The sequence below is a fragment of the Pseudomonas sp. MWU349 genome, assembly GCF_017947325.1.
Taxonomy (GTDB): Bacteria; Pseudomonadota; Gammaproteobacteria; order Pseudomonadales; family Pseudomonadaceae; genus Aquipseudomonas; species Aquipseudomonas protegens.
In genome coordinates this window covers 452,121-564,551 of record NZ_JAFEVP010000004.1, presented here as the reverse complement: position 1 = coordinate 564,551, position 112,431 = coordinate 452,121, and the positions used below count along the sequence as shown (strand labels likewise).

The 112,431-nt window shown below is 64.3% G+C and carries 109 protein-coding genes (2 of these 109 running past the window's edge); 46 read left to right on the top strand and 63 right to left on the bottom strand.

Annotation, left to right across the window (positions count from 1 at the left end; all coding sequences use genetic code 11):
- The 4 genes in view from KCG88_RS18965 to mdcA are tightly spaced (each overlapping or abutting the next) and all read right to left on the bottom strand, a layout consistent with a single transcriptional unit that may run on beyond the window.
- Positions 1-303, bottom strand: partial view of a biotin-independent malonate decarboxylase subunit beta gene (locus KCG88_RS18965; RefSeq protein ID WP_047289703.1) — the beginning only. The gene continues 549 nt to the left of window position 1, outside the view; 303 of the gene's 852 nt are visible here — the first part of the coding sequence; the start codon lies at positions 301-303; the stop codon falls past the left edge of the window.
- On the bottom strand, positions 296-595 hold the full coding sequence (locus tag KCG88_RS18960; protein WP_015637356.1) for a malonate decarboxylase subunit delta: 300 nt from the start codon (positions 593-595) through the stop codon (positions 296-298). The genes KCG88_RS18965 and KCG88_RS18960 overlap by 8 nt, the downstream gene beginning before the upstream one ends.
- Positions 595-1,470 (bottom strand): triphosphoribosyl-dephospho-CoA synthase, encoded by an 876-nt coding sequence (locus tag KCG88_RS18955; protein ID WP_047289707.1) that lies wholly within the window; start codon positions 1,468-1,470, stop codon positions 595-597. The genes KCG88_RS18960 and KCG88_RS18955 overlap by 1 nt, the downstream gene beginning before the upstream one ends.
- Positions 1,470-3,146 (bottom strand): malonate decarboxylase subunit alpha, encoded by a 1,677-nt coding sequence (mdcA, locus tag KCG88_RS18950; protein WP_041120237.1) that lies wholly within the window; start codon positions 3,144-3,146, stop codon positions 1,470-1,472. The genes KCG88_RS18955 and mdcA overlap by 1 nt, the downstream gene beginning before the upstream one ends.
- Before the next feature lie 193 nt (positions 3,147-3,339).
- Here mdcA and KCG88_RS18945 point away from each other — a divergent pair, with 193 nt between their 5' ends.
- The gene (locus tag KCG88_RS18945) at positions 3,340-3,900 is read left to right on the top strand and encodes an NADAR family protein (protein WP_047289714.1); all 561 of its coding nucleotides are present in this window, start codon (positions 3,340-3,342) and stop codon (positions 3,898-3,900) included.
- Positions 3,901-3,955: 55 nt separating this feature from the next.
- Here KCG88_RS18945 and KCG88_RS18940 read toward each other — a convergent pair whose 3' ends face one another.
- The 6 genes from KCG88_RS18940 to pilG form a co-directional block, all read right to left on the bottom strand.
- Positions 3,956-4,405, bottom strand: coding sequence for a chemotaxis protein CheW (locus tag KCG88_RS18940; RefSeq protein ID WP_019095284.1), 450 nt, complete (start codon positions 4,403-4,405; stop codon positions 3,956-3,958).
- Positions 4,398-10,307 (bottom strand): Hpt domain-containing protein, encoded by a 5,910-nt coding sequence (locus KCG88_RS18935; protein ID WP_210712874.1) that lies wholly within the window; start codon positions 10,305-10,307, stop codon positions 4,398-4,400. Before KCG88_RS18935 ends, KCG88_RS18940 begins: the two co-directional genes overlap by 8 nt.
- Before the next feature lie 24 nt (positions 10,308-10,331).
- Positions 10,332-12,395 (bottom strand): methyl-accepting chemotaxis protein, encoded by a 2,064-nt coding sequence (locus KCG88_RS18930; protein WP_011063998.1) that lies wholly within the window; start codon positions 12,393-12,395, stop codon positions 10,332-10,334.
- A 140-nt stretch (positions 12,396-12,535) separates the two neighbouring features.
- Entirely contained in the window at positions 12,536-13,075 is a 540-nt protein-coding gene (locus tag KCG88_RS18925; protein WP_047289718.1) for a chemotaxis protein CheW, read from the bottom strand.
- A gap of 10 nt (positions 13,076-13,085) precedes the next feature.
- A complete protein-coding gene (gene pilH, locus KCG88_RS18920; protein WP_011064000.1) occupies positions 13,086-13,451 on the bottom strand; it encodes a twitching motility response regulator PilH in 366 nt (121 codons plus the stop codon).
- Positions 13,452-13,508: 57 nt separating this feature from the next.
- On the bottom strand, positions 13,509-13,913 hold the full coding sequence (gene pilG, locus KCG88_RS18915; RefSeq protein ID WP_011064001.1) for a twitching motility response regulator PilG: 405 nt from the start codon (positions 13,911-13,913) through the stop codon (positions 13,509-13,511).
- Between the two features lie 236 nt (positions 13,914-14,149).
- Between pilG and gshB the strand changes: the two genes are divergently transcribed.
- The 7 genes from gshB (at position 14,150) to KCG88_RS18880 (ending at position 20,114) form a co-directional block, all read left to right on the top strand.
- Positions 14,150-15,103, top strand: a complete 954-nt coding sequence (gshB, locus tag KCG88_RS18910; RefSeq protein WP_015637364.1) for a glutathione synthase — start codon at positions 14,150-14,152, stop codon at positions 15,101-15,103.
- A 99-nt stretch (positions 15,104-15,202) separates the two neighbouring features.
- Positions 15,203-16,102: an energy transducer TonB gene (locus KCG88_RS18905; protein WP_210712873.1), complete on the top strand. Its 900-nt coding sequence runs from the start codon at positions 15,203-15,205 to the stop codon at positions 16,100-16,102.
- An 85-nt stretch (positions 16,103-16,187) separates the two neighbouring features.
- The gene (locus KCG88_RS18900) at positions 16,188-16,757 is read left to right on the top strand and encodes a YqgE/AlgH family protein (RefSeq protein ID WP_041120245.1); all 570 of its coding nucleotides are present in this window, start codon (positions 16,188-16,190) and stop codon (positions 16,755-16,757) included.
- Entirely contained in the window at positions 16,757-17,194 is a 438-nt protein-coding gene (ruvX, locus tag KCG88_RS18895) for a Holliday junction resolvase RuvX (protein ID WP_047289722.1), read from the top strand. Before KCG88_RS18900 ends, ruvX begins: the two co-directional genes overlap by 1 nt.
- A 115-nt stretch (positions 17,195-17,309) precedes the next feature.
- Positions 17,310-17,816 carry a bifunctional pyr operon transcriptional regulator/uracil phosphoribosyltransferase PyrR gene (pyrR, locus tag KCG88_RS18890; protein ID WP_047289724.1) on the top strand — a complete coding sequence of 169 codons (507 nt, stop codon included), beginning with the start codon at positions 17,310-17,312 and terminating at the stop codon, positions 17,814-17,816.
- 25 nt (positions 17,817-17,841) lie between these two features.
- Positions 17,842-18,846 carry an aspartate carbamoyltransferase catalytic subunit gene (locus tag KCG88_RS18885; protein WP_011064007.1) on the top strand — a complete coding sequence of 335 codons (1,005 nt, stop codon included), beginning with the start codon at positions 17,842-17,844 and terminating at the stop codon, positions 18,844-18,846.
- Positions 18,843-20,114, top strand: a complete 1,272-nt coding sequence (locus tag KCG88_RS18880; protein WP_047289726.1) for a dihydroorotase — start codon at positions 18,843-18,845, stop codon at positions 20,112-20,114. Before KCG88_RS18885 ends, KCG88_RS18880 begins: the two co-directional genes overlap by 4 nt.
- Before the next feature lie 127 nt (positions 20,115-20,241).
- Here the strand turns inward: KCG88_RS18880 and KCG88_RS18875 are convergent, their stop codons facing one another.
- Positions 20,242-20,661 (bottom strand): TM2 domain-containing protein, encoded by a 420-nt coding sequence (locus KCG88_RS18875; protein WP_047289728.1) that lies wholly within the window; start codon positions 20,659-20,661, stop codon positions 20,242-20,244.
- Positions 20,662-20,912: 251 nt separating this feature from the next.
- On the opposite strand from KCG88_RS18875, the gene KCG88_RS18870 reads away from it, so the two are divergent.
- Complete coding sequence (locus KCG88_RS18870) at positions 20,913-21,536, top strand: C40 family peptidase (RefSeq protein ID WP_047289730.1); 624 nt, start codon at positions 20,913-20,915, stop codon at positions 21,534-21,536.
- A gap of 78 nt (positions 21,537-21,614) precedes the next feature.
- Here the strand turns inward: KCG88_RS18870 and KCG88_RS18865 are convergent, their stop codons facing one another.
- A complete protein-coding gene (locus KCG88_RS18865) occupies positions 21,615-22,649 on the bottom strand; it encodes a type IV pilus twitching motility protein PilT (protein ID WP_047338051.1) in 1,035 nt (344 codons plus the stop codon).
- Between the two features lie 190 nt (positions 22,650-22,839).
- On the opposite strand from KCG88_RS18865, the gene KCG88_RS18860 reads away from it, so the two are divergent.
- The 11 genes from KCG88_RS18860 to KCG88_RS18810 all read left to right on the top strand — a co-directional run bounded on the left by KCG88_RS18860 (position 22,840) and on the right by KCG88_RS18810 (position 30,471).
- Positions 22,840-23,538 (top strand): YggS family pyridoxal phosphate-dependent enzyme, encoded by a 699-nt coding sequence (locus tag KCG88_RS18860; protein WP_047289737.1) that lies wholly within the window; start codon positions 22,840-22,842, stop codon positions 23,536-23,538.
- A 34-nt stretch (positions 23,539-23,572) separates the two neighbouring features.
- Positions 23,573-24,391, top strand: a complete 819-nt coding sequence (proC, locus tag KCG88_RS18855; protein WP_047289739.1) for a pyrroline-5-carboxylate reductase — start codon at positions 23,573-23,575, stop codon at positions 24,389-24,391.
- Between the two features lie 10 nt (positions 24,392-24,401).
- Positions 24,402-24,992 carry a YggT family protein gene (locus tag KCG88_RS18850; RefSeq protein ID WP_011064014.1) on the top strand — a complete coding sequence of 197 codons (591 nt, stop codon included), beginning with the start codon at positions 24,402-24,404 and terminating at the stop codon, positions 24,990-24,992.
- Between the two features lie 14 nt (positions 24,993-25,006).
- Complete coding sequence (locus KCG88_RS18845) at positions 25,007-25,300, top strand: DUF167 domain-containing protein (RefSeq protein WP_047289741.1); 294 nt, start codon at positions 25,007-25,009, stop codon at positions 25,298-25,300.
- Positions 25,301-25,463: 163 nt separating this feature from the next.
- Positions 25,464-26,603 carry a homoserine O-acetyltransferase gene (locus KCG88_RS18840; protein ID WP_047338052.1) on the top strand — a complete coding sequence of 380 codons (1,140 nt, stop codon included), beginning with the start codon at positions 25,464-25,466 and terminating at the stop codon, positions 26,601-26,603.
- Between the two features lie 7 nt (positions 26,604-26,610).
- Positions 26,611-27,231 carry a methionine biosynthesis protein MetW gene (gene metW, locus KCG88_RS18835; protein ID WP_011064017.1) on the top strand — a complete coding sequence of 207 codons (621 nt, stop codon included), beginning with the start codon at positions 26,611-26,613 and terminating at the stop codon, positions 27,229-27,231.
- 26 nt (positions 27,232-27,257) lie between these two features.
- Entirely contained in the window at positions 27,258-27,692 is a 435-nt protein-coding gene (locus KCG88_RS18830; RefSeq protein WP_047289744.1) for a DUF4426 domain-containing protein, read from the top strand.
- On the top strand, positions 27,689-28,285 hold the full coding sequence (gene rdgB, locus KCG88_RS18825; protein WP_026020234.1) for an RdgB/HAM1 family non-canonical purine NTP pyrophosphatase: 597 nt from the start codon (positions 27,689-27,691) through the stop codon (positions 28,283-28,285). The genes KCG88_RS18830 and rdgB overlap by 4 nt, the downstream gene beginning before the upstream one ends.
- Entirely contained in the window at positions 28,282-29,484 is a 1,203-nt protein-coding gene (gene hemW, locus KCG88_RS18820; RefSeq protein ID WP_246882739.1) for a radical SAM family heme chaperone HemW, read from the top strand. Before rdgB ends, hemW begins: the two co-directional genes overlap by 4 nt.
- 9 nt (positions 29,485-29,493) lie before the next feature.
- Entirely contained in the window at positions 29,494-29,817 is a 324-nt protein-coding gene (locus KCG88_RS18815) for a DUF3392 domain-containing protein (protein ID WP_011064021.1), read from the top strand.
- Between the two features lie 105 nt (positions 29,818-29,922).
- Complete coding sequence (locus KCG88_RS18810; RefSeq protein WP_210712872.1) at positions 29,923-30,471, top strand: RNA 2'-phosphotransferase; 549 nt, start codon at positions 29,923-29,925, stop codon at positions 30,469-30,471.
- 79 nt (positions 30,472-30,550) lie between these two features.
- Here the strand turns inward: KCG88_RS18810 and trmB are convergent, their stop codons facing one another.
- The 4 genes from trmB to KCG88_RS18790 form a co-directional block, all read right to left on the bottom strand.
- Positions 30,551-31,276 carry a tRNA (guanosine(46)-N7)-methyltransferase TrmB gene (gene trmB, locus KCG88_RS18805; RefSeq protein ID WP_016967620.1) on the bottom strand — a complete coding sequence of 242 codons (726 nt, stop codon included), beginning with the start codon at positions 31,274-31,276 and terminating at the stop codon, positions 30,551-30,553.
- Positions 31,277-31,285: 9 nt separating this feature from the next.
- Entirely contained in the window at positions 31,286-32,080 is a 795-nt protein-coding gene (locus tag KCG88_RS18800; protein ID WP_011064024.1) for a thiazole synthase, read from the bottom strand.
- Positions 32,081-32,243: 163 nt separating this feature from the next.
- Positions 32,244-32,444, bottom strand: coding sequence for a sulfur carrier protein ThiS (gene thiS, locus KCG88_RS18795; protein ID WP_011064025.1), 201 nt, complete (start codon positions 32,442-32,444; stop codon positions 32,244-32,246).
- A 70-nt stretch (positions 32,445-32,514) separates the two neighbouring features.
- Positions 32,515-32,895 (bottom strand): DUF423 domain-containing protein, encoded by a 381-nt coding sequence (locus KCG88_RS18790; protein WP_011064026.1) that lies wholly within the window; start codon positions 32,893-32,895, stop codon positions 32,515-32,517.
- Positions 32,896-32,969: 74 nt separating this feature from the next.
- On the opposite strand from KCG88_RS18790, the gene mtgA reads away from it, so the two are divergent.
- Entirely contained in the window at positions 32,970-33,692 is a 723-nt protein-coding gene (mtgA, locus tag KCG88_RS18785) for a monofunctional biosynthetic peptidoglycan transglycosylase (protein WP_047338055.1), read from the top strand.
- A gap of 77 nt (positions 33,693-33,769) precedes the next feature.
- On the opposite strand, the gene rpoH is transcribed toward mtgA, so the two are convergent.
- The 4 genes from rpoH to ftsY form a co-directional block, all read right to left on the bottom strand.
- Positions 33,770-34,624, bottom strand: a complete 855-nt coding sequence (gene rpoH / locus KCG88_RS18780) for an RNA polymerase sigma factor RpoH (RefSeq protein WP_011064028.1) — start codon at positions 34,622-34,624, stop codon at positions 33,770-33,772.
- A 113-nt stretch (positions 34,625-34,737) separates the two neighbouring features.
- On the bottom strand, positions 34,738-35,760 hold the full coding sequence (ftsX, locus tag KCG88_RS18775; RefSeq protein ID WP_210712871.1) for a permease-like cell division protein FtsX: 1,023 nt from the start codon (positions 35,758-35,760) through the stop codon (positions 34,738-34,740).
- Positions 35,757-36,428, bottom strand: coding sequence for a cell division ATP-binding protein FtsE (gene ftsE / locus KCG88_RS18770; RefSeq protein WP_011064030.1), 672 nt, complete (start codon positions 36,426-36,428; stop codon positions 35,757-35,759). Before ftsE ends, ftsX begins: the two co-directional genes overlap by 4 nt.
- Positions 36,425-37,963: a signal recognition particle-docking protein FtsY gene (gene ftsY, locus KCG88_RS18765; protein WP_210712870.1), complete on the bottom strand. Its 1,539-nt coding sequence runs from the start codon at positions 37,961-37,963 to the stop codon at positions 36,425-36,427. Before ftsY ends, ftsE begins: the two co-directional genes overlap by 4 nt.
- 355 nt (positions 37,964-38,318) lie before the next feature.
- Here ftsY and KCG88_RS18760 point away from each other — a divergent pair, with 355 nt between their 5' ends.
- The 5 genes from KCG88_RS18760 to KCG88_RS18740 all read left to right on the top strand — a co-directional run bounded on the left by KCG88_RS18760 (position 38,319) and on the right by KCG88_RS18740 (position 43,733).
- Positions 38,319-39,674 carry a pitrilysin family protein gene (locus KCG88_RS18760; RefSeq protein ID WP_047289751.1) on the top strand — a complete coding sequence of 452 codons (1,356 nt, stop codon included), beginning with the start codon at positions 38,319-38,321 and terminating at the stop codon, positions 39,672-39,674.
- A complete protein-coding gene (locus KCG88_RS18755; protein WP_210712869.1) occupies positions 39,667-41,157 on the top strand; it encodes a pitrilysin family protein in 1,491 nt (496 codons plus the stop codon). Before KCG88_RS18760 ends, KCG88_RS18755 begins: the two co-directional genes overlap by 8 nt.
- Entirely contained in the window at positions 41,157-41,777 is a 621-nt protein-coding gene (gene rsmD / locus KCG88_RS18750; RefSeq protein WP_210712868.1) for a 16S rRNA (guanine(966)-N(2))-methyltransferase RsmD, read from the top strand. Before KCG88_RS18755 ends, rsmD begins: the two co-directional genes overlap by 1 nt.
- A 131-nt stretch (positions 41,778-41,908) precedes the next feature.
- On the top strand, positions 41,909-42,910 hold the full coding sequence (locus KCG88_RS18745) for a hydrolase (RefSeq protein ID WP_210712867.1): 1,002 nt from the start codon (positions 41,909-41,911) through the stop codon (positions 42,908-42,910).
- Positions 42,903-43,733, top strand: coding sequence for an AraC family transcriptional regulator (locus KCG88_RS18740; RefSeq protein ID WP_047289758.1), 831 nt, complete (start codon positions 42,903-42,905; stop codon positions 43,731-43,733). Before KCG88_RS18745 ends, KCG88_RS18740 begins: the two co-directional genes overlap by 8 nt.
- A 101-nt stretch (positions 43,734-43,834) precedes the next feature.
- Here KCG88_RS18740 and KCG88_RS18735 read toward each other — a convergent pair whose 3' ends face one another.
- Both KCG88_RS18735 and KCG88_RS18730 read right to left on the bottom strand, forming a co-directional pair.
- On the bottom strand, positions 43,835-44,689 hold the full coding sequence (locus KCG88_RS18735; protein WP_047289759.1) for a sulfurtransferase: 855 nt from the start codon (positions 44,687-44,689) through the stop codon (positions 43,835-43,837).
- 33 nt (positions 44,690-44,722) lie between these two features.
- Entirely contained in the window at positions 44,723-45,394 is a 672-nt protein-coding gene (locus KCG88_RS18730) for a TetR/AcrR family transcriptional regulator (protein ID WP_047338058.1), read from the bottom strand.
- Positions 45,395-45,493: 99 nt separating this feature from the next.
- On the opposite strand from KCG88_RS18730, the gene KCG88_RS18725 reads away from it, so the two are divergent.
- The 5 genes from KCG88_RS18725 to KCG88_RS18705 all read left to right on the top strand — a co-directional run bounded on the left by KCG88_RS18725 (position 45,494) and on the right by KCG88_RS18705 (position 50,293).
- Positions 45,494-46,969, top strand: a complete 1,476-nt coding sequence (locus KCG88_RS18725) for a coniferyl aldehyde dehydrogenase (protein ID WP_348984532.1) — start codon at positions 45,494-45,496, stop codon at positions 46,967-46,969.
- Positions 46,970-46,996: 27 nt separating this feature from the next.
- Positions 46,997-47,542, top strand: coding sequence for a hypothetical protein (locus KCG88_RS18720; RefSeq protein ID WP_047289762.1), 546 nt, complete (start codon positions 46,997-46,999; stop codon positions 47,540-47,542).
- Between the two features lie 174 nt (positions 47,543-47,716).
- Entirely contained in the window at positions 47,717-49,312 is a 1,596-nt protein-coding gene (locus KCG88_RS18715) for a GMC family oxidoreductase (RefSeq protein WP_210712866.1), read from the top strand.
- 115 nt (positions 49,313-49,427) lie between these two features.
- Positions 49,428-49,907: a pantetheine-phosphate adenylyltransferase gene (gene coaD, locus KCG88_RS18710; protein ID WP_003176711.1), complete on the top strand. Its 480-nt coding sequence runs from the start codon at positions 49,428-49,430 to the stop codon at positions 49,905-49,907.
- Positions 49,908-50,041: 134 nt separating this feature from the next.
- Positions 50,042-50,293 carry a YfhL family 4Fe-4S dicluster ferredoxin gene (locus KCG88_RS18705; protein WP_047289765.1) on the top strand — a complete coding sequence of 84 codons (252 nt, stop codon included), beginning with the start codon at positions 50,042-50,044 and terminating at the stop codon, positions 50,291-50,293.
- Positions 50,294-50,356: 63 nt separating this feature from the next.
- Here KCG88_RS18705 and mutM read toward each other — a convergent pair whose 3' ends face one another.
- Together mutM and KCG88_RS18695 are read right to left on the bottom strand one after the other, a co-directional pair.
- The gene (gene mutM / locus KCG88_RS18700) at positions 50,357-51,169 is read right to left on the bottom strand and encodes a bifunctional DNA-formamidopyrimidine glycosylase/DNA-(apurinic or apyrimidinic site) lyase (RefSeq protein ID WP_011064043.1); all 813 of its coding nucleotides are present in this window, start codon (positions 51,167-51,169) and stop codon (positions 50,357-50,359) included.
- A gap of 33 nt (positions 51,170-51,202) precedes the next feature.
- A complete protein-coding gene (locus KCG88_RS18695) occupies positions 51,203-52,015 on the bottom strand; it encodes an HDOD domain-containing protein (RefSeq protein WP_162865006.1) in 813 nt (270 codons plus the stop codon).
- A gap of 227 nt (positions 52,016-52,242) precedes the next feature.
- Between KCG88_RS18695 and KCG88_RS18690 the strand changes: the two genes are divergently transcribed.
- Both KCG88_RS18690 and KCG88_RS18685 read left to right on the top strand, forming a co-directional pair.
- Positions 52,243-53,439, top strand: a complete 1,197-nt coding sequence (locus KCG88_RS18690; protein WP_011064045.1) for a class I SAM-dependent rRNA methyltransferase — start codon at positions 52,243-52,245, stop codon at positions 53,437-53,439.
- 112 nt (positions 53,440-53,551) lie between these two features.
- Positions 53,552-54,745, top strand: coding sequence for an MFS transporter (locus KCG88_RS18685; RefSeq protein WP_210712865.1), 1,194 nt, complete (start codon positions 53,552-53,554; stop codon positions 54,743-54,745).
- Here the strand turns inward: KCG88_RS18685 and KCG88_RS18680 are convergent.
- The gene (locus tag KCG88_RS18680) at positions 54,727-55,293 is read right to left on the bottom strand and encodes a hypothetical protein (RefSeq protein WP_210712864.1); all 567 of its coding nucleotides are present in this window, start codon (positions 55,291-55,293) and stop codon (positions 54,727-54,729) included. The genes KCG88_RS18685 and KCG88_RS18680 overlap by 19 nt on opposite strands.
- 301 nt (positions 55,294-55,594) lie before the next feature.
- On the opposite strand from KCG88_RS18680, the gene ilvD reads away from it, so the two are divergent.
- Entirely contained in the window at positions 55,595-57,436 is a 1,842-nt protein-coding gene (gene ilvD, locus KCG88_RS18675; RefSeq protein ID WP_047289772.1) for a dihydroxy-acid dehydratase, read from the top strand.
- A gap of 128 nt (positions 57,437-57,564) precedes the next feature.
- Here ilvD and KCG88_RS18670 read toward each other — a convergent pair whose 3' ends face one another.
- The 4 genes from KCG88_RS18670 to KCG88_RS18655 form a co-directional block, all read right to left on the bottom strand.
- Positions 57,565-58,788: an SGNH/GDSL hydrolase family protein gene (locus tag KCG88_RS18670; RefSeq protein ID WP_210712863.1), complete on the bottom strand. Its 1,224-nt coding sequence runs from the start codon at positions 58,786-58,788 to the stop codon at positions 57,565-57,567.
- A 2-nt stretch (positions 58,789-58,790) separates the two neighbouring features.
- Positions 58,791-59,921: an SGNH family hydrolase gene (locus tag KCG88_RS18665; protein WP_047289776.1), complete on the bottom strand. Its 1,131-nt coding sequence runs from the start codon at positions 59,919-59,921 to the stop codon at positions 58,791-58,793.
- Positions 59,908-61,308: an MBOAT family O-acyltransferase gene (locus KCG88_RS18660; protein WP_026020235.1), complete on the bottom strand. Its 1,401-nt coding sequence runs from the start codon at positions 61,306-61,308 to the stop codon at positions 59,908-59,910. Before KCG88_RS18660 ends, KCG88_RS18665 begins: the two co-directional genes overlap by 14 nt.
- Positions 61,309-61,652: 344 nt before the next feature.
- Positions 61,653-62,708 (bottom strand): hypothetical protein, encoded by a 1,056-nt coding sequence (locus KCG88_RS18655; protein WP_047338063.1) that lies wholly within the window; start codon positions 62,706-62,708, stop codon positions 61,653-61,655.
- Positions 62,709-62,949: 241 nt separating this feature from the next.
- Between KCG88_RS18655 and KCG88_RS18650 the strand changes: the two genes are divergently transcribed.
- Complete coding sequence (locus KCG88_RS18650; protein WP_210712862.1) at positions 62,950-64,341, top strand: L-cystine transporter; 1,392 nt, start codon at positions 62,950-62,952, stop codon at positions 64,339-64,341.
- 57 nt (positions 64,342-64,398) lie between these two features.
- Here the strand turns inward: KCG88_RS18650 and KCG88_RS18645 are convergent, their stop codons facing one another.
- Positions 64,399-64,911, bottom strand: coding sequence for a dihydrofolate reductase (locus KCG88_RS18645; RefSeq protein ID WP_047338065.1), 513 nt, complete (start codon positions 64,909-64,911; stop codon positions 64,399-64,401).
- Positions 64,912-65,007: 96 nt separating this feature from the next.
- Here KCG88_RS18645 and KCG88_RS18640 point away from each other — a divergent pair, with 96 nt between their 5' ends.
- Together KCG88_RS18640 and KCG88_RS18635 are read left to right on the top strand one after the other, a co-directional pair.
- Complete coding sequence (locus KCG88_RS18640) at positions 65,008-66,387, top strand: DUF2868 domain-containing protein (protein WP_210712861.1); 1,380 nt, start codon at positions 65,008-65,010, stop codon at positions 66,385-66,387.
- A complete protein-coding gene (locus KCG88_RS18635) occupies positions 66,380-67,765 on the top strand; it encodes a GTPase/DUF3482 domain-containing protein (protein WP_210712860.1) in 1,386 nt (461 codons plus the stop codon). The genes KCG88_RS18640 and KCG88_RS18635 overlap by 8 nt, the downstream gene beginning before the upstream one ends.
- 67 nt (positions 67,766-67,832) lie before the next feature.
- Here KCG88_RS18635 and KCG88_RS18630 read toward each other — a convergent pair whose 3' ends face one another.
- The 7 genes from KCG88_RS18630 to KCG88_RS18600 all read right to left on the bottom strand — a co-directional run bounded on the left by KCG88_RS18630 (position 67,833) and on the right by KCG88_RS18600 (position 76,844).
- On the bottom strand, positions 67,833-68,387 hold the full coding sequence (locus KCG88_RS18630) for a phosphonate degradation HD-domain oxygenase (protein ID WP_210712859.1): 555 nt from the start codon (positions 68,385-68,387) through the stop codon (positions 67,833-67,835).
- Entirely contained in the window at positions 68,387-69,520 is a 1,134-nt protein-coding gene (locus KCG88_RS18625) for a TIGR03364 family FAD-dependent oxidoreductase (RefSeq protein WP_210712858.1), read from the bottom strand. Before KCG88_RS18625 ends, KCG88_RS18630 begins: the two co-directional genes overlap by 1 nt.
- Positions 69,521-69,612: 92 nt before the next feature.
- The gene (locus KCG88_RS18620; protein ID WP_011064061.1) at positions 69,613-70,638 is read right to left on the bottom strand and encodes a putative 2-aminoethylphosphonate ABC transporter substrate-binding protein; all 1,026 of its coding nucleotides are present in this window, start codon (positions 70,636-70,638) and stop codon (positions 69,613-69,615) included.
- Positions 70,639-70,688: 50 nt separating this feature from the next.
- Positions 70,689-72,413 carry a putative 2-aminoethylphosphonate ABC transporter permease subunit gene (locus tag KCG88_RS18615; RefSeq protein WP_047338069.1) on the bottom strand — a complete coding sequence of 575 codons (1,725 nt, stop codon included), beginning with the start codon at positions 72,411-72,413 and terminating at the stop codon, positions 70,689-70,691.
- Between the two features lies 1 nt (position 72,414).
- Positions 72,415-73,491 (bottom strand): putative 2-aminoethylphosphonate ABC transporter ATP-binding protein, encoded by a 1,077-nt coding sequence (locus tag KCG88_RS18610; RefSeq protein ID WP_047289791.1) that lies wholly within the window; start codon positions 73,489-73,491, stop codon positions 72,415-72,417.
- 157 nt (positions 73,492-73,648) lie between these two features.
- A complete protein-coding gene (locus KCG88_RS18605; protein ID WP_011064064.1) occupies positions 73,649-74,512 on the bottom strand; it encodes a LysR family transcriptional regulator in 864 nt (287 codons plus the stop codon).
- A gap of 16 nt (positions 74,513-74,528) precedes the next feature.
- The gene (locus KCG88_RS18600; RefSeq protein WP_210712857.1) at positions 74,529-76,844 is read right to left on the bottom strand and encodes a heavy metal translocating P-type ATPase; all 2,316 of its coding nucleotides are present in this window, start codon (positions 76,842-76,844) and stop codon (positions 74,529-74,531) included.
- 88 nt (positions 76,845-76,932) lie between these two features.
- Between KCG88_RS18600 and cadR the strand changes: the two genes are divergently transcribed.
- On the top strand, positions 76,933-77,382 hold the full coding sequence (gene cadR / locus KCG88_RS18595) for a Cd(II)/Pb(II)-responsive transcriptional regulator (protein WP_047289796.1): 450 nt from the start codon (positions 76,933-76,935) through the stop codon (positions 77,380-77,382).
- Positions 77,383-77,397: 15 nt separating this feature from the next.
- On the opposite strand, the gene KCG88_RS18590 is transcribed toward cadR, so the two are convergent.
- The 4 genes from KCG88_RS18590 to KCG88_RS18575 all read right to left on the bottom strand — a co-directional run bounded on the left by KCG88_RS18590 (position 77,398) and on the right by KCG88_RS18575 (position 80,853).
- Positions 77,398-77,985 carry an undecaprenyl-diphosphatase gene (locus KCG88_RS18590; RefSeq protein WP_047338072.1) on the bottom strand — a complete coding sequence of 196 codons (588 nt, stop codon included), beginning with the start codon at positions 77,983-77,985 and terminating at the stop codon, positions 77,398-77,400.
- Positions 77,986-78,161: 176 nt separating this feature from the next.
- Positions 78,162-79,133 (bottom strand): thymidylate synthase, encoded by a 972-nt coding sequence (locus tag KCG88_RS18585; RefSeq protein WP_015637397.1) that lies wholly within the window; start codon positions 79,131-79,133, stop codon positions 78,162-78,164.
- Positions 79,134-79,179: 46 nt separating this feature from the next.
- Positions 79,180-79,989: a prolipoprotein diacylglyceryl transferase gene (gene lgt, locus KCG88_RS18580; RefSeq protein ID WP_011064069.1), complete on the bottom strand. Its 810-nt coding sequence runs from the start codon at positions 79,987-79,989 to the stop codon at positions 79,180-79,182.
- 81 nt (positions 79,990-80,070) lie between these two features.
- Complete coding sequence (locus KCG88_RS18575; protein WP_047290244.1) at positions 80,071-80,853, bottom strand: sulfite exporter TauE/SafE family protein; 783 nt, start codon at positions 80,851-80,853, stop codon at positions 80,071-80,073.
- Positions 80,854-80,976: 123 nt separating this feature from the next.
- Here KCG88_RS18575 and KCG88_RS18570 point away from each other — a divergent pair, with 123 nt between their 5' ends.
- Complete coding sequence (locus KCG88_RS18570; protein ID WP_047289799.1) at positions 80,977-81,723, top strand: NRDE family protein; 747 nt, start codon at positions 80,977-80,979, stop codon at positions 81,721-81,723.
- A 73-nt stretch (positions 81,724-81,796) separates the two neighbouring features.
- Here the strand turns inward: KCG88_RS18570 and ptsP are convergent, their stop codons facing one another.
- A complete protein-coding gene (gene ptsP / locus KCG88_RS18565) occupies positions 81,797-84,076 on the bottom strand; it encodes a phosphoenolpyruvate--protein phosphotransferase (RefSeq protein ID WP_047289801.1) in 2,280 nt (759 codons plus the stop codon).
- A gap of 22 nt (positions 84,077-84,098) precedes the next feature.
- Positions 84,099-84,578: an RNA pyrophosphohydrolase gene (locus KCG88_RS18560; RefSeq protein ID WP_011064073.1), complete on the bottom strand. Its 480-nt coding sequence runs from the start codon at positions 84,576-84,578 to the stop codon at positions 84,099-84,101.
- Positions 84,579-84,722: 144 nt separating this feature from the next.
- Here KCG88_RS18560 and KCG88_RS18555 point away from each other — a divergent pair, with 144 nt between their 5' ends.
- Positions 84,723-85,379: an HAD family hydrolase gene (locus KCG88_RS18555; RefSeq protein WP_047289803.1), complete on the top strand. Its 657-nt coding sequence runs from the start codon at positions 84,723-84,725 to the stop codon at positions 85,377-85,379.
- Positions 85,380-85,430: 51 nt separating this feature from the next.
- On the opposite strand, the gene KCG88_RS18550 is transcribed toward KCG88_RS18555, so the two are convergent.
- The 4 genes from KCG88_RS18550 to ilvA are packed head-to-tail and all read right to left on the bottom strand — an operon-like array spanning position 85,431 to position 89,150.
- Positions 85,431-85,898 (bottom strand): DUF2269 domain-containing protein, encoded by a 468-nt coding sequence (locus tag KCG88_RS18550; RefSeq protein WP_047289805.1) that lies wholly within the window; start codon positions 85,896-85,898, stop codon positions 85,431-85,433.
- Positions 85,895-87,151 (bottom strand): SDR family oxidoreductase, encoded by a 1,257-nt coding sequence (locus tag KCG88_RS18545; RefSeq protein WP_210712856.1) that lies wholly within the window; start codon positions 87,149-87,151, stop codon positions 85,895-85,897. The genes KCG88_RS18550 and KCG88_RS18545 overlap by 4 nt, the downstream gene beginning before the upstream one ends.
- Before the next feature lie 15 nt (positions 87,152-87,166).
- Entirely contained in the window at positions 87,167-87,595 is a 429-nt protein-coding gene (locus tag KCG88_RS18540) for a DUF2269 family protein (RefSeq protein ID WP_047289809.1), read from the bottom strand.
- Positions 87,596-87,635: 40 nt separating this feature from the next.
- Positions 87,636-89,150, bottom strand: coding sequence for a threonine ammonia-lyase, biosynthetic (gene ilvA, locus KCG88_RS18535; protein ID WP_047289811.1), 1,515 nt, complete (start codon positions 89,148-89,150; stop codon positions 87,636-87,638).
- Positions 89,151-89,353: 203 nt separating this feature from the next.
- On the opposite strand from ilvA, the gene rpiA reads away from it, so the two are divergent.
- Entirely contained in the window at positions 89,354-90,025 is a 672-nt protein-coding gene (gene rpiA, locus KCG88_RS18530; protein ID WP_047289812.1) for a ribose-5-phosphate isomerase RpiA, read from the top strand.
- A 55-nt stretch (positions 90,026-90,080) separates the two neighbouring features.
- Here the strand turns inward: rpiA and KCG88_RS18525 are convergent, their stop codons facing one another.
- From KCG88_RS18525 to KCG88_RS18510, 4 genes are all read right to left on the bottom strand, one after another.
- On the bottom strand, positions 90,081-90,986 hold the full coding sequence (locus tag KCG88_RS18525) for an SdiA-regulated domain-containing protein (RefSeq protein ID WP_047338076.1): 906 nt from the start codon (positions 90,984-90,986) through the stop codon (positions 90,081-90,083).
- A 99-nt stretch (positions 90,987-91,085) separates the two neighbouring features.
- Positions 91,086-92,012, bottom strand: coding sequence for an SdiA-regulated domain-containing protein (locus tag KCG88_RS18520; RefSeq protein WP_047289816.1), 927 nt, complete (start codon positions 92,010-92,012; stop codon positions 91,086-91,088).
- Positions 92,013-92,176: 164 nt separating this feature from the next.
- On the bottom strand, positions 92,177-92,842 hold the full coding sequence (locus KCG88_RS18515; RefSeq protein WP_011064082.1) for a fumarylacetoacetate hydrolase family protein: 666 nt from the start codon (positions 92,840-92,842) through the stop codon (positions 92,177-92,179).
- A gap of 43 nt (positions 92,843-92,885) precedes the next feature.
- Positions 92,886-94,280, bottom strand: a complete 1,395-nt coding sequence (locus KCG88_RS18510) for an FAD-binding oxidoreductase (RefSeq protein ID WP_047289818.1) — start codon at positions 94,278-94,280, stop codon at positions 92,886-92,888.
- A gap of 204 nt (positions 94,281-94,484) precedes the next feature.
- Between KCG88_RS18510 and serA the strand changes: the two genes are divergently transcribed.
- Positions 94,485-95,714 carry a phosphoglycerate dehydrogenase gene (gene serA / locus KCG88_RS18505; protein ID WP_016963474.1) on the top strand — a complete coding sequence of 410 codons (1,230 nt, stop codon included), beginning with the start codon at positions 94,485-94,487 and terminating at the stop codon, positions 95,712-95,714.
- Between the two features lie 61 nt (positions 95,715-95,775).
- Here the strand turns inward: serA and KCG88_RS18500 are convergent, their stop codons facing one another.
- Positions 95,776-96,213, bottom strand: coding sequence for a DUF4399 domain-containing protein (locus tag KCG88_RS18500; protein ID WP_047289820.1), 438 nt, complete (start codon positions 96,211-96,213; stop codon positions 95,776-95,778).
- A gap of 132 nt (positions 96,214-96,345) precedes the next feature.
- Between KCG88_RS18500 and KCG88_RS18495 the strand changes: the two genes are divergently transcribed.
- On the top strand, positions 96,346-97,131 hold the full coding sequence (locus tag KCG88_RS18495; RefSeq protein ID WP_011064086.1) for a transporter substrate-binding domain-containing protein: 786 nt from the start codon (positions 96,346-96,348) through the stop codon (positions 97,129-97,131).
- A 139-nt stretch (positions 97,132-97,270) separates the two neighbouring features.
- On the opposite strand, the gene KCG88_RS18490 is transcribed toward KCG88_RS18495, so the two are convergent.
- Positions 97,271-97,759 (bottom strand): DUF523 domain-containing protein, encoded by a 489-nt coding sequence (locus tag KCG88_RS18490; RefSeq protein WP_210712855.1) that lies wholly within the window; start codon positions 97,757-97,759, stop codon positions 97,271-97,273.
- A 2-nt stretch (positions 97,760-97,761) separates the two neighbouring features.
- Positions 97,762-98,394 (bottom strand): 2OG-Fe(II) oxygenase, encoded by a 633-nt coding sequence (locus KCG88_RS18485; RefSeq protein WP_047289822.1) that lies wholly within the window; start codon positions 98,392-98,394, stop codon positions 97,762-97,764.
- A gap of 160 nt (positions 98,395-98,554) precedes the next feature.
- On the opposite strand from KCG88_RS18485, the gene KCG88_RS18480 reads away from it, so the two are divergent.
- The gene (locus KCG88_RS18480) at positions 98,555-99,307 is read left to right on the top strand and encodes a DUF2059 domain-containing protein (RefSeq protein WP_047289823.1); all 753 of its coding nucleotides are present in this window, start codon (positions 98,555-98,557) and stop codon (positions 99,305-99,307) included.
- A gap of 147 nt (positions 99,308-99,454) precedes the next feature.
- Here the strand turns inward: KCG88_RS18480 and KCG88_RS18475 are convergent, their stop codons facing one another.
- The gene (locus KCG88_RS18475; protein ID WP_210712854.1) at positions 99,455-100,393 is read right to left on the bottom strand and encodes an alpha/beta hydrolase; all 939 of its coding nucleotides are present in this window, start codon (positions 100,391-100,393) and stop codon (positions 99,455-99,457) included.
- A gap of 110 nt (positions 100,394-100,503) precedes the next feature.
- Between KCG88_RS18475 and KCG88_RS18470 the strand changes: the two genes are divergently transcribed.
- Both KCG88_RS18470 and KCG88_RS18465 read left to right on the top strand, forming a co-directional pair.
- The gene (locus tag KCG88_RS18470) at positions 100,504-101,091 is read left to right on the top strand and encodes a DUF6436 domain-containing protein (RefSeq protein ID WP_047289826.1); all 588 of its coding nucleotides are present in this window, start codon (positions 100,504-100,506) and stop codon (positions 101,089-101,091) included.
- Positions 101,092-101,186: 95 nt separating this feature from the next.
- Positions 101,187-103,607 (top strand): penicillin acylase family protein, encoded by a 2,421-nt coding sequence (locus tag KCG88_RS18465; RefSeq protein ID WP_047289827.1) that lies wholly within the window; start codon positions 101,187-101,189, stop codon positions 103,605-103,607.
- Positions 103,608-103,751: 144 nt separating this feature from the next.
- Here the strand turns inward: KCG88_RS18465 and KCG88_RS18460 are convergent, their stop codons facing one another.
- From KCG88_RS18460 to KCG88_RS18425, 8 genes are all read right to left on the bottom strand, one after another.
- Positions 103,752-104,642: an ABC transporter permease subunit gene (locus KCG88_RS18460; RefSeq protein WP_047289828.1), complete on the bottom strand. Its 891-nt coding sequence runs from the start codon at positions 104,640-104,642 to the stop codon at positions 103,752-103,754.
- Positions 104,639-105,520: an ABC transporter permease subunit gene (locus KCG88_RS18455; protein WP_199522029.1), complete on the bottom strand. Its 882-nt coding sequence runs from the start codon at positions 105,518-105,520 to the stop codon at positions 104,639-104,641. Before KCG88_RS18455 ends, KCG88_RS18460 begins: the two co-directional genes overlap by 4 nt.
- Positions 105,521-105,555: 35 nt before the next feature.
- Positions 105,556-106,698: a polyamine ABC transporter ATP-binding protein gene (gene potA / locus KCG88_RS18450; RefSeq protein ID WP_041120308.1), complete on the bottom strand. Its 1,143-nt coding sequence runs from the start codon at positions 106,696-106,698 to the stop codon at positions 105,556-105,558.
- Positions 106,699-106,769: 71 nt separating this feature from the next.
- The gene (locus tag KCG88_RS18445; RefSeq protein WP_047289831.1) at positions 106,770-107,864 is read right to left on the bottom strand and encodes a polyamine ABC transporter substrate-binding protein; all 1,095 of its coding nucleotides are present in this window, start codon (positions 107,862-107,864) and stop codon (positions 106,770-106,772) included.
- 189 nt (positions 107,865-108,053) lie between these two features.
- Positions 108,054-109,151 (bottom strand): polyamine ABC transporter substrate-binding protein, encoded by a 1,098-nt coding sequence (locus tag KCG88_RS18440; protein WP_026020018.1) that lies wholly within the window; start codon positions 109,149-109,151, stop codon positions 108,054-108,056.
- Positions 109,152-109,335: 184 nt separating this feature from the next.
- Entirely contained in the window at positions 109,336-110,700 is a 1,365-nt protein-coding gene (locus KCG88_RS18435) for an aspartate aminotransferase family protein (RefSeq protein WP_011064100.1), read from the bottom strand.
- 56 nt (positions 110,701-110,756) lie between these two features.
- A complete protein-coding gene (locus KCG88_RS18430; protein ID WP_011064101.1) occupies positions 110,757-112,115 on the bottom strand; it encodes a glutamine synthetase family protein in 1,359 nt (452 codons plus the stop codon).
- 38 nt (positions 112,116-112,153) lie between these two features.
- Positions 112,154-112,431, bottom strand: partial view of a gamma-glutamyl-gamma-aminobutyrate hydrolase family protein gene (locus KCG88_RS18425; protein WP_047289834.1) — the 3' portion only. 505 nt of this gene lie beyond the right edge of the window; 278 of the gene's 783 nt are visible here — the last part of the coding sequence; its start codon lies beyond the right edge, outside the window — the gene reads right to left on this strand; its stop codon occupies positions 112,154-112,156.

Genomic DNA, 112,431 nt, shown 5'->3' with positions numbered 1-112,431 from the left:
GGCGGCCAGCTCCAGGGCGCCGGCAATCTTCGCCCCGCCCACTTCACCGAGGCTGCCGCCCTGGAAAGCGCCTTCGATGGCAGCAATCACCACCGGCGAACCCGCGATGCTGCCCTTGGCGATCACCACCCCGTCATCGGCCTGGGGCACCACGCCCTGGCGCTCCAGCCAGGGCGACATGACCCGCTGGAACGGGTCCAGCAACTCACGAAAGCTGCCGGCATCCAGCAAGGCCCGGGCCCGCTGCCGAGCACCCAGCTCGACGAAGCTGTGCTTGTTCAACAAGCGTGCGCTGTCAGTCATGGCCGATCTCCTCGAAGCCCTGTTCCAGGCGCAGGCGCACCACCCCGGGGGTGGCGCCGAAATCATGGATGTCGATCAACAGCGCCGGCGGCGTCTGGCCGTCGAACATGCGCTCGAACAGGTGCTGCCAGCGCGATGCGCTGCCGTTTACCGAGGTCTGTACCTGGATGCTCAATTTGCCGGGTTGGCCCGGCTCCAGCAGCACTTCCAGGTCGCCGGAGCCGACACAGCCCACCAGGGCACGGCCACGGCCGGGCTGGCCGGCGGGGAATTCAAAGGACAAGGTCTCCATCAGTTCGCTCCTTGGTGAAAGGCGTCGGCGGATTCGATCCGGTCCAACAGCAGGCTGGCCGCCAGCAAGTCGGCGGCACCGCCGGGCGAGGCATTCAAGGTCAACAGTTGCAGATCCAGCTCATGCAGGCGGCGACGCCCGGCCAGGGTGGCGCTGCCACCGGCATCGAGCACCGCCTGGGCGCCCTGCTGCATGGCCTGCAAGCCTTGTTCACCGGCGCGGTAGAGCACGCAGGTGTCCGCCAGTTGGCTCATGATCGCCAGCAAGGCATCGAGCCGGGCGTTCTGTTCGCCATGGCCCTGGGCGCGGCTGCGCTTGAGCTGCGGCAGCCCCCGTTGCAGCACGGCGGGAAAGCCTTGTTGGGCTTCTTCGCGAGCGCCGCGCACGCCATAGCGGATCGCCACCTGGGCGCCATGGCTCAAGGGCCGTGGCGCGTAACGATCCTCCAGCAGGGCCAGGCGCGCGGCCCGCAGCGCGACACTGCCGGCCCGGGTGGATCGCGGTTCCAGCGCGGCGGCGGCCACCAGCAGGCCCAGGGCCCAGATCGCCCCGCGATGGGTGTTCACCCCCCCGGTGGTGGCGAGCATGGCCTGCTCGCCTTCTCGGCCAATGCGCCCCAAGGCTTCACGCAGGGGCAGGCCCACTTCCCCCAGCAACAGGGCAGCATCGGCCATTTCCTTGAAGGCCGGCCACAGCGACAGCGCCGAGGCATGCATCAGGCCCAGGTGCAGGTCGGTGTGGGCGCCATTGCCACGGCGGTCCACCAAGGCCGGCTTGGGCGACAGGTCGGCCTCGTCGATCAGCGCGTCCACCGCCAGGTCCGCCAGGCGCTCGGCCAGGCTCGGGGTGGGTGATTGCAGGTTGAATGCGTGCATTACCAGCTCCTGAACTTGGCAGGCGGGTTGTACAGGCCACCGGACCACTCCACCAGGTCGGCCACGCTTTTGGCCGCCAGCAGCTCGCGGCTGGCGTCGGTGCGGCGGATGCCCAGGTCTTCCGGCAGGGCAATCAGGCCTTCACGGCGCATGCGCGCAGTGTCCTTGGGGTTGTGGCGCAAGCCGATGGCGGTAACCCCGGCCACGGCGGCGATCATCGCCTGGCGCTCTTCCAGGGAACGGGCCTTGTACAGGTAGGCAATGCCTTCCTCGGTCAGCAGGTGGGTGACGTCGTCGCCGTAGATCATGATCGGCGCCAGGGGCATGCCGCTCTTGCGCGCCACGTCCACCGCGTCGAGGGTTTCGACAAAGGTCGGTTTACCGCCTTCCTGGAAGGTCTCCACCATCTGCACCACCAGCTTCTTGCCGCGTTCGAGCATGGCCTGGGGCGCATCGCTCTGATCCTGGCGCATATCCAGCCAGGCCGGAGTGCCGTGGCGCCGCCCGCGGGGGTCGTGACCCATGTTCGGCGCCCCACCGAAACCGGCCAGGCGGCCACGGGTCACGGTGGAGGAATGACCGTCGCCATCCACCTGCAAGGTGGCGCCGATAAACAGGTCCACCGCGTACTGCCCAGCCAGCTGGCAGAACATCCGGTTGGAACGCAGCGAGCCGTCGCGGCCGGTGAAGAACACGTCCGGGCGCGCGGCGATGTAGTTTTCCATGCCCAGTTCGGTGCCGAAGCAATGCACGCTGTCCACCCAGCCGCTTTCAATGGCCGGAATCAGGGTCGGGTGAGGATTGAGGGTCCAATTGCGGCAGATCTTGCCCTTGAGCCCCAGGGATTGGCCGTAGGTGGGCAGGATCAGCTCGATGGCCGCGGTGTTGAAACCGATGCCATGGTTGAGCGACTGCACGTTGTGTTTTTCGTAGATGCCGCGGATCGCCATCATCGCCATCAGCACGTGCACCGGCTTGATATGGCGCGGGTCGCGGGTGAACAGCGGCTCGATGTAGAAAGGCTTGTCGGCCACCACCACGAAATCCACCCAGGATGCGGGAATGTCGACCCGGGGCAGTTCGCTGACGTCGTCCACCAACTGGTTGACCTGGACGATGACAATGCCGTCGCTGAAGGCCGCCGGCTCGATCAGCGCGGGCGTGTCCTCGGTGCTGGGACCGGTGTAGATGTTACCGGCGCGGTCGGCCATGAACCCGGCAGAGAGCACCACATTGGGGATCAGGTCCACCACCAGCCGCGCATAGAGTTCGATGTAGGTATGGATGGCGCCGATTTCCAGCAGCCCGTCTTCCAGCAACTGGCTGATGCGCAGGCTCTGGGTGCCGGCGAAGGAAAAGTCCAGCTTGCGGGCGATGCCGCGTTCGAACAGGTCCAGGTGCTCGGAGCGGCCGACGCTGGGCATGATCATGTGCAGGTCATGCAGCCTGGCCGGGTCGGCCTTGGCCAGGGAGCGGGAGAGAAAGTCCGCCTGTTTCTGGTTGTTGCCTTCCAGCACCACCCGGTCGCCGGGCAGGATCAGCGCTTCCAGGGCCGCGACGATCTTGTCGGTCGGCAACACCACGCCATCGGCGATGGCCCGCACCTGTTCGAGGCGCCGCTGCTTTTCGCTGCGCCGCCGCGACCAGCGCGCGTCGGGGGAAATTATTGTTGTCATGCTCACTCCACGGGTTCGCTGTCGTGGCGGTCACCTTAGGAGTGAAAACGGGGGGCATCAATCAAGCACGGCGTCGGATCGTTACGCTCAGCGTAATGATTTGCGGAGCAATGGCACTCTCATGCTCTCTCAGTACACAATGCCCGCCGTACCGGCCCATGAGCGGCCTGGGCAGACCAAGATGAGAGTCAGCATGGACACACCGATTCGCTCGAACCAGGCGCTGCTGGAGCAGCTCAAGCATGGCCTGAAGCCCGACTACCTGATGTTCTGGGGACACCAGCCCACCCGGGACGGACGCATCTCTCAGAGCTGTTTCAGCCAGTGGTTCGACGCAGGTCTGGAACTCGATGGCATTCAATACCCCAGCGCCGAGCATTTCATGATGGCCGGCAAGGCCCTGCTGTTCGGCGACCAGGAAACCCACGAGCGGATCCTCAAGGCCGTGACGCCCGCCGACGTGAAGCAACTGGGCCGCGAGGTGCGCGGCTTCGATGACGCCCGCTGGACCGAAGCACGCCTGGATATCGTGGTGCAGGGCAACCTGGCCAAGTTCAGCCAACATCCGGCCCTGGGTGAATACCTGCTGTCCACAGGCGACCAGGTACTGGTGGAAGCCAGCCCCGTGGACCGGATCTGGGGCATCGGCCTGGCCGCCGACGACGCCAGGGCCAGCCGGCCGGAACAGTGGCGCGGCCTGAATCTGCTGGGCTATGCGCTGATGGAGGTGCGGGACAGGTTGCGCATTGGCTGAGGGGCTGCCTTCGCTGGCAAGCCAGCTCCTACCGGCGGTTTTAGGTAGCGAGGCCCTAAAGCCCCGCCACCAGCAATTCTTCCAGGGCCAGCAGGTCCGGCACCTTCGCCACTTGCTCGGCCACCTGCACCGCGGCCTTTTCCAACGCAGCCAGGGGCACGTCGACGTAGCTCAACTGGCTGTCGAGCTTGCAGGAGCGGGGAATGCCCTGCACCAGCAGGGCCATGAACTTCAGCTCCGGGCGCCCGCCCAGGGCATTGAGCACGACAATCCGCGCCCGCTCGCCAATCACGGTCCTGCCACCGCAGGCCGACTCGAAGCTGATCAGCGGAATCCGCCGCTCGCGCCACAGCACCCGGCCCAGGTACCAGGGCGGTGAATCCAGGTCGAAGGTGCCCTGCTGATAGTCGATCAGCTCGGCCACGGCCACGTTGGGCAGGATCAGGGTGCGGTCGGCCAGGGGCAGCAGCAGCCCGGTGAGGGTGCTGGCGCGGTGATCAAGCATGGGTCTTGCTCCACTGGGCGATGCTTTCCAGCAGCACCGACTCTTGATAGGGCTTGCCGAGGTAGTCGTTGACGCCGATGGCCATGGCCCGGTCGCGGTGTTTCTGCCCGGTGCGGGAGGTGATCATGATGATCGGCAGGTGTTGCAGGCGCGGGTCGTTGCGTACCTGGATCGCCACCTCGAAGCCGTCCATGCGCGGCATCTCGATGTCCAGCAGCATCAGGTCCGGGGTGTGCTCGGCCAGCAGCGCCATGGCGTCGACCCCGTCCTTGGCGGTGAGCACGTTCATGCCGTGGCGCTCCAGCAGGCGGCTGGTGACCTTGCGCACCGTGACCGAGTCGTCCACCACCAGCACCAGCATCGGCCGCGGCGGTTGCACCTCGCTGGCCGGCTCGTCGCCCGCCAGGCGCGGCAGCGGCGCCTGGGCCTGCAAGGCGCGGATATGAGCCAGCAAGTCGAGAATCAGCACCACCCGGCCATCGCCGAGAATCGTCGCCCCGGACAGCCCCTGGACCGCGGCGAACTGCGGCCCCAGGCTCTTGACCACGATTTCCCGGGTGCCGGCGGTGGCATCCACCTGCACCGCGATGCGCTGCTCGTTGCAGTGCACCAGCAGCACCGGCAGCGGCTGCACCTGGCCCAGCAACTTCGGCCGGGGCACGGTGTGCAGCAGCTCCCCCAGGTAGCACAGCTGATAAGACTGGCCGGCGTACTCATAGCGCGGCGGGTCGAGCTGGTAGTAGCCGTCCAGCTCTGCGGGCAGCACCCGGACAATGCCCTCCACGGTATTCAGCGGAATCGCGTACTGCTCGTCGGCGCACTGCACCATCAGCGCGCGGTTGACCGACACGGTGAACGGCAGGCGAATGCGAAAATGCACGCCCTGGCCGGCAACCGAGTCGATGCTCATGCTGCCGCCCAACTGGCGCACCTCTTCATGGACCACGTCCATGCCCACCCCGCGCCCGGAAATCTGGGTGATCTTCTCGGCGGTGGAAAACCCCGGCTGCATGATGAATTGCAGCACTTCGCGGTCGCTGATCTGCGCCTCGGGGTCCAGCAGGCCGCGCTTGATGGCTTTTTTGCGCACGGCTTCCAGGGGCACCCCGGCGCCGTCGTCGCGCATGTCGAAAATCATGTCGCCGCCCTCGCGGGACAGGTCCAGGCTGATCCGCCCCTGTGCCGGCTTGCCCGCCGCAAGGCGCGCCTCGGCCGATTCCAGGCCGTGGTCCACGGCGTTGCGCAGCATGTGTTCCAGGGGCGCGACCATGCGTTCGAGGACGTTGCGGTCCATTTCCCCTTCGGCGTTGCCGACCACGAACTCCACGTCCTTGCCCAGCTCTTCGGCCACCTGGCGGACGATGCGCTTGAGCCTGGGCACCATGCGCTCGAACGGCACCATGCGCGTGCGCATCAGGCCTTCCTGCAATTCGGTGTTGATCCGGCCCTGCTGCTGCAACAAGTTCTCGGCGTCGTGGTTGCGCCGGTCCAGGGTTTCCTTGAGATCCAGCAGGTCCGAAGCCGATTCGAACAGGGCCCGGGACAGCTGCTGCAACTGCGAGTGGCGGTCCATTTCCAGGGGGTCGAACTCTTCGTAGCCCAGGCGCTCGGCCTCCACCTGCTGGCGGCTGAGAATCCGCCCCTGGGTTTCGGTGTCCAGGCGGCGCAACTGGTCGCGCATGCGCTCGATGGTGGTTTCCATCTCGCCCAGTGCCGTGCGTGCATCGTTGACCTGTTGTTCGATACGGCCACGGAAGATCGAGGTTTCCCCGGCCAGGTTCACCAGGTCGTCCAGCAGCTCTGCCGAGACCTTGACCATGTCCCCCGCCACCGTTGCTTCCGTCGCGGGCGCGGCGGGCTCGGGCTTGGTGCTGGGCAGTGCAGCTTCTGCGGCAACGCCGGTCGCTACCCGCGGATGGCTCAGGTCGTGGATCGCATCGATGAGCTTCTGGGCCGGCTCGATGGGCTGGCCGGCACGGGCCGCATCGAGCATCTGGGCCAGGCGGTCGTGGCTCTTCTGCAACAGGGTGAACAGCACCGGGCTGGGTTGCAGCAGGCCGGCGGACAGGCCTTCGAAGAGAAACTCCAGTTCATGGGCCAGATCGCCGATGGGGGCGATTTCCACCATGCGCGCACCGCCCTTGAGGGTGTGCAGGTCGCGCAGCAGGGTTTCCACTTCCTGGCGGCCCTGGGGTTCGGCCTGCCAGCGGGCCAGGGCCGCGGCAGAGCTGTCGATGATGTCGAAACCTTCTTCGAGGAAGATTTCCAGCAGCTCCGGGTCCTGGGCCGCGCGGTCGTCCTCCACCGTGCCCTGGGCCACTTCGGCGGTGCTGGCGGCCTGCTGCCGGTACGAGCGCACGGCCTCGATCTGCGCCCGGGATTCGTCCAGGGGATGCTGCCCCTGCAACTGTTCCAGCAGCAGTGCCAGTTGCTCGTGGCTGCTGCGCAACAGCAGGCCCAGGTGCTGGCTGTGGCTGTAGCGCCGGTCCACCAGCCCCTCGTACAGGGACTCCAGCTCTTGGGCCAGTTCCGCCACCGGTGCCAATTCGGCCATCCGTGCGCCGCCCTTGAGGGTGTGCAGGTCTCGCTGCAGGGAAGACAGCGGCGCGCCATTGTCCGGGTCGGCCAGCCAGCGCTGCAGGGCCTGGTCGGCGCTTTCGAGGATATCCACCGCTTCTTCGAGGAAGATCTCGACAATTTCGTCGTCCGCCTGCATCGGGGCCTCGGCCTGCTCCAGCCGGGCCGTGGCCGCGCCCAGTTCGCTGATGCTCAGGGCGCGGCTGCCATCGCTCTTGATCAGGCCCGTGGCAGAAGGGTCCAGACCTTCATCCAGCAGCTCGCGCAAGGCCTGCACCCGTTCCGGGCGCGGGCTGACTTCCTGGCCTGCGGCCAGCTCGTCGAGCATGTTGATCAAGGCATCATGGGCGCTTTCGGCTTCGTGGAAGAAACGCTCGCTGACGGCCAGGCTGCTCTCTTCCACCGCGCCATAGAGATCGAGCAAGGCTTCGCACAGCTCGTCCACCGGGTGCAGGTCGGCCAGGTGCGCACCCTCGCCCAGGGTGGTCAACTCATCCAGCAGGGCGCTGAGTTCCTGACGCTCGCCCGGGTGCTGCTGCCAGCGGCGCAGCAGGCTTTCGGCATCCAGCAGGATGTCCATGCCCTGGGCCAGGAAATTGTTGATCAACTGCGGGTCGCGCTTGGCCCGGGGCGCGCTGTCCGGGGCGCTGAGCAGGGTTTCCAGGCGCTCCCCCAGCAGGGCCAGGGCGCGGCCCACCAGGGAGCGGGCGCCATCGATGGGCGCCAGCGGGTCGCTGTCCAGCTGCCGCAGGCCCCGGCGCAGCAGGCCTTCGGCCTCCAGCAGCAGCTCCACCTCGTCCAGGTCCAGGGGGATCAAGTGCGCCCGGTATTCCCGGGCCAATTGGTCCAGAGGGCCGGCCAGCTCGGCAATCGGCAGCACCCCGGCCATGGAGGCGCTGCCCTTGAGGGTGTGCAGGGCCCGTTGCAGTTCGTCGCTGGCCTGCAGCGGTACGTGTTCGGCCGCCTGCTCAAGAAAGCGGTTGATGCTGTCCAGGTGGGTCTGGGCCTCGGTGCGGAAGATCTCCAGCAACTGCGGGTCCAAGCCCTCGTCCGGCACTGGCGCCGAGCCTTGCGCGCCATTGGCCAGGGCATGGGCCCGGGCGGCCAGGCGGTCGACATCGTCGCGCTGGCGCTGGGCCTGCTGGGCGAATTCGGCGATCAGTTCCGGCAATAGTTGCAGGGTGTCGGCCACCAGTTGCCGGGCTTCGACTCCGGGCTCCACGCTGCGCTCCAGCACCCGGTTGAGGAGGTTTTCCACCGCCCAGGCCAGTTCCCCCAGCACCAGCGCGCGCACCATGCGCCCGCTGCCCTTGAGGGTGTGGAAGGCCCGGCGCAGTTCGCTCAGGGCAGAGGTGCCATGGGGGTCCGCGGCCCAGCGCGGCAGGTACTCGCGCAGCATCTCCAGCACTTCCTCGGTTTCTTCGAGGAAGACTTCCCGCAGTTCATCGTCCACCGGCTCCTCGTCCCCTGGCGGCGGCAACAGGCTGCCCGGGGTGATCAGGGCCGGCGGGTTGAGGGCCGAGACCGGCACCGCCAGGACATCCGCCAGGGACTGCGCCACCCGGGGATCGTCCAGCTCTTGCAGGTCCTGCATCACCAGGGCTTCGCTGGGGCTCAGGGGCTGATCGAGCAATGGCACCTGTTCCACCGGCACATAACCCAGGGCGAGCAGGCCCTGCTGGGCCACATCGAGGATCTTCTCCCCCGGCGCCTCATGGTCTTCGCCCAGGCGCTCCAGGTAGTACTCCAGGCTGGTGAGCACATCCGCCAGGTGGTCCAGTTGCTGCCAGTCGGGCCGGGAAGGGGCCGCCAGCAGGTGTTCGACGACAAACTGCTGGCAGGCCTGCATCAGCCCCGCCGCGCGGGGCAGCGGGATCATCGCCAGGGCGCCGCGCACCTGGGTCAGCAGCTCGGGCAGCGCCTGCAGGTGTTCGGCGTCCCAGTCGGCCTCGATGCACTCGGCGATCAGGTCCTTGGCCTGGTGCAGGCAGACCTGCGCCTCCTGGATCACCAACTGGTGGATCTGAGTCAGGTCGGTGGTGGGCAGGCGGCTTTCCTCGCGGCTTTCGGGCTCCACGGTGCCGGCCATGCCGGCCAGGGTCGCTTCCACGTACAACAGGGCCCCCGCCACATCCATCAGCACCGCGTCATCCGGCGCGCGCTGGCCCTGGGCCAGGCTCTGGACCACCGCCAGTTGGTCGATAATGACCTTGCGCGGCTGGCCGAAGCCCAGCACCGCCAGGGTGTCGGCGATCTGCCGCAGGGGCGACAGCAGCCCTTCGAGGTCGTCGGTGTGCTGGCGGTCGCTGCGCACGAACAGGTCCAGGCGCTCCTTGACCCGCACCAGGCCATCGCACACCGCGGTCAGCACCGAGCGCATGGCATCCCGGTCGGGGCCGGCCAGGCGGGCCCGCTCCTCGTCCACCACCGCGCTGTCGGGCAAGGCGTCATCCAGTCCGTAACGTTCTTTGAGGGTCAGCATCAATGGGGTGGGATGGCGCGCCTTGGCAATATAGAACAGCAGGCTCTTGAGCAATTCGTCGGGGGCCGGCTGGTTGATCCCGTGCATGCCCTGCTCCAGCAGGCGCTTGAGCTCCTTGTCGGCATCCTTGAGCAGGCTGCGCACCGCCGGGCTGTTGGCGATCTCGTCGTGGCGCATGCCTTCCACCAGGGCCGAGGCGATATGCCACAAGGGCGCCAGCGGGGCGTCCTGGCACAAGGCTTCCAGGCGTTCGAAGACCTTGGCCATATAGCCCAGGCTCTGCTCGTCATCCTGCTCGCGCAGCAGGTCCACCAGGGCGGTCTGCAACATGTGTCGCAGCTTGCGCAACTGGTTGGGCAATTCCAGGGGTTCCAAAGCCGCCAGGGCCTTGTCGCTCAGGGGCGGCAGGCTGGGCAGTTGCGGGCTGAACAGGCTGGTTTCCGAGAGCAGGCTCTCGCCCCGGGCACTGCGCAGGTCGTTGAGCAGCGGCAGCACCACCAGCGGCAGGTCGCGCCGCGCACTCTGCACCCGGTCCAGGTACTGGGGCAACTGGCCGATGGCCTGGCGCAGCAGGCGCAGAGCTTCGTCGCGCTGGGCCACGCGCCCCTGCTGCAGGGCCAGGGCGAGCTTTTCCATTTCTTCAGCCAGCAGCGCGGCGCCGTAGAACTCCACCATCTGCAGGCTGCCGTGGACCAGGTGGATGCCTTCCAGGCACTGGTCGATGGCCTCCAGGGCCTGGGGATCGTCCGCCAGATGCTCCAGCGCCTGATGCGCCTGCTTCAGGGTCTCGGCAATTTCGCCCTTGACCCACTCCAGGGCTACATAGTCGTGCCGATCAACCATAACCACTCCAGTCAAAGCCTTGTGTCAGCGGTTGTCATTCGGGGCCGGGCCCCGGGTGGCCGGCAAGGTGAAGCCGGACACCGAGCGGCGCAGCTGGCTGGCCATCTTCGCCAGGTTGCCGATGCTCTCGGCGGTGGCGGTGGAACCGGACGACGTCTGCGAGGTGATCTGCTGGATCACGTTCATGGTCAGGGAAATCTGCCCGGCCGAAGAGGTCTGCTGCTGGGCCGCGTTGGAGATGCTCTGAATCAGCGCCGCCAGGGTCTTGGACACGCCTTCGATCTCTTCCAGGGCCACCCCTGCATCCTGGGCCAGGCGCGCGCCGCGCACCACTTCGGTGGTGGTCTGCTCCATGGAGATCACCGCCTCGTTGGTGTCAGTCTGGATCGCCCGCACCAGGGTCTCGATCTGCCGCGTGGCCGCCGAGGAACGCTCCGCCAGCCGCTGCACCTCGTCGGCCACCACGGCAAAGCCGCGCCCGGCGTCACCGGCCATGGAGGCCTGGATCGCCGCGTTGAGGGCGAGGATGTTGGTCTGGTCGGCAATGTCGTCGATCAGGCTGACGATATCGCCGATCTCCTGGGAAGACTCGCCAAGACGCTTGATCCGCTTGGCGGTGTCCTGGATCTGCTCACGGATGTTGTCCATGCCGTGAATGGTGTTGTGCACCACCTCGTTGCCCTTGTTGGCGATTTCCACCGAGCGCTCGGCCACCGCCGAGGATTCCGCGGCGTTGGCCGATACCTGGTCGATGGATTGGGCCATTTCGTTGATCGCCGTGGAGGCTTCGGAAATCTGCTGGGCCTGATGCTCCGAGGCTTCGGCCAGCTGCATGGCGGTGGCCTGGGTTTCCTGCACTGCGCCGGCCACCTGGCCGGCGGTGAGGTTGATGGTGGCCACCAGGTCGCGCAACTGGTCGACGGAATAATTGATGGAGTCGGCAATGGTGCCGGTGAAGTCCTCGGTCACCGAGGCGGTGACCGTGAGGTCGCCGTCGGCCAGGTCCTCGATCTCGTCCAGCAAACGCATGATCGCGTTCTGGTTGCGCTCGTTCTTCTCTGCGGTCTCGCGCAACTGGCGGTTGGTCTCGCGCACCATCACCAGGCCGATGAGGATGATCGAGGCCAGGGCCAGCAGGCCCAGGACGTAGCCGCCGATGGTGTCCAGCTTGCGGCTGCCGGCCAGGTTCTCGAAGCCGCTGGCCAGTAGCGAGGCTTCGTCCAGCAAGGTCTGGGACAGGCTGAAGATGTTGCTCGCCGACTCGCGGACCTGGAACAGCTCGGGGGAGGTTTCGAGGATCTCGTCCACGGAGCCGGAGACGAACTCGAACAACTCGGAAATCTCCGCCAGCCGCCCCCGGGCATCCGGGTCTTCCACCTGGCTGATCTTCAGCCCCGGGTTGCCCTGCAGCATGCCGTTGAGCACCTGGCCGAAGCGTGCGGCATCGCGACCGAAAGCATCGGCGGCCTGGACCGCGTTTTCGTCGCCGGCCAGCACCGTGTTGACCGCGCCGAGAATCCGCTCGGCCAGCAGCGACTGGCGCTGGGCCATGGCCACCTGGGCCGCCGGGGCGCCACGCTGGAGCAGGATCTCGACGACCTTTTCATACTCCACCTGCAATTGCGGCACGGTTTCCGCCAGGGTTGCCGCCACCTGGTGCAGGGACAGCACGGTCTGCTCGCTGGCGAGGATCGCGTCGGTATTTTTCAGCAGTTTTTCCCAGTCCAGTTGCACCGCGCGCATTTCCTGGCGCAAGGCCACCGGGGCCCCGGGCAGCCCGGTGTCCGGGTCACCCTTTTTCAGGTAGCCCCAGCGCCGGGCGAAATCGTTGCGCGCATCCCCCAGCAGTTTGAACGCTGCAGCCTTGCCCGCCGCCGCTTCGGTGGCGTTCTTGGCAATGCGCTGGGACAGCACCCGCAGCTCGCCGGCATGGCCGATGTACTGTTTGTCGTAGGTGGCCTGGGTATTGAGGTAGGCGAAGTTGGCGAACAACAGCATGATGAACACGATCAGTGCGATGAACAGCACGATGATCTGCGAGCGACTGCGGGAGCCTTCCAGGGGCTTGCCGGTTTTGGCTTTGGTCATCGATCAGGCCTGTGGCGAGCGGGCGGTCCCGCATTCGGCTGCCCGGGGCGCGCGCAACGCCGGGGCAGCATGGGTTGATCCAGGGAAACACGCGCTCCCCGTGGCACGGCCAGCGGGTTGCCCAGGCGTCGGGGCGCCCTTCATGCCGCCACCTCCAGGAACCCCGGCGAACGGGCCAGGGCGAAGGGGCTGAAGACCTGCCAGACCTGTTCGCGGCGGAACTGGCCCTGCAGGTAGGGGTTGACCGCGGCGTCGGCAAAGTCGGTGATGCCGGGCTCCAGGCTGTCCTGGGCAAAGTGCTGCAGCCCGGCCACCTCGTCCACCAGCAGGCCGGCGAACAGCTCCTTGTACTCCACCACCAGCACCCGCCGCTGCTTGCGCAGGGGCGACAGCTCATGGCCGAAGAAACCGCACAGGTCCATGATCGGCAGCAGCCGCCCGCGCAGGTTGGCGACGCCCTTGACCCAGGGCTTGACCCCGGGCAGCAGGGTGTAGCGCGGCTCGTGCAGGACTTCGCTGATCTCGCCCATGGCGGCCACGTACCAATGCTCGCCCAGGCGAAAGCCAATGCCGCTCCAGCTGTGCTGGCGGGTTTCCTGGGACGGCAGGTCGGCGGCCAGCAAGCGGCAGCGCTGGTCGATCTCCAGCAGCAGCTCGAAGGCGGTCTGGGATTGGCTCATGGCGCGGCTGTCAGCCGGCCAGGACGTTGTTCAGGGTCTTGATCAGGGTCTCTTCGTCCACCGGTTTGGTCAGGTAATCCTTGGCGCCCTGGCGGGTGCCCCAGACCTTGTCGGTTTCCTGATCCTTGGTGGTGATGATGATCACCGGGATATGGCTGGTCTCGGCATCCTTGGTCAACTGCCGGGTCGCCTGGAAACCGTTGAGGCCGGGCATGACGATGTCCATCAGCACCGCGTCGGGCTTTTCTTCCCGGGCCAGGGCCACGCCGTCGGCACCGTTCTCGGCCTTGAGCACTTCATGGCCGTGCTTTTCCAGCATGCCGGTGAGTTTGTACATTTCAGTCGGCGAGTCATCGACGATCAGAATACGAGCCATGGTCTTCCCCATACGGTATAGGCGCGCGGCCTGCTGGCCGGGCGTCGCTGTGCGTGTCTACTGTGGCGCAAGCGCGACAAAGTCCGGGACATGGGCCTTGATCGCGCTCAGCAGTTCTTCCTTGCTGAAGGGTTTGGTCAAAAACTGGTCGGAGCCGACGATGCGCCCCTTGGCCTTGTCGAACAGGCCATCCTTGGAAGACAGCATGATCACCGGGATGGACTTGAACGCGCTGTTGTTCTTCACCAGCGCACAGGTCTGATAGCCGTCGAGCCGCGGCATCATGATGTCGACGAAGATGATGCCGGGGTGATGGTCGACGATCTTGGACAGGGCTTCGAAGCCGTCCACTGCGGTGATGACCTCGCAACCGACGTTTTTCAGCAGCATTTCGGCCGTGCGGCGAATCGTCTTCGAATCGTCGATCACCATCACCTTCAAGGCGTTGGAATGCTGTTCCATATCTGCTCTGCCATCGCCCCAGCGAATGATTTGGTCCGGTACCGCCGGGCAATGGGTGAAACCCTTGAACTTCAAGGCTTGGGCCCGGCCTGCGAGCCTTTTTAGCACACTCTCCCCCCTGCAATCTATGGACCACGCCAGGCAGTGGTTTTTCCTTGACCCAGGCCCCTGTCAGCGCCACTCTGACGCCACTTTTTTTGCCTCGCTCCCACTCATTTTCTTAAAGGAATCCACCCATGAGCGTTCGCGTCGGGATTGTCATGGACCCTATCGCCAGCATCTCCTACAAGAAGGACAGCTCGCTGGCGATGCTGCTGGCCGCCCAGGAGCGCGGCTGGACCCTCTTCTATATGGAGCAGCGCGACCTGTACCAGGGCGACGGCGTGGCCCGGGCCCGCATGCGCCCGCTGCAGGTGTTCGCCAACCCGCAGAAGTGGTTCGAGCTGGACGCCGAGATCGACTGCCCGCTGAGCGATCTGGATGTGATCCTGATGCGCAAGGACCCGCCCTTCGACATGGAGTTCGTCTACTCCACCTACCTGCTGGAACAGGCCGAAAGCGCTGGCGTGCTGGTGGTCAACAAGCCCCAGAGCCTGCGCGACTGCAACGAAAAGCTGTTTGCCACGCTGTTCCCCCAGTGCACCCCGCCCACCGTGGTCAGCCGCCGCGCCGACGTGCTGCGCGAGTTCGCGGCCCAGCATGGCGATGTGATCCTCAAGCCCCTGGATGGCATGGGCGGCACCTCTATCTTCCGCCACCGCGCTGGCGATCCGAACCTGTCGGTGATCCTGGAAACCCTGACCGTGCTCGGCAGCCAGCAGATCATGGCCCAGGCCTACCTGCCGGCGATCAAGGACGGTGACAAGCGCATCCTGATGATCGACGGCGAACCGGTGGACTACTGCCTGGCGCGCATCCCCGCCGCCGGTGAAACCCGCGGCAACCTGGCGGCCGGCGGTCGTGGCGAAGCCCGCCCGCTGAGCGACAAGGACCGCTGGATCGCCGCCCAGGTCGGCCCGACCCTGCGGGCCAAGGGCTTGCTGTTCGTCGGCCTCGACGTGATCGGCGAACACCTGACGGAAATCAACGTCACCAGCCCGACCTGCATCCGTGAAATCGACAACGCCTTCGGCACCAACATCGGCGCGATGCTGATGGATGCCATCGATCAGAAGCTCAAGGCCAAGTGATGTAGAACAACCAAGCACAAACCAACATTGCGTTATCATGCGCCGCCTGTGAAACCGTGATGTTGGTTGTGTGATGCCTCCTGTGATGTCGAACCGCCGATGAGCCTCCCGTCCGATCTGCCCCCCGAGCTAGCCCATGGCGGCGTGCGCGCGGCCGATCGCCTGGGTTTTACCCTGTTCCTCGCGGCGCTCCTGCACCTGGCACTGATTCTCGGCCTGGGCTTTTCCTTCGCCGAGCCCAAGGCCATCAGCAAGACCCTGGAAATCACCCTGGCCACCTTCAAGAGCGAGACCAAGCCGAAGAAGGCCGACTTCCTCGCCCAGGACAACCAGCAAGGCAGCGGTACCCTGGACAAGAAGGCCATTCCGAAAACCACCGAAGTCGCACCGTTCCAGGACAACTCGGTGAAGAAGGTCACGCCGCCGCCCTCGGTCAAGCCCGAGGTCAAGGACACCGCCCCCAAGGCCGCCGTGGCCACCACCGCGCCCAAGCCGAAAAAGACCGTGACCCAGCGTGAAGAGGTCAAGAAAGACCCGACGCCCAAGGCCCCCACCCCGACGTTCGACAGCTCGCAGCTGTCCAGCGAGATTTCCAGCCTGGAAGCCGAACTGGCCAATGAACAGCAGTTGTATGCCAAACGCCCGCGCATCCACCGCCTCAGCGCCGCCTCCACCATGCGCGACAAGGGCGCCTGGTATAAGGACGAATGGCGCAAGAAGGTCGAGCGCATCGGCAACCTCAACTACCCCGAGGAAGCCCGGCGCAAACAGATCTACGGCAATTTGCGGTTGATGGTCTCGATCAACCGTGACGGCTCGCTATATGAAGTGCTGGTGCTGGAGTCCTCCGGGCAACCGCTGCTGGACCAGGCGGCCCAGCGCATCGTGCGCCTGGCGGCGCCGTTCGCCCCCTTTACCGGTGACCTGTCGGACATCGACCGCCTGGAAATCATCCGCACCTGGCGCTTCGCCCGGGGCGACAAGCTTTCCAGCAACTGATCGGCCGGCAACCGTCCGCGCGACAGCGCCATGGCCGTACATCGCCAGCTTGTCAGCCGGGCCCGCCACCGCCACACTAGCGCTCATGAAAAACGTCAGCCCAAGCTATCTCAAGCATCATTTCCTGATCGCCATGCCCCATATGGCCGACCCGAACTTTGCGCAGACCTTGACCTACATCGTCGAGCACAACGCCAGTGGCGCCATGGGCCTGGTGATCAACCGTCCCCAGGACCTGAACCTGGCCGATATCCTCGAACAATTGCGACCTGACCAAGAGCCGTCCCTGCTGTGCCAGCACGTGCCCATTTTCAGCGGCGGCCCGGTGCAGACCGATCGCGGCTTCGTCCTGCACCCCAACGGCCCGGTCTACCAGGCCACGGTGGAACTTGAGGGGTTGTCCCTGTCCACCTCCCAGGACGTGCTGTTCGCCATCGCCGACGGCGTGGGCCCGGCCAAGAGCCTGATCGCCCTGGGCTATGCCGGCTGGGAAGCCGGGCAGCTGGAAGCCGAACTGGCGGACAACGCCTGGCTGACCTGCCCCTTCGACGCCGACATCCTGTTCAACACCAGCAGCGAACTGCGCCTGGAAGCCGCGGCCCGGCACCTGGGGGTCAACCTCAGCCTGCTCACCAGCCAGGCGGGCCACGCCTGATGGCCCTGCGACTGATCCTCGGCTTCGACTATGGCACCAAGCAGATCGGCGTTGCCGTGGGCCAGGCCATCACCGGCCAGGCCCGGGAGCTGTGCACCCTCAAGGCGCAGAACGGGGTGCCGGACTGGAACCAGGTCGAAGCCCTGATCAAGGAATGGAAACCCGATGCCGTGGTGGTGGGCCTGCCGCTGAACATGGACGGCAGCCCCAGCGACATGTGCGTGCGCGCCGAAAAGTTCGCCAGGCGCCTGAACGGCCGCTTCAATGTGCCCTTCTATACCCACGACGAACGCCTGACCACCTTCGAGGCCAAGGGCGAACGCCTGGCCCGGGGCGGTCAGAAAGGCAGCTACCGCGACAACCCGGTGGACGCCATCGCCGCGGCCCTGCTGCTGCAGGGCTGGCTCGATGAAAACGCCAGCCTGTTGAACACCTGAGACCACATCCTGAAGATGCGCGGCCCCAGGGCTGCGCGCCTCCTGGCCCAACACCAGCCGTAAGTTCCCGCGCCCTGCTGCCCGGCAACAGGCGCGAGCCCACGAAGGAGCCACCATGAGCCTGCCCAATCCCGCCGCCCTGATCAGCCAGATGGCCACTGATCTCAACGCCCACCTGGCCCAGCGCGCCATCAGCGAGCCGCGCTTCATCGGTATCCGTACCGGTGGCGTCTGGGTGGCCCAGGCCCTGCTGGAAGCCCTGGGCAGCGATTCGCCCCTGGGTACCCTGGACGTGTCCTTCTACCGCGACGACTTCAGCCAGAACGGCCTGCACCCGCAGGTGCGCCCTTCGGAGCTGCCGTTCGAGATCGAAGGCCAGCACCTGGTGCTGATCGACGACGTGCTGATGAGCGGCCGGACCATTCGCGCCGCCCTCAACGAACTGTTCGACTACGGCCGGCCGGCCAGCGTGACCCTGGTCTGCCTGCTGGACCTGAACGCCGCCGAACTGCCGATCCGTCCGAATGTGGTGGGCGCAACCCTGTCGCTGGCCGCCCACGAGCGGGTAAAATTGTCCGGTCCTGCGCCGCTTCAACTCGAGCTCCAAGACCTCGCCCTCTAACTCGCCCTTTTAAGAGTCCATTGCGATGACGCCTCTAGACGCCAAGCGCCCGCTGCAGCTCAACGATCAGGGCCAGCTGCGCCATTTCCTGTCCCTCGACGGTCTGAACCGCGAGCTGCTGACAGAAATCCTCGACACCGCCGACTCGTTTCTCGAAGTCGGCGCCCGGGCGGTGAAAAAAGTCCCGCTGCTGCGCGGCAAGACCGTGTGCAACGTGTTCTTCGAAAACTCCACCCGTACCCGCACCACCTTCGAATTGGCGGCCCAGCGGCTGTCCGCGGACGTGATCACCCTGAATGTCTCGACCTCTTCGGCGAGCAAGGGTGAAACCCTGCTGGACACCCTGCGCAACCTGGAAGCCATGGCCGCCGACATGTTCGTGGTGCGCCACGGCGACTCCGGCGCCGCGCACTTCATCGCCGAACACGTGTGCCCGCAAGTGGCGATCATCAACGGCGGCGACGGCCGTCACGCCCACCCGACCCAGGGCATGCTCGACATGCTGACCATTCGCCGGCACAAGGGCGGCTTCGAGAACCTCTCGGTGGCCATCGTCGGCGACATCCTGCACTCGCGGGTGGCGCGTTCGAACATGCTGGCGCTCAAAACCCTCGGCTGCCCGGACATCCGCGTGATCGCGCCGAAAACCCTGCTGCCCATCGGCATCGAGCAGTACGGGGTCAAGGTCTACACCGACATGACCGAAGGCCTGAAGGACGTGGACGTGGTGATCATGCTGCGCCTGCAGCGTGAACGCATGCAGGGCGGCCTGCTGCCCAGCGAAGGCGAGTTCTACCGCCTGTTCGGCCTGACCACCGCGCGCCTGGCCGGGGCCAAGCCCGACGCCATCGTCATGCACCCGGGCCCGATCAACCGTGGCGTGGAGATCGAATCGGCGGTGGCCGACGGTCCGCACTCGGTGATCCTCAATCAGGTGACCTACGGCATTGCAGTGCGCATGGCGGTACTGTCCATGGCCATGAGCGGGCAGACCGCCCAGCGACAATTCGAGCAGGAGAACGCCCAGTGAAGCTCAGCATTCTCGGCGCCCGCGTCATCGATCCAAGCAGCGGCCTGGATCAAACCACCGATCTGCACCTGGAAGCCGGCAAGATCGTCGCCATCGGCGCCGCCCCCCATGGTTTCAATGCCGTCACCACCATCGACGCCAAGGGCCTGGTGGCCGCACCCGGCCTGGTGGACCTGAGCGTCGCCCTGCGCGAGCCGGGCTACAGCCGCAAGGGCAGCATTGCCAGCGAAACCCGTGCCGCCGCCGCCGGTGGCGTCACCAGCCTGTGCTGCCCGCCGCGCACCAAGCCGGTCCTGGATACCTCGGCGGTGGCCGAGCTGATCCTCGACCGCGCCCGCGAGGCCGGCAACAGCAAGGTGTTCCCCATTGGCGCCTTGAGCAAGGGCCTGGAAGGCGAGCAGCTTGCGGAGCTGATCGCGTTGCGTGACGCCGGTTGCGTGGCCTTCGGCAACGGCCTGGAAGGTTTCCGCAGCACCCGTACCCTGTGCCGCGCCCTGGAATATGCCGCGACCTTCGACCTGACGGTGATCTTCCATTCCCAGGACCGTGACCTGGCCGAAGGCGGCCTGGCCCACGAAGGCGCCACCGCCAGCTTCCTCGGCCTGCCGGGTATCCCGGAAAGCGCGGAGACCGTGGCCCTGGCCCGGGACCTGCTGCTGGTGGAACAGAGCGGCGTGCGCGCCCACTTCAGCCAACTGACCAGCGCCCGCGGCGTGGAACTGATCGCCCAGGCCCAGGCCCGTGGCCTGCCGGTCACCGCCGATGTGGCGCTGTACCAGCTGATCCTGACCGACGAGGCGCTGATCGACTTCTCCAGCCTGTACCACGTGCAGCCGCCGCTGCGCTCGCGGGCCGACCGCGATGCCCTGCGCGAAGCGGTGAAGTCCGGGGTGGTGCAAGCCATTTCCAGCCATCACCAGCCCCATGAGCGGGACGCCAAGCTGGCGCCGTTCGGCGCCACCGAGCCGGGCATCAGCAGCGTCGAGCTGTTGCTGCCCCTGGCCCTGACCCTGGTGCAGGACGGCCTGCTGGACCTGCCGACCCTGCTGGCACGCCTGAGTGCCGGCCCCGCCGCGGCCTTGCGCCTGCCGGCAGGCAAGCTGGCAGCCGGCGGCGCGGCGGATCTGGTGCTGTTCGACCCGGCCAGTTCCACCGTGGCCGGCGAGCGCTGGCTGTCCAAGGGCGAAAACTGCCCGTTCCTCGGCCATAGCCTGCCGGGCGCGGTGCGCTACACCCTGGTGGACGGGCATATCAGCTATCAGGGCTGACCGCCTGGCAAATACCCTCTAGCCGCTGCCGCAGGCTGCGAACGGCTCCGAAGGAGCCGCCGCTCCTGGCGGCGCCCTGCGGCAGTGGCTACAGGCTGCGCCATCACCGCCTGCGCCGATGACGGGATCAACGGCGCTTGGCGTTTTCCAGCGATACCTGATCGTTCAGGGTCCAGAAGTCGTACAGCACCCCGATAAAGAACAGGCCGCCGGTGAACAGGTAGATCACCCCGCTCAGCCATTTGCCCTGGTACATGCGGTGCACGCCGAAGACTCCGAGGAAAGTGAGCAGAATCCAGGCCACGCTGTATTCCACCGGACCTGCGGTAAAGCGAAGGTCCGCTTCCCGGTCCATGGACGGGATGAGGAACAAGTCGATCAGCCAACCGATACCCAGCAGACCGAAGGTGAAGAACCAGATAGTCCCGGTCACCGGCTTGCCGTAATAGAAGCGATGGGCCCCGGTAAAACCGAAAATCCACAACAGGTAACCGATCACCTTGCTGTGGGTGTCATGGGTGGATGCATCCTGACGATAGGTGTTCATTAAGTGCCTCTTTGCAGGTGATAGATAAATATTCTTAAAAACTTTGTGACTTTTTTACAGGCATTCGACGTGTAGGCAATGTTACCTTCTACTCCGTCAAAGCCTTGTACTGCCTGACTTCTGGCGGTTTTCTGCGTCAAGTTGCCACCTCTTTGCCGAAGTTGACCCCAAGGTTGAATCGACAAACGGACTCGGAAGTGACCTGAAAGCTGTTATAAAGTTGCGCGCTAACCAAATAAGAGCCTTGCCTAATGCGTCCATTTTTCAAGACATGGCTAACCATTTGCCTATTAATGCCACTGGCCGCCCACGCCACCAACCGTGAGCAACGACTTCCCAACGTTAATGGCTACACCCCGAAACCTCACGTTTCGACGGTCACCGCCAAGAACAAGACCTCGATCAAGCACCCCACTCGCCTGAGCAAGGCCGACAGCAAACTGGTGGCCAACAACGCCGGCCGGCCGAGCACCACGGTTCTGAGCCGTGCGGTCAATGTCCTCGGTACGCCCTATCGTTGGGGCGGCAGCAGCCCAAGCAAAGGCTTCGACTGCAGCGGCCTGGTGCGCTACGCCTTCAACGACGTCGCCGCCGTGGACCTGCCACGCACCTCCAACGCCATGGCCAGCGGCCACGGGCAGAAGGTCGAACGCAAGGACCTGAAGCCGGGCGACCTATTGTTCTTCAACATCAAGAGCCGCAAGGTCAACCACGTTGCCATCTACCTGGGCGAAGACCGCTTCATCCACGCCCCGCGGCGCGGCAAGGCAGTGACCATCGACACCCTGAAGAAGCCCTATTGGCAGAGCCATTACGTGGTTGCCAAGCGGGTCCTGCCCAAGGAGCACGCGCCCCTGCGGGTCGTGCAACGCTGATACCCCGCTTCGCCGGCAAGCCGGCTCCTACACCCACCTGTAGGAGCCGGCTTGCCGGCGAGTGCATTTCCAGCCCCGTCAAAAACTCTCCGGCATCCGCGCCTGCTCCCGGGCCTGATCGCGGCTGATCAGCCCCTGCCCGAGCAATGCCTTGAGGCTCATGTCCAGGGTGCGCATGCCCTGGGCCCCGCCCGTCTGGATTGCCGAATACATCTGCGCCACCTTGTCCTCGCGGATCAGGTTACGGATCGCCGGGCTGCCCAGCATGATCTCATGCGCCGCTACCCGGCCACCGCCCATCTTCTTCACCAGCACCTGCGCGATCACTGCTTGCAACGACTCGGCCAGCATCGAGCGCACCAGGGCCTTTTCCTCCCCCGGAAACACGTCCACCAGCCGGTCGATGGTCTTGGCAGCCGACGAGGTGTGCAGAGTGGCCAGTACCAGGTGCCCGGTTTCCGCGGCGGTCAGGGCCAGGCGGATGGTTTCCAGGTCCCGCAGTTCGCCCAGCAGGATCACGTCGGGATCTTCCCGCAGCGCGGCGCGCAAGGCCGTGGCGAAGCCCTGGGTATCGCGCTGCACTTCGCGCTGGTGCACCAGGCAGTTCTTCTGCGGATGCACGAATTCGATAGGGTCTTCGATGGTCAGGATGTGCTGCTGGCGGTGCTGGTTCAGGTGGTCGATCATCGCCGCCAGTGTGGTGGACTTGCCGCTGCCGGTGGGCCCGGTCACCAGCACCAGCCCCCGGGGCGTCTCGGTAATCTGCCGAAACACTTCCCCCAGCCCCAGCTCTTCCAGGCTCTGTACCCGCGCAGGAATCAGGCGCAGCACCGCACCGGCGCCCCGGGCGTGCCGGAAGGCATTGACCCGAAACCGCGCCACGCCCGGCAGTTCATGGGCGAAATCCAGGTCATTGCAGGCGGCGAACGCCTGGCGCTGCGCTTCGCTCATCAGTTCATGGATCAGCGCCAGCACCTGAGGCCCTTCCAGGGCCGGGCCCGGCAGCGGACGAATATCGCCATCGATGCGCAACATCGGCGCCAGCCCGGCGGACAGATGCAGGTCCGAAGCGCCCCGGGAAGCGCTCAAGCGCAAGAGTTCGGTGATGTCCATAGTGCCCCCCAATTCCAGTAGAATGCCGCGAGCTTCAGACCCGCCCGCGCCCGGCAGATTCAATGGCCAGGCCAAGGACGATGCCCGACGCGGCCCTTGAGCGTGGCTCGGGCCGGCGGAGAATCGAGGTCTGGTGGATTCACGCGGCAGCCGGTGGCCAGGGCCGCCGGTACTTTTGAGACGAAATCGAATGTCCACGATAGCAGACAACATTGCCCAGGTAGCCGAGCGCATCCGCAGCGCCTGCCAGGCCGTACAGCGCGACCCAGCCAGCGTCCAGCTGCTGGCCGTGAGCAAGACCAAACCCGCCGCCGCCCTGCGCGACGCCCATGCCGCCGGCCTGCGGGACTTCGGCGAGAACTACCTGCAAGAAGCCCTGGGCAAACAGCAGGAACTGGCCGACCTGCCCTTGAGTTGGCACTTCATCGGCCCCATTCAGTCGAACAAGACTCGTGCCATTGCCGAGCATTTTGACTGGGTGCACTCCGTGGATCGCTTGAAAATCGCCCAACGCCTGTCCGAACAACGCCCGGCCGAGTTGCCGCCACTGAACATCTGCATCCAGGTGAACGTCAGTGGCGAAGCCAGCAAGTCCGGCTGCGCCCCGGCCGACCTGCCGGCCCTGGCCAGCGCCATCGGCGCCTTGCCACGCCTGCAACTGCGGGGTTTGATGGCGATTCCCGAGCCCACCGAGGACCGCGCTGCCCAGAATGCCGCCTTCGCCGCGGTACAACGCCTGAACAACGACCTGCGGGCCAGCCTCAAGCTGCCCCTGGATACCCTTTCCATGGGCATGAGCCACGACCTCGAAGCGGCCATTGCCCAAGGCGCCACCTGGGTGCGGATCGGTACCGCGCTGTTTGGTGCCCGCGACTACAGTCAGTCCTGATGCGACTGACCCCGACCTCTTGTAAGGACCTGTCATGAACACGACTCGTATCGCTTTTATCGGTGCCGGCAACATGGCGGCCAGTCTCATCGGCGGCCTGCGGGCCAAGGGCCTGGAGGCCTCGCAGATCCGCGCCAGCGACCCGGGCGAGCAGACCCGCGCGAAAGTGGCGGCCGAACATGGCATTCAGGTGTTTGCCGATAACGCCGAGGCCATCGAAGGCGTCGACGTGATCGTCCTGGCGGTCAAGCCCCAGGCCATGAAAGCCGTGTGCCAAGCCCTGCGCCCGAGCCTTAAGCCGCAGCAGCTGGTGGTGTCCATCGCCGCTGGTATCACCTGTTCGAGCATGAATAACTGGCTCGGCGCCCAGCCCATCGTACGCTGCATGCCCAACACTCCGGCACTGCTGCGCCAAGGTGTCAGCGGCCTGTACGCCACCGCCGAAGTCAGTGCCCAGCAACGCCAGCAGGCCGAAGAACTGCTGTGCGCCGTGGGCATCGCCCTGTGGCTGGACCAGGAGCAGCAACTGGACGCAGTGACTGCCGTCTCCGGCAGTGGCCCGGCGTATTTCTTCCTGCTGATCGAAGCCATGACCGCCGCTGGCGAGAAGCTCGGCCTGCCCCGGGAAACCGCCGCCCAGCTGACTCTGCAGACCGCCCTGGGCGCTGCCCACATGGCGGTCTCCAGTGACGTTGACGCCGCCGAGCTGCGCCGCCGCGTGACTTCACCGGCAGGCACCACGGAAGCGGCCATCAAGTCGTTCCAGGCCGGTGGCTTTGAAGCCCTGGTGGAAAAAGCATTGGGTGCCGCTGCGCACCGCTCGGCCGAAATGGCCGAACAACTGGGCCAATAAGGAGCCAATGATGATTGGATTGAACACCGCTGCGGTGTATGTGCTGCAAACCCTGGGCAGCCTGTACCTGCTGATCGTGCTGATGCGTTTCGTCCTGCAACTGGTGCGCGCCAACTTCTACAACCCGCTGTGCCAGTTCATCGTGCGGGCCACCCAGCCGCTGCTCAAGCCGATGCGCCGGGTCATCCCGAGCATCGGCGGCCTGGACATGTCCTCGCTGCTGCTGGCGATCCTGGTGCAACTGGCACTGATGGCCCTGACCCTGCTGCTGACCTACGGCACCACCGGCAACCCGCTGCAACTGCTGATCTGGTCGATCATCGGCGTGACCGCGCTGTTCCTGAAGATCTTCTTCTTCGCCCTGATCATCAGCGTGATCCTGTCCTGGGTCGCCCCTGGCAGCCACAACCCCGGCGCCGAACTGGTGAACCAGATCTGCGAACCCGCCCTGGCTCCGTTCCGTCGCATCCTGCCGAGCATGGGTGGCCTGGATATCTCGCCGATCCTGGCATTCATGGTGCTCAAGCTGCTGGACATGCTGGTGATCAACAACCTGGCGGCCATGACCATGATGCCGGACATCCTGCGCCTGCTGATCTGACCCGGGCGGCCTGCATGAGTTATTTCCGCTGGGACGGTGACGATCTGATCCTCGATTGCCACCTGCAACCCAAGGCCAGCAGCGACGAGTTCGCTGGCCTGCACGGCGAGCGGTTGAAGATCCGCCTCACCGCGCCACCGGTGGAAGGCAAGGCCAATGCGCACCTGATGGCGTTCCTGGCCAAGGCCTTTGGCATTCCCAAGAGCAACGTCAGCCTGGTCAGCGGCGAGCTCAACCGGCAGAAACGGGTGCGCCTGCAAGCGCCGAAGAAGCTGCCGGACCTGCCGGGGCTGGCTCGCCCCGCCTGATTCGCCGGCAAGCCGGCTCCTGCGCCCCATGTTCACTTCAGGAGCTGGCTTGCCAGCGAACCTCCCACGTCATTTCCCGCAACGAAACACAGCCCCGGGCTTTGCTTGCCGCTGGGGGCAGCGGTCTTTAGACTTACGCCTCATTTAAATGAGAGCAGGGTCGATGCCAACTGCCTTTCCCCCCGATTCTGTTGGTCTGGTCACGCCACAAATAGCGCACTTCAGCGAACCCCTGGCCCTGGCCTGCGGGCGCGCGCTGCCGGCCTACGACCTGATCTACGAAACCTACGGTCAGCTCAACGCCAGCGCCAGCAACGCGGTGCTGATCTGCCACGCCCTGTCCGGCCATCACCACGCCGCCGGCTACCACAGCGTCGACGACCGCAAGCCCGGTTGGTGGGACAGCTGCATCGGCCCGGGCAAGCCGATCGACACCAACAAGTTCTTCGTGGTCAGCCTCAACAACCTCGGCGGCTGCAACGGCTCCACCGGCCCCAGCAGCCTCAACCCGGACACCGGCAAGCCGTTCGGCGCCGATTTCCCGGTGCTTACCGTGGAAGACTGGGTACACAGCCAGGCGCGCCTGGCAGACCGCCTGGGCATCGACCAGTGGGCAGCGGTGATCGGCGGCAGCCTCGGCGGCATGCAGGCCCTGCAATGGACCATCACCTACCCGGACCGTGTACGGCACTGCCTGGCCATCGCCTCGGCGCCCAAGCTCTCGGCGCAGAACATCGCCTTCAACGAAGTGGCGCGCCAGGCGATCCTCACCGACCCGGAATTCCACGGCGGCTCGTTCCAGGAACAGGGGGTGATCCCCAAGCGCGGGCTGATGCTGGCGCGCATGGTGGGGCACATCACCTACCTGTCCGACGACTCCATGGGCGAGAAATTCGGCCGCGGCCTCAAGAGCGAGAAGCTCAACTACGACTTCCACAGCGTCGAGTTCCAGGTGGAAAGCTACCTGCGCTACCAGGGCGAGGAGTTCTCCGGGCGGTTCGACGCCAACACCTACCTGCTGATGACCAAGGCCCTGGACTACTTCGACCCGGCGGCCAACTGCGACGACGACCTGGCCAAGACCTTCGCCCATGCCACCGCCAAGTTCTGCGTGATGTCCTTCACCACGGACTGGCGCTTCTCCCCGGCCCGCTCCCGGGAACTGGTGGATGCATTGATGGCCGCGCGCAAAGACGTCTGCTACCTGGAGATCGACGCACCGCAGGGGCATGACGCCTTCCTGATCCCGATCCCGCGCTACCTGCAGGCGTTCAGCCACTACATGAACCGCATTACCTTGTGAGGACACGATGAGAGCCGATCTGGAAATCATCCAGGAATGGATCCCCGCCGGCAGCCGCGTCCTCGACCTGGGCTGCGGTAACGGCGAGCTGCTGAGCTGGCTGCAGGAGCACAAGCAGGTCACCGGCTATGGCCTGGAAAACGACCCGGACAACATCGCCGAGTGCGTGGCCAAGGGCATCAACGTGATCGAGCAGGACCTGGACAAGGGCCTGGGCAACTTTGCCAGCAACAGCTTCGACATCGTGGTCATGACCCAGGCCCTGCAAGCCGTGCACTACCCGGACAAGATCCTCGACGAAATGCTTCGGGTCGGCCGCCAGTGCATCATCACCTTCCCCAACTTCGGTCACTGGCGCTGCCGCTGGTACCTGGCCAGCAAGGGGCGGATGCCGGTCTCGGAGTTCCTCCCGTACACCTGGTACAACACGCCGAACATCCACTTCTGCACCTTCGAGGACTTCGAAGAACTGTGCCGCGAACGACAAGCCCGGGTAATCAACCGCCTTGCCGTCGATCAACAACACCGCCACGGGTGGGCCAGTAAGCTATGGCCTAATCTCTTAGGAGAGATCGGCATCTACCGCGTCAGCAGTCCCGGCCTGCAAGATCACAAGGTCGCGGTATAAACCACGTTGCATCGAGGAGAACCATCATGGGACGTCTGGTGACATTTCTACTGGCTGCCTGCCTGAGCATCAGCGCCCTGGCGGCGGACCCGATCAAGGGCGAACGCCAGGAAGTGTTCGGTGACATCACCGTGCACTACAACACCTTCAACTCCACCTACCTGCAGCCTGATATCGCCAGGGCAGCGGAACTGGTCCGCAGCAAGAACCAGGGCGTGATCAACGTTTCCCTGATCAAGGACGGCAAGCCGCTGGTCGGCCAGGTCAGCGGCACGGTCAAGGACCTGACCAGCAAGAGCATCCCGCTGCAATTCCGCCAGATCAGCGAACAGGGCGCGATCTACTACATCGCCCAGTTCCCGGTGGAACAGCAGGAAACCCGCACCTTCAGCATCACCGTGCAAACGGGCGGTGACACCAACAGCTTCAGCTTCAACCAAGAGCTATTCCCGGGCGAATAATGAACCTTACGCAACTCGTACTGGCCAGCCATAACGCCGGCAAACTCAAAGAACTCCAGGCCATGCTCGGCGCTTCGGTGCAATTGCGCTCGATCGGCGAATTCAGCAGCGTCGAGCCAGAAGAAACCGGCCTGTCGTTCGTCGAAAACGCCATCCTCAAGGCGCGTAATGCCGCACGCATTTCCGGCTTGCCGGCACTGGCCGACGACTCCGGCCTGGCAGTGGACTTCCTCGGTGGCGCGCCGGGCATCTACTCGGCCCGCTACGCCGACGGCCAGGGCGACGCGGCGAACAACGCCAAGCTGCTCGAAGCCCTCAAGGATGTCCCGCAAGCCGAGCGTGGTGCGCAGTTCGTCTGCGTCCTGGCACTGGTACGGCACGCCGACGATCCGCTGCCGATCCTCTGCGAAGGCCTGTGGCACGGGCGCATCCTTACCGCCGCCAGCGGCGAGCACGGCTTCGGCTACGACCCACTGTTCTGGGTGCCGGAACGCAACTGCTCCAGCGCCGAACTGGGCCCCGAGGAGAAAAACCAGCTCAGCCACCGCGCCCGCGCCATGGCCATTCTGCGGCAACGCCTGGGCCTGAAATGAGCCACGAGCCCTCCGCGTCGCCGCTGATTCTCGGCGGCGCGCCAACGCCCCGGGCGGCGCTGCCCCAGTTGCCGCCCCTGGCGCTGTACATCCACATCCCGTGGTGTGTACGCAAATGCCCCTACTGCGACTTCAACTCCCACGCGGCCAGCCCGACGCTGCCGGAAGAGGAGTACGTCGACGCGCTGCTGGCCGACCTCGACCAGGACCTGCACGCCGTGCACGGTCGCGAGCTGAGCTCAATCTTCTTCGGCGGCGGCACCCCCAGCCTGTTCAGCGCCCAGGCCCTGGGCCGCCTGCTCAAGGGCGTGGAACAGCGCATTCCCTTCGCTGGCGACATCGAAATCACCCTGGAAGCCAATCCCGGCACCTTCGAGCAGGAAAAATTCACCGCCTACCGCGCCCTGGGGATCAACCGCCTGTCCATCGGCATCCAGAGCTTCCAGGAGCAGAAGCTCAAGGCCCTGGGCCGCATCCACAACGGTGATGAAGCGGTGCGTGCCGCAGGCATGGCGCGCCAGGCCGGGTTCGACAATTTCAACCTGGACCTGATGCACGGCCTGCCGGACCAGTCCCTGGAGGATGCCCTGGGCGACCTGCGCCAGGCCATTGCGATGAAGCCGACACACCTGTCCTGGTACCAGCTGACCCTGGAGCCCAACACGGTGTTCTGGAACCAGCCACCGGTACTGCCGGAAGACGACACCCTGTGGGACATCCAGGAAGCCGGACAGGCCCTGCTGGCCGAACACGGCTATGCCCAGTACGAAGTCTCGGCCTACGCCCAGCCCGGGCGCGCGGCGCGGCACAACCTGAACTACTGGAGCTTTGGCGACTTCATCGGGATCGGCGCCGGTGCCCACGGCAAACTCAGCCACCCCGACGGGCGCATCCTGCGCACCTGGAAGACCCGCCTGCCCAAGGACTACCTGAACCCGGCCAAGCAGTTCAAGGCGGGCGAGAAGGCCCTGGGCAACGAAGAGCTGCCGTTCGAGTTCCTGATGAACGCCCTGCGCCTCACCGATGGCGTGGACGCTGCGCTGTTCGCCGAGCGTACCGGCCTGGACCTGGGCAGCCTGGCCGAAGGTCGGCGCCAGGCCGAACAAAGCGGCTTGTTGCAGGTCGAACCGTCACGCCTGGCGGCCACGGCCCGCGGGCAACTCTTCCTCAATGACCTGCTGCAATACTTTCTGATCTAAGGAAATCACATGGATCTGGTACTCGACCTGCTCGCCACCGTATCCCGCTGGAGTCGCAGCAACCTCTCGGAGATCGCCCTGGCACTGGTGGGCTGCCTGCTGGTGCTGTTCGGCGCGGACATCAAGGGCTGGGTCGAACAGCGCCTGGGCGGCATCGCCGGCGCCCTGCGGGTGCCGCTGATGGCCCTGCTGTGCATGGTCGGCAGCGGCCTGGCGCTGATCTATGCCACGCCGTGGATCGTCCGCGGCCTGAGCCAATTCAACAACTACAGCCTGGCGCCAGTGCTGCTGGTGGTGCTGGTGCTGATTGGCGTGGTCGCTGATCGTCGCTAATTCGCAGGGCCCCGTCGCCGGCAAGCCGGCTCCTACACCAAGCCGTAGGCGCCGGCTTGCCAGCGAACACAATCCAACGGCCGCCCCCCGTGATCAAGGAAGAACATGAGCAAAAAAATCATCGAGGACACCAGCAAGTTCCTCAGCTACGTGCTGCGCCACGAGCCCCAGGCCATCGGCCTGGAACTGGACAGCGAAGGCTGGGGCGATATCGACGCACTGATCAGCGGCGCGGCCAAGGACGGCCGGCAACTGAGCCGGGAACTGATCGAGCAGGTGGTCGAAGGCAACGACAAGAAACGCTTCGCCCTCTCGGCTGACAGCCAGCGGATTCGTGCCGTTCAGGGGCATTCCAGCAAGGCCGTGCAATTGCAGCTTGAGGCAAAGCAACCGCCCGCCGTGCTCTTCCACGGCACCGCCATGCGCTTCATGGATTCGATCAACGAAAAGGGGCTGATCCCGGGTTCACGCCATCACGTGCACCTGTCCCAGGAGATCGACACCGCCCGGGCCGTGGGCCAGCGTTACGGCAAGGTGGTGATCCTGCAGATCGACGCCCAGGCCATGCAGGCCCAGGGCTTCAGGTTCTATCAGGCGGAGAATGGGGTGTGGCTGACCGAGCAGGTGCCGGTCGATTTCATCCAAGCCTTGTAGGAGCCAGCTTGCTGGCGAAGGCGTCCTTATAGGCACCTTCGCTAGCAAACCAGCGCCTACAACAGCGGCTGCGCGGGGCTCAGTCGATTTTTTCGAACTTCAAATCCCACACGCCGTGGCCCAGGCGCTCGCCGCGACGCTCGAACTTGGTGATCGGGCGCTCGGCCGGGCGCGGCACGCACTTACCGTCTTCGGCCAGGTTGCGATAACCCGGGGCAACGTTCATCACTTCCAGCATGTATTCGGCATAGGGCTCCCAGTCGGTGGCCATGTGCAGAATGCCGCCCACCTTGAGCTTGCTGCGCACCAGCTCGGCGAAGGAGGCCTGGACGATACGGCGCTTGTGGTGCCGGCTCTTGTGCCACGGATCGGGGAAGAACAGCATCAGCCGGTCCAGGCTGTTGTCGGCGATGCAGCGGTTGAGCACCTCGATGGCGTCGCAATCGTAGACCCGCAGGTTGGTCAGGCCCTGGGTCAGCACGCCATTGAGCAGCGCGCCCACACCCGGACGGTGAACTTCCACACCGATGAAGTCCTGCTCCGGGGCCGCTGCGGCCATTTCCAGCAGCGAGTGGCCCATGCCGAAGCCGATTTCCAGGGAGCGTGGCGCCGAACGGCCGAACACCTGGTCGTAATCCACCGGGGCGTCGGCCAGGGGCAGCACGTACAGCGGCGCGCCCTGGTCCAGGCCGCGCTGCTGGCCCTCGGTCATGCGCCCGGCGCGCATCACGAAACTCTTGATGCGGCGGTGTTGGCGCTCGTCGCCGGCTTCCGGCTGGATTGGCGTGTCGTTTGATTCAGTCATCAATGGCTCTTACTTGATCAGACCATCCAGCGGCGAAGAGGCGCTGGCATAGAGTTTCTTCGGCATGCGACCGGCGAGGTACGCCAGGCGGCCCGCGACAATTGCGTGTTTCATGGCTTCGGCCATCATCACCGGCTGCTGCGCGTGGGCGATGGCCGAGTTCATCAGCACCGCCTCACACCCCAGCTCCATGGCGATGGTGGCGTCGGAAGCGGTACCGACACCGGCATCCACCAGTACCGGGACCTTGGCTTCTTCAAGGATGATCTGCAGGTTGTAGGGGTTGCAGATGCCCAGGCCGGTGCCGATCAGGCCGGCCAGCGGCATGACCGCGATGCAGCCCATTTCCGCCAGCTGGCGGGCGATGATCGGGTCGTCGCTGGTGTAGACCATCACGTCGAAACCTTCCTTGACCAGCACTTCGGCGGCCTTGAGGGTTTCCAGCACGTTGGGGAACAGGGTCTTCTGGTCGGCCAGGACTTCCAGCTTCACCAGGTTGTGGCCATCGAGCAGCTCACGGGCCAGGCGGCAGGTGCGCACGGCCTCGACCGCGTCGTAACAGCCGGCGGTGTTGGGCAGGATGGTGTAGCGATCCGGCGGCAGGATATCCAGCAGGTTCGGTTCGCCCGGGTTCTGGCCGATATTGGTCCGGCGCACGGCAACGGTCACGATCTCGGCACCCGAGGCCTCGATGGCCAGGCGGGTTTCTTCCATGTCGCGGTACTTGCCGGTGCCTACCAGCAAACGCGACTGGTACGTCCGACCGGCCAGGACGAAAGGCTTGTCACTACGAACGTTGCTCATCGGAAATCCTCTGTTGGGGTGAGGTTCTTGCAGAATTCTTTATCAGGCCCGGGGCGCTGGTGACCCTCGATCCGGGGCCGGTGAAAGCATGTCGTCCATGAGAGGGCCCGGAGCCGGGCCAGGGCACTGCGCAGATGGACAGCAGCGCTGTTGAAGCCGGTGACTAGCCGCCGCCGATGGCGTGGACCACTTCCACCTGGTCGCCTTCATTGAGGGCAGTTTCGGCGTGCTGGCTGCGCGGAACGATATCCAGGTTGAGTTCCACCGCGATCCGCCGCCCGGTCAGTTCCAGATGGCTCAGCAGGGCCGCAACGGTCGAGCCGTCGGGCAGTTCAAAGGATTCACCGTTCAACTGAATGCGCATGCCAAGGCCGCCATCATTTTTAGGGGCCAGCATTCTAGCCCGATCATGACCTAAAGGTCAGCTACAAGCGTCAGCCGGCAACTTGCAGGCGCCAGGCGGCAAGCCCCAGCAGGAACCAGCCGACCAGGAAGGCCACGCCGCCGAAGGGGGTGATGATCCCCAGCTTGCTGGTGCCCGTCAGGGTCAGCAGGTACAGGCTACCGGAGAACAGCAGGATGCCCAGGGTGAAGGCCGCGCCGGCCCAGGTCACCAGCCGCCCGGGAATATGGGCCGCCAGCAAGGCGACGCCGAACAAAGCCAGGGCATGCACCAGTTGATAGGTCACACCTGTATGAAAAATAGCCAGGTAGTCCGTGCTCAGGCGGTTTTTAAGACCGTGGGCGGCAAAGGCGCCAAGGGCAACCCCGGTGAAACCGAAGAAGGCGGCCAGCATCAGGAAGCCACGCAACATGAGGAACTCCAGTCAGATTCAGCACAAAGGGTCTGTATAATGGCGCGCTCAACGGGTTCGGCCAAGCCATCTCTATGCTGCGTTATCTGTTTCGTCGTCTTGTAAAAGCCTTGATGTGGTTCGTGGTCGGCAGCGTCCTGCTGGTGCTGCTGTTGCGCTTCATACCGCCGCCGGGCACCGCCCTGATGGTAGAGCGCAAGATCGAATCCTGGGTCGACAACGACCCCATCGACCTGCAACGCACCTGGAAACCCTGGGATGAAATTTCCGACAACCTCAAGGTGGCGGTGATTGCCAGCGAAGACCAGAAATTCCCCGAGCACTGGGGGTTCGATATCGACGCGATCCAGGCGGCACTGGTCCACAACGAGCGCGGCGGCTCCATCCGCGGCGCCAGTACCCTAAGCCAGCAAGTATCGAAGAACCTGTTCCTGTGGTCCGGTCGAAGCTATCTGCGCAAGGGCCTGGAAGCCTGGTTCACCGCCTTGATCGAAGTGTTCTGGTCCAAGCAGCGGATTCTGGAGGTCTACCTCAACAGCGCCGAGTGGGATGAAGGCGTGTTCGGCGCCGAGGCAGCTGCCCGTCATCACTTCGGCGTCAGCGCGGCCAACCTGTCGCGCCAGCAGGCCAGCCTGCTGGCCGCCGTACTGCCCAACCCGCGGGTATGGAGCGCGGCGCGGCCCAGCACTTATGTGATGCAGCGGGCGGGCTGGGTACGGCGGCAGATGAGCCAGCTGGGTGGGGCCGACTACCTGAGGCGCTTGGACGAAACCCGGCCTGCGCCCTGGGCGCAATAAAAAGCCGGCTCCGGCAGCAGCTGCACAAACAAAAACGCCCCGATCAACTCGGGGCGTTTTGCATGAGGCTCTAGCGCTTAGGCGGCGATGGACAGTTTCAGCTTGTTCATCGCGCTTTTTTCCAGCTGGCGAATCCGCTCGGCCGAAACGTTGTACTTCTGCGCCAGGTCGTGCAGCGTGGCTTTCTCTTCGGCCAGCCAGCGCTGGTAGAGGATGTCACGGCTGCGTTCGTCCAGCACCTCCAGGGCTTCGTGCAGGTTGCTGGTGGAGTTGTCGCTCCAGTCGGCATCCTCAAGTTGCAGCGCCGGGTCGTAGCGGTGGTCTTCCAGGTAATTGGCTGGCGACTGGAAGGCGCTGTCGTCGTCCGCTTCCGCAGCCGGATCGAACGCCATGTCCTGGCCGGTCAGCCGGCTTTCCATTTCCCGCACTTCACGAGGCTCCACGCCCAGGCTTTCCGCCACGCGGTGAACTTCTTCGTTGTTCAGCCAGGCCAGACGCTTCTTCTGGCTGCGCAGGTTGAAGAACAGCTTGCGCTGCGCCTTGGTGGTAGCAACCTTCACAATCCGCCAGTTACGCAGGATGAACTCGTGAATTTCCGCCTTGATCCAGTGCACGGCAAAGGACACCAGGCGCACACCCATTTCAGGGTTGAAGCGCTTCACGGCTTTCATCAGGCCAACGTTGCCTTCCTGGATCAGGTCGGCCTGGGCCAGCCCGTAGCCGGAATAGCTGCGGGCGATATGTACGACAAAACGCAGGTGGGCGAGCACCATCTGCCGAGCCGCCTCAAGATCCTGCTCATAGTAGAGACTCTCGGCCAGTTCACGCTCCTGCTCGGGTGTCAGCAATGGAATGCTGTTCACCGTGTGCACATAAGCCTCCAGGTTTGCGCCTGGAACCAATGCGTAAGCAGGTTGCAAAGAAGTGGTCATACGAAAAAACCTCCGACTCACATAACTCGTGCCGTTCAGCACTGCGAAAATTGACCGGAAACCGCGAAACAAGTTCCCAAAAATGCTGAAAGGTCAATACAAGCAAAAAGATATTACTTCGGTGCCAGTTCCCTCAGGTGACGGGCCACTGCAATCCACGCACCGATATAACCCAACAGCACCGCCCCTAGCAAGAGCGACAGACCATCGGCAACCGGCACCCCCGCAAGGGCAAAATCGCTGCCGTACAAGCCGGCCAGACCGATTACCGCATCGTTCAGCCAGTTCAGGCCAAACGCCAATACACCCCAGGATAGGATCCCCGCGCCGAAACCATACAGCGCCCCCATATAGAGGAAGGGCCGACGAACATAACTGTCCGTGCCGCCAACGAGTTTAATCACTTCTATCTCGGTGCGGCGGTTTTCAATATGAAGACGAATGGTATTGCCTATCACCAAAAGTAATGCAGAAACCAGCAGCACCGTCAGGCCGAAGACAAAGCGGTCTCCCAGCTTGAGGATCGCCGCCAGCCGCTCGACCCAGACCAGGTCCAGTTGCGCCAGTTGCACCTTGGGCATTTCCGACAACCGCTGGCGCAGGGCTTCCAGGGTCGCCTTGTCCACTTCGTGGGGTGTCACCAGCACGACACCAGGCAGCGGGTTATGGGGCAGTTCGCGCAAGGCCTCGCCCAGCCCGGACTGCTGCTGGAACTCTTCCAGGGCCTTTTCCTTGCTGATGAACTCGGCATCCGCCACACCGGGCAGGCCCTTGATCTCTTCACTGAGCTTCTCGCCCTCGGTGGCAGAGGCCCCCAGCTCCAGGTACAGCGAGATCTGCGCCGCGCGCTGCCAGGATCCGCCCAGGCGCTCGACATTATTGAGCAACAGTGACAAGCCCATGGGCAGGCTCAAGGCCACGGCCATCACCAGGCAGGTAAAGAAGCTGCCGATAGGCTGTTTGCCCAGCCGCCGCAGGCTGTCCAGCAGGCTGGCGCGATGGCTCTCGATCCAGGCGTGCAGCAGGGTGCCGAAATCCGGGCCGTCGTCCTCGTCACGCTTTTTCTTCGGCGGTGGCGCTTCGGAAGCCTTGGGCGCTACGCGCTCCGCCACTTTAGGGGTACGTGTAGCACTCATACGCCGGCCTCCCCGTCGCCGATCAAACGTCCGCGTTGCAGGGTCAGCATGCGGTGGCGCATGCGGGCGATCAGTGCCAGGTCGTGGCTGGCGATCAGCACGCTGGTGCCCAGGCGGTTGATATCTTCGAACACGCCCATGATTTCCGCCGCAAGACGCGGGTCGAGGTTACCGGTGGGTTCGTCCGCCAGCAGCAGAGCCGGCCGATGGACGATGGCCCGGGCGATGCCCACACGCTGCTGCTGGCCAGTGGACAGGTCGCCGGGGTACAGATCGGTCTTGTCCGACAGCGCGACGCGCTCCAGGGCCGAATCCACCCGCTTGGCGATTTCCGCCTTGGACAGGCCGAGGATCTGCAGCGGCAGGGCGACGTTGTTGAATACGGTGCGGTCGAACAGCAACTGGTGGTTCTGGAACACCACCCCGATCTGCCGCCGCAGGAACGGGATCTGCGCGTTGCTGATCTGCCCCAGGTCCTGCCCGGCCAGCAGCAGCTTGCCGGTGGTGGGACGCTCCATGGCCAGCAGCAGGCGCAGCAAGGTGCTCTTACCGGCGCCGGAATGGCCGGTGACAAACAGGAATTCGCCGCGACGCACGCGAAAGCTCAGCTCATGCAGGCCAACGTGACCGTTGGGGTAGCGCTTACCGACCTGTTCGAAACGAATCATGAACGCTCCCGCTCGGCAAACAGTGCCTGGACAAAGGGTTCGGCTTCAAAGGTACGCAAGTCGTCGATGCCTTCACCGACGCCGATATAACGGATCGGCAGGCCGAACTGCTTGGCCAGGGCGAAGATCACGCCCCCCTTGGCGGTACCGTCGAGCTTGGTCAGGGCCAGGCCGGACAACTGCACGGTCTGGTTGAACTGCTTGGCCTGGTTGATGGCGTTCTGGCCGGTGCCGGCGTCCAGCACCAGCAGCACCTCGTGGGGCGCGTCGGCATCGAGCTTGCCGATGACCCGACGGACTTTCTTGAGCTCTTCCATCAGGTTGTCTTTGGTGTGCAGGCGCCCCGCCGTGTCGGCGATCAGCACGTCAATGCCACGGGCCTTGGCCGCTTGCACCGCATCGAAGATCACCGAGGCCGAATCGGCGCCGGTGTGCTGGGCGATGACCGGGATCTTGTTGCGCTCGCCCCAGACTTGCAGCTGCTCCACCGCCGCGGCGCGGAAGGTGTCGCCGGCGGCCAGCATGACTTTCTTGCCTTCCAGCTGCAGCTTTTTCGCCAGCTTGCCGATGGTGGTGGTCTTGCCGGCGCCGTTGACGCCCACTACCAGGATCACGAACGGCTTGTTCTGGGCGACGATCTGCAATGGTTGTTCCACCGGCTTGAGCATGGTGGTGAGCTCGGCCTGCAGCGAGGCATACAGTGCATCGGAGTCGGTGAGCTGCTTGCGCGCCACCTTCTGGGTCAGGTTCTGGATGATCACCGAAGTCGCCTCGACCCCGACGTCTGCGGTCAGCAGGCGGGTTTCCAGGTCTTCCAGCAATTCGTCATCGATGGCCTTCTTGCCCAGGAACAGGCTGGCCATGCCTTCGCCAATGCTGGCGCTGGTCTTGGACAGGCCCTGCTTGAGGCGGGCGAAGAAGCCGATCTTGCTCTCTTGCGCCGGGCGCGCCGCCTCGACCACTGGCTCGGGCTCGACAGCCAGAGCAACCGGCTCGGCTACAGGTGCAGGTGCAGGTGCAGGTGCAGGTGCAGGTGCAGGTGCAGGTGCAGGTGCAGGTGCAGGTGCAGGTGCAACAGGTTCAGGGGCGACGAATACCGGGGCAACCGGGGCTTGCGCCTCAACCACAGGGGCCGGGGCGACCACTGGCTCAGGGCGCACGGCAACCGCCGGAATCGGCGGAGCCACATGCTCGGCCTGGGCGTCTTCCACCAGGGCCACGGGTTCTTCCGCCACCGGCAGGGTCAACCAGGGCTTGTGCTCGGCGCTTGGCGCCAGCGGCAGGTCGGGCGCCGCGGGGGGCGCCGGTTCAGGCGCGATGTGCGGCTGCAGCACCGGCTCGGCCATTGGCAGCACCACCGGCTCGGCCGGGGCTACGCTGGCGGCAGGTTCGATGACCGGGGTCGGTGCCGGCTCGGCAGGCACTTGCGGCTGTTCGACGACGGGTTCCTGCGGCTTTTTGCGCAGCCATCCGAACAGGCCTTTCTTCTCGCCAGCCGCGGCTGGGGTCTTTTTGTCGTCGTTGGAACCAAACATGGAGACGGCTATCTCAAGGTAGCGATGCGCCACTGGGCGCCTCGGTAAATAAATATTCGATGCAGAACAGACTGTGTTTCATCCAGCTTGTTCACGCGCAACATGTTGTCGAAATGCCCAAAAGCACTTCAAGGAGCGATTTTACTAAAGGACTGGAACGGCAAAATCGGCGAAAAGTCGAAGTCTAGCTGGTAAATCAGGGCTTCTTGCCGGTAACTCATACAACCTGCTCAAGTACATGCTGATCCGCGAAGACCTGATAGGCGTGGCCGCCAGTAAAACGGATCAGTATCCTAGCACCTCCTCGCCCGCACAGGCTAAGACCAAGCGGGCAGCCCAACAGGTTTAAAAACGAATGAATGCTCTAGCCCGCCGCGCCGCAGGCCTGCTGCTCAGCACAGTTTGTCTGCCCCTTGCAGCCCTGGCTGCCGACCCTCAACCCACCCACGAATTCACCCTCGACAACGGCCTCAAGGTCGTGGTCCGCGAAGATCATCGCGCACCGGTGGTGGTGTCCCAGGTCTGGTACAAGGTTGGCTCCAGCTACGAAACCCCGGGCCAGACCGGTTTGTCCCACGCCCTGGAACACATGATGTTCAAGGGCAGCGAGAAAGTCGGCCCCGGCGAGGCCTCCCTGATCCTGCGGGACCTGGGCGCCGAAGAGAACGCCTTCACCAGCGACGACTTCACGGCCTATTACCAGGTCCTGGCTCGCGACCGCCTGGGCGTGGCCCTGGAGCTGGAAGCCGACCGCATGGCCAGCCTGCGCCTGCCGGCCGACGAGTTCAGCCGCGAAATCGAGGTCATCAAGGAAGAGCGCCGCCTGCGCACCGACGACAAGCCGATGTCCAAGGCCTACGAGCGCTTCAAGGCCATGGCCTACCCGGCCAGCGGCTACCACACGCCGACCATCGGCTGGATGGCCGACCTGAACCGGATGAAGGTCGAGGAACTGCGCCACTGGTACCAGGCCTGGTACGTGCCGAACAATGCCACCCTGGTGGTGGTCGGCGACGTCACCCCGGACGAAGTGAAAACCCTGGCCCAACGCTATTTCGGCGCGATCCCCAAGCGTGACGTGCCACCGGCGAAGATCCCCATGGAGCTGGCCGAGCCCGGCGAGCGCCTGATCACCTTGCACGTCAAGACCCAACTGCCGAGCCTGATGCTGGCCTTCAACGTGCCGAGCATCGCCACCGCCGAGGACAAACGCGCGGTGAACGCCCTGCGCCTGGCCGCGGCCCTGCTGGACGGCGGCTACAGCGCCCGCATCCCGACCCAACTGGAGCGCGGCGAAGAGCTGCTGTCCGGTGGCTCCACCAGCTACGACGCCTACACCCGGGGCGACAGCCTGTTCATGCTCTCGGCCACCCCCAACAGCCAGAAGAAGAAAACCATCGCCCAGGCCGAAGCCGGGCTATGGCGCCTGCTGGAGCAGTTGAAGACCACCCCGCCATCCGCCGAGGAACTGGAGCGAGTGCGGGCCCAGGTGATCGCCGGGCTGGTCTACGAGCGTGACTCCATCACCAGTCAGGCCACCGCCATCGGCCAGCTGGAAACCGTCGGCCTGTCCTGGAAGCTGATGGACACCGAGCTTGCGGAACTGCAAAGCGTAACCCCGGAAGACATCCAGAAGGCCGCCCGCACCTATTTCACCCGGGAACGTATGAGCGTGGCCCATGTACTGCCTGAGGAGTCCGCTCATGAGTAAGCGCAAGAATGCTTCACCGGTCCTGCTGGGGCTGGCCCTGGTCGCCCTGCTCACCGCCGGGGGCCTGTACCTGTCGAGCTCCGGCCAGAGCAATGCCAGCCAGGCCCTGGACAACGCCAAGAGCAGCCAGAAGCTGCAATCTTTGGCCGAGCTGGATGGCAAGGCGCCCAGCCATCGCAACCTCAATGTGCAGACCTGGAACACCGCCGAAGGCGCCAAGGTGCTGTTCGTCGAAGCCCGCGAGCTGCCGATGTTCGACATGCGCCTGATCTTCGCCGCCGGCAGCAGCCAGGACGGCAACGCGCCGGGCGTGGCCCTGCTGACCAACGCCATGCTCAACGAAGGCGTGGCCGGCAAGGATGTAGGCGCCATCGCCCAGGGCTTCGAAGGCCTGGGTGCGGATTTCGGCAACGGCGCCTACAAGGACATGGCCGTGGCCTCGCTGCGCAGCCTGAGCGCGGTGGATAAGCGCGAACCGGCGCTGAAGCTGTTCGCCGAAGTGGTGGGCAAGCCGACCTTCCCCGCCGACTCCCTGGCGCGGATCAAGAACCAGATGCTCGCCGGCTTCGAATACCAGAAGCAGAACCCCGGCAAGCTGGCCAGCCTGGAGCTGATGAAGCGCCTGTATGGCACCCACCCTTACGCCCATGCCAGCGACGGCGATGCCAAGAGCATCCCGTCGATCACCCTGGCCCAGCTCAAGGCTTTCCACGCCAAGGCCTATGCCGCAGGCAACGTGGTGATCGCTCTGGTCGGCGACCTGTCGCGCAGCGATGCCGAGGCGATTGCCGCACAGGTCTCCGCCGCCCTGCCAAAAGGCCCGGCGCTGGCGAAGATCGAGCAACCTGCCGAACCCAAGGCCAGCATCGGCCATATCGAGTTTCCGTCGAGCCAGACCACCCTGATGCTGGCGCAGCTGGGCATCGACCGTGACGACCCGGACTACGCCGCTGTCTCCCTGGGCAACCAGATTCTCGGCGGTGGCGGTTTCGGCACCCGGCTGATGAGCGAAGTGCGCGAGAAGCGCGGCCTGACCTACGGCGTCTACTCGGGCTTCACCCCGATGCAGGCCCGCGGCCCGTTCATGATCAACCTGCAGACCCGCGCGGAAATGAGCGAAGGCACCCTGAAACTGGTGCAGGACGTATTCGCCGACTACCTGAAGAACGGCCCGACCCAGAAGGAACTGGACGACGCCAAGCGTGAACTGGCCGGCAGCTTCCCGCTGTCCACCGCCAGCAACGCCGATATCGTCGGCCAACTGGGCGCCATGGGTTTCTACAACCTGCCGCTGAGCTACCTGGAAGACTTCATGCGGCAATCCCAGGAGCTGACGGTGGAGCAGGTCAAGGCCGCCATGAACAAGCACCTGAGTGTCGACAAGATGGTCATCGTCAGCGCCGGCCCCACCGTCGCGCAAAAGCCGTTGCCGCCCCCCACTGACAAACCCGCCGAGCAGCCGCTCGGGGTTCCGGAGCATTAATGGCCCGTCCAGCCCGTCCCAGCAAGAAACCCGTCCACAACCAGCACAATGGCGTGGGCCAGTTGCGCATCATTGGTGGCGAATGGCGCAGCCGCAAGCTGAGCTTCCCCGACCTGCCGGGGCTGCGGCCGACCCCGGACCGGGTGCGTGAAACCCTGTTCAACTGGCTGGCGCCCTATGTAGCCGGGGCCAAGGTCATCGACCTGTTCGCCGGCAGCGGCGCGGTGTTTCTCGAAGCCCTGTCCCGTGGCGCCGCCACGGGCCTGGCCCTGGACAGCAGCAGCGTGGCCATCTCCAGCCTGCGCGAGCACCTGGGCACTCTGCGCTGCACCGTCGGCCAGGCCCAGACCGCCGACGCCCTGCGCTACCTGGAAACCCAGCCGGCCACGCCGTTCGACCTGGCCTTCCTCGACCCGCCGTTCAACCAGAACCTGCTGCCCGCCGCCTGCGCCCTGCTGGAAGAGCGCGGCTGGCTGGCCGACGACGCCTGGATCTACACCGAAAGCGAAACCGCGCCATCGACCCTGGGGCTACCCGAAAGCTGGCGCCTGCACCGTGAACAAAAATCCGGGCAGGTGTATTACTCGTTGTGGCAACGTATGGCAGACAACGTCGTCTAGAACCTGATCACGACCTCGCAAGCAACGCTCAGGCCCGAGCCGCGCCGCAGATCGTAGACAGGCTCTCAAGCCGACCGGAACAAGGTACGCAGCCCGCCCGGGCTGCGCGCCGCTGCATCGAGACCCTCCCCGTGCCCGACTCGCCTGATCGTTTCACCCCCGCCTTCGGCCTTGGCAACCCGCACCTGCAGACCCTGTGGGGCCCACTGTGGCGACCGACCACTCATCTTGAGCGCCAGCGCGAACGCTTGTGGCTGGACGACGGCGACTTTCTCGACCTGGACTGGCACGGCCCCCATAGCGCCGACGCGCCCCTGGTGCTGGTGCTGCATGGTTTGACCGGCTCCTCCAACTCGCCTTACGTGGCCGGCCTGCAGCAAGCCCTGGCAACCCGGGGCTGGGCCAGCGCGGCGCTGAACTGGCGCGGCTGTTCCGGCGAGCCCAACCTGCTGCCCCGCAGCTACCACTCCGGGGCCAGCGAAGACCTGGCTGCAGCCATCGCTCACCTGCGGGCCAAGCGCCCCCAGGCGCCGCTCTATGCCGTGGGCTACTCCCTGGGGGGCAATGTGCTGCTCAAGTACCTAGGGGAAAGCGGCAGCGACAGCCCGTTGCAAGGCGCCACGGCGGTGTCGGTGCCGTTTCGCCTGGACCAGTGCGCCGATCGCATAGGCCAGGGCTTTTCCAAGGTCTACCAGGCGCACTTCATGCGCGAGATGCTGGCCTACATCAAGGACAAGCAGCGCCAGTTCCAGCACGACGGCCGCCACCAAGGCCTGGCCACCCTGGCGCAACTGGGGCCGCTGACCAAGATGCGCACCTTCTGGGACTTCGACGGCCGGGTCACCGCACCGCTGCACGGCTTTGCCGATGCCCAGGACTATTACCGCCGCGCCTCCAGCCGCTATTTCCTGGGGCAAATCCGTACCCCGACCCTGATCATCCAGGCCGCGGACGACCCCTTCGTATTCCGCCACAGCCTGCCCGAAGCCAGCGAGCTATCCGCCAGTACCCAGTTCGAGCTGCAGGCCAAGGGTGGCCATGTGGGTTTTGTCGACGGCAGCCTGAAACGCCCCGGCTATTACCTGGAGCGGCGGATCCCGCAGTGGTTGGCAGGCCTGGATCGCCATGGATAAGCCAGCCCGGGAATCGATCCGCTTCTGGCAGAGTGCCCCCCTGGCCGGGGTCGAGTTGCTGGCCGCGCGTTACATCGAACAGCGTTTCGTGCCCCATGTGCACGAGGGTTATGTGATCGGCATGATCATGGCCGGCGCCCAGCGCTACCGCTATCGCGGAGCCGAGCATTTGGCGGGCAGCGGCACCCTGGTGCTGATCAACCCGGACGAGCTGCACACTGGCGCCAAGGGCGTGGAAGACGGCTGGCTGTACCGGGCCTTCTACCCGGAGAACCAGCAGATATTCGGCCTGCTGGATGAACTGGAACTGCCCAGCGGCAGCCTGCCGGCCTTCGGCGCCACCTTGTACCGCGATCCGGACCTGGTACAGGGTTTTGCCCGCCTGCACCACCTGTTGGAAAGCCCGGCCACGGCCCTGCAGCAACAGACCCAATGGCGAGAAATGCTGCTGTTGCTGTTGCAACGGCACGCCGGGGTCCGGGCGCCAGGTGAACCCGGGCAGGAGCACCGAGCCATCGTCCAGGCCAAGGAATTGCTGCGCTCGCAACTGGCGGCGCCGCCCTCACTGGAGGAACTGGCAGCAGCGGTGAACCTGTCACCGTTCCATTTCGCCCGGGTGTTTCGCCGGGCTACCGGGATTCCGCCTCACACCTGGCTGATGCAACAGCGCATCGCCAAGGCCCGGGCCTTGCTGCGTAATGGCTGCCTGCCGCTGGAAGTGGCCACGCAATTGGGATTTGCCGACCAGAGTCACCTCAGCCGGCAATTCAAGCAGGTGTATGGGGTAGCGCCGGCGGCTTATCGCAGTGCCGTTCTGCAGTAGGGCGGTGCGGCTTTCGCGAGCAAGCTCGCTCCTACAGGTTCGCGGGGGCCTGCGGGCCGTAGGAGCTGGCTTGCCAGCGAAGGGGCGAGGGGTAAAGGCCGTCAATCACCGGTGGCGACAGGCCGCTGGGCGTCGGTGATCCACTCGCTCCACGAACCGGCATACAGCCGCCCCAGGGGGTAGCCGGCCAGGCTCAGGGCAAACAGGTTGTGGCAGGCGGTGACGCCAGAACCGCAATAGGCCACCAGTTGCTGCGGGTCACGCCCGGCCAGTTTCTGCGCGAAACGCTGCTTGAGCTGATCGGCCGGTAGAAAGCGCCCATCCTCCCCCAGGTTGTCGGTGAATGCCGCGCATTGCGCCCCGGGAATATGCCCGGCCACCGGGTCGATGGGTTCCACTTCGCCACGAAAACGCGGCAGGCCACGGGCATCCAGCAGGGTCAGGTCCGCCTGGCCCAGGCGCTTGCCCAGGTGCTCGGCATCCAGCAGCAGGCTGTGATCAGGGTGCCCGACGAACTGCCCCGGCGCGTTTTCCGGGGCATCCAGGCTCAACGGCAAGCCAGCGGCGTGCCAGGCTTTCAGGCCACCATCAAGAATGAACACCCCGTCACGCTTGCCCAGCCAGGCCAGCAGCCACCAGGCGCGGGCGGCGAAAGCCCCCGGGCCGTCGTCGTACAGCACGATGTCGCTGTCATTGTTGATGCCCCAGGCCTGCAGGCGCGCCAGCAGTTGCGCTGGCTCCGGCAAGGGGTGGCGACCGGTCACGCCCTTGATCACCGGCCCGCTCAGGTCCCGGTTCAGGTCCGCGAAGTGCGCCCCGGCGATATGCCCTTCGGCATAGCTGCGCTGCCCGTAGTCCGGGTCTTCCAGAGCAAAGCGACAATCCAGAATCACCAGGCCGGGCTGCTGTTTCTTCTGGTCCAGGGCTAGCGGGCTGATCAACTGCGCGAGGGGCATGGCGGGCTCCTGTGAATAAGTTGGAGGTTGATCCTACTGCACTTCTTCCAGGGCTTGGGCCAGGGGCACATAAAACTCTTCGAACAGGTCGTTGACCGCTTCCCGGGCCTGGTCGGTGACAAAGCCGGCTTCCAGTACCAGCACCTGGTACACCCCGCGCTTGATGGCTTCTTCGCTCAGGTGCGTGGAGTTTTCCCGGGTCGTGCACAGAAAGCGCACCCAGGAGGTGAGGATGATCCAGGCATTGAGGGTCAGGGATTCGATCTGCACCTTGTCCATGGCGACGATCCCGGCGTCGACGAAACGCCCGTAGATGGCCATGCCCTGGATCAGGCAGCGTTGGGAAAAACGCCGGTAGCGCGCGGCCAGCTCGGGGTCGCTGTCCAGCAGGTGTTCCAGGTCGCGGTGCAGGAAGCGATAGCGCCACATGGCCGCCAGCAGCGCCTGCAGGTAGTAGCGCTTGTCTTGCACGGTGACCGCGCGCCCGGGTGGCGGGCGCAGGAAACTGTCCACCAGGCTTTCGTACTCGGCAAACAGCACGGCGATGATCGCCTGCTTGTTGGGGAAGTGGTAGTACAGGTTGCCCGGGGAAATCTCCATGTGCGCCGCAATGTGGTTGGTGCTGACGTTGCGTTCGCCTTGCTGGTTGAAGAGTTCGAGGCTGAACTGGACGATGCGTTCGCGGGTTTTTATGCGTGGGGCCATGGGTGTGGGCTTTAATCAGAAGGCTGGGGTGCATCTTACGTTCTATCCCCCTGGGGATAAATCGCGACCGGCACCGGATGGTATTTGACAATTTAGAGCATAAGCTCTAAAAAACTAGCCACCCTACACAGACGGAGCCCGTCCATGTCTGCCGAAATCGCCTACCTGCAGGATTCCCTTCAGCAACAGGACGAGCTGCTTGAACTGTTCGAAGCCCAGCGCCGGGCCTTTGCCGCCAACCCGATGCCCCCCGCAGCGCAGCGCCAGCAATGGCTGAAGGCACTGCAGGAGCTGCTTAACAACGAGCGCCAGGCCCTGATCGATGCCATCAGCCAGGACTTCAGCAACCGCAGCGCCGACGAAACCCTGCTGGCCGAGCTGATGCCCAGCCTGCACGGCATCCACTACGCCAGCAAACACCTGAAGAAATGGATGAAGCCGTCCCGCCGCGCCGTGGGCCTGGCCTTCCAGCCGGCCTCGGCCAAGGTGGTCTACCAGCCCCTGGGGGTGGTCGGGATCATAGTGCCGTGGAACTACCCGCTGTACCTGTGCATGGGCCCGCTGGTGGGGGCGCTGGCCGCCGGCAACCGAGTGATGCTCAAGCTCAGTGAGTCCACCCCCGCCACCGGGCAACTGCTCAAGCAACTGCTGGCCCGGGTCTTCCCCGAGGACCTGGTGTGCGTGGTGCTGGGCGAAGCCGAGGTGGGCATGGCGTTTTCCAAGCTGCGCTTCGACCACCTGCTGTTCACCGGCGCCACCAGCATCGGCAAGCACGTGATGCGCGCCGCCGCGGAAAACCTGACCCCGGTGACCCTGGAACTGGGCGGCAAATCCCCGGCCATCGTTTCCAGCACCGTGCCCCTCAAGGACGCGGCCGAACGCATCGCCTTCGGCAAGACCCTCAACGCCGGGCAGACCTGCGTCGCCCCGGACTACGTACTGGTGCCGGAAGAGCGCGTCGGCGCCTTTGTCGAAGCCTATCGCCAGGTGGTGCGCGGTTTCTTCCCGACCCTGGCGGACAACCCCGACTACACCGCCATCATCAACCAGCGCCAACTGACACGGCTCAACGGTTACCTGAGCGACGCCACCAGCAAGGGCGCGCTGTTGGTGCCACTGTTCGAGCAGAGCCAGGAACGACGCCTGGGCCACAGCCTGCTGCTCAATGTCAGCGATGACATGACCGTGATGCAGGACGAGATCTTCGGCCCGATCCTGCCCATCGTGCCCTACCGGACCCTGGACCAGGCCTTCGCCTATATCACCCAGCGTCCGCGCCCGCTGGCGCTGTACTACTTCGGCTACGACAAGGCCGAGCAGCAACGGGTACTCAACGAAACCCACTCCGGCGGCGTGTGCCTCAACGACACCCTGCTGCATGTGGCCCAGGACGACCTGCCGTTCGGCGGCATCGGCCCTTCCGGCATGGGCCACTACCACGGGCATGAAGGCTTCCTGACATTCAGCAAGGCCAAGGGGGTGTTCATCAAGCAGCGCTTCAACGCCGCCCGCTTGATCTACCCGCCGTATGGCAAATCGATCCAGAAACTCATCCAGAAGCTGTTCATTCGTTAACCAGTACAACGCCGGGTAATAACAACAATGACCCCTAGCCTGTCTGAAACACCCGTGCTGTCACGGCGCGGCCTGCTGAAAATCGGCCTCTGCGCCAGCGCGTTCCTGGCCACTGCCGGGCTCGGCGCCAGCCTCAGCGGTTGCTCCGCCAGCACGCCCGCCAGCGGTTTCACCATGCTGCGCAGCAATGACCTGCCGTTTTTGCGGGCGCTGATCCCGGTGATGCTCGAAGGCGCCGTGCCGGCGGACAAGATGCCCGCCGCCATCGAGGGCACCCTGGCCAACCTGGACAACGCCCTCAATCACCTGTCGACCGAGATGTTCAAGCTCACCCAGCAGCTGTTCGATGTGCTGGGCATGGCAGTCACCCGAGGCCCGCTGACGGGGATCTGGGGCAGTTGGGAAAACGCCAGCGCGGATGACATCCGCAATTTCCTCAGCCGCTGGGAAAACAGCTTCCTGGCCCTGCTGCGCATGGGCCATGCCTCGTTGCTGCAACTGGTGATGATGGCCTGGTACACCCGGCCCGAGTCCTGGGCCCATTGCGGTTATCCCGGGCCACCGAAGGTCTGACCGACCTTTGTAACCGCTGCCACAGGCTGCGAACGAGCGGGAGGCTCGCGGGGCACTGGGGGAGCGGCTGGAGATCGTCAAGCAAGGCCCTGCGGGCCTTTTCGCAGCTTCGCAGGCTCGGCAGCGGCTACAGTGGATGCGCGCCGAGCCATCAATAATAAGAGAGCACCCGATATGCCTGTACCTGATCTGTTCCGCGAAGGCCTGAATCGTGGCTGGAAAACCTACAACGGCTCGCAGCTGGAGCAGGACCTGATCCTGGAAGCCGATGTTGCCATCATCGGCAGCGGCGCCGGGGGCGGCACCACTGCCGAGATCCTCAGCGCCGCCGGCTACAAGGTGCTGCTGATCGAAGAGGGCCCGCTCAAGACCAGCGACGACTTCAAGATGCTCGAAGACCAGGCCTACACCAGCCTCTATCAGGAGGGCATCGGGCGCATGAGCAAGGATGGCGCCATCACCATCCTCCAGGGCCGCGCCGTGGGCGGCACTACCTTGATCAACTGGACGTCGAGCTTCCGCACACCCGACCCGACCCTGGAGCACTGGGCCCGGGAACACGGGGTGGTGGGCCACAGCTCGGCCGAGATGGCGCCCTGGTTCGAGAAAATGGAACAGCGCCTGGGCGTCGCGCCCTGGGCCATGCCGCCCAACGCCAACAACGACGTGATCCGCAAGGGCTGCGAAGCCCTGGGCTACAGCTGGCACGTAATTCCGCGCAACGTGCGCGGCTGCTGGAACCTGGGCTACTGCGGCCTGGGCTGCCCGACCAACGCCAAGCAGTCGATGCTGGTGACCACCATTCCGGCGACCCTGGAGAAAGGTGGCGAGCTGCTGTACCTGGCCCGGGCGGAGCGCCTGCAGATCAAGGACGACAAGGTCACCGGCCTGCAATGCCAGGCCATGGACGCCCGTTGCGTGGCCCCCACCGGGCGCACCATCACGGTCAAGGCCAAACATTACGTGCTGGCCGGTGGCGGCATCAACAGCCCGGCCCTGCTGTTGCGTTCCGATGCGCCGGACCCGCATTCGCGGCTGGGCAAACGCACCTTCCTGCACCTGGTCAACTTCTCCGCCGGGCAGTTCGACGAGGTGATCAACCCGTTCTACGGCGCGCCGCAGTCGATCTATTCCGACCACTTCCAGTGGCAGGACGGCACCACCGGCAAGATGTCCTACAAACTTGAAGTGCCGCCCCTGCAGCCGGCCCTGGCCAGCACCCTGCTGGGCGGGTTCGGGCCGCAGAGCGGGCTGTCCATGGAGCAACTGCCCCACACCCACGCGATGCTTGCCCTGCTGCGGGACGGCTTTCACCCCGACAGCACCGGCGGCAACGTCGAACTGCGGGGGGACGGTACCCCGGTCCTCGACTATCAGGTTTCACCCTACGCCTGGGACGGCCTGCGCCGGGCCTTCCACAGCATGGCGGAGATTCAGTTCGCCGGCGGCGCCAAGGCGGTCAAGCCGCTGCACAGCGATGCCCGCTTCGCTAAGAGCCTCGACGAAGTGCGGGCGCAGATCGACGGCCTGGACCTGGCCCTGTACCGCACCCGCCTGGGCAGTGCCCACGTGATGGGCGGTTGCGCCATGGGCGAAGATCCGAAGACCGCGGTCACCGACAGCCTCGGGCGCCACCATCAACTGCACAACCTGTCGATCCATGACGGCTCGCTGTTTCCCACCAGCATCGGCGCCAACCCGCAGCTGTCGGTCTATGGGCTCACGGCGCAATTGGCCAGCGCCTTGGCGGAGCGCCTGAAATCTGTGTGAAAAAGCGGGATATTCTCGTCGTCTATAGTGCTTTCTTCCCTAAAAGGCGACTTGGCCGACCGGGAAGGCTGCGATACCATCCGACTCCCCAACGGATTCCCGCCAGGACGACGCGATGAACCGAGTGTTGTACCCAGGTACCTTCGACCCTATTACCAAGGGCCACGGCGATCTGGTCGAACGCGCCTCGCGCCTGTTCGACCATGTGATCATCGCCGTTGCCGCCAGCCCCAAGAAAAACCCGCTGTTCCCCCTGGAGCAGCGCGTGGAACTGGCGCGCGAGGTGACCAAGCATCTGCCCAACGTTGAAGTCGTCGGCTTCTCCACCCTGCTGGCGCATTTTGCCAAGGAGCAGAACGCCAATGTCTTCCTGCGCGGCCTGCGGGCGGTTTCGGACTTCGAATACGAATTCCAGCTGGCCAACATGAACCGCCAGTTGGCCCCGGACGTGGAGAGCCTGTTTCTCACCCCGTCGGAGCGCTACTCGTTCATTTCCTCGACCCTGGTCCGTGAAATCGCTGCCCTGGGCGGTGATATCACCAAGTTCGTGCACCCGGCGGTCGCCGATGCGCTGACCCTGCGCTTCAAGAAATAAGCCGCGCGGCCCCGCACCGGGGCCCTCGCGTGACGTCAGCCATCGCGCCCGCGTGCACTGTGGGCGTCAATACGGCACAATTGCGCGCATTCGTTTTTACATGCCCGGGCCTGCCGCCCAGGCCGGAGTACCCCATGTCCCTGATCATCACCGACGATTGCATCAACTGCGACGTCTGCGAACCCGAGTGCCCTAACGCGGCGATTTCCCAAGGCGAAGAGATCTACGTCATCGATCCGAACCTGTGCACCCAGTGCGTCGGCCACTACGACGAGCCGCAGTGCCAGCAGGTGTGCCCGGTGGATTGCATTCCGCTGGACGAAACCCGCCCGGAAACCGAAGAAGAGTTGATGGCCAAGTACCGGAAGATCACCGGCAAGGCTTGAGTGATATGGCGCCCTTTCGGCTCCCACAAACACCTGTAGGAGCCGGCTTGCCGGCGAAGCTTCTCAGCTCTGGCAACGCGGGCAATAGACACTGGCCCGCTGGCCCAGCTTGATTTCCCGCAGCCCCGTGCCGCAGACCTTGCAGTTCTCGCCGCCACGCCCGTAGACGAATAGTTCCTGCTGGAAGTAGCCCGGCTGGCCATCGCCGCCGATAAAGTCGCGCAAGGTGGTGCCGCCACGCTCGATGGCAGCCGCCAGGATGCGTTTGATCTCGATCGCCAGCTTCAGGTAGCGCGCCCGGGAAATCCCCTTGGCTTCGCGGCGCGGGTCGATGCCCGCGGCGAACAGCGCCTCGGTCGCATAGATGTTGCCCACCCCCACCACCACCGCGTTGTCCATGATGAACGGCTTGACCGCCATGGAACGTCCGCGGGACAGCTGATACAGGCGCTCGCCGTCGAACAGGTCGGTCAGCGGCTCGGGCCCCAGGCGCACCAGCAACTCGTGATTCAGCGGGTCGTGGCTCCAGAGCATCGCGCCAAAGCGCCGCGGATCGGTGTAGCGCAGGGCCAGGCCGGACTCCAGCTCGATGTCCACATGTTCGTGCTTGGCCGCCGGCAGCCCGACCTCCACCAGACGCAGGTTGCCGGACATTCCCAGGTGGCTGATCAGGGTGCCGACCTCGGCATTGATCAAAAGGTATTTGGCCCGCCGCTCCACCAGCACGATGCGCTGCCCGGACAGGCGCACGTCCAGATCTTCGGGGATCGGCCAGCGCAAGCGCCGGTCACGGACGATGACCCGGCTGACCTTCTGGCCTTCCAGATGCGGCGCGATTCCGCGCCGGGTGGTTTCGACTTCCGGTAATTCAGGCATATGCGCCCCTGGTACTCATCGCGAAATGAACGATCAGTGTGCGCCCAGCTCGCGCACGGTTTCCTTGAGGTTCTCGAAGTCGTAGTCCGACAGGCCGACGTAATCGAGAATCAGGTGGCCGATGCTGTTCCACTCGTGGTCTTCCACCTGATTGCCCAGCACCCGGTAGGACGCGCAGATGTGCTCGGCCATCTTGAGGATTGCCAGCAGGTTCTTCAGTTGGCTGTTGCGTGAAGATTCGTCGCTGAAGATCGCCAGGGCGTTGTGGTGGTTGGCGATGGCGTTGGTCACGTGCTCCGGCAGGCGCCAGGACTTGGCGGTGTAGTAGCCGACCACCGCGTGGTTGGTATTGAAGGCACGGTTTTCCGTGTCCACCACCCGCTGCTCCGGGCCGGCGCTGCCGTAGGCCTCTTCCAGCACAGTCATGTAGTCGGGGAAGCGCTTGAGCATCAGCGGCACGCCGCAGTCATGGAACAGGCCCAGGGCATAGGCCTCGTCCACGGCCTGGGAGCCGGTGCGCTTGGCCAGGGTCAGGCAGGTCATGGCCACGTCCTGGGCGGTGTCCCAGAAGCGGTTGAGGGTGACGATGGTTTCGTCGCTCATCTCGCCCTTGATCGACTGCGCATTGATCAGGTTGATGATCGAACGGCTGCCCAGGAGATTCACCGCCCGCTGGATCGAAGCAATCTTGTTGCTCAGCCCGTAATACGGCGAATTGACGATCTTCAGCAGCGCGCCGGACAGGCCCGGGTCCTGGGAGATCAGCTTGGCGATCACCTCCAGATCGGGATCGGGCATGTACTGCTCCATCTGCAAATCCACCATGATTTGCGGTTGGGGCGGCACGCTGATGCCTTGCAGGGCCTGTTGAATCTGTTCGGCTGATAGCTCTTGGGACATAAGTACACGCTCTGGGTGAGCCGGGGATTCTAACCTCTAACACGGGAATGTTGGGCGACCGGACAGGAACTTTACCCAATGGTTGCGGCAAAGGGCTCGCGCCGCAGGTCCATTGGCCATCGCTTGCGCCCCGCGACGGGGTATAATCGCGCCCTTTTTTCCGGAGCGACGTCATGTCCCTGCCAAGCCTGCGCCTCAAAGCCAACGCCGATCGCCGCCTGCGCGCCGGCCACCTGTGGGTCTACAGCAACGAAATCGATGTAGCCGCCACCCCTCTGCACGGCTTCAAGGCAGGCGACCAGGCAGTGCTGGAAGCCGCCGGCGGCAAGCCCCTGGGCGTGGTCGCCATGAGCCCGAACAACCTGATCTGCGCCCGCCTGCTGTCGCGCGATGCCAAGCTGGCCCTGGACAAGTCGCTCTTGGTGCACCGCCTGAATGTGGCCCTGTCCCTGCGCGAGCGCCTGTTCGACAAGCCGTTCTACCGCCTGGTGTACGGCGACTCCGACCTGCTGCCGGGCCTGGTGGTCGATCGTTTCGGCGACATCCTGGTGGTACAGATCGCCTCCGCGACCATGGAAACCCACAAGGACGACATCATTGCCGCCCTGACCCAGGTGCTCAAGCCCAGCGGCATCCTGTTCAAGAACGACTCCGCCGCCCGTGACGCCGAAGGCCTGGGCCGCTACGTCGAAACCGTGTTCGGCCTGGTGCCGGAGTGGGTCGCCCTGGAAGAGAACGGCGTGAAGTTCGAAGCCCCGGTGATCCAGGGCCAGAAAACCGGCTGGTTCTACGACCACCGCATGAACCGTGCCCGCCTGGCGCCTTATGCCAAGGGCAAGCGCGTGCTGGACCTGTACAGCTACATCGGCGGCTGGGGCGTGCAGGCCGCGGCTTTCGGCGCCAGCGAAGTGTTCTGCGTCGACGCCTCGGCCTTCGCCCTCGACGGCGTGGAGCGCAACGCCGCGCTGAACGGCTTTGCCGAGAAAATGACCTGCATCGAAGGCGACGTCTTCGAAGCCCTGAAGGAACTCAAGGCCAGCGAAGAGCGCTTCGACGTGATCGTTGCCGACCCGCCCGCCTTCATCAAGCGCAAGAAAGACCTGAAGAACGGCGAAGGCGCCTACCGCCGCCTGAACGAGCAAGCCATGCGCCTGCTCAACAAGGACGGCATCCTGGTCAGCGCTTCGTGCTCGATGCACCTGCCCGAGGACGACCTGCAAAACATCCTCCTGACCAGCGCCCGCCACCTGGACCGCAACATCCAGCTGCTGGAGCGCGGCGGCCAGGGCCCGGACCACCCGGTGCACCCGGCCATCCCGGAAACCCGCTACATCAAGAGCATCACCTGCCGCCTGCTGCCCAACAGCTGAGCCCGGGCCGCTGGCCATTCCCGCCCAGCGCGGGATGGCCAGCGCCTCCGATTGACTTTGCAAGGCCACGGCTGGATTCTCGTCCCCCTCTCAAGGATCGAGACTCCGCACCATGGGCCGCTCCCCCGCCGCCGCGAAAAAGACATCGGCAATCATCCTGCTGATGACCATGACCCTGCTCGGGGTCTTTCCGCTGGATGTCATCCTTCCCTCGTTTCAAGCCCTGGCAGAACGCTTTCAGACCTCCAGCGCTGATATCGCGCTGTCTATCAGCCTGTTCGCCATTGGCTTGTCGTTTTCCCTGATGGTGGTGGGACCGCTGTCAGACTCCCTGGGACGAAAGAAGCTGCTGCTGTCCGGCATGGCCGTGGCCATCGCCGGGGCGCTCGGCTGCATCGCTGCCACGCAATATGGCTGGTTCCTGCTGTTTCGTGTGCTGCAGGCCATCGGCTGCGGCTGCTTCGTGCTGTCCCAGGCACTGGTGCAGGACATGTTCACGGGCAAGGAGCAGGAGCGCCTGCGCATCGCCCTGGTCACCGCCAGCGGCCTCTTCATTTCCCTGTCACCACTGCTGGGCACCTGGCTGCAAGCCCGGCTGGGCTGGCAAGGCAGCTTCGAGGTGTTCGCCGGCCTCGGCCTGCTGGTCATCCTCAAGGCCTGTTTCCTGCTGGAAAACACACCGGGTACGGCCTCGGCACGTCAGCACAATATCCTCGCGGCCTACCGGCTGGTGTTTGCCGACCTTTCGTTCGTGGGCTACTGGCTGATCTCGGCGCTGGCCTTCGCCTGCCATTTTTCGTTCATTGTCACTTCACCGATCATTTTCATGGAGCAGTTGCAGCTCTCGCCGTACCACTACTCCCTGGCGCTGCTGCTGTACGGCGCCGCCTACATATTGGGCGGTGTGGGTGCCGGGGTGATGAACCGCTACCTGCAGGCCAGCACCCAGATCGTCACCGGGCTGGGGCTGATCGCCCTGTCCGGCCTGCTGATGCTGCTGTTGCAGCAGTTAGAGCCGTCCGTGGCCACGGTTCTGGTGCCGATGATCGTCTGCACCGCCGGCACCACCATCACCCGCCCGGTGGCGACCTCGCGGGCCATGGGGATTTTCCCGCACAACGCCGGAACCTCGGCCTCGGCGGGCAACATGCTGATCTTTATCAGCGGAGGCCTGATCAGCGGCTTCATCAACTTGAGCACCAACAACCTGGTGACGGCCCTGGGCCTGTGCTTCCTGGTGCTGAGTGCCATTGCCCTGGGCCTGAACAGCCTGGCCAACCGCCGTTATCAGGGCGCTTGCGTCTGAAGGTCGCGCAAACGGCACAAATCCCTGAGGTACAGGACGAAGGAGAATGCCAGGGGGGGGCCGGTGAAGTAGCGCAGGGACATGAACCCGCTCTTGAAGGGGTCCAGGTGCTGCTCGCGGGTCCAGAAATCGAACAACGCCTGCACCAGCCACGCCGCGCCAAGAGCCACCAGCATCCAGGCTCCGTCCCCCAACAGCCGTCGTTTAAAACCGTCACGTCCCGGCAGCCAGCTGGCGCTGAGCAGCGTCATCAGCAGCAGGAACGCCACCACGCTATAGATCACCCCGGGGGTGAAGGGCAACTCACTGCAGGCCTGCACCACCACCGCCGCCGCAAAGGCCAGCAACAGCGCGGCCTTCCAGGTGCGCCACTGGCGCCGCTGCCCGGCCAGCAGTTGCACGAAGCCGCCGCCCGTCAGCAGCGCAGCTCCCACCACGGCGATGGCAGTGCCGGGCCAGTCGCTATAGAGCACCAGCCACATCAGCAACAACCCTTGCAGCAGGCCAATGCCCAGGTAGAACCTCAGGGATCGCATGTTCGCGGACATTCCAGCTCCATTGGAAGGTAATCGAAGGGCGGCGAGTCTAAACCAGGATGGCAGCGTCCGGTGATATCCAGGCAATCAACGCCACAGAGCGGCACCGGCATTCCTTCCTGACGCCAGCGGTGTAGAATCGGCGAATTCATCGCCAGTCATCCCCCGGCGGGTTTATGAGCTCAGGCTGAGGCGCGCGGCGATCCCGCGGCGTCATCGGCAGCTTTCGGACACACGGCCATTTCTGAGTGTTCCCGAGGTCAATAGAAGCTCACTCCCCATTTGTTACCTGATTAGCCGCCCGGAGTGCTCCATGCCTGATTACCGCTCGAAAACATCCACCCACGGCCGCAACATGGCCGGCGCCCGCGCCCTGTGGCGCGCCACGGGGATGAAAGATGCCGACTTCAAGAAGCCGATCATCGCCATTGCCAACTCCTTCACCCAGTTCGTCCCGGGGCACGTGCACCTGAAGGACCTGGGCCAACTGGTGGCCCGCGAGATCGAACGCGCCGGTGGCGTGGCCAAGGAATTCAACACCATCGCCGTGGACGACGGCATCGCCATGGGCCATGACGGCATGCTGTATTCCCTGCCGAGCCGCGAGATCATCGCCGACTCCGTGGAGTACATGGTCAACGCCCACTGCGCCGACGCCATCGTCTGCATCTCCAACTGCGACAAGATCACCCCCGGCATGCTGATGGCCGCCCTGCGCCTGAACATTCCGGTGATCTTCGTCTCCGGCGGCCCGATGGAAGCCGGCAAGACCAAGCTCGCCTCCCACGGCCTGGACCTGGTAGACGCCATGGTCATCGCCGCCGACTCCAGCGCTTCTGACGAGAAGGTTGCCGAGTACGAGCGCAGCGCCTGCCCGACCTGCGGTTCGTGCTCCGGCATGTTCACCGCCAACTCCATGAACTGCCTGACCGAAGCCCTGGGGCTCGCCCTGCCGGGCAACGGCTCGACCCTGGCCACCCACAGCGACCGCGAAGAGCTGTTCCTGCGGGCCGGGCGCACCATCGTCGAACTGTGCCAGCGCTACTACGGCGACAACGACGAGTCGGTCCTGCCGCGCAACATCGCCAACTTCAAGGCGTTCGAGAACGCCATGACCCTGGACATCGCCATGGGCGGTTCCACCAACACCATCCTGCACCTGCTGGCCGCCGCCCAGGAAGCCGAGATCGACTTCGACCTGCGGGACATCGATCGCCTGTCGCGCCACGTGCCGCAGCTGTGCAAAGTGGCGCCGAACATCCAGAAGTACCACATGGAAGACGTGCACCGCGCCGGGGGCATCTTCAGCATCCTCGGCGAACTGGCCCGTGGCGGCCTGCTGCACACCGACCTGCCCACCGTGCACAGCAAGACCCTGGCCGAGGGCATCGCCCAGTGGGACATCACCCAGACCACGGATGAGGCCGTGCATCACTTCTTCAAGGCCGGCCCGGCGGGCATCCCGACCCAGACCGCGTTCAGCCAGTCGACCCGTTGGGACAGCCTGGACGACGACCGTGAAAACGGCTGCATCCGCAGCGTCGAACACGCCTATTCCAAGGAGGGCGGCCTGGCCGTGCTCTACGGCAACATCGCCCTGGACGGCTGCGTGGTGAAGACAGCCGGCGTCGACGAGTCGATCCACGTGTTCGAAGGCAACGCCAAGATCTTCGAAAGCCAGGACAGCGCCGTGCGCGGCATCCTCGCCGACGAGGTGAAGGAAGGCGACATCGTGATCATCCGTTACGAAGGTCCGAAAGGCGGCCCGGGCATGCAGGAAATGCTCTATCCGACCTCCTACCTGAAGTCCAAGGGCCTGGGCAAAGCCTGCGCCCTACTCACCGACGGGCGTTTCTCCGGCGGTACTTCGGGCCTGTCCATCGGCCACGCCTCGCCAGAAGCGGCAGCCGGCGGCGCCATCGGCCTGGTGCAGGACGGCGACAAGGTACTGATCGACATTCCCAACCGCTCGATCAACCTGTTGGTCAGCGATGAGGAACTGGCGGCCCGCCGTGTCGAGCAGGACAAGAAAGGCTGGAAACCAGTGGAAGCACGCCCACGCAAGGTGACCACCGCGCTGAAGGCCTACGCCCTGCTGGCCACCAGCGCCGACAAGGGTGCGGTGCGCAACAAGGCCATGCTCGACGGCCTGTGATCATCGCCTGCCAATGAAAATGCCCCGCCAAGTGCGGGGCATTTTTTTTGACCTTGCATCGCCCTGGCGGACGCCTTTGCTGGCAAGCCAGCTCCTACAGCAGCATTCGGGGAGCCGGCTCCGAGTTCTCAGGGCATGCGTTCGCCCAATTGCCCGCGCAGGAAGCGATACAAGCCATCGGCGCTCTTGCGGTAACCATCGGCGGTCAGGTGGATCAGGTCGTTGCGGGCCAGGTCACTGCTCTGCCATTTGCTGATGGAGCAATCCCCCCCCATAAACGCCTGCCAGTCCCAGAACAGGGTACGACTGTTCTTCGCCACGTCCTTCTGGATCTGGATGATCTGCCGCAACGGCTGGGGTTGGGAGGCTGCGCAGCTGCCAGCATTGCGGCGTTTGATGGAATCCGGCGGCCCCACCAGCAAAATCACGGTCTTGGGCAGGTTCTTGCGCAACAGCGCGACCTTCTCCTGCAACTGGCTGCGGTAGAGCTGCAGATCCAGGTCGTCGTCGAAGGCTTCGTTGGTGCCGTAGGCCAGCACCACCATGTCCGGGCGCAGGGCCTTGAGGGCTTCCAGCCAGCCGGGCTGCCACTTGTCCAGCACGTCCAGGCGCGCGCCGTTGATCCCCAAGGCGGAATAGATCACCCCGGCACTCTTCTGCCCGAGGATGTTCCAGCCGCCCAGGGCCAGGCCCTGGTTATTGGCCACGTTCAGGTCCAGGGGCAGGGTCAGGTTGTTGAACGGCGGGCTGAAGCGCCACTGCCCCCCCGTAGCGGCCAGCATGCGGCTGCTTTTGTTGAGGTTGTCCCGGGCAGTCAGGGTGCTGTTGCTGGACGCCTGGTACAGCGCGGAAATCCGGTACTGCTGGTTGCTCGGCTGGCGTTCGGCGATATGCACCCGCGCGCCTGGGGTCAGGGGCAGCGACAGGTAGCCGCCCAGGGGAAACTGGTTGCTCTGCTGGTTGCGTGCCGATACCAGGGACCACTGGCGCTTGGCGGCACCGAGAATCACCCGCTCATAGCGGGTGCCGGGCACCGGCGTGGCTGCCACGAAACCGATGCCGCCATCGCCGTATTGCGCCTGCAGCAGGCGCCGCACCTCACCGCTGAACAGGTCGGCGGCGGTGTGGGAGTCGCCCAGTTGCACAATGGTGATAGGGGTGCGGTTGGAGGTGCTGAATTTGCGTGCCAGCAGCGCCAGGTTCGGGTCGGTCCCGGTGGTCAGGACTTTGTTCGCCTTCATCCCGGACTTGGCCAGCGCCGAAGCGGGAGTGGCCTGGACCTCGGTGGTCGGGCTGCAACTGCTCAGCAAGGTGATGCCCAGCAACAGCGCAATGCCTTGCAGTCGCCCCATGGTCAGTGCTCCGTCAATTGTTGGCTGGGAAAGTTGATCAGCGAGATCACACGCTCAGCGATCAGCTTCTGCCCAGTGGTGGTGAAATGGATACCGTCGTCGACCCGGGTCTTGACCTTCTTGCCATCGCCGGTGATGCGGTAATAGGAAAATTCGTCGCTCTGGTAACCGAGAATCTCGTTGGCCGAGACGTAATGCTGGTGGTACTGCTCGATCTGGCCCTTGTACAGCTGGCTCAGGTAGGCCATGGCCGTAGACAGCTTGGGCTTCTCCATGTTCGGCGGCCCGACCCAGATCACCTGCACATTATGCGCCTGGGCGGTGTCGAGGATCGAATCGATGCGCTGGCGATAGGCTTCTTCCCAGTCCGGGGTCTTGAAGCGCAGGAACGGCTTGCCCTTGACCACCGGCATGTCCCAGGGGTCGTTGGGGCCGAGGAAAATCACCATCAAGCGAATGTTGGGGTTGCTGGCCAGGGTGCTTTCAACCGTCTTGGGCCAGTTGAAGAAGCTGGGGTAGGCAAGGCCGGTGCTCTGCTTGCTGAGGTTCAGGCTTTTGACGTTGTAGCGCTTGCGCAAGGTGTTGGCCATGTGTGGCGCCACGCCCTGCATCAGGGAATCACCGACGAAGAACACTTCATCCCCGGTGGCCAGGCTGGCCATCAGCGGCGTGGTTGCCCCCGGCTCGACCTTGGGCGGGTGGCTGACCACCGGGGCCACGGCCACCGGCTGCGGATGCACCGCAGCGGGCGCCTGCGGAGCGGGATGCACCGGCGCAGCATGGGCGCTCGCGATCGGCGCAGGTACGGGCGCAGGCTCCTCGGCCAGCGTCGGCAAAGCAGGCAGCTCTTGCTCCGCGGCGGCCTCGGCCACCATCACCTGGCCAGTGAAGCTGCCGACAAAGGCCACCCGGGCATTTTCCAGGGCCTGGTTGAGTTGCGCGCCAAAGCGCCACTGCGGGTTCTGCGACAACCCCGGGATCTCGCAGTCGTCGTGGTACTTCTGCTGGCAGTAGAGGCGGATCGACTGCTGGTTGAACCACACCAGCAGCAGGCTGGTCACCACCAGGGCGTAGAAGACCTTGGCCGCGCTACCGAGGCTGATCGACAAGGGCGAACGGTTAGAAACTGGCATAGATGAACCCCGGCACGCCCGACGGAGAGGCGAAGATGACCACGCAGATAAACAGCCCCAGCGGCACTGGATAGAACAGCCACGGCAAACCGGTGGCGGCATCGAACAGGCGGCGCAGCAGCGCCACGATCCGTGGGTAGAAGGCCACGAACAGCAGGCAGCCCAGCAGGCTGGCGCCGCCGCCAAGCAGGCCGCCCAAGGACAGCTCGCCCAGGCCCTTGAGCATGTCCATGGCATCGGACAGGGTCGCGCAGCGGAAGAAGATCCAGGCGAACGCCACATAGTGGAAGGTCAGCAGCCGCGCCATGAGGTCGGCGCCGATCCAGCTCGGCCCCCGAGCCAGCAGCGGGCTGCACAGCTTGTACAGGGCCAGGCCGATACCGTGCAGCGCGCCCCAGATGATGAAGTTGGCGCTGGCGCCGTGCCACAGGCCGGAAATCAGCATCGCCAGCAGCATGTTCAGGTTGCCGCGCCACACCGGCCCACGGTTGCCCCCCAGGGGGATGTACACATAGTCACGGATGAAGGTCGACAGGCTGATGTGCCAGCGGCCCCAGAATTCCTTGAGGTTGCGCGCCGCGTAGGGGTAGTTGAAGTTCTGCGGCAGGCGGAAGCCCAGCAGCAGGGCGATGCCCGTCACCAGGTCGGTGTAGCCGCTGAAGTTGAAGTAGATCAGGAACGAATAGCCGTAGACCGCACGCAGGATCTGCTCGGCAGAATAGGCCACCGGGCTGTCGAATACCGGGTCGACCCATTCGTTGGCCAGCCAGGAACTGAGGAAGAACAGCTTGACCACCGCCACTGCGATCAGGCCCAGGGCGCGCTGCGGCTCCAGTACCTGGCGCAACTGCGGCGGGTTGATCTGCGCCAGCATGGGAATCGCCCGGTTCACCGGACCGGCGATCAGGCTGGGGAAGAAGGCCAGGTACAGCGCCAGGTCGAAGGGCGAGCCCGGGGTCAGCTCGCGGCGGTTGATCGATACCAGGTAGCTGACCGAGTGGAAGGCATAGAACGACAGACCCACCGGCAGCAACACCTCCAGCAGCGGCAGCGACACCTCGACACCGAACTGGGCGAAGGCGTTCTGCACCGTACTGGTGAAGAAATCCTGGTACTTGAACAGGTAGAACGCCCCCAGCACCAGCAGCAGCATCAGTCCATTGACCCAGCCGCGCCCGGGGTAACGCTGGCTCAACAGGCCGAGCAGGTACACCAGGGCCGTGTAGCCCAGCAGGATGTAGAGGAAGTTCAGGCTGAAGCTGGCGAGGATCGCGTAGCTGGCCACCAGCAGCAGGACGTTCTGCAAGCGCAGGCTGAAGCCCAGGCCCCAGTACAGAACGAAGAACAGGATGAAACAGAGGCCGAATTCGATCGAGAGATAGCTCACAACGTAGTCCATTACGTGCAGTCGGGGACAAACCCGGCACAAGGGAGAGCAGGCGGGGGATGGGAAACGGACGCGATTATGGCAGAGGGGGTTTGGCAGTCACAAGTTGAAACATTCTCCGCCAGGTAGGAGCTGGCTTGCCAGCGAAGGCGTCCACAAGAGCGACGCCAGACCCAAAGGCCTCTTCGCCGGCAAGCCGGCTCCTACAGATGACAGCGGCTTGGCGGACCGGTTAACCGTAGGAGCTGGCTTGCCAGCGAAGGCGTCCGCGAGGGCGACGCCGGACCCAATGGCCTCTTCGCCGGCAAGCCGGCTCCTACAGAGGGGCGGTTTAGCAGGCAGGCTTACTGGATGTCTTCGGGCTTGACGATCACCCAGTTCTTGTCGGCGGTCACCGGCAACCCTTCCTTGGCCTGGGCCGCGGCGTGCTTGGCGATCATGCCGTTGAGCTGAGTCATGTATTTGTCCTTGCGGTTAACCCACAAGTGAATGCCGCCCTTGGCCACGTCAACATCGTGGAACAGCATGTAGCCGTCACTGGTGGGGGTGTCGCCGCCCACCAGCACCGGTTTCTTCCACTCGTCGATGTAGGTCAGGATCGCCGCATGCTTGCCCGCCATCCAGGTGGCCGGGGTCCACAGGTAGGGGGTCAGTTCAAGGCCGAGGTTGGCCTTCTCGTCATATTTGCCTTCGCTGATCTGCTTGCGCGCGGTGGTCAGGGCGCCAGTCTTGCGATCCTTGAGCAGGGTGGTCACGCCGATGACGTTCTGCGGCTTGACGTTGTAGCCGTACTTGGGATCGGCGGCGACCATGCGCACCAGCTCTTCGGAGGCGGCGGTCATCACATAGACCTCGATACCGTTCTCCATCAGCTTGTTGTACAGCTCGGCCTGGCCGGTGAAGACCTTGGGCGGGTTGACCTCGATGGTCTTGACCACATCACCATCGTAATAGGTGCTCGGCACCGGCTTGCCGGAAGCCATCAGCTCATCGACATAGCCCTTGAGCTCCTTGAGGGTGAAGCCGGAGAACACCTGCGCCACCCAGGGGTAGCAGACCATGTCGTCGATTTCACAGAGGCGGTAGTAGTAGCTGAACAGGCTTTCCTTGTGCTCGGCGGTGTCCTTGAACGGGATCAGCTTGAGCGACGGGTCAAGCGTGTCGCGGGTAATCAGGCCCTTGTTTTCCATGAAGGGCAGCAGGGATTCTTCCAGGTCGTAGCGGTAACTGGTGTTGTCCATGTCGAACACCGCGTAGTTACCCTTGTTGGCATTGGCCGCGATCATCGCGTCCAGCTGCTTGGCCTGTTCCGCGGGCCAGTGCTTCAACTCGGTGGCCAGGGCCTGGCCGGCGAGGCCCAGGCAGAGTGCGACTGCGAGCAATTTCGGAGCGAGTTTCATCGGCGGTTTTCTCCCTGAGTGAAAGCCTTCGACGCTAACAAATCCCTGTGACAGTTCTCGTCTCCACGCGACCGCTTGCATCCCGTAAGCGCCAGCCACATGCGCCTGAACGTCAATCGCTTATTCCAAAAACGACAGTAGCCATGCGATATCGTTATTATTCAATAGATTTCAAGCTGTTAGGCTTGCCGGTTCGCAATCGCCCTGAGCCGCGATTGGCACAAGCCTTATCGGAGCCCCAATGAATCTGCCGCTGTTCCTCAACCTGCTGGTGTTCCTGGCCTTGCTGCTGGGCCTGGCACAAACCCGCCATACCAGCTGGAGCCTGGCCAAGAAAGTCCTGCTGGCCCTGGTGCTGGGCGTGGTCTTCGGCATCGCCCTGCACAGCCTCTACGGCGCCGGCAACCCGGTCCTCAAGGCCTCCATCGCCTGGTTCGACCTGGTGGGCAACGGCTACGTGCAATTGCTGCAGATGATCGTCATCCCCCTGGTGTTCGCCTCGATCCTCAGCGCCGTGGCCCGCCTGCACAATGCGTCGTCCCTGGGCAAGATCAGCTTCCTGACCATCGGCACCCTGCTGTTCACCACTGCCATCGCCGCGCTGGTGGGCATCGGCCTGACCAACCTGTTTGGCCTGACCGCCGAAGGGCTGGTGGCCGGCACCCAGGAAATGGCCCGCCTGCAAGTGATCCAGAGCGATTACGCAGGCAAGGTGGCCGACCTCAACGTGCCGCAGCTGCTGCTGTCGTTCATCCCGCAGAACCCTTTCGCCGACCTGGCCCGGGCCAAGCCGACCTCGATCATCAGCGTGGTGATCTTCGCTGCCTTCCTGGGCGTGGCGGCGCTGCAACTGCTCAAGGACGATGCCGACAAGGGCCAGAAAGTGCTCAACGCCATCGACACCCTGCAAGCCTGGGTGATGCGCCTGGTGCGCCTGGTGATGAAGCTCACACCCTACGGTGTGCTGGCGCTGATGACCAAGGTGGTGGCTGGCTCCAACCTGCAGGACATCATCAAGCTGGGCAGTTTCGTGGTGGTGTCCTACCTCGGCCTGGGGCTGATGTTCGTGGTCCACGGCCTGCTGGTGGCTCTGGCCGGGATCAACCCGCTGCGCTTCTTCCGCAAGGTCTGGCCAGTGCTGACCTTCGCGTTCACCAGCCGCTCCAGCGCCGCCAGCATTCCCCTGAGCATCGAGGCCCAGACCCGGCGCCTGGGCATTCCCCAGTCCATCGCCAGCTTTGCCGCTTCGTTCGGCGCCACCATCGGCCAGAACGGCTGCGCCGGCCTGTACCCGGCCATGCTGGCGGTGATGGTTGCCCCGACCGTGGGCATCAACCCGCTGGACCCGCTGTGGATCGCCACCCTCGTGGCCATCGTCACCCTGAGTTCTGCCGGCGTTGCAGGCGTGGGCGGCGGCGCGACCTTCGCCGCGCTGATCGTGCTGCCGGCCATGGGCCTGCCGGTGTCGCTGGTGGCGCTGCTGATTTCCGTGGAGCCGCTGATCGACATGGGCCGCACCGCGCTCAACGTCAGCGGGTCGATGACCGCAGGCGCCATCACCAGCCAGGTGATGCAGCAGACCGACAAGGCGTTGCTGGACGCCGATGAGCACGAAGAACTGGCTCAGGCCTGATCGATCTCTTCACCGGCCCGCCGGTTCCTTCGGGAGCCCGGCGGGCTGGCGGAGCGCTCAGCGCTTCTCCCACACCTCGAAGCTGTACGCCGGCTTGTCCCCTTGCGCCGGGTTCGGCACCTCTGACACCCGCTTCCACTGTTGCTCATCGAACTCCGGAAACCAGGCATCGCCTTCCGGGCTCAAGGCTACCCGCGTCAGATACAGGCGATCCGCCTGCTCCAGGCCCTGGCTATAAAGCTGCGCGCCGCCAATCAGCATCAGCTCGCTGGCGCCCTGCTCCAGGGCCCATTCCTCGGCCCGTTCCACCGCGGCCTCCAAAGACGGGTAGACCTCGGCACCTTCGAGCACCAGGCCGGTCTGACGACTGACCACGATATTCAACCGCCCGGGCAACGGCCGGCCGAGAGAATCCCAGGTCTTGCGCCCCATGATGATGGGCTTGCCCAGGGTGGTGGCCTTGAAGAATTTGAAATCCCCCGGCAAATGCCAGGGCATGCTGTTGTCGACGCCGATCACGCGGTTTTGTGCGAGGGCCGCGATCAGGCTGAGAGGGAGAGATTTTTTCATGCCGGCGAGGATACCAGAGGACCAGGACCTGGCAACGTACCCCGATCCGCGCTGCAGCAGTTATGCTCAGCGCACTTTTGAGCGATGGAATGACGCGTGACTGCACTGACTCCCCTGCAACGCCTGTGGCTGACCGAGACCGTGCGCCTGCGCGAGGAACACGCCGGCCCGCTGGAAGATCAGGAAGCCAATCGCCTGGCCCGCAACCAGGGCGGCGACCTGGCGACCCGCATCCAGAACCGCGCCCTGTGGCTGGCCCAGCGTGACGGCCTGCACAGCGCCCTGCTGCACTGGCACCAGGGCGCAAGGCTGGCCCTGCTGGCGCTCTCGGTTCTGGCGGTGATCAGCGGCGCCGGCCTGGCCTTCAGCGCCCTGGGCAGCACCCAGCAACCGGTGAACGTGTTCTGGGCCCTGGGCAGCCTGCTGGGAATCAACCTGATCCTGCTGCTGAGCTGGCTGGCTGGCCTGCTGTTCGCCGGCGAGCACGGCGCCAGCCTGGGCCGCCTGTGGCTGTGGCTCAGCGAGAAATTCTCCCGCGATGCCAAGGCCGCGCAGTTGCCACCGGCCCTGGTGCTGTTGCTGCAACGGCGCAAGCTCAACCGCTGGGCCCTGGGCAGCCTGATCAACGGCCTGTGGTGCCTGGCCCTGTTCAGCGCCGTGGTCATGCTGCTGGTGCTGCTGACCACCCACCGCTACAGCTTTGTCTGGGAAAGCACCCTGCTGGGCAGCGATGCCTTCGTGGCCATTACCAACGCCCTCAGCGCCCTGCCCCGCAGCATGGGCTTCGGCGCGCCGAGCGTGGCGACCATCCAGGCCAGCACCCGGGATGTCTACAACACCGAACTGATCCGCCAGTCCTGGGCCATCTGGCTGGTGGTGCTGGTGACGATCTACGGCGTGCTGCCGCGCCTGCTGCTGATGCTGTTCTGCCGCTGGCGCTGGAAACACGGGCAGGCGCGCCTGCAACTGGACCTCAACCTGCCAGGCTACGCCCAATTGCGTGAGCGCCTGATGCCCAGCAGCGAGCGCCTGGGGGTCAACGATGCGGCCCCCGAGCAGTTGCACCGGGTCGAAGGCGGCGTCAATGCCCAGGACAGCAGCGGCGCGCTGCTGGTGGCCATCGAACTGGACAACCAGCGCCCCTGGCCGCCGCAACTGCCGGAGAGCGTCAAGGACGCCGGCATCCTCGACAGCCGCGAGTCGCGCAACCGTCTGCTAGAGCAGATGAGCCGCTTTCCCCCGGCGCGCCTGGTAATCGCCTGCGACCCGCGGCGCTCGCCGGACCGCGGCAGCCTGGGGCTGATCGCCGAACTGGCGCGCAACGCCAGCGCCACCCGGGTCTGGCTGCTGCAAGCCCCGCCCGGCCAGGCCCTGGACGCCGATCGCCTGGGGGACTGGCACAGCGCCCTGCAACAGCTGCAACTGCCCTTCGCCGATTGCGCCCCTCTCGACTGGCTGGAGAACGGTCATGACTGATACGCGCCACAAGCCGTTGAAACTCGCAGTGGTCGGCCACACCAACGTCGGCAAGACCTCGCTGCTGCGCACCCTGACCCGGGACGTAGGTTTTGGCGAAGTCTCCCACCGCCCCAGCACCACCCGGCACGTGGAAGGCGCCCGCCTCTCGGTGGATGGCCAGCCCCTGCTGGAGCTCTACGACACCCCCGGCCTGGAAGACGCCATCGCCCTGCTGGACTACCTGGAGCGCCTTGAGCGCCCGGGCGAACGCCTGGACGGACCGGCGCGGATGGCGCGGTTTCTCGACGGCAGCGAGGCCCGCCAGCGCTTCGAACAGGAAGCCAAGGTCCTGCGCCAACTGCTGGCCTCGGACGCCGGCCTGTATGTGATCGACGCCCGCGAGCCGGTGCTGGCCAAGTACCGCGATGAACTTGAAGTGCTCACCGGTTGCGGCAAGCCGCTGCTGCCTGTGCTGAATTTCGTCAGCAGCGCCGAACAGCGCGAAGGCGACTGGCGCGATGCTTTGGCCCGCCTGGGGCTGCACGCCCTGGTGCGCTTCGACAGCGTGGCGCCACCGGAGGACGGCGAACGGCGCCTGTATGAAAGCCTGGCGCTGCTGCTGGAGCACGCGCGCCCGGCCCTGCAACGCTTGATCGATGACCAGGAGGCCCAGCGCCTGGCCCGCCAGCACAGCGCAGCGCGGCTGATTGCCGAGCTGCTGGTGGACTGCGCCGCCTGCCGCCGCAGCGTGGCCAGCGACGCCCAGCAGGAACAACAGGCCATTGGCGAACTGCGCCAGGCCATCCGCCAGCGCGAGCAGCGCTGCGTCGAAGCCCTGCTCAAGTTCTACGCCTTCCGCCCCGAGGATGCGTCGGCCAGCGATCTGCCGCTACTGGACGGGCGCTGGGGCGACGACCTGTTCAACCCGGAAACCCTCAAGCAACTGGGGGTGCGGGTGGGCAGCGGCATCGCCGCCGGAGCCGCGGCCGGCGCAGGGGTGGATTTGCTGGTGGGTGGTTTGACCCTGGGGGCCGCGGCGCTGGCCGGGGCTATTGCCGGCGGCGCCCTGCAAACCGCCCGCAGCTACGGCAGCCGCCTGCTGGGCAAACTCAAGGGCCAACGCGAGCTGACCGTGGACGACAGCGTGCTGCGGCTGCTGGCATTGCGCCAACGGCAGCTGGTGCAAGCCTTGAACCGGCGCGGGCACGCGGCCATGGACAGCATTCGCCTGGCCACGCCGGAGGACAAGAGCTGGCGCGAAGGCAAGTTGCCAGAGGCCCTGAACAAGGCCCGGGCGCACCCGCAGTGGTCATCGCTCAATCCGCAAAAACGCCTGAGCCAGGCCGAGCGCCAGGAGCAGATCGAGGCGCTGGCTGAGACGTTGCTGGTGTCTTAGACCGCCTTCGCGGGCAAGCCGGCTCCTACCCTGCCCTGCAGGAGCGGGCTTGCCCGCGAAAGGGCCCTCAGGCCAACACCGCCAGCGCCTTGTCCTTGAGCACCTGCAAATCCATCACCGGCACCCACATTTCCTTGGCCTGCTCGTCCCAGTGGCGCATGCGCAAACTCACCGCCCACAAAGGGTCGAGTTCGAAGGCTGCCGCCTCTGCTGCGCTCATCACCCCACCCTGGTACTCCAGGGTGCGCCGGCTGGCTTCGCTCAGCCGCTGGTAATAACCGGGATCCTTGAAGGTCAGGTAGCGCTTGGCCTGGACGTGGTATTCCACCAGCCGCGCCAGGCGTTCGCTGAAACCCGCTCGGCGCAGGTAGTCCGCACCCAGGCGTTCATGGCTGACCACGCCGAAGCCGCCCATGTTCTCGGCATCCTGCTGGCAGATATGCCCGATATCGTGGAAGAACGCCGCCAGCACCACCTCGTCGTCATAACCTTCCGCCAGGGCCAACTGCGCGGCCTGGGACATGTGCTCGATCTGCGACACCGGCTCGCCGATGTAGTCGCAGTCGCCGAAATGCTCGTACAGGCCGAAGACCTCGTCGACCACCTGCTGTCGCCGCTCCATCACGCCTCCTCCAGCAGCCGGGCGATATTGCCCTCGGCCATGGCCGGGCCAACGCTCATGCCGACTCCGGTGTGCATCAGGGCCACATGGACCCCGGGGGCCGCCTCCAGGAAGGAGAACGGTGCCGGGCCGCGAGCGCCGTAGACACCCTGCCAGCGCTCCACCACCCGGACCTTGCAACCCAGGGTCTGCTCGGCCAGTTCGAGCAGCCAGTTGTCCACCTGTTCAGCATTGAACGGTGAAGGATCGCTACCGTAATCGTGGGAATCGCCGATGATCAGCTCGCCATAGGGAGTCGGGCTGATCAACAGGTGGATGCCATGCTCGTGCAGATGGGGCGCCTCGCGCAGAATCTGCGCTTGCACCGCGGCGGCTTCCGGCAGGTCGGCGAAGGCCCCGTAGTGCACGCAACTCAGACCGGTCAGCAAGGCATGTTGCAGATTGAGATTGGCCTCGGGCCGCGCCCGGAGCATCTGCAAGCGGCAGATCTGCGGTTGCAAGGCGGCGATCTGCTCCGCCAGCAGGGTCTGATAATCGTGCCCCGAACACAGCACGATCCGCGGCGCGTGGAAGTTGCCGGCGGTGCTGCGCAACTGGCCCGGCTGGATATCCCGCACCAGGGTCGAGAAGTGAAACTGCACCCCCAGGTCCCGGCGCAGGTAGTCGATCAGTTGCGGGATCGCTTCACGGGAATACAGCTGCTGGTCGTCCAGGCCGTGCAAGGCCGCCCGGTGATGGCGGAACTGGCCGCCGTACAGATCATTCAGCGCCGCGCCCTGGAGCAGCTCGACGCGGTAGCCGTGCTCCCGCGCACGCCCGGCGCAGAAGGCTTCGAGCAACTGCTCCTCGGCTTCGTTGCGGGCGAACAGGAAAGAGCCATTGCGTTTGAGTTGCAGGCCCGCCAGCTGCTGCCAGTCGGCCCAGATCTCGCGGCTGGCCCTGGCCAGCTCCAGCATGGTGCCCGGCGGCTGGCCGGTGACCAGAGCCTGGCCGAAGTTGCGCACCGAAGCGCCCAGGGGGGTGGCGCTGCGCTCGAAAACGTGCACCCGCAGACCGCGTTTGGCGGCGGCATAGGCATGGGACAGGCCGAGGATGCCGGCGCCGACGATCAGCAGATCGCTGTGATGGGTCATGAGTTGTGTCCTGGATGGGGAGCGCCTTCGCCGGCAAGCCAGCTCCTACCAACCCGGAAGGAGCCGGCTTGCCGGCGAAAGCGATTGATCGGTTACTGCTTGGCAACCTTTTCCGACTTGCCGTCATAGCGCTTGCGCCATTCGGCGAGGATCTCGTCGCGGTTCTTCGAGGCCCAGGCAAAGTCGTTCTTGATCAGGCGCTGCTCGTAGTCGGCCGGCAGTTCGGTCTGCGGCTTGGCGATGCCCGGCTGGGCCAGCACGGCGAAGTTTTCCTTGTACAGCTCCATGGCCTCGGGGCTGGCGGAGAAGTCGGCGAGTTTCTTCGCCGCTTCTTCATGCGGCGTGCCCTTGATCACCGCCGTGGCTTCGATTTCCCAGCCCAGGCCTTCCTTCGGCAGGACGATGTCCAGCGGCGCGCCCTGGCGCTTGAGCTGCACGGCCGGGTATTCGAAGGAGATACCAATCGGGAATTCACCGGCGGCGGCCAGCTTGCAGGGCTTGGAACCGGAGTGGACGTACTGGCCGATGTTCTGGTGCAGCTCATCCATGTACTGCCAGCCCTGCTTCTCGCCGAAGGTCTGCAGCCAGGCGCTGACGTCGAGGAAGCCGGTGCCCGAGGAGGCCGGGTTGGGCATGACGATCTTGCCCTTGTACTCGGGCTTGGTCAGGTCCTGCCAGCTCACCGGCTTGGTCAGGCCCTGTTTTTCGGCCTCCACGGTGTTGAAGCAGATGGTGGCGGCCCAGACGTCCATGCCGACCCAGGCCGGTGGGTTGGCGGCGTCGCGGTAGTTCGGGCCGATCTTGCCCAGATCCTTGGGCGCGTAGCTTTGCAGCATGCCCTGCTGGTCGAGGATCGCCAGGCTGGACGCGGCCAGGCCCCAGACCGCATCGGCCTGCGGGCGGGCTTTTTCCGCCAGCAGTTTGGCGGTGATGATCCCGGTGGAGTCACGCACCCACTTGATCTCCACGTCCGGGTTGGCCTTTTCGAAGGCTTGCTTGTAGGACTTCAGTTGCTCGGCTTCAAGGGCCGTGTAGACCGTCAGCTCGGTTTTCGCAGCAAAGGCGTTCAGGCTGACAGCAGAGAGGACGGCAGCGGCAAGAGCCAGGGGCTTGAACATGGTGCGGTTCCTTAGTGAGTGCAGATCAGAGTGGGGGTGGGTGAAGCGCATCAGTGGCCCGGCGTGCCCTGGCGCCAGGCCTGGGAGCGGCGTAGCAGGCCGCGCGAAGCCCAGGCCAGGAGCAGCGAGACGCCGGCCGAAGTGAACAGGATCAGGGTCGACATGGCCGCGGCACCGCCGACGTTGCCGGCGTCGTCCATGTTCAGCACGGCCACGGCGGCGAGGATGGTGTCCGGGCTGTAGAGGAAGATCGCCGCCGACACCGTGGTCATGGCCGAGACGAACAGGTAGCGCACGATGTCCAGCAACGCCGGCAGGCAGATCGGCACGGTAACCCGCAGGTAATGCCGGTACAGCGGCGCCTTGAGCGACAGCGCCGCCGCCTCGAACTCGGCATCCAGCTGGCGCAGGGCGGTGGTGGCGGTCATCTGCGCGGTGGTCAGGTAGTGGGCGATGGTGCACACCACCAGCAGGGTCATGGTGCCGTAGAACACATGCAGCGGGTTGCCATTGAGGTTGAAGAAGAAGACGTAGCCCAGGCCCAGCACCAGCCCGGGCACCGCCATGGGCACGAAACTGAGCATGCGCAGCGCCAGGTTCAAGCCGCGCTGGCCGCGGGTCTTCTCCATCAGGTAGGCGCCGGTGAAGATCACCACGCTACCGATCAGCGCCGTGCACAGGGCCATGGTCAGGCTGTTGCGGTAGGCCAGCCAGCCACCGCCGGCGGTGTCGTTGAACTGGTAGTGGTTCAGCGACAGCGACAGGTTGTAGGGCCAGAATTTCACCAGCGACGAAAACACCGCCATGCCGAACACCAGCAGCAGGGCCGCGCAGATCAGCAGCACAATGGCCAGGTAGCAGCCATCGCGCAGCCGCGACGGCGCTGGCTTGAATACCTGGGCACGGCCGCTCATGGAGTCGCCATGGCGCCGGCGCAGCCAGGCATCGACACCGAAGCTGAACAGGGCCGGCAGCAGCAGGACCATGCCGATCAACGCGCCGCGGCCGAACTGCTGCTGCCCCACCACCGCCTTGTAGGCTTCCAGGGCCAGCACCTGATAGTCGCCACCCACTACCACTGGCACGCCGAAGTCGGTGATGGTCAGGGTGAACACCAGGCAGAAGGCGGCGAACACCGCCTGCCGAGTGGCCGGCCAGGTGATGCTGCGAAAGGCCTTGGCGGGGCTGGCGCCCATGCTCGACGCGGCGTCGAACAGCCGCGCGTCCGCCAGGGACAGCGCCGAGAGCAGGATCATCAGGGCATGGGGAAAGGTGTAGATCACTTCACCCAGGACAATGCCCCAGAAGCCGTAGATGTTGTCGGCGAACAGGCCGCGAAGCATGCCCTGGTTGCCGAACAGATAGACCAGGGCAATGCCCGGGAGCATCGACGGCGCCATCAGCGGCAACAGCGACAGGCCGCGCCAGATGCCCTTGCCGGGAATCAGCGTGCGTTGCAGGGCGTAGGCGAACAGGTAGGCCAGGGGCACGACGATGGCGGCCACGCTGAGGGAGACCTTCAGGCTGTTACCCAGCAACCAGTGGAAGTTTTCGCTGGCCACCAGCTCGCGAGCCGCCAGCCAGCCTCCGCCCTGCCCGGCCTCGGCGCTGAAGCCGCGCCAGAAGATCGCCAACAGGGGTAACAGCACCGCTACACCCAGCAGGAGCAGAAGCAGGACCTTGCCGCCGACGACAAAAATACGGTCGCCGATCTCGGCACGGGAAGCCTGGCGCGCCCGCTTGGCGGGTAGCGGCAGGGACATGTGCGCGGTCATCTTAGGCAAACACCTGGAGGCTGCGCGGCGGCAAGGCGACCCAGATATCCTGGGCCCCCAGGCGCGGCATGGCTTCCGGTGCCAGTTCAGCCAGCAGCGCATGCCCCGGCAGTTGATTGAGCTCGAAGCTCATGCGGCAGCGATTGCCGAGGAAGGTGATCTCGCGGACCTTGGCCGGGAACAGGTTTTCCTCGTGCACCGGCGGATTCACGCTGATGGCTTCCGGGCGGCAGAACAGCCGGCCCGAGGCGGTCTTGGCCGAGCCGTCGGCCAGGCGCACATTCATGCCGCCAACCTGGGCATGGCTGTCGCTGTTGCGGCTGAAGGGTAGCCAGTTGCCCTGGCCGACGAATTCGGCGACGAACGGCGTGGCCGGACGGTCATAGATTTCCTGGGGTGTGGCGTACTGCTCGACCTTGCCGTTATTCATCACGGCAATGCGGTCGGCCATCAGCATGGCTTCGTCCTGGTTGTGGGTAACCATCAGGGTGGTGATCCCCAGGCGCCGCTGCAGCTGGCGCAGCTCGGTGCACAGGTGCTCGCGCACCCGTGCGTCCAGGGCCGACATCGGCTCGTCCAGCAGCAGCAACGACGGCGCCGGCGCCAAGGCACGGGCCAGGGCCACGCGCTGCTGCTGGCCGCCGGACAGCTGGCCGGGGTACTTCTTCTCGCTGCCGGTCAGCCCCACCAGCTCCAGCATCTGCGCCACGCGCTTGCGCGCTTCTTCGCGGCCACTGCCGGACAGGCCGTAGGCGATGTTGGCTTCTACCGTGAGGTTGGGGAACAGCGCGTAGGACTGGAACAGGATCCCGTAGTCCCGGGCCTGGGGCGCCAGCAGCGACACGTCCCGATCCCCGAGGTACAACTCGCCCTGGTCCTGGCGTTCCAGGCCGGCGATGCAGCGCAGCAAGGTGGTCTTGCCGCAGCCGGACGGCCCCAGCAGGCACACCAGCTCACCGGCGGCGACGTCCAGGGACACGTTATCCAGCGCGGTGAAGGCACCGAAGCGCTTGTGGATACCGCGCACCTTCATCGGCGCACCGGGGTTGCTCAGGGCAGTTGCAGCGGAGTTGTTCATGGACGCACCTCATCTAGCAGATGAGGCAAATCCTAGAGTTGCAATGCGTCGGTCATATGGCAGTAAGGCAAAAACGACCGATAGTGGTATTCAGGGATTTAGGTTCACTTGTCAGTCATGTGCTCGCGAAGGCATCGGCATGGCCGATGCAGATCTTTCAGGCGGGAGCCATTTCCTGGGCCAGGCCCAAAAAAGCGGCGGGAAGGCGGGCGTTCTTGCGCTCCTTGAGGCAATACAGGTACTCGGCGATCTGCGGCGCGTTTTCGATGGTCAGTACCCGCAGTTGCGGATCGTGGGGCACTTCCTGGCGGGCAATGATGCTGATGCCGATATTGCGCAGCACCGCCTCGCGGATCGATTCACGGCTGCCGATCTCCAACAGCGGACCAAAACTGACGTTGGCGTTCTTCAGCAGACCTTCGGTGAGGCTGCGGGTGGTGGAGCCGGGTTCGCGCATCAGCAGCGTATGCCCGGCCAGGGCGTTGAGGGGCACGTGATCCAGCGCCGCCAGGGGGTGGTTGCGATGCACCGCCAGCACCAGCGGGTCACTGCCCAGCACCCGACGGACCAACCGCGAATCCTCTAGCAGTTGGGAGGAAGCGGCCACATCCACCCGATAGTCTTCCAGTGCCTCCAGGACCTGCTGGGAGTTGCCGATTTCCACCGAGACCTCCACCTGGGGCAGGCGCTGGCGGAAAGTCTTCACCAGATCGAGGATGTAGTAAGGCGCGGTGGCGGCGATACGCAGCGTGCCCTGCACCTGCCCGCAGTTGCGCAGGAAGAATTCGATATCCGACTCTTTCTGCAGCAGCTCCTTGACCATCGGCAGCAAGCGCGCGCCCTCATCGCTCAGGCTCAGGCGGCGGCCGCCTCGGTAGAACAGCTCCACCGCGTACTGGCTCTCCAGGTTGCGGACCTGGGTAGTCACCGTGGGCTGGCTGAGGCCGAGCTTCTTCGCCGCCTGGGTAATGCTGCCCAGGCGGGCGACCATGTAAAAAGCCTTCAGCTCGGCACTCAGCACTGGGTTCTCTCGTTGCTTATTTGCGCAGCAGGCGCAGACCGTTGAACACCACCAACAGGCTCACGCCCATGTCGGCGAACACTGCCATCCACATGGTGGCCAGCCCGGCAAAGGTTACCCCAAGAAAGATCGCCTTGATGACCAGGGCCAGGACGATATTTTGCTTGAGCACCACTGAGGTCTGGCGCGACAGGCGGATAAACGCCGGGATCTTGCGTAGATCATCGTCCATCAGGGCCACATCCGCGGTCTCGATGGCGGTGTCGGTGCCCGCCGCAGCCATGGCGAAACCGATCTCGGCGCGGGCCAGGGCCGGTGCGTCGTTGATGCCGTCGCCCACCATGCCCACCCGGTGGCCCTGGGCGTACAGGTCTTCGATGGCCTGCAGCTTGTCGGTGGGCAGCAGGTCGCCCCGGGCCTGGTCGATACCCACCTGGGCCGCGATGGCCTGGGCGGTATGCGGGTTGTCGCCGGTGAGCATCAGGGTCTTGATCCCCAGCTCATGCAATTGCTGGATGGCTTCGCGGCTGGATTCCTTCACCGTATCGGCCACGGCGAACAGCGCCAGCGGGCCATTGCGGTCCAGCAGCAGGACCACCGTCTTGCCCTGCTTCTCCAGGGCGAAGAGTTTTTCTTCCAGGGCCGGGGAACACAGGCCCAGCTCTTCCACCAGACGATGGTTGCCCAGGTGGTACAGCTCGCCGTTGATCTCGCCGCGCACGCCTCGGCCGGTCAGGGCCTCGAAGTTATCCACAGGGTGCATGGCCAACTGCTTATCCACAGCCGCCTGGGCAATGGCCAGGGATACCGGGTGGTCGGAACGCCCTGCCAGGCTTGCGGCCAGGGCCGGGGCGGTGTCCTGGGCCAGCGGGTCCAGGGACAGGAAGTCGGTCTGCACCGGCTTGCCATGGGTGATGGTGCCGGTCTTGTCCAGGGCCAGGTAGTCGAGTTTGTAGCCGCCTTCCAGGTAGACCCCGCCCTTGACCAGGATGCCCTTGCGCGCGGCAGCCGCCAGGCCGCTGACAATGCTCACCGGGGTAGAGATCACCAGGGCGCAGGGGCAAGCCACTACCAGCAGCACCAGGGCGCGGTAGATCCAGTCGAACCAGACGCCGCCCATGAACAGCGGCGGAATCAGCGCCACCGCCAGGGCGAAGGCGAATACCGCCGGGGTATAGATTTTCGAGAAACTGTCAACGAAGCGCTGGGTCGGAGCCCGGGCCCCCTGGGCCTGCTCCACGGCGTGGATGATCCGCGCCAGGGTCGAATTGTTGGCGGCGGCAGTCACTCGGTATTCCAGGGAGCCGGCCTGGTTGATGGTGCCGGCGAAAACCTTGTCGCCCACAGTCTTTTCCACCGGCAGGCTTTCACCGGTGATCGGCGCCTGGTCGATGGTGGAGTTGCCGGACACGACCTCGCCATCCAGGCCGATGCGCTCGCCGGGACGCACCCGTACCAGTGCGCCCAGCTCGACGTTTTTCGCTTCCTGTTCGCTCCAGTTGCCGTCTGCCTGCTGCACCGTGACCCGTTCCGGGGTCATCTGCATCAGGCCGCTGATGGCGTTGCGCGCCCGATCCAGGGAACGGGCCTCGATCAATTCCGCCACGGTGAACAGGAACATCACCATCGCCGCTTCCGGCCACTGGCCGATCAGCACGGCGCCGGTCACGGCGATGCTCATCAGGGCATTGATGTTGAGGTTGCGGTTCTTCAGGGCGATCCAGCCCTTCTTGTAGGTGGTCAGGCCGCCACTGAGGATCGACACCAGGGCCACCAGGGCAATCACCCAATCGGGCGCGGCATTGGTGAAATGGATGACCTCGGCAGCCAGCGCGCCGATACCGGACAGGGCCAGCGGCCACCAGGGCTTCTTCACGGGCGCGGCGGCAGGCGCGGCTTGGTCGCCCTCCTGCTCCAGGGGTTCGGCGTGCATGCCCAGGGACTTGACTGCCTCGATGATAGGCGCGGTGCTCGGCAGGTCGTGAGTCACCCCCAGCACGCGGTTCATCAGGTTGAACTCCAGCGCCTGGACCCCGGCCAGCTTGCCCAGCTTGTTCTGGATCAGGGTCTGTTCGGTGGGGCAGTCCATGGCTTCGATGCGAAAGCTGCTCAAGCGCGCGCCGGCGGTCGGGGTCTCGCTCAGGGTGACCCTGGACGGCGCCAGGTCGGCGGAACCGCAGCAGGATGCGCCGTGGGCGGCATGATCGTGTGCCTTGACCGGCTGCAACTTGCCCGCGGGCGCATGGGAATGGCTGTGGCCATGGCTGTGGTCGTGATCAGCCTTGGGCTGCTGATCCGCGGCTTTGCGCGGGCGGTGGAGAGAATCGCTCATTAGGGTCCCTTCCGAATTAAGGTGCTTGTTGCAAAGTGAACACCCTGTAGCCACTATAGGGTCAAGCACCCATTCGGAGACGACGGCAATGAAGATTGGCGAACTGGCGAAACTCACCGACTGTCAGGTCGAGACCATCCGTTACTACGAGCGCGAAGGGCTGCTGCCGGAACCGGCCCGCAGTGAAGGCAACTATCGCCTCTACACCCAGGCCCACACCGAGCGCCTGACCTTTATCCGCAATTGCCGCAGCCTGGACATGACCCTGGAGGAGATCCGCAGCCTGCTCAACCTGCGCGACAGCCCCCAGGGCCAGTGCGCCAGCGTCAACGCCCTGATCGACGAGCATATCCATCACGTCAAGGCGCGCATCGACGGCTTGCTGGCCCTGCAGGAACAACTGCTGGACCTGCGCCAGCGCTGCAGCGAGGGCCCGGACCTTGAGCACTGCGGAATTCTCCAGCGCCTGGAAGTCAGCGGCTCGGTGGCCCCCAATGAGAGCGAGCCCTCCCATGTCGGGCGCAGCCACGGGCACTGAACCCCTGGCGCGGTTTCAGGCGCCGCGCCGAACGCTGGCCGTCAGCCGCAGATAAGCCCCTTCCAGGATTGCCAGCAGCCGCTGGTCCAGTTGCTGCCAGGCCAGCCCCTGGCGAACCAGCCAGGCGCTGAGCCCCCCCACCAGGCAGCCACCCAGAATGTCGAAAGGAAAATGCACCCCCAGGTAGACCCGTGCCCAACTCACCAGGATCGCCAGGCCCAGCATCACCAGCCCGGTCTTGCGCAGGCTGGCCAGGATCAGCGCGAAAGCCATGGCGAACATGCCACTGGCGTGATCGCTGGGGAAGGATGCCCCGGGCGCGTGGGCGAGGAAGTTCTGCCCCAGGCCGATCATGAACGGCCGCGGATGGAACCACAGCTCACGGATCAGCAGGTTGCAGACCAGGGCCAGGACAATGCTCAGGCCCGCGAGCAACACGATCATGCGCTGGCGGCGCTCGCCGAAAACCCAGAACACCACCAGCAGCAGCGGCACGCTGAGTACCACCCATTGCGCGAGGAAAATCGCCAGTGCACGCATCGGCATGGACGCCCCGGCACTGGCGTTGATGGCCAGGAACAGGCTGTGATTGAGTTCTTCCATTCGGGGCTCACGTTGAATGTCACAAGGACCACACCCCGCACCTGGCAGGGCCGCTACTCAGAGCGTAGCTGGTCGCCGGGCACAGCCATGCCCGGAACGGCTCCGGGCACAGGTTGATAAGGGCAACAGGATCAATCGACAAGGGCCATGCGGCCCTTGCTACAGCAGCTGGATGCTCAGACCGCCATCGGCGCCGTCATCGGCGCGTGGTGCTCATAGCCTTCCAGGGAGAAGTCGCTCGGTTCGATCAGCTCCAGCCACTCCGGCTGGTAGACGCCGGTCTTGGCGAACTCCGGCACACGCTCGGAAATCACCAGCTTGGGCATCGGGAACGGCTCGCGCTTGAGCTGTTCGTTGAGCATGTCCAGGTGGTTTTCATAGACGTGGGCATCACCGATGAAATAGGTGAACCAGCGCGGGGTGTAGCCGGTCAGGCGGCCGATCAGGCTCAGCAGCGCCGCGCCCTCGGTGAGGTTGAACGGCGTGCCCAGACCCAGGTCGTTGGAACGGATGTAGAGGGTCAGGGAGATTTCCCGAGTCTCGACATTGGGGTGGAACTGGTACAGCAAGTGGCACGGCGGCAAGGCCATTTCATCCAGCTGGGCGCAGTTCCAGCCGTGGAACAGGATCCGCCGGCTGCCCGGGTCGTTGATGATGGTGTCGACGCACTGGCGCACCTGGTCGATGGCCTTGTACAGCACCACGTAGCCCTGGCCGTCTTCCTCGCCCGCGGCGATCTGCCGGTAGCCCTGGCTCAGCGCCAGGTCGATGGCCGCCTGGTTGCTGGTCTTGATCTGTTTGTAGGCCGGCCACTTGCGCCACTGCACGCCGTAGATCTCACCCAGGTCGTCGTCGCCCTGGCGGAACGGGTTGGCCAGCCACTGGGCGTTTTCGTTGGCGTTCTGGTCCCAGACCTTACAGCCCAGCGCGCGAAACTCGGCGGCGTTGTTCACCCCGCGCAGGAAGCCGACCATCTCGCCGATGGCCGACTTGAAGGCCATCTTGCGGGTGGTGATGGCCGGGAAACCTTCCTTGAGGTCGTAGCGCAGCATGGCCCCGGGGAAGCTGATGGTGTTCACACCGGTGCGGTTGGCCTGCTTGGTGCCGTTGTTGATGACGTGGGCCACCAGATCAAGATATTGCTTCATGAATTACCTGCATCCTTGAACCCAGGGCACGCCCCGGGGTTCGAATTTATTGCGCCGCGCTCTTGGCCGGAGCGCGATGATAAGCCAGCCAGATCAACCCCAGGCCACCGAGAATCATCGGCACGCACAGAACCTGACCCATGGTCAGCCAGTTCCAGGCCAGGTAGCCCAGCTGGGCGTCCGGCACCCGGACGAACTCGACGATGAAACGGAAGATCCCGTAGAACAGGGCGAACATACCGGAAACCGCCATGGTCGGGCGGGGTTTGCGCGAGAACAGCCAGAGGATCAAAAACAGCGCCACGCCTTCCAGGGCGAACTGATACAGCTGCGAGGGATGGCGCGGCAATTGCGCCGGATCGCTGAACGGCGGGAACACCATGGCCCAGGGCAGATCGGTGGGCTTGCCCCACAATTCAGCGTTGATGAAGTTGCCGATGCGCCCGGCGCCCAGGCCGATCGGCACCATCGGCGCGACGAAATCCATCAGCTCGAAGAAGGTCTTGTTGTTGCGCTTGCCGAACCACCAGGCCGCCAGCATCACCCCGATGAAACCACCGTGGAACGACATGCCGCCCTTCCACACTTCGAAGATCAGGGTCGGGTTGGCCAGGTAGGCGCTCAGGTCGTAGAACAGCACATAACCCAGGCGGCCGCCGACTATCACCCCCATGGACATCCAGAACACCATGTCCGAGAGCTTCTCCTTGCTCCAGGTCGGATCGAAACGGTTCAGGCGGCGCGACGCCAGCAACCAGGCACCGCCAATGCCGATCAGGTACATCAGGCCGTACCAGTGGATTTTCAGCGGGCCGATGGCCAGGGCCACCGGATCAATCTGCGGGTAAGGCAGCATTGCGACTCCTCGTAAGGGTTAGAACTTCAGATTCCCGGGGCAAACTGCCAGCCCAGGATTAAGCCAGGATTGCGTCACCACTCAGAACAGGAAGCTGAGCCCCACGCAGAACAGTAGCGCGGCGAACAGGCGTTTCAACAGGCGTGGCGACAGTTTGTGGGCCAGGCGCGCGCCGATGCGGGCGAACACCATGCTGGTCAGGGCAATGCCCAACAGGGCCGGCAAATAAACGAAACCGAGACTATGGGCCGGGAGCAGCGGATCATGCCAGCCCAGAATCATGAAACTTAAGGCACTGGCCAGGGCAATGGGCAAACCGCAGGCCGATGAGGTGGCCACCGCCTGCTGCATGGGCACGCTGCGCCAGGTGAGAAAAGGCACGGTGAGGGAGCCCCCGCCGATGCCGAAGATCGCCGAGGCCCAGCCAATCACACCGCCGGCGGCCGTCAGACCCAGCTTGCCGGGCACCTGGCGGCTGGCCTTGGGCTTGAGCTCCAGGGTCATCTGCAGGGCCACCACGAGGGCAAACACACCAATGATTTTCTGCAGGTGCGGGCCGGAGATCGCTTCGGCGGTCAGTGCGCCGAAACCGGCCCCCAAGAGGATACCCACGGTCATCCAGGCGAAGATCGGCCAGCGCACAGCGCCACGCCGATGGTGCTCGCGCACCGCATTGACCGAGGTAAAGATGATGCTGGCCAGGGAGGTGCCGACCGCCAGATGGGTCAGCACCGAGACATCGAAGCCTTGCAGGGTGAAGCTGAACACCAGCACCGGGACTATGATGATCCCGCCGCCCACGCCGAACAGCCCGGCCAGCACGCCTGCACAGGCGCCCAGCAGCAGATAGAGCAGAAATTCCATGGGAGCATCCGAAAAAGAGATCGGCATGGTAACGGAAGCGCCGCCCCGGACTCCACTGGATGGCGATGGATACCCGCCGGATCTGTGCGTAAAGTGGGCAAAAACACACAGGGGGCCACCTTAATGTGCTTGATCGTTTTCGCCTGGCGGCCGGGTCATGCTCAGCCACTGATCGTCGCGGCCAACCGTGATGAATTCTACGCGCGGCCGAGCCTGCCCCTGGGGCAGTGGCCGGAATTGCCGCAGATCCACGCCGGTCGCGACCTGGAAGCCGGCGGCACCTGGCTCGGGGTCGGCGCCGAGGGCCGCTTTGCCGCCCTGACCAATATCCGCAACCCGCATCAGCCTCCGGCGCGGCGCTCCCGGGGTGAACTGGTGGCCCGCTTTCTCGCCGGCGACGTGCCACTGGATGATTATTTGCGCGATGTAGTCGGGCGCTCGGTGGAGTACGCCGGGTTCAACCTGCTGCTGGGCAATGCCGAGCAGCTGTGGCACTACAACGCCCGGGACCCGCAGCCGCAGCGCCTGGAACCTGGGGTCTACGGCCTCTCCAATGCCGGGCTCGACACGCCCTGGCCCAAGCTGCTCAAGGCCAAGGCGGCGTTGCAAGAGGTGTTGCATGATCCCCAGCCCCAGGCACTGCTGGCGCTCTTGAGCGACCCGCAGACAGCGCCCTTCGCCGACCTGCCGGACACCGGCGTGGGCTTGGCCACCGAAAGCCTGCTGTCCAGCGTGTTCATCGCCAGCCCCAGCTACGGCACACGAGCCAGCACGGCACTGATCGTCCACGCCGATGGCTCGCGGCATCTGCTGGAACGCAGCTTCGGCCCTTATGGCGGGCATCTGGGAGAGGTCGAACTGAAGGTCTGAAGCGGTCCCTGGCACGCCGACTCCCACGAACGTTTCTGTAGGAGCCGGCTTGCCGGCGAAGAAAACAACCCGGTTACAGGGTCTTGCTCGAAGCCGGATTGATCATCCGCGCCAGCCCGAGTTTCTTCAGCGCCAGTTGCAGCGAACTGTGGATAACTTGCGGGTTGTCGATGGTCATCATTTCCGCCAGCAGTTCCTTGGCCTTGGTCATGCTGACCTGACGCAGCATCCACTTCACTTTCGGCAGGTTGGTGGCGTTCATCGACAGGCTGTCAAAACCCATCGCCATCAACAGCACCGCCGCCGCCGGATCACCGGCCATCTCGCCGCAGATGCTCACTGGCTTGCCTTCGGCATGGGCATCACGCACCACGTTCTGCAGCGCTTGCAGCACCGCCGGGTGCAGGTAGTCGTAGAGATCGGCCACCCGTGGGTTGTTGCGGTCCACCGCCAGCAGGTACTGGGTCAGGTCGTTGGAGCCCACCGAGAGGAAGTCCACCTGGCGCGCCAGTTCCCTGGTCTGGTACACCGCGGCGGGGATTTCGATCATCACCCCCACTGGCGGCATGGGTACGTCAGTGCCTTCATCGCGCACTTCGCCCCAGGCCCGGTGGATCAGGTGCAAGGCTTCTTCCAGCTCGTGGATGCCGGAAATCATCGGCAGCAGGATGCGCAAATTGTTCAGGCCTTCGCTGGCCTTGAGCATCGCCCGGGCCTGCACCAGGAAGATCTCCGGGTGGTCGAGGGTCACGCGGATCCCGCGCCAGCCAAGGAAGGGGTTGTCTTCCTTGATCGGGAAGTACGACAGCGACTTGTCGCCGCCGATGTCCAGGCTGCGCATGGTCACCGGTTGCGGGTGGAAGGCCGCCAGCTGTTCGCGATAGATCGCCAGCTGTTCCTTCTCGCTGGGGAAGCGCTGGTTGATCATGAACGGCACTTCGGTGCGATACAGGCCCACGCCTTCTGCACCGCGCTTCTGCGCCCGGGCTACATCGGCCAGCAGGCCGGTGTTGACCCACAGCGGCATGCGGTGGCCATCGGGGGTGATGCAGGGAAGGTCGCGCAGCGCATCCAGGCCCTGGGCCAGTTGCCGTTCTTCTTCCACCACATCGGCGAACTGCTTGCGCAGCACGTCGCTGGGGTTGGTGTAGACCTCGCCGTGGTAGCCGTCGACGATCATCTGGATGCCGTCGACCTTGGAGTACGGCAGGTCCACCAGGCCCATCACCGTCGGGATGCCCATGGCCCGGGCCAGGATCGCCACGTGGGAGTTGCCCGAACCCAGCACCGAGACCAGGCCCACCAGCTTGCCTTCCGGCACTTCGCCGAGCATGGCCGGGGTCAGTTCTTCACTGACCAGGATGGTGTTGTCGGGATAGACCAGGGTCTGCTGGCGCTCTTCCTGCAGGTAGGCCAGGAGCCGGCGGCCCAGGTCCTTGACGTCCGAGGCCCGCTCGCGCAGGTAGGCATCGTCCATCAGTTCGAAACGGTTGACGTGATCGGTGACCACCTGGCGCAACGCGCCCTGGGCCCATTGCCCGGTCTTGATCACGGCCTTCACTTCACTGCCCAGGGAGGCGTCGTCGAGCATCATCAGGTAGACGTCGAACAACGCACGCTCTTCAGGGCGCAATTGGGTAGCGAGCTTTTCCGACAGCGCGCGCATATCGGCCCGCACCCCTTCCAGGGCGCTCTTGAACAGGGCCAGTTCGGCGTCGATGTCGGTGACGTGCTTGTCCGGTACCACATCCAGGTCGGCTGGCGGCAACATCACCACCGCGCTGCCCACCGCCGCCCCAGGGGAGCCGGGTACGCCGACGAACTTGGCTTCCTGGATGCCCTTGCCCTGGCGTCCCAGGCCACGGATCGACCCGGTGGCCTCGGCATGGGCGATCACCCCGGCCAGTTGGGCGCTCATGGTCACCAGGAAGGCTTCTTCGCCCTCATCGAACTGACGGCGCTCTTTCTGCTGGATGACCAGTACGCCCACCACCCGACGGTGGTGAATGATCGGGGCACCGAGGAACGAGGCATAACGCTCCTCACCGGTTTCGGCGAAGTAGCGATAACGCGGGTGATCGGCGGCATTTTCCAGGTTAAGGGGTTCTTCGCGAGTGCCCACCAGGCCGACCAGGCCTTCGTTGGGGGCCATGCTGACCTTGCCGATGGAGCGCTTGTTCAAGCCCTCGGTGGCCATCAGGACGAAACGGTTGGTTTCCGGGTCCAGCAGATAGACCGAGCAGACCTGGCTGCCCATGGCCTCTTTGACGCGCAATACAATAATCCCCAACGCCGCCTTGAGATCCTTGGCGGAGTTAACTTCCTGGACGATCTTGCGCAGCGTATTGAGCATGGCTCGGGGTCGAACTCCGTCGTCAGTCGCGCACTAAAAGGCGCGGGGCAAGCTCTTTGAGAGCGCGGCGATACACTTCGCGCTTGAATGTCACCACCTGGCCCAACGGATACCAATAACTGACCCAGCGCCAGCCATCGAATTCCGGTTTACCGGTCAAATCCATCCGCACCCGCTGCTCGTTGGAGATCAGGCGCAGGAGAAACCATTTCTGCTTCTGGCCGATGCACAGCGGTTGGCTGTGGGTCCGGACCAGACGCTGCGGCAAACGATAGCGCAACCAGCCCCGGGTGCAGGCGAGAATTTGCACATCTTCGCGCTCCAGCCCCACTTCTTCGTTCAACTCGCGATACAAGGCGTCTTCTGGCGTCTCATCGGGGTTGATTCCCCCTTGAGGAAACTGCCAGGCATCTTGATTGATACGGCGAGCCCATAGCACCTGTCCGGCATCATTGGTCAGAATGATCCCGACATTGGGGCGGAAACCATCGGGGTCGATCACGGCTACAACCTCGCAAACGCATGTCGCCGCATTGTTCCACAAAGCTTGGGAATGCAGCAACGAGGCTGCTTAGCTTATGTGCACTCTTGTGAAAAGACCGTATTCTGGGCACCTTTTTCCGCGACTTTTCAGCGAGTAACTGCAATGCGCCTGGCTTTATTCGACTTGGACAACACGCTTTTGGGCGGCGACAGCGACCACGCCTGGGGCGACTACCTGTGCGAGCGGGGCTTCCTCGACGCCGTCGCCTACAAGACCCGCAACGACGAGTTCTATCAGGATTACCTGGCCGGCAAGCTCGACAATGCCGCCTACCTGAACTTCTGCCTGGAAATCCTCGGCCGCACCGACATGGCCGTGCTCGAAGAGTGGCACCGCGACTTCATGCGCGACTGCATCGAGCCGATCCTCCTGCCCAAGGCCCAGGCCCTGCTGGACGAGCACCGCGCTGCCGGCGACAAGCTGGTGATCATCACCGCGACCAACCGCTTCGTGACCGCGCCGATTGCCGAACGCCTGGGCGTGGAAACCCTGATCGCCACCGAATGCGAAATGCAGGATGGCCGCTACACCGGGCGCAGTACCGATGTGCCGTGCTTCCGTGAAGGCAAGGTCACCCGCCTCAACCGCTGGCTGGAAGAGACCGGCCACAGCCTGGAAGACAGCTACTTCTACAGCGATTCGATGAACGACCTGCCCCTGCTGGAGCAAGTGACCACCGCCGTGGCCGTCGACCCGGACCCGAACCTGCGAGCCGAGGCCGAGAAACGTGGCTGGCCGGTCATCAGCCTGCGCGACTAGACAGCTCGCCGGCGAGCCGGCTGTAGGCGCTGGCTTGCCGGCGAAAAAAACCTACGCCGGCTTGGCCACCATCAGATAGAAAATCGCCATGAAGGCCAGGAACGCCGGCCAGCCCAGGGCAAACCACCAGCGCATATAAAGGGTTGCCCGCAGCGGCATCGGCGCCCCATCCTGCAGGGCCTGCTCGGCCATCTTGTGCACTCGGATCTGCAACCAGACCACCGGCAGCCAGCACAGCCCCGCCACCACATACAGCCCCAGGCTCCACATCAGCCACGCCTGCTGCAGCGACCAGCCTGCCAGGTGTACCAGCCCCAGCCCGCTCAACGGCTGGAACACCGCTGTGGTGGCGGTAAAGGCCCAGTCGGCGAACACCAGGTGCTTGAAGGTCACGGCGATCACTTCCACCCGGCCACTGCGCCAGGCCCGCAGGGCGTAATAGGCCGACCCCGCGCCGAGGCCGAACAGCACGGTGGAGGACAGGATATGCAGGGTTTTCAACAGCAGGTAAGCGCTCATTGGCGGGGTTCAGTCCACAGCAGCCATAGGGTCGCCACCATCAGCACCAGATTCTTGGCGACGGCGGCATAAGGGTCAAACCAGAAGTGCGGCAGGATCAGGCTGATGATCAGGGTGTAGCCGAACATCAGCCCCAACTGCGCCTGCAAGGCTCGCCGGCGCCAGCGCCGCAGCAGCAGGCCGACACCCAGTAGCGCATCGCAGAGTGAACCGCCGATCACCGCCAGGGCCGCCCATACACCCTGCACGCCAGCCTCGGCCATGATCCGCAGGCCCCAGTCGTAACCCGGGCCGATGCACACCAGCGCGGTACCCAGCCAGATCAGCACCATCACTGCCAGCAACAGCGGGCGCAGGGCCAGTTGGGTGCTTTGCGCCGCCTGCGGCCAATCTTGCAAGCGGGCCGCCAGCGGCGCCGCGTGATACCCGCAGACCGAGGCCAGCACCTCTGGATCCGCCAGGTTGTCGTGGCGGGCCATGGCCAGGCTCTGCCGGTTCAAGGCTCGCCAGCCCAGGCGATCGCCAGCCGCAGCCACCAGCCGCAGCAAGACTGATGGCAGCTTGAAGTAACGCGCCGGGGCCCAGCCCTGGGCCGACCGCAGGCGATCGAGCAGTTGCGCCATGGTCATGCGTTCCGGGCCGACCAGGGGCAGGACCATGGCTTCCTGCGGCCACTGCCTGAGCAACGCCAGCACCGCGGCACTCAAGTCCTCTATATGCAAGGGCTGCATCTGCGCCTTGGCGGACAGCAGGGGAATCAGCGGCCAGGGTGACAGCCTCGTCAGCCAGCCGCTGCTGGCACCGCCAGCGCCGAGCACCAGCGATGGCCGCAGCACCACCGCTGGCACCCCCAGCTGCAGCAGGTAATCATCCGCCGCCGCCTTGCTGGCAAGGAACGGCACCTGGGGCAGGATCCCGGCCCCCAATGCGGAAATCTGCAGTACCCGCACGCCCCGGGCCGCCGCCAGATCGAACAGCGCGCGGGTACCCCGGTCCTGGGTCAGGCTCAACGCCCGCGCATCAGTGCTCAACAGCCCTGCGGCGTTGATCAGCAGGTCGGTGTCGGCAGGCAGGACAAAGGGCTGGGGCTCGTGGCCCAGCCGATCGAGATCCAGCTGGCGCCACTCCACCCCGGGCAACCCCTGGGGCTGCGGGTGACGGCTGGTGGCAATCAACTGATGGCCGGCAGCGTGCAATGCCGCCAGCAGATGACGGCCGACAAACCCTGTGGCCCCCACCAGAACGACCTTCATGGCAATCCTTGAGAGTTAGACCGGCTTGGCGCCCATAAGACCGGCAACGGTCACGAAACAGGCGGCGCTGAACACCGCCAGCACCAGGGTGAACGCCAGGCCGCTGGCAACCTTGGCCACCCGCAGGCGGTTGAGGCGCACCATCAGCCACAGCCAGGCCAGAGCCCCCAGGGTGTAGAGCACACTGGAACCCAGGACCCAGGTCTGCCCCAGCGGCCAGCCCACCAGATGCACCAGCCACCAGCCGCTGAACGGCAAGGTCAGCATGCCCAGCGCCAGCAACAGCCAGCCGAACAGGCCCGGACGGTGCAACACCCGGCTATAAACCGTGGCATCTCCTTGACGGCGCAGGCGCCAGACCCAAATCGCCAGCCCCAGCGCACTACCCAATAGCAGCACGGTGGCCAGTACATGAAGCATCTTCAGCGTGGTCAGTGTTTCCATGTTTTCGCTTCCTTAAGGCTCCGATCCTCAGCGTAGTCGTTCAGCCCAGGAACAGCTGGTAGGCCGGGTTGTCGCTTTCATCCCAGTACGGATAGCCGATCTGCTCCAGCGCCGCGGGCACCAGGTGACGCTCATCGGCCGGCACTTGCAGGCCGGCGACTACCCGGCCATCCGCCGCACCATGGTTGCGGTAGTGGAACATCGAGATGTTCCAGCGCCCGCCCAGCTTGTTGAGGAAGTTGAACAGCGCCCCGGGGCGCTCCGGGAACTCGAAGCGCAGCACCACTTCGTCGCTGACCTTCTCGGCATGGCCGCCGACCATGTAGCGGATGTGCAGCTTAGCCAGTTCGTTGTCGGTCAGATCGATCACCGGAAAGCCCTGTTCGGTCAGGCTGGCGATCAGAGCGCTGCGCGGATCGTTTTCCGGGTGGGTCTGCACGCCGACGAAGATGTGCGCCTCGCTGCCGGTGTTGTAGCGGTAGTTGAACTCGGTGATCTGGCGCTTGCCCACCGCCTCGCAGAAGGCCTTGAAGCTGCCGGGCTTCTCGGGAATGGTCACGGCGATGATGGCTTCGCGGCCTTCGCCCAGTTCGGCGCGCTCGGCCACGTGGCGCAGGCGGTCGAAGTTGACGTTGGCCCCGGAGTCGATGGCCACCAGGGTCTGCCCGGTGATACCGCGCTGCTCGACGTACTTCTTGATCCCGGCCACGCCCAGGGCGCCGGCAGGTTCGGTGATCGAGCGGGTATCGTCGTAGATATCCTTGATTGCCGCACAGATCTCGTCGGTACTGACGGTAATCACTTCGTCCACATAATCCTTGCAGATGTCGAAGGTGTGCTGGCCAATCTGCGCCACCGCCACGCCGTCGGCGAAGATCCCCACGGTCGGCAGCACCACGCGCTCGCCGGCGGCCATGGCCGCCTGCAGGCAGTTGGAGTCGTCCGGCTCGACGCCGATGACCTTGATCTCCGGGCGCAAGTACTTCACATAGGCCGCGATGCCGGCGATCAGGCCGCCGCCGCCGACCGGAACGAAGATCGCATCCAGCGGGCCGGGGTGCTGGCGCAGAATCTCCATGGCCACCGTGCCCTGCCCGGCAATGGTGTGCGGATCATCGTAGGGATGGATGTAGACATAACCCTTCTCGTCCACCAGCTTCAGGGAATAGGCCAGCGCTTCAGGGAAGGTGTCGCCGTGCAGCACCACCTTGCCGCCACGGGAGCGCACGCCCTCGACCTTGATCTCGGGGGTGGTCTTGGGCATCACGATAGTGGCCTTGACCCCCAGCACCTTGGCCGCCAGGGCCAGGCCCTGGGCGTGATTGCCCGCCGACGCAGTGACCACGCCACGGGCGCGCTCGGCGTCGCTGAGTTGGGTCAGCTTGTTGTAGGCGCCACGGATCTTGAACGAGAACACCGGCTGCAAGTCTTCACGCTTGAGCCAGACCTGATTGCCCAGCCGCTCGGAGAGCTGGCGGGCAGTCTGCAATGGGGTTTCTACGGCAACGTCATAAACGCGCGAGGTGAGGATCTTCTTGACGTACTGTTCGAGCATCGGAAAGCATCACTGAGCGGGTTGGGCAGGGCCAAGGAGTCTAACCCAGCGTTTGCCCGGGCGACCACACGCATACAGAGGTTTTAGCCTGCCCCCTCGCCTTCTCTGAAGCCCGGCCGATTAGCCAAACGGGCAATGACCTGATCTGCCGCGGCGCCTATAATGCCGGCCTTTGTGCCCCCCTTGCCCGCTTCGGAGCCCGCATGACCCAGGATCAACTCAAACAGGCCGTCGCCCAGGCCGCCGTCGACCTTATCCTCCCGAAACTCGATGACAAGAGCATCGTCGGGGTCGGCACCGGCTCTACCGCCAACTGCTTCATCGACGCCCTGGCCCTGCACAAGGGCGCCTTCGACGGCGCCGTGGCCAGCTCCGAAGCCACCGCCGCGCGCCTCAAGGGCCACGGGATTCCAGTCTACGAGCTCAACACCGTAAGCGACCTGGAGTTCTACATCGACGGCGCCGACGAAAGCGACGAGCACCTGAACCTGATCAAGGGCGGCGGCGCCGCCCTGACTCGGGAAAAGATCGTCGCTGCCGTGGCCAAGACGTTCATCTGCATCGCCGATGCCAGCAAGCTGGTGCCGGTGCTGGGCAACTTCCCGCTGCCGGTGGAAGTGATCCCCATGGCCCGCAGCCACGTGGCCCGTGAACTGGTGAAACTGGGCGGCGACCCGGTGTATCGCGAAGGCGTGATTACCGACAACGGCAACATCATCCTCGACGTGCACAACATGCAGATCACCAACCCGGTGGAACTGGAAAGCCAGATCAATGCCATTGTCGGCGTGGTCACCAATGGCCTGTTCGCTGCACGTCCCGCCGATGTACTGCTGCTGGGTACTGCCCAAGGGGTGAAAACTCTCAAGGCCTGAGCCGCCCGTTTGCCAGCGTGGATGGCGCAAGGCCTCTTCGCTGGCAAGCCAGCGCCTACATGGGTTTCTTGAAGACGTAGAACAGGTTAGGTTCGCTCACCAGGTAGAGGGTACCGGCGTCATCCATGGCCATTCCCTCGGCCTGGGGCACCGCCTTGCTCAGGCCCTGGCGCCACTTGCCCAGGGCCAGGGTACTCAGCGGGCGCCCCTCGACATCCAGCTCCACCACCAGCCGCGACTCGTCCGACAGCGCCAGCAGGTGGCCACTGCGCTCGTCGTATTGCAAGCTGGAGAGGTCACGCACGAATAGACCGGCATCGCGCTCGGGGTTGTTCACCACATGCATCCTGTAGGACTGCTGCGGATCTTGATGGGGGAAGCCCTGCACTTCATAGATCAGCATCGGGTCGCGCTCCTTGGCGACGAACAGGCGCTTGCCCTGGGAGTCGTAGGCCAGCCCCTCGAAGCCCTTGTTGCCGGCAAGGTGCACGCCCAGGGTGATCTGCTCGGCCTCTGCCGCATCCACCGCCGTGGTTTCATCGTCCAGCTGGATCTTGATCAGCCGCTGCTGGCGTTCGTCACTGATCACATAGGTATTGGCACTGATGAATTCCACCGCCTCCGGATCGCCAAAGCCCACCAGAGCGATACGGCGCAGGATCTGCCCGTCCAGGGACAGCTCGATCAGCTCGGCATTCTTGTTGGTCACGGTGAACAGGCTGTTGCGCAGCGGATCGAAGGTCAGCGCCGAGACCTCATCCAGCCCCTCGATGGGCTGCGCCTCCAGCACGACCCGGTAATCACCCAGCCCCAGGGATTGGGGGGCCGTCACCTGCCAGTAGGATTGCCAGTCGAACCAGGCACGCTGCCACAGCCTGTGGTTATGGACAAACACCGCCAGCAGCACGGCCATCAGGCAGAGAATCAGATAAAGGGGTTGCAGGCGGGTGAGGCGATACATGGCGGGCAGGCTCGAATCAGGACAGGCTGATGAAATATCACAGCCGCCTGAATTCAAGCTTAATGCTCCGAGCGGCCCGGCTCAGGGCCAGGCCGGGGCTCACTGTTTCTCGAAGCGATAGAACAGGTTGGGCTCGCTGACCATATATAGGTTGCCAGCCTCATCCATGGCCACGCCTTCGGCCCGGGGAATGGTTTTTTCCAGGCCATTGAAGCCACCGAGCAGGGCCATGAAGCTGACCTGTTCGCCCTGCTCGTCCAGCTCCAGCAGCAGGTGGGAGTCAGCCGACAGCACCAGGGTATGACCGGTGCGCGGGTCGATCCCCAGGGCCGAAAGGTTGCGCAAGTCGAGCTCGTCGCTGGCCAGCTTCTGCTTGTCGCCCTTGAGTACCTGGCTACCGTCGCTGCTCCAGGTAAACAGCGCCGGCGGGCGCTCCTCCCCCAGCAGCAACTGTTGCTTGCGCGGGTTCCAGGCAATGGCTTCGAACGCCTTGTTCTGGTCTTTCGAAGGGCCCAGGTCGTATTTGGGGAAGTCCGCGACATTCAGCGACTGGGTATTGGCATCGACCTTGACGATCACCAGCGAGTGCTCACGCTCATCGACAATTGCCAGCAGGCCATTCTCCAGGACGGCCACCCCTTCCGGGTTGCTCCAGCCCACCAGAGGCATCTTGCGCAGAACGTCGCCTTGCAGCGACAACTCCACCAGGAAGGGATGCTTGCCCATCACCGCAAACAGGGTCTTGGTCTGGGGGCTATAGGAAAGATCGGAGGCTTCGTCCCGCTCCATGCCTGGCAGGACCTTGGCATCGATCACCGCCCGGTAGCTGGGTAGCCAGATACTGGAGCTGCGTTCGGCGGTAGTGGCAAAGCCTTCCTGGACCCAGAGCGCTCCACGGTCATCCCAATGCATGAGGCTGGCTACGCCATAGCAGATCACGCCTGCCAACAGCAGCCAGGAATACCAGCGCATGCGCAATCGCAAGCGGCGGATGAGGTGAGGTTTAGGTAGAGGGTGGGCGTCCATCACACAGATTCCAGAAGCACGGCCAAAGGTAATAGCACATGGATTTCAGATCCGCGAACCATAAGCTTTGGAATTATCCGGGAACGATGTGAAAAATCGGTTAAAGCCGCTGATCTCTCTGCGCCGTGCCCTGGATTACCGGGCCCAGCGCAGAAAGATTCGCCTCAACGAACGCTGCTGGTGAAACGGCTGGCGCCGGGAAGCTCCAGCACCAGCTCATCGCCGACATTCAGCGGCCCAACCCCGACCGGCGTGCCCGTGAGGATCACATCGCCGGCCTGCAGGGAGAAACAACCGGCCATGTACTGGATCATCGGCACTATGGGGTTGAGCATGATGGCGCTGTTGCCGTCCTGGCGTACTTCACCGTTGATGGTCAGGCGGATGCCGATGTCGGTCAGGTCGGCAAAGGTACTGCCCACCACAAAGGGCGCGATCACCGCCGCGCCGTCGAACGACTTGGCGATTTCCCAGGGCAGGCCCTTGGCTTTGAGCTCGGCCTGTTTGTCCCGCAGGGTCAGGTCCAATGCCGGGGCAAAGCCGGAAATGGCATCCAGCACTTCCTCGCGGCTGGGCTTGGTGGAAAGCGGCTTGCCGATCAACACCGCGATTTCCGCTTCGTAGTGCACCGAACCACGCTCGGTGGGAATGGCGAAACCGCCTTCCAGGGGTACCACACAACTGCCCGGCTTGATAAACAGCAGGGGTTCGGTAGGTACCGGGTTGTCCAGCTCCTTGGCGTGCTCGGCGTAGTTGCGACCGATGCACACCACCTTGCCCACCGGAAAATGGATCCGGGTACCGTCGACATACTGGTGCTGATAGCTCATTACCGACTCCTGCTTGTGTGCTTTATCTGGACACGGCCCGGCTTCAGACCGCGAAGATCTTGCCCGGATTCATGATGCCGTTCGGGTCGAACGCAGCCTTGACCGCTTTCATGTACTCGATCTCCACCGGCGAGCGGCTGTAGGTCAGGTAATCACGCTTGGTCATGCCCACGCCGTGTTCCGCGGAAATCGAGCCGTTGTACTTCTCGACTGTCTCGAACACCCACTTGTTGACCGTTGCGCACTTGGCAAAGAATTCGTCCTTGCTCAGGTTGTCCGGTTTGAGGATGTTCAGGTGCAGGTTGCCGTCGCCGATGTGGCCGAACCAGACGATTTCGAAGTCCGGGTAATGCTTGCCGACAATGGCGTCGATTTCCTGGAGGAAGGCCGGGACTTTCGAGACCGTGACCGAAATGTCGTTCTTGTACGGCGTCCAGTGGGAAATGGTCTCGGAGATGTATTCGCGCAGCTTCCACAGGTTGTGCAGCTGGGTTTCACTCTGGCTCATCACGCCGTCCAGCACCCAGCCCTGCTCGACACAGTGCTCGAAGGTTTCCAGGGCGTGGTTGGCCACTTCCTCGGTGGTGGCTTCGAATTCCAGCAGCGCATAGAACGGGCAGTCGGACTCGAACGGCGCCGGTACGTCGCCACGGGCCAGGACCTTGGCCAGGGCCTTGTCGGAGAAAAACTCGAAGGCCGTCAGATCCAGCTTGCCCTGGAAGGCGTGCAGCACGGGCATGATCGAGTCGAAGTCTGGGGTGCCCAGGACCATTGCCGTGAGATTCTTCGGTGCCCGGTCCAGGCGCATGGTGGCCTCGACCACGAAGCCCAGGGTGCCCTCGGCGCCGATGAACAACTGGCGCAGGTCATAGCCGGTGGCGTTCTTGATCAGGTCCTTGTTCAGTTCCAGCAGGTCGCCCTTGCCGGTGACCACCTTCATGCCGGCCACCCAATTGCGGGTCATGCCGTAGCGAATGACCTTGATCCCACCGGCATTGGTACCGATATTGCCGCCAATCTGGCTGGAACCTGCAGAAGCGAAATCCACCGGATAGTACAGGCCGTTTTCTTGCGCCAGGTTCTGCAACTGCTCGGTGACCACACCTGGCTGACACACTGCGGTGCGGTCGGTCAGGTTCAGGTCGAGGATCTGGTTCATATAGTCGAAGGACACCACCACCTCGCCGTTGGCTGCCACCGCAGCCGCCGAAAGCCCGGTACGACCGCCCGAAGGCACCAGCGCAACCTTGTGCTGATTGGCCCAGCGCACAATGGCCTGGACCTGCTCGATGGTTTTCGGAAACACGATGGCCGTCGGGGCCGGGGCGAAATGCTTGGTCCAATCCTTGCCGTAAGCATTCAGGGAGTCAGCGTCGGTCAGCACCTTGCCAGGCTCAACCAGGGTCTTCAGCTCATCAATCAGGGCAGGATTGGTCATCGACAGAACTCTCGAACAATTCATGGTCATCCTGAGAACGCTTCACGTCGCAGGAATGAGTGTTTAGCGGGGCGCGTATGCTAGCATACCGCCCCCGCAGGAGAGTGCCCAAGGGCCTTTCTGCGGTGTCGGCCCAGTGCCGCCCAGGTCAGCTCAAGCTGTCCACTTCCCTGCCATTTTTCTCCGGGACACAGGTTTACGCAGATGAGCAAGACTTCTCTCGATAAGAGCAAGATCAAGTTCCTTCTCCTCGAAGGCGTCCACCAATCCGCTGTCGACGTCCTCAAGGCCGCCGGCTACACCAGCATCGAGTACCTCACCGGTTCTCTGCCGGAAGCCCAGCTCAAGGAAAAGATCGCCGATGCACACTTCATCGGCATTCGCTCCCGCACTCAACTGACCGAAGAGATCTTCGACCACGCGAAGAAACTGGTCGCAGTGGGCTGCTTCTGCATCGGCACCAACCAGGTTGACCTGTCCGCCGCTCGCGAGCGCGGCATCGCGGTGTTCAACGCGCCTTACTCCAACACCCGTTCGGTTGCCGAGCTGGTGCTGGCCGAGGCAATCCTGCTGCTGCGCGGCATCCCTGAGAAAAACGCTTCCTGCCACCGTGGCGGCTGGATCAAGAGCGCGGCCAACTCCTTCGAAATCCGTGGCAAGAAACTGGGTATCGTCGGCTACGGCTCCATTGGTACACAGTTGTCGGTCCTGGCTGAAGGCCTGGGCATGCAGGTGTTCTTCTACGACACCGTGACCAAGCTGCCACTGGGCAACGCCACCCAGGTGGGCAACCTGCACGAATTGCTGGGCATGTCCGACATCGTCACCCTGCACGTACCGGAAACCCCGGCCACCCAGTGGATGATCGGCGAGAAGGAAATCCGCGCCATCAAGAAGGGCGGCATCCTGATCAACGCCGCCCGCGGCACCGTGGTCGAGCTGGACGCCCTGGCGGACGCGATCAAGGACAAGCACCTGATCGGCGCAGCCATCGACGTGTTCCCGGTGGAGCCGCGCTCCAACGACGAAGAGTTCGAAAGCCCGCTGCGCGGCCTGGACAACGTGATCCTGACCCCGCACATCGGCGGTTCCACCGCTGAAGCCCAGGCCAACATCGGCCTGGAAGTGGCAGAAAAACTGGTCAAGTACAGCGACAACGGCACCTCGGTGTCCTCGGTCAACTTCCCTGAAGTGGCGCTGCCAGCCCACCCGGGCAAGCACCGTCTGCTGCACATCCACGAGAACATTCCGGGCGTGATGAGCGAGATCAACAAGGTCTTCGCCGAAAACGGCATCAACATCTCCGGTCAGTTCCTGCAGACCAACGAGAAAGTCGGCTACGTGGTGATCGACGTCGACGCCGAGTACTCGGACCTGGCGCAAGAGAAGCTGCAGCACATCAACGGCACCATCCGTTGCCGCGTGCTGTTCTAAGCCTCGACTGCGGCACAAAAAAAGGGAGCCCTCTGGGCTCCCTTTTTTATCGTGTTTACGATTATTTCACTGTTACTGTGATTTTCTTGGAAACGATCACCGGGTCGAACGGTACGTGGTTCTTGTCCCCCAGCTCCAGTTGCAGGGTGTGCTTGCCAGGTGCCAGGGTCACTTCGGTTTCGGTCTGGGCCTTGCCGAAGTGCAGGTGGTTGGCATCCATCGGGATCGGCAGGTTCTCGGCAGGCAACTGATCGACATCGATCAGCAAGTGATGGTGGCCGGTGTTGGCGGTCTGATCGCCTGCCGGCGCCAGGGCGATGCCCTCAACGCCGAACTTGACCTTGAAGGTCTTGTCCACGGTGGCCCCATCGGCTGGGGAAACAATAAACACCTTGGCGCCGGCAGGTGCCTCTGTACGAGGAATTTCTGCTGCGCCAGCCAGCATCGAGGCTCCCAGCAACAGACCGGCCAAAGCAGCACGCGACATAAAAATTTTCATTATCTTCTCCAGTTTTTCCGCAAATCTTTTACGGTTATGACAACTTCGTGGCAATTCGTTGTCGAAGGCACTCAACACCTTAGCAAAGCGAGCCTGAACGGCGCATCGCTCATATAAATTCAAGGAGTGACCATGCGTTTCCTGCCTGGCCTGTTACTTTTGCTGCCCCTTGCGAGCACTTGCGCTCAAGCCGAACTGATGGACGATATCAATGACCGCGGCGAGCTGCGCATCGCCCTGGAAGCCGATACGCCGCCCTTCAATTTCAAGGACGACGGCAAACTCACCGGCTTCGAGGTGGAATTGGGGCAACTGCTGGCCAGTGAGCTGGACGTACGCGCGGACTTCGTGGTGACCGAGGCCGCCGAACTGCTCCCGGGCGTGGAAAGCGGCAAGTTCGACGTGGCGATCAACCACATAGCAATGACCCCGGAACTCAAGGATCGTTTCGATTTCAGCGAACCCTACAGCTATTCCAGTGCGCAGTTGATTGTGCGCAAGGAAGAGCAGCGTCCGCTGTTTTCCCTGCAGGCCCTGCGCGGCCAGGCGCTGGGCGTGGCCCAAGGCAGCCAGTTCGTCGATCAGGCGCGCACCGTGGAAGGGATCAACCTGCGCAGCTACGCCGACGCCCAGCAGCCGATCAAGGACGTGGCGGACAAACAGATCGATGCAGCCATCAGCGATCGTCTGCTGATCCCTTACGCCATTCGCGACAGCCGCCTGCCGGTGAAAGAAGGCGCCAAGGTCGGCCCGACCCTGAGCCTGGCGATCCCTTTCCAGAAAGGTAACCCGGCGTTTCGCGCGAGCCTGGACAGCGCCTTGCAGCGGATCAAGGCCGACGGGCGCCTGATGGCCCTGTCGGAGAAATGGTTCGGCATGGACGCGAGCAAACCGCCGAAGGCCGAAGCCGGGCAGTAAAGGACATAAGATCGCTGGATTGACCTCTAGCCGCAGCCTGCGAAGGGCCCGAAGGGACTTCATGGCCGCCAGAGGTCGGCGGGAAATCGTCAAGCAAGGCCCTTAGGGCCTTTTCGGCCTCGCTAAAGCTTGGCAGCGGCTACGAGGACAATGCGGCCAGGGCGCTGGCGGCCTCGGGCAGTTGCAGCTCGCTGAAGACTTGCACCCCGTGCTGCTTGAGCAATGCGGCGGTGACGCCCTCCCCCGAAACCTTGACCCCACTGAAGCTGCCGTCATAGGTCAGCAGGTTGCCGCAGGATGGGCTGTGGGCCTTGAGCACGGCAACGCGGATTCGATGCTTTTCCACCAGTGCCAGGGCCTGGTGGGCGCCAGCCAGGAACTGGGCGCTGACATCCTCACCTTCGGTGGTCATCACCGGTGCCCGCCCCTCAAGCACATCGACACCCTGCCCACCCGGGATCTCCGCCGCCGCCCTTGGCGTAGGCAAACCACCAGCAACCTCTGGACACAAGGCAACCACACGCCCCTCTTGCTGCCAGGCGGCCAGTTGATCGAACGGGCCGCTGGCACCGCCGTCGTAGCGTACGCGGTGGCCCAACAGGCAGCGGCTGACCAGGATCTTGTGCATATTCAGAACGGCTCGTTACCACGACGCCGGAACCAACCGGTCAGAGACAGGCGTTCCCGGGTCGCGGGCATGACTTCATGGGGGACTTCGCCGGAAAGAAACACCACCAGCCGCCCCCCGACAGGGACTACATCGTATTGCCCCCGGTCATTGAGGTACATGCGCAATTGCCCGCCCTGCTCGGGCAGCCACTCCTCATTGAGGTAGACCACCGCCGAGACCATGCGCCGGTCGTCATCGCGAAAGCGATCCACGTGGCGCTTGTAGAAGGCTCCCGGCGGGTACATCGCGAAATGGCATTCGAAGTCTTCAAGCCCGAGGAACAGGCCTCGGTTCAGAGCCTCGCGCAGGCTGTCCATCAGTTCCAGGTAGCTATCGCAGGCTTCGGCCTGACCAGGTTCGAGCCACTGGATATGGTCGCCGCGAATACCCTCGCGGATCTCCTGGGCCGGCCCGCGCCCTACCGCCGCCGGCGCCAGTTCACCTTCAGCCGCACGTTTGCGGCACTCAGCCGCCAGTTCGAGGGTCAGAGCCTCGGACAGGAAGACATTTTGCTGCGACCAGCCACGGGCGGCCAGGTCGTCGACAATGTTCAACAACAGCGGATGATCAGAGGGTATTTGCATGGCGCGCATAGTATCCAGCCTCAGAAAAATCTGACAGAGCCGCAGAGCGGAGGATGAAGCATTTTTTCAATGGGCTTACACATCATCGGTTTGCCGAGGGATGCTGATACGAATTCTCGACAACCACCCTCTTGCCCCGGAGAATAGTCGCCTGCTGACAGGAGTCCTTATGCGCCGTTTGCTTTTCTCACTGTTGATCTTCTGCGCCTTGCCTGCCTGGGCAGACAGCCACGACCAGTTGTACCAGGTCGCCGGTTGGGCGCAACAGCGCGCGCATTTCAACGATGCCCTCAGCGCCGCCCAGCAGCGCTACCAGAGCAGCCTGCCGCCGGCGGTCTATCAAGCCCTGGTGGACAACAGCAACCAACGCTTCGCCCCCCAGGCCGTGGACCGTCGCGCCGAGGCTCAATTGCGGCAGAACCTGGCGGACCCCGCACCGGCCCTGGCCTTCTTCCAATCGCCCCTGGGCCGCAAGATCGTCGCCGCCGAACTGCTGGCGACCCGCCGCGACCAGTTGGCCAAGAACGCCCAGGGCCTGCCGAAGATGCAGGCCAGCGACAACCGCCAGTTGATCATCGGCCACCTGGCCCAGGCCCTGCCAGCCCGGGAAGCGGGCGCAGAGGTGAGCCTGGCGATTGCCGGAGTCGCCGCCGACAGCCTGAGCCAGATGATTCCCGGCCTGCTGGGCGGCGGCCAGGCCCAGGGCATGCTCAACAGCCAGCGCCAGCGCTTGATGCAGCAGATCGGCAACGACCTGAACAACACCTTGCTGTACGTCTATCGGGATCTGTCCGACACGGAACTGGAAGAATTCGCCACCTTCGCCGAGTCCAGCGAAGGCAAGGCCTACTACCAGGCCGCCCTGGCGGCGATTCGCGCCGGCCTGGCGGTCGGCCAGAGCACTTCAAGCCTCGCCCCCTGAACCAGCAAACCCACCTGTAGCCGCTGCCGAATCCGCGAGGCTGCGCAAAGGTCCGCAGGACCTTGCCTGGCGTTCTAGCGCCGAACCTCCAGCGGCTCTTCGGGCCGTTCGCAGTCTACGGCAGCGGCTACACCCATCTCCCGCGGCTCAGACGTGCTGGGTCAGAAAGGCGAAGTACTGATCGCGGTACAGAGGGATTTCATTGGCCAGGTGGTGCCGCGCATCGGGCAGCATCAATACCTCGGGCGCGGCGAACTTGCCGCGAATCACCTGCAGATTGTGCTGCCAGTCCACGGTCATGTCCGCATCCCCCTGTACGATCAACGGCTGCCTGGAACTGCGGGGCGCCGCCTCCAGGCGCTTGATCCAGCGCGACAGCGCTCCCACCCAGGCCGTCGGCAAACGTTGCGGCTGCAACGGGTCGACCTGCAGGAACGCGAGGAAATCCGGGTCGTTGGAGTTTTCGCTGAAGCGCCGGGCAATGCCGGTGACGAAAGGCCGCAGCGCGTAATAACTGAGCATCGACCAGCCCCAGGCCCGCGGCCGCACCAGCGGCGAGAGCAGCATCACCTGGCCCTGGGCCGGGCTCTCGGCGCCCTGGTTGAGCAGGTGGTCCATGATGATCGCACCGCCGGTGCTTTGCCCGAACAGGTGCCAGGGCTCGGGGAGTTCCAGGGACCGGGCCTCTGCGAACAGGCCTTGCAGCACCCGTTGGTACACCGCGAAATCATCAATGCTGGCCCGCTCGCCGCTGGAAAGGCCGTGCCCGGGCAGGTCGCAGGAAATCACCACGAAACGCCGTTGCAGCGCCCACTCGATCACATGCCGGTACAAGCCCATGTGGTCGTAGAAACCGTGGAACAGAAACAGCGTGGCCCGTGGCTGCTCGGGCCACCAGACCTGGCTCACCACTTCGTAGCCGTCCACCAGGAAACGCCCCAGGCGGCTGCGCGGCACCAGCGCCCGCCCGGCGAAATCCAGCCCATAGAAGCGCTGGTAGGCCTGCCCCTGCACCGACAAAGGCTGCCCGGCGACCAGCGGTTGCAGGCTGGCACGCAGGTGGTCGGGGTCAAAAGTGGCGGGCATAGAGAATTCCAAAGCGGGGGTACCGGCGACAAAACGGGCTTTCTGGGCCTGCGATATTCATCTGTCGCGGCAAGCATGGCAAGCTACGCGACCTTCGAGGACCGATCTTAATGCGCCAGTCTTACCGCACGCCCCTGCTTGCCAGCCTGCTCGTCCTGATCTGCGCCGTGGTGCTGTGGAACGCCTACGAATGGTTCCAGGGCCGCTATCTGCGGGCGTTCAGCGAGCACACCGCGATGTTCTCCGGCGATCCGTTGCAATTGCCCGCCGAACTGGCCGGCCCCGGGGCGATCCGCCTGGTGCATTTCTGGGACCCGGCCTGCCCCTGCAATGTCGGTAACCAGCAGCACCTGGCCGAGCTGATCGAAACCTATGGCCCGCGCGGCGTAGAGTTCTATGCCGTGCAGAGGCCCGGCAGCCATGGCCAGCTACCCGCCACCCTGAGCCGCCTGAAGCACCTCGACAGCCTGCCCGGAGCGGAACAGATCCCCGCCAGCCCGGCAGTGGCAATCTGGGACCGCAACGGCAAGCTGGCCTACTTCGGCCCCTACAGCGAAGGCCTGACCTGCAATTCCAGCAACAGCTTCATCGAGCCCATCCTCCAGGCCCTTGAGGACAATCGCCCGGTCAGCGCCACCCACACCCTGGCCATCGGCTGCTACTGCCCCTGGCCGGCCGAACAAGGCATTCGCGACTAATCAAGGACTGCCTCCTGCGCGGGGCCCCTGACTTGTGCTAAATCTCTGCAGCTCTCCCAAGGCGGCATTGAATACAACAACAGCAAGGAGCCCGCATGAAACGCAGCCTGACCGTCGTCGCCGTACTGATCCTCGCCCTGCTGGCAGGGCTTGCCGGCTACCTGTACAGCAAGCAGCCGACGCGCCAGGGCCAGGTCGAGCTCAACGGCCTGCAAGGCTCGGTCACCGTGCGCTACGACGAACGCGGGGTGCCGCACATTCGCGCCGAAAACGAAGCCGACCTGTACCGCGCCCTGGGCTACGTGCACGCCCAGGACCGGCTGTTCCAGATGGAAGTGCTGCGGCGCCTGTCCCGGGGCGAGCTGGCAGAGGTCCTGGGGCCCAAGCTGGTGGACACCGACAAACTGTTCCGCAGCCTGCGGATTCGCGAACGGGCCGACAGCTATATCGCCGGGCTCGATCATCAGTCACCCGCCTGGAAGGCCCTGGAAGCCTATCTGGACGGCATCAACCAGTATCAGGACAGCCACGCCAGCCCCATCGAGTTCGACGTCCTGGGCATCCACAAGCGGCCTTTCACCGCAGAAGACACCGTCAGCGTCGCCGGTTTCATGGCCTACAGCTTTGCCATGGCCTTTCGCACCGAGCCGCTGCTGACCTACATCCGCGACGAGCTGGGCAATGACTACCTGAAGGTGTTCGACCTCGACTGGCAGCCCAAGGGCGTGCTGGCCAAGGGCAAGACCCAACCTTCAATGCCACTGGCCGCCGTCGACTGGCAGGGCCTGGGCCGGATCGCCCGCCTGAGCCAGCAAGCCCTGGAAGAAGCCGGGCTGCCGCAATTCGAGGGCAGCAATGCCTGGGTGGTTTCCGGCTCGCGGACCAAGAGCGGCCGCGCGCTGCTGGCCGGCGACCCGCATATCCGCTACTCGCTGCCGTCGGTGTGGTACGAGGCCCAGCTCTCGGCCCCGGGCTTTGAACTCTACGGTCATCACCAGGCCCTGGTGCCCTTCGCCTTTCTCGGCCACAACCTGGACTTCGGCTGGAGCCTGACCATGTTCCAGAACGATGACCTCGACCTGATCGCCGAAAAGGTCAACCCGGAGAACCCCAATCAGGTCTGGTTCCACGACAAGTGGGTGGACCTGATCACCAGCGAGCAGCAGATCGCCGTCAAGGGCCAGGCCCCGGTGACCCTGACCCTGCGCCAGTCGCCCCACGGCCCGATCATCAACGACATGCTCGGCACCACCGTGGGCAAGGCGCCGATCGCCATGTGGTGGGGTTTCCTGGAAACCCCGAACCCGATCCTCGACGGCTTCTACCAGCTCAACCGCGCAGACACCCTGGCCAAGGTCCGCGCTGCGGCCGCCAAGGTCCATGCACCGGGCCTGAACATCGTCTGGGCCAACGCCAAGGGCGACATCGGCTGGTGGGCGGCGGCGCTCCTGCCCAAGCGCCCGGCGGGGGCCAAGCCAGCCTTCATCCTCGATGGCAGCACCAGCCTGGCGGACAAGGAAGGCTTCTACCCCTTCAGCGCCAACCCCCAGGAAGAGAACCCGGCCCGGGGCTATATCGTCTCGGCCAACTTCCAGCCGGTATCCCCCACCGGCATGGAGATCCCCGGCTACTACAACCTGGCCGACCGTGGCCAGCAACTGGATCGGCAGCTCAGCGACAAGAGCCAGAAATGGGACCTGGAGAACACCCAGAAACTGCAGCTGGGCACCACCACCGCCTACGGGCCGCGCCTGCTGGCGCCGCTGTTGCCGGTGTTGCGTGAAGTGGTCAGCGACCCCGAGGAACTGAAGCTGGTGGAGCAACTGGCGAAATGGCAGGGCGACTATCCGCTGGAATCCACCAGCGCAACGCTGTTCAACCAGTTCCTGTTCAACCTGGCCGATGCCACTTTCCATGAAAAACTCGGCGATGCCTATTTCGACGCCCTGATCCAGGCCCGGGTGGTGGACGCCGCCCTGCCCCGGCTGGCGGCGGACCCCGACTCGCCCTGGTGGGACAACCGCACCACGCCCCAGCGCGAAAGCCGCGCCGACACGGTCAAGCTGGCCTGGCGCGCCAGTATCGACCACCTGCGCCTGACCCTGGGCGCCAACCCGGCGCAATGGCGCTGGGGCCAGGCCCACACGCTGACCCACGGCCACCCGCTGGGCATGCAGAAGCCCCTGGACCGGCTGTTCAACGTCGGCCCCCTGGACGCCCCCGGCAGCCACGAAGTGCCGAACAACCTCACCGCCAAGATCGGCCCGGCGCCCTGGTCGGTGGTCTACGGGCCCTCGACCCGACGCATCATCGACTTCGCCGACCCGGCCCACAGCCTGACCATCAACCCGGTGGGCCAGAGTGGCGTGCTGTTCGACAAGCACTACGACGATCAGGCCGAAGCCTATATCGAAGGGGTCTACCAGCAGGCGCACTTCAGCGACGAGGAAGTCACCGCCAATACCCGCAGCACCCTGAAGCTGCTGCCGGCACGCCCCCGGGTCCCGGCGCCTTGACCAGCGGCGGATGCAGGCGCTGGCTGGCCAGCGAAAAGCCCCGCGAGCCCGGCTCCCTCTCAAGGACGCCTTAGCCTGCAAGGGCCAATAAAAAACCTCGCTCCCGGAAACCGGGGCGAGGTTTTTTTATGGCACAACTGCAAGTCAGGCGGTTTCCGGCACCTGGGCCCGACGTACGTCTGGCTGTTTCCAGGAGTCGGCAGCGCTTTCCTCGATGGCCTGCTGGATCGCCCGCTTGCGGGCTTCTTCGGCACGCCGGCTGAAGAACCAGACCAGGAAGGTCACCAAAGACACCGCCAGCAGAATCAGGCTGGCCACGGCGTTGATCTCCGGCTTGACCCCCAGGCGCACCGCCGAGAACACTTCCATCGGCAAGGTGGTGGAGCCCGGGCCGGAGACGAAGCTGGCCAGTACCAGGTCATCCAGGGACAGGGCGAAGGACATCATGCCGCCGGCCGCCAGCGAAGGCGCAATCATCGGGATGGTGATCAGGAAGAACACCTTCCACGGCCGCGCGCCCAGGTCCATGGCCGCCTCTTCGATGGACAGGTCCAGCTCACGCAGGCGGGCCGACACCACCACGGCCACATAGGCGGCGCAGAACGTGGTGTGGGCGATCCAGATGGTGACGATGCCGCGTTCCTGAGGCCAGCCGACCGCCTGGGCCATGGCCACGAACAGCAGCAGCAAGGACAGACCGGTAATCACTTCCGGCATCACCAGCGGCGCGGTGACCAGGCCACCGAACAGGGTACGGCCCTTGAAGCGGGTGATCCGGGTCAGCACGAACGCCGCCAGGGTGCCCAGGGCCACCGCCGCTACAGCGGTGTAGCAGGCGATTTCCAGGGAACGCATCACCGAGCCCATCAACTGCTGGTTATCCAGCAGGCCGATGTACCACTTGATCGACCAGCCCCCCCACACCGTCACCAGCTTGGAGGCGTTGAACGAGTAGATCACCAGGATCAGCATCGGCATGTAGATGAACAACAGGCCGAGCACCAGCATCAGGCTGGAGAAACTGAAACGCTTCATTCCTTGCCCTCCATTTCCTTGGCCTGACTGCGGTTGAACAGGATGATCGGCACAATCAGGATCGCCAGCATCACCACCGCCAGGGCGGATGCCACCGGCCAGTCACGGTTGTTGAAGAACTCTTGCCACAGCACCTTGCCGATCATCAGGGTTTCCGGGCCGCCCAGCAGTTCCGGAATCACGAACTCGCCCACCACCGGGATGAACACCAGCATGCAGCCGGCGATGATGCCGTTCTTGGACAGCGGCACGGTGATTTTCCAGAAGCTGTTGAAGGTGCTCGAACCCAGGTCGGCCGCGGCCTCCAGCAGGCTGGTGTCGTGTTTCACCAGGTTGGCGTATAGCGGCAGGATCATGAACGGCAGGTAGGAATAGACCACACCGATGTACACCGCGATGTTGGTGTTGAGGATCTGCAGCGGTTCGTTGATCCAGCCCATCGACAGCAGGAAGCCGTTGAGCAGGCCGTTGTTGCTGAGGATGCCCATCCAGGCGTAGACGCGGATCAGGATCGCGGTCCAGGTCGGCATCATGATCAGCAGCACCAGCACCGTCTGCAATTCCTTGCGGGCACTGGCGATGGCGTAGGCCATCGGGTAGCCGATCAGCAGGCAGAGGATGGTGCTGAAGAACGCCATCTTCAGCGAGCCGAGGTAGGCAGCGATATAGAGCTCGTCGTCGCCGAGCATCGCGTAGTTGCCCAGGTTCAGCAGCAACTGCAGCTTCTGGTCGACGTAGCTGTAGATCTCGGTGTACGGCGGAATGGCCACGTCCGCTTCGGCGAAGCTGATCTTCAGGACGATGAAGAACGGCAGCATGAAGAACAGGAACAGCCAGATGAACGGAACCCCGATGACCAACTGACGGCCACCGGGAATTATTCGATTGAGTCGGCGCTTGAGCTTTCGCATGTTCATGAGCGCAGTACCACGCCGCTGTCGTCTTCCCACCAGACGTAGACCTGGTCACCCCAGGTCGGCCGCGCACCACGGCGCTCGGCGTTGGCGACGAAGGATTGCACCAGCTTGCCGCTCGGCAGCTCGACGTAGAACACCGAGTGGCCGCCCAGGTAGGCAATGTCGTGGACCTTGCCGCTGGACCAGTTGTACTCGCAGGTCGGCATCTCGGCGGTCACCAGGAGCTTTTCCGGGCGGATCGCGTAGGTCACCGATTTGTCCTGCACCGAAGTGCTGATGCCGTGGCCGACATAGATGCTGCGGTCCAGGTCCTTGCAGGTGATCAGGGCGTGACCCTCGGCATCGTCCACCACTTCACCCTCGAAGATGTTGACGTTGCCGATGAATTCGCAGACCAGGCGGCTGACCGGGGTCTCGTAGATGTCGATCGGGCTGCCGATCTGGGCGATCCAGCCCAGGTGCATGATGGCGATGCGTTCGGCCATGGTCATGGCCTCTTCCTGGTCGTGGGTCACCATTACGCAAGTCACGCCCACGCGCTCGATGATCTCCACCAGCTCCAGCTGCATCTGCGAGCGCAGCTTCTTGTCCAGGGCGCCCATGGGCTCGTCCAGCAAGAGCAGCTTGGGGCGCTTGGCCAGGGAACGGGCCAGGGCCACGCGCTGGCGCTGGCCGCCGGAGAGCTGGTGCGGCTTGCGCTTGGCGTACTGGCTCATCTGCACCAGCTTGAGCATCTCAGCCACCCGGGCGTCGATCTCGGCGGCAGGGATCTTGTCCTGCTTGAGGCCGAAGGCGATGTTCTGGGCCACGGTCATGTGGGGGAACAAGGCGTAGGACTGGAACATCATGTTGATCGGCCGCTCGTAGGGCGGCATGTCCGTGATGTCTACACCATCGAGGAAGATTCGCCCCTCCGTTGGCCGTTCGAAACCGGCCAGCATCCGCAGCAAGGTGGACTTGCCTGAACCCGAACCGCCGAGCAGGGCGAAGATCTCGCCCTTCTTGATTTCCAGGGACACATCGTCCACGGCAACCGTCTCGTCGAACTTCTTCGTGACCCGGTCGATTTTGACCAGCACCTGCTTAGGTGTCTGGTCGCCCTCGAGGGCTTTCTTATAGGCGCCGGAGGCAACTGCCATTTGCGAAACTCCCAACAAAATTTGCAGCCCGCCCCATGCGGGCGGACCTTGGATAGTTTGAGCCTGTGGAACTATTTACCCGTCTTGACCTTGGTCCAGCTGCGGGTCATCAAGCGTTGGATATTGGGTGGCAACTCGGTGGACACGTAGGTCTTGTCGAGCACTTGCTGCGGTGGGTAGACCGCTTCGTCGGTGCGGATGGACTGCTCCATCAGCTTGTCCGACCCGGGGTTGGGGTTGGCATAACCGACATAGTCGCTGACCTGAGCGATCACTTCAGGTTGCAGCAAATAGTTGATGAAGGCGTGGGCCTGCTTGACGTTGGTCGAATCCTTGGGGATCGCCAGCATGTCGAACCACAGGGCACCGCCCTCCTTCGGAATCGCATAGGCGATGTTCACACCCTTGCCGGCATCAGCGGCCCGGGCCTTGGCCTGGAACACATCGCCGGAAAACCCGATGGCCACGCAGATATTGCCGTTGGCCAGGTCCGAGATGTACTTGGACGAGTGGAAGTAGGTTACGTAGGGGCGTACCGCCAGCAGCTTGGCCTCGGCCTTCTTGTAGTCCTGGGGGTTGGTGCTGTTGGCGTTCAGGCCCAAGTAGTTGAGGACCGTGGGCATCATCTCGTCGGCGGAGTCGAGGAAGGCCACGCCGCAGCTGTTGAGCTTCTTGATGTTCTCCGGCTCGAACAGCACGCTCCAGGAATCGATCTTGTCCACGCCCAGGGCGGCCTTGACCTTGTCGACGTTGTAGCCGATGCCGTTGGTACCCCACAGGTACGGCACCGCGTACTGGTTGCCCGGATCGTTCATTTCCAGACGCTTGAGCAGGACCGGATCAAGGTTCGAATAGTGGGTCAGCAGGCTCTTGTCGAGCTTCTGGAAAGCCCCGGCCTTGATCTGCTTGCCCAGGAAGTGGTTGGACGGCACGACCACGTCATAACCGGTACGGCCGGCCAGCAACTTGCCTTCCAGGGTTTCATTGGAATCGAATACGTCATACACCGGCTTGATACCGGTGGCCTTTTCAAACTCGGCCAGGGTGTTCTGACCGATGTAATCGGACCAGTTATAAATATGCACGGTCGGTGCAGCCTGGACGCCAGCCATCAGCGTCAGGCCGGCAGCGGCCAGCATGGCTTTGCGAAATAAAGAAATAGGCAAGTGGAGGTCCTCTTAAATAGTTGGGCCCAAGTTGCCCCGCGCTACCTGACAGCCTCCAAGCTGCCCAGCAACAAAACCGGCGCGCAACTTACCCTCGATAAACCAATCCAGCAAAACTTTCTGTCATTTAATTGTTTCCTGTTGCCGCCCTCTCCACGACGACGGCAACAGGGAGTGCTGCAAATCGGCTTATTTGCCGGATTTGATCTTGGTCCAGCTGCGGGTCAGGATGCGCTGGGTCGCGGCCGGCAGGTCGGCGATCGCGTACAGCTTGGCCTGCACCTCAGCTGGCGGGTAGACGCCCGGGTCGCTGGTGATGTCTTTATCGACCAATGGGGTTGCAGCCGCGTTACCGTTGGGGAAACGCACGGCGTTGGTGATTTCGGCCATGACTTCAGGCTTTTGCAGGAAGGTCATGAACTTGTAGGCGCCTTCGACGTTTTCCGCGTCTTTGGGGATGGCCACCATGTCATAGAAGCTGCCAGCACCCTCTTTGGGGATGTTGTAGCTGACCTTGACCTTGTCACCGGCTTCGGCGGCACGGGCCTTGGCCTGGTAGATGTCGCCCGAGTAACCCACGGCGACGCAGATGTTGCCGTTGGCCAGGTCGGAGATGTACTTGGAGGAGTGGAAGTAGGCGATCGAAGGACGGATCTTGAGGAACAGCGCTTCGGCTTCAGCCAGTTGCTTCTTGTCCTGGCTGTCGGTCGGGTAGCCCAGGTAGTGCAGCGCCACCGGAATCATCTCGGTTGGCGAATCGAGGAAGCTGACGCCGCAGGCCTTCAGCTTCTCAGCGTTCTCAGGCTTGAACAGCAGGTCCCAGGAGTTGGTCGGTGCATCGGCACCCAGCGCGGCCTTGACCTTCTCGGCGTTGAAGCCGATACCGATCGAGCCCCACATGTAAGGGAAGGCATGCTTGTTGCCCGGGTCGCTCACCGAAACCGCCTTGAGCAGCGACTCGTTGAGGTTCTTCCAGTTCGGCAACTTGGAGCGGTCCAGTTCCTGGTAGACACCGGCCTTGATCTGCTTGGCCAGGAAGTTGTTGGAAGGCACCACAACGTCATAACCGGACTTGCCGGCGAGCAACTTGGCTTCCAGGGTTTCGTTGCTGTCGAACACGTCGTAGACAACCTTGATGCCCGACTCGGCTTCAAACTTCTTGATGGTGTCCGGCGCGATGTAATCGGACCAGTTGTAAACGTGCAGCACTTTATCGTCCGCTTGTGCCGCCGCCGCCATCACGCCCATCAGGGACATGGCGAGGAGGGTCTTGCCAGCTAACTTCATACCTAATGCCTTCATGCGTAATGCTCCAATTATTCTTTTTAACCACTCGCTCAGCGGCCAATATCCGGGCAACCAAAACGGCGGGTAGTCTGGCAAGATCCAAGGCCGGCTTTCAAGAAAAGACCAGGCTTTTACATCTGCTTTGAACGCAGTGCCCGCAAGCACCGCGCTCAAAGCCTAGCACTCAGCCCTCGAGCACACTCAAGGTCAGGTCCAGACACTTGCGCGCCTTGGCCACCAGCTCGTCAATCTCCGCCTCGCTGATCACCAGGGGCGGCGCGATGATCATGGTGTCACCCACTGCGCGCATGATCAGGCCGTTGTCGAAGCAGAACTGCCGGCAGATCATGCCCACGCCTCGGCCTTCGTAACGCGCCCGAGTGGCCTTGTCCTTGACCAGTTCGATGGCCCCCAGCAGCCCTACCCCGCGAACCTCGCCCACCAGCGGGTGGTCGCTCAGCTCGCGCAGACGTTTCTGCAAATACGGTGCCGCTTTTTCATGGGCGCGCTGGATAATTTTCTCTTCGCGCATGATGCGGATGTTTTCCAGGGCCACGGCAGCGGCCACCGGGTGCCCGGAATAGGTGAAACCGTGGTTGAAGTCGCCGCCCTCGTTGAGCACCGCCACCACTTCGTCGCGCACGATCAGCCCACCCATGGGGATGTAGCCGGAGGTCAGGCCCTTGGCGATGGTCATCATGTCCGGCTTGAGGTCGTAGAAATCGCTACCGAACCACTCACCGGTGCGCCCGAAGCCACAGATCACTTCATCGGCAACGAACAGGATGTCGTACTTGGCAAGGATTTCCTTGATCCGCGGCCAGTAGCTGTCCGGCGGCACGATCACGCCACCAGCGCCCTGGATCGGTTCGGCGATAAAGGCCCCGACATTGTCCACGCCCAGTTCGAGGATCTTCTCTTCGAGCTGGTTGGCGGCCCAGATACCGAACTCTTCGGGGCTCATGTCGCCGCCTTCGGCGAACCAGTAAGGCTGCGGGATGTGGACGATACCCGGGATCGGCAAGTCGCCCTGCTCGTGCATGTAGGTCATGCCGCCGAGGCTGGCACCGGCCACCGTGGAACCGTGGTAGCCATTGACCCGGCTGATGATGGTTTTCTTGTTCGGCTGGCCCTTGATCGCCCAGTAGTGGCGGACCATGCGCAGCATGGTGTCGTTGCCTTCGGAGCCGGAACCGGTGAAGAACACGTGGTTCATGCCTTCTGGCGCGATATCGGCGATCGCCTTGGACAGCTCCAGCACCGGTGGGTGGGCAGTCTGGAAGAACAGGTTGTAATAGGGCAGTTCGCGCATTTGCTTGCTGGCGGCTTCCGCCAGTTCGTCACGGCCATAGCCAATGGCTACGCACCACAGGCCGGCCATGCCGTCGAGAATCTGATTGCCTTCACTGTCCCAGAGGTACACACCCTTGGCATGGGTGATGATCCGCGGGCCCTTTTCCTTCAGTTGCTTGAAGTCACTGAACGGTGCCAGGTGGTGATCACTGCTGAGGGTTTGCCACTCGCGGGTTTGCGGGTTTTTATGAGTCATCAATCTCTCCTTAGTGTCAGTGAAGGCGCCACTGGCGGGCAGTGGCGCCCGGCGGATCAGACGGCGAACAACAGGAACTCCCGCTCCCACGAACTGATCACGCGCTTGAAGTTTTCATGCTCGGCCCGCTTCACCGCGACATAGCCGGTGATGAACTTCTGGCCCAGGTACTTCTCGATGGTCTTGCTGTTTTCCATACGCTCCAGCGCGTCCTCGATGGTCAGGGGCAGGCGCAGGTTGCGGCGCTCATAGCCACGGCCCACCACGGGCGCGCTCGGGTTGTGGCCTTCGACCATGCCGATGTAGCCACACAGCAGGCTGGCGGCGATGGCCAGGTACGGGTTGGCGTCGGCGCCCGGCAGGCGGTTTTCCACGCGACGGTTCTGTGGCCCGGCATCCGGCACCCGCAGGCCCACGGTGCGGTTCTCTTCGCCCCACTCGACGTTCACCGGCGCCGAGGTATCGGGCAGGAAACGACGGAACGAGTTGACGTTGGGGGCGAACAGCGGCAGCAGCTCGGGAATGAACTTCTGCAAACCACCGATGTGGTTGAGGAACAGCTGGCTCATGGTCCCGTCTTCATTGGAGAAGACGTTCTTGCCGGTGTTGATGTCGATGATGCTCTGGTGCAGGTGCATGGCGCTGCCGGGCTCGCCGGTCATGGGCTTGGCCATGAAGGTGGCGGCCACGTCGTGCTTGAGCGCGGCTTCGCGCATGGTGCGCTTGAACACCAGGATCTGGTCGGCCAGGGACAGGGCATCGCCGTGACGGAAGTTGATCTCCATCTGCGCCGTGCCGTCCTCGTGGATCAGCGTGTCCAGGTCCAGCTCCTGCAGTTCGCACCAGTCGTAGACGTCCTCGAACAGCGGGTCGAATTCGTTCGCCGCTTCAATGGAGAACGACTGGCGCCCGGTTTCCGGGCGACCGGAGCGGCCGATCGGCGGCTGCAGCGGGTAGTCCGGGTCGTCGCTGCGCTTGGTCAGGTAGAACTCCATCTCCGGCGCCACGATGGGCTGCCAGCCGTGGTCGGCGTAGAGTTTCAGGACCTTCTTCAGGACGTTGCGCGGCGACAGCTCGATGGGGTTGCCCTGCTTGTCGTAGGTGTCATGGATCACCTGGGCCGTGGGCTCGATGGCCCAGGGCACCAGGTACACCGCGTTCTGGTCCGGGCGGCAGACCATGTCGATGTCGGCCGGGTCCAGCAGTTCGTAATAGATGTCGTCTTCGACATAGTCGCCGGTCACGGTCTGCAGCAGCACGCTCTCGGGCAGGCGCATGCCTTTTTCGGCAATGAACTTGTTGGTCGGCGAGATCTTGCCCCGGGTGATCCCGGTCAAATCGCCGATCATGCATTCGACTTCTGTGATCTTGTGGTCTTTCAACCAATCGGTGAGCTGGTCGAGGTTGTTACTCATAAATGCCTCTAGGCTGAGTTTCCTGACTCTCTATTAAGTCAGGCCTTGTGTGACGCTTCGGCGTCGCGTTGTCTTGCCCGCTTGCGGCAGGCATCACCAAAAGCCTGGAAGATGGCCAGGTAGTGAGGGTTGCAGCTTACCTGCCATTCGGGGTGCCATTGCACCCCTAGTGCAAAAGCCTGGCTGGCTTCTACCGAGACCGCCTCCACCAGCCCGTCGGGAGCCCGCGCCTCGACCCGCAGCCCCGGGGCCAGACGTTCGACGCCTTGAGCATGAATCGAGTTGACCTGGATCGTCTGCGGCAAGCCCAGGCCCG

Coding starts and splice junctions, on each gene's coding strand:
- KCG88_RS18960 (WP_015637356.1), bottom strand. CDS start 595: ATGGAGACCTTGTCCTTTGAATTCCCCGCCGGCCAGCCCGGCCGTGGC.
- KCG88_RS18955 (WP_047289707.1), bottom strand. CDS start 1,470: ATGCACGCATTCAACCTGCAATCACCCACCCCGAGCCTGGCCGAGCGC.
- mdcA (WP_041120237.1), bottom strand. CDS start 3,146: ATGACAACAATAATTTCCCCCGACGCGCGCTGGTCGCGGCGGCGCAGC.
- KCG88_RS18945 (WP_047289714.1), top strand. CDS start 3,340: ATGGACACACCGATTCGCTCGAACCAGGCGCTGCTGGAGCAGCTCAAG.
- KCG88_RS18940 (WP_019095284.1), bottom strand. CDS start 4,405: ATGCTTGATCACCGCGCCAGCACCCTCACCGGGCTGCTGCTGCCCCTG.
- KCG88_RS18935 (WP_210712874.1), bottom strand. CDS start 10,307: ATGGTTGATCGGCACGACTATGTAGCCCTGGAGTGGGTCAAGGGCGAA.
- KCG88_RS18930 (WP_011063998.1), bottom strand. CDS start 12,395: ATGACCAAAGCCAAAACCGGCAAGCCCCTGGAAGGCTCCCGCAGTCGC.
- KCG88_RS18925 (WP_047289718.1), bottom strand. CDS start 13,075: ATGAGCCAATCCCAGACCGCCTTCGAGCTGCTGCTGGAGATCGACCAG.
- pilH (WP_011064000.1), bottom strand. CDS start 13,451: ATGGCTCGTATTCTGATCGTCGATGACTCGCCGACTGAAATGTACAAA.
- pilG (WP_011064001.1), bottom strand. CDS start 13,913: ATGGAACAGCATTCCAACGCCTTGAAGGTGATGGTGATCGACGATTCG.
- gshB (WP_015637364.1), top strand. CDS start 14,150: ATGAGCGTTCGCGTCGGGATTGTCATGGACCCTATCGCCAGCATCTCC.
- KCG88_RS18905 (WP_210712873.1), top strand. CDS start 15,203: ATGAGCCTCCCGTCCGATCTGCCCCCCGAGCTAGCCCATGGCGGCGTG.
- KCG88_RS18900 (WP_041120245.1), top strand. CDS start 16,188: ATGAAAAACGTCAGCCCAAGCTATCTCAAGCATCATTTCCTGATCGCC.
- ruvX (WP_047289722.1), top strand. CDS start 16,757: ATGGCCCTGCGACTGATCCTCGGCTTCGACTATGGCACCAAGCAGATC.
- pyrR (WP_047289724.1), top strand. CDS start 17,310: ATGAGCCTGCCCAATCCCGCCGCCCTGATCAGCCAGATGGCCACTGAT.
- KCG88_RS18885 (WP_011064007.1), top strand. CDS start 17,842: ATGACGCCTCTAGACGCCAAGCGCCCGCTGCAGCTCAACGATCAGGGC.
- KCG88_RS18875 (WP_047289728.1), bottom strand. CDS start 20,661: ATGAACACCTATCGTCAGGATGCATCCACCCATGACACCCACAGCAAG.
- KCG88_RS18870 (WP_047289730.1), top strand. CDS start 20,913: ATGCGTCCATTTTTCAAGACATGGCTAACCATTTGCCTATTAATGCCA.
- KCG88_RS18865 (WP_047338051.1), bottom strand. CDS start 22,649: ATGGACATCACCGAACTCTTGCGCTTGAGCGCTTCCCGGGGCGCTTCG.
- KCG88_RS18860 (WP_047289737.1), top strand. CDS start 22,840: ATGTCCACGATAGCAGACAACATTGCCCAGGTAGCCGAGCGCATCCGC.
- proC (WP_047289739.1), top strand. CDS start 23,573: ATGAACACGACTCGTATCGCTTTTATCGGTGCCGGCAACATGGCGGCC.
- KCG88_RS18850 (WP_011064014.1), top strand. CDS start 24,402: ATGATTGGATTGAACACCGCTGCGGTGTATGTGCTGCAAACCCTGGGC.
- KCG88_RS18845 (WP_047289741.1), top strand. CDS start 25,007: ATGAGTTATTTCCGCTGGGACGGTGACGATCTGATCCTCGATTGCCAC.
- KCG88_RS18840 (WP_047338052.1), top strand. CDS start 25,464: ATGCCAACTGCCTTTCCCCCCGATTCTGTTGGTCTGGTCACGCCACAA.
- metW (WP_011064017.1), top strand. CDS start 26,611: ATGAGAGCCGATCTGGAAATCATCCAGGAATGGATCCCCGCCGGCAGC.
- KCG88_RS18830 (WP_047289744.1), top strand. CDS start 27,258: ATGGGACGTCTGGTGACATTTCTACTGGCTGCCTGCCTGAGCATCAGC.
- hemW (WP_246882739.1), top strand. CDS start 28,282: ATGAGCCACGAGCCCTCCGCGTCGCCGCTGATTCTCGGCGGCGCGCCA.
- KCG88_RS18815 (WP_011064021.1), top strand. CDS start 29,494: ATGGATCTGGTACTCGACCTGCTCGCCACCGTATCCCGCTGGAGTCGC.
- KCG88_RS18810 (WP_210712872.1), top strand. CDS start 29,923: ATGAGCAAAAAAATCATCGAGGACACCAGCAAGTTCCTCAGCTACGTG.
- trmB (WP_016967620.1), bottom strand. CDS start 31,276: ATGACTGAATCAAACGACACGCCAATCCAGCCGGAAGCCGGCGACGAG.
- KCG88_RS18800 (WP_011064024.1), bottom strand. CDS start 32,080: ATGAGCAACGTTCGTAGTGACAAGCCTTTCGTCCTGGCCGGTCGGACG.
- thiS (WP_011064025.1), bottom strand. CDS start 32,444: ATGCGCATTCAGTTGAACGGTGAATCCTTTGAACTGCCCGACGGCTCG.
- KCG88_RS18790 (WP_011064026.1), bottom strand. CDS start 32,895: ATGTTGCGTGGCTTCCTGATGCTGGCCGCCTTCTTCGGTTTCACCGGG.
- mtgA (WP_047338055.1), top strand. CDS start 32,970: ATGCTGCGTTATCTGTTTCGTCGTCTTGTAAAAGCCTTGATGTGGTTC.
- rpoH (WP_011064028.1), bottom strand. CDS start 34,624: ATGACCACTTCTTTGCAACCTGCTTACGCATTGGTTCCAGGCGCAAAC.
- ftsX (WP_210712871.1), bottom strand. CDS start 35,760: ATGAGTGCTACACGTACCCCTAAAGTGGCGGAGCGCGTAGCGCCCAAG.
- ftsE (WP_011064030.1), bottom strand. CDS start 36,428: ATGATTCGTTTCGAACAGGTCGGTAAGCGCTACCCCAACGGTCACGTT.
- ftsY (WP_210712870.1), bottom strand. CDS start 37,963: ATGTTTGGTTCCAACGACGACAAAAAGACCCCAGCCGCGGCTGGCGAG.
- KCG88_RS18760 (WP_047289751.1), top strand. CDS start 38,319: ATGAATGCTCTAGCCCGCCGCGCCGCAGGCCTGCTGCTCAGCACAGTT.
- KCG88_RS18755 (WP_210712869.1), top strand. CDS start 39,667: ATGAGTAAGCGCAAGAATGCTTCACCGGTCCTGCTGGGGCTGGCCCTG.
- rsmD (WP_210712868.1), top strand. CDS start 41,157: ATGGCCCGTCCAGCCCGTCCCAGCAAGAAACCCGTCCACAACCAGCAC.
- KCG88_RS18740 (WP_047289758.1), top strand. CDS start 42,903: ATGGATAAGCCAGCCCGGGAATCGATCCGCTTCTGGCAGAGTGCCCCC.
- KCG88_RS18735 (WP_047289759.1), bottom strand. CDS start 44,689: ATGCCCCTCGCGCAGTTGATCAGCCCGCTAGCCCTGGACCAGAAGAAA.
- KCG88_RS18730 (WP_047338058.1), bottom strand. CDS start 45,394: ATGGCCCCACGCATAAAAACCCGCGAACGCATCGTCCAGTTCAGCCTC.
- KCG88_RS18720 (WP_047289762.1), top strand. CDS start 46,997: ATGACCCCTAGCCTGTCTGAAACACCCGTGCTGTCACGGCGCGGCCTG.
- KCG88_RS18715 (WP_210712866.1), top strand. CDS start 47,717: ATGCCTGTACCTGATCTGTTCCGCGAAGGCCTGAATCGTGGCTGGAAA.
- coaD (WP_003176711.1), top strand. CDS start 49,428: ATGAACCGAGTGTTGTACCCAGGTACCTTCGACCCTATTACCAAGGGC.
- KCG88_RS18705 (WP_047289765.1), top strand. CDS start 50,042: ATGTCCCTGATCATCACCGACGATTGCATCAACTGCGACGTCTGCGAA.
- mutM (WP_011064043.1), bottom strand. CDS start 51,169: ATGCCTGAATTACCGGAAGTCGAAACCACCCGGCGCGGAATCGCGCCG.
- KCG88_RS18690 (WP_011064045.1), top strand. CDS start 52,243: ATGTCCCTGCCAAGCCTGCGCCTCAAAGCCAACGCCGATCGCCGCCTG.
- KCG88_RS18685 (WP_210712865.1), top strand. CDS start 53,552: ATGGGCCGCTCCCCCGCCGCCGCGAAAAAGACATCGGCAATCATCCTG.
- KCG88_RS18680 (WP_210712864.1), bottom strand. CDS start 55,293: ATGTCCGCGAACATGCGATCCCTGAGGTTCTACCTGGGCATTGGCCTG.
- ilvD (WP_047289772.1), top strand. CDS start 55,595: ATGCCTGATTACCGCTCGAAAACATCCACCCACGGCCGCAACATGGCC.
- KCG88_RS18670 (WP_210712863.1), bottom strand. CDS start 58,788: ATGGGGCGACTGCAAGGCATTGCGCTGTTGCTGGGCATCACCTTGCTG.
- KCG88_RS18665 (WP_047289776.1), bottom strand. CDS start 59,921: ATGCCAGTTTCTAACCGTTCGCCCTTGTCGATCAGCCTCGGTAGCGCG.
- KCG88_RS18655 (WP_047338063.1), bottom strand. CDS start 62,708: ATGAAACTCGCTCCGAAATTGCTCGCAGTCGCACTCTGCCTGGGCCTC.
- KCG88_RS18650 (WP_210712862.1), top strand. CDS start 62,950: ATGAATCTGCCGCTGTTCCTCAACCTGCTGGTGTTCCTGGCCTTGCTG.
- KCG88_RS18645 (WP_047338065.1), bottom strand. CDS start 64,911: ATGAAAAAATCTCTCCCTCTCAGCCTGATCGCGGCCCTCGCACAAAAC.
- KCG88_RS18635 (WP_210712860.1), top strand. CDS start 66,380: ATGACTGATACGCGCCACAAGCCGTTGAAACTCGCAGTGGTCGGCCAC.
- KCG88_RS18630 (WP_210712859.1), bottom strand. CDS start 68,387: ATGGAGCGGCGACAGCAGGTGGTCGACGAGGTCTTCGGCCTGTACGAG.
- KCG88_RS18625 (WP_210712858.1), bottom strand. CDS start 69,520: ATGACCCATCACAGCGATCTGCTGATCGTCGGCGCCGGCATCCTCGGC.
- KCG88_RS18620 (WP_011064061.1), bottom strand. CDS start 70,638: ATGTTCAAGCCCCTGGCTCTTGCCGCTGCCGTCCTCTCTGCTGTCAGC.
- KCG88_RS18615 (WP_047338069.1), bottom strand. CDS start 72,413: ATGACCGCGCACATGTCCCTGCCGCTACCCGCCAAGCGGGCGCGCCAG.
- KCG88_RS18610 (WP_047289791.1), bottom strand. CDS start 73,491: ATGAACAACTCCGCTGCAACTGCCCTGAGCAACCCCGGTGCGCCGATG.
- KCG88_RS18600 (WP_210712857.1), bottom strand. CDS start 76,844: ATGAGCGATTCTCTCCACCGCCCGCGCAAAGCCGCGGATCAGCAGCCC.
- cadR (WP_047289796.1), top strand. CDS start 76,933: ATGAAGATTGGCGAACTGGCGAAACTCACCGACTGTCAGGTCGAGACC.
- KCG88_RS18590 (WP_047338072.1), bottom strand. CDS start 77,985: ATGGAAGAACTCAATCACAGCCTGTTCCTGGCCATCAACGCCAGTGCC.
- KCG88_RS18585 (WP_015637397.1), bottom strand. CDS start 79,133: ATGAAGCAATATCTTGATCTGGTGGCCCACGTCATCAACAACGGCACC.
- lgt (WP_011064069.1), bottom strand. CDS start 79,989: ATGCTGCCTTACCCGCAGATTGATCCGGTGGCCCTGGCCATCGGCCCG.
- KCG88_RS18575 (WP_047290244.1), bottom strand. CDS start 80,853: ATGGAATTTCTGCTCTATCTGCTGCTGGGCGCCTGTGCAGGCGTGCTG.
- KCG88_RS18570 (WP_047289799.1), top strand. CDS start 80,977: ATGTGCTTGATCGTTTTCGCCTGGCGGCCGGGTCATGCTCAGCCACTG.
- ptsP (WP_047289801.1), bottom strand. CDS start 84,076: ATGCTCAATACGCTGCGCAAGATCGTCCAGGAAGTTAACTCCGCCAAG.
- KCG88_RS18555 (WP_047289803.1), top strand. CDS start 84,723: ATGCGCCTGGCTTTATTCGACTTGGACAACACGCTTTTGGGCGGCGAC.
- KCG88_RS18550 (WP_047289805.1), bottom strand. CDS start 85,898: ATGAGCGCTTACCTGCTGTTGAAAACCCTGCATATCCTGTCCTCCACC.
- KCG88_RS18545 (WP_210712856.1), bottom strand. CDS start 87,151: ATGAAGGTCGTTCTGGTGGGGGCCACAGGGTTTGTCGGCCGTCATCTG.
- KCG88_RS18540 (WP_047289809.1), bottom strand. CDS start 87,595: ATGGAAACACTGACCACGCTGAAGATGCTTCATGTACTGGCCACCGTG.
- ilvA (WP_047289811.1), bottom strand. CDS start 89,150: ATGCTCGAACAGTACGTCAAGAAGATCCTCACCTCGCGCGTTTATGAC.
- rpiA (WP_047289812.1), top strand. CDS start 89,354: ATGACCCAGGATCAACTCAAACAGGCCGTCGCCCAGGCCGCCGTCGAC.
- KCG88_RS18525 (WP_047338076.1), bottom strand. CDS start 90,986: ATGTATCGCCTCACCCGCCTGCAACCCCTTTATCTGATTCTCTGCCTG.
- KCG88_RS18520 (WP_047289816.1), bottom strand. CDS start 92,012: ATGGACGCCCACCCTCTACCTAAACCTCACCTCATCCGCCGCTTGCGA.
- KCG88_RS18515 (WP_011064082.1), bottom strand. CDS start 92,842: ATGAGCTATCAGCACCAGTATGTCGACGGTACCCGGATCCATTTTCCG.
- KCG88_RS18510 (WP_047289818.1), bottom strand. CDS start 94,280: ATGACCAATCCTGCCCTGATTGATGAGCTGAAGACCCTGGTTGAGCCT.
- serA (WP_016963474.1), top strand. CDS start 94,485: ATGAGCAAGACTTCTCTCGATAAGAGCAAGATCAAGTTCCTTCTCCTC.
- KCG88_RS18500 (WP_047289820.1), bottom strand. CDS start 96,213: ATGAAAATTTTTATGTCGCGTGCTGCTTTGGCCGGTCTGTTGCTGGGA.
- KCG88_RS18495 (WP_011064086.1), top strand. CDS start 96,346: ATGCGTTTCCTGCCTGGCCTGTTACTTTTGCTGCCCCTTGCGAGCACT.
- KCG88_RS18490 (WP_210712855.1), bottom strand. CDS start 97,759: ATGCACAAGATCCTGGTCAGCCGCTGCCTGTTGGGCCACCGCGTACGC.
- KCG88_RS18485 (WP_047289822.1), bottom strand. CDS start 98,394: ATGCGCGCCATGCAAATACCCTCTGATCATCCGCTGTTGTTGAACATT.
- KCG88_RS18480 (WP_047289823.1), top strand. CDS start 98,555: ATGCGCCGTTTGCTTTTCTCACTGTTGATCTTCTGCGCCTTGCCTGCC.
- KCG88_RS18475 (WP_210712854.1), bottom strand. CDS start 100,393: ATGCCCGCCACTTTTGACCCCGACCACCTGCGTGCCAGCCTGCAACCG.
- KCG88_RS18470 (WP_047289826.1), top strand. CDS start 100,504: ATGCGCCAGTCTTACCGCACGCCCCTGCTTGCCAGCCTGCTCGTCCTG.
- KCG88_RS18465 (WP_047289827.1), top strand. CDS start 101,187: ATGAAACGCAGCCTGACCGTCGTCGCCGTACTGATCCTCGCCCTGCTG.
- KCG88_RS18460 (WP_047289828.1), bottom strand. CDS start 104,642: ATGAAGCGTTTCAGTTTCTCCAGCCTGATGCTGGTGCTCGGCCTGTTG.
- potA (WP_041120308.1), bottom strand. CDS start 106,698: ATGGCAGTTGCCTCCGGCGCCTATAAGAAAGCCCTCGAGGGCGACCAG.
- KCG88_RS18440 (WP_026020018.1), bottom strand. CDS start 109,151: ATGAAGTTAGCTGGCAAGACCCTCCTCGCCATGTCCCTGATGGGCGTG.
- KCG88_RS18435 (WP_011064100.1), bottom strand. CDS start 110,700: ATGACTCATAAAAACCCGCAAACCCGCGAGTGGCAAACCCTCAGCAGT.
- KCG88_RS18430 (WP_011064101.1), bottom strand. CDS start 112,115: ATGAGTAACAACCTCGACCAGCTCACCGATTGGTTGAAAGACCACAAG.